The 115,343-nt window shown below is 73.3% G+C and carries 95 protein-coding genes (1 of these 95 running past the window's edge); 27 read left to right on the plus strand and 68 right to left on the minus strand.

Annotated elements, in window-relative coordinates:
* Positions 1–113 precede the first annotated feature (113 nt).
* From ABT015_RS17980 to ABT015_RS17990, 3 genes are all read right to left on the minus strand, one after another.
* Positions 114–917 carry a DUF3710 domain-containing protein gene (locus ABT015_RS17980; RefSeq protein ID WP_350880047.1) on the minus strand — a complete coding sequence of 268 codons (804 nt, stop codon included), beginning with the start codon at positions 915–917 and terminating at the stop codon, positions 114–116.
* Positions 918–986: 69 nt separating this feature from the next.
* The gene (gene dut / locus ABT015_RS17985; RefSeq protein WP_350880049.1) at positions 987–1,454 is read right to left on the minus strand and encodes a dUTP diphosphatase; all 468 of its coding nucleotides are present in this window, start codon (positions 1,452–1,454) and stop codon (positions 987–989) included.
* Positions 1,451–2,029 carry a PaaI family thioesterase gene (locus ABT015_RS17990; RefSeq protein WP_063351415.1) on the minus strand — a complete coding sequence of 193 codons (579 nt, stop codon included), beginning with the start codon at positions 2,027–2,029 and terminating at the stop codon, positions 1,451–1,453. Before ABT015_RS17990 ends, dut begins: the two co-directional genes overlap by 4 nt.
* A gap of 135 nt (positions 2,030–2,164) precedes the next feature.
* Here ABT015_RS17990 and ABT015_RS17995 point away from each other — a divergent pair, with 135 nt between their 5' ends.
* Positions 2,165–2,614 carry a DUF3093 domain-containing protein gene (locus ABT015_RS17995; RefSeq protein ID WP_350880051.1) on the plus strand — a complete coding sequence of 150 codons (450 nt, stop codon included), beginning with the start codon at positions 2,165–2,167 and terminating at the stop codon, positions 2,612–2,614.
* A gap of 286 nt (positions 2,615–2,900) precedes the next feature.
* On the opposite strand, the gene ABT015_RS18000 is transcribed toward ABT015_RS17995, so the two are convergent.
* The 4 genes from ABT015_RS18000 to ABT015_RS18015 form a co-directional block, all read right to left on the minus strand.
* The gene (locus ABT015_RS18000) at positions 2,901–3,200 is read right to left on the minus strand and encodes a DUF4193 domain-containing protein (protein ID WP_030057692.1); all 300 of its coding nucleotides are present in this window, start codon (positions 3,198–3,200) and stop codon (positions 2,901–2,903) included.
* Between the two features lie 473 nt (positions 3,201–3,673).
* On the minus strand, positions 3,674–4,657 hold the full coding sequence (locus tag ABT015_RS18005; RefSeq protein ID WP_350880053.1) for an acyl-ACP desaturase: 984 nt from the start codon (positions 4,655–4,657) through the stop codon (positions 3,674–3,676).
* 239 nt (positions 4,658–4,896) lie between these two features.
* On the minus strand, positions 4,897–6,180 hold the full coding sequence (locus tag ABT015_RS18010) for a sensor histidine kinase (RefSeq protein WP_350880055.1): 1,284 nt from the start codon (positions 6,178–6,180) through the stop codon (positions 4,897–4,899).
* A 118-nt stretch (positions 6,181–6,298) separates the two neighbouring features.
* Positions 6,299–6,952, minus strand: a complete 654-nt coding sequence (locus tag ABT015_RS18015; protein WP_063349384.1) for a response regulator transcription factor — start codon at positions 6,950–6,952, stop codon at positions 6,299–6,301.
* A 442-nt stretch (positions 6,953–7,394) separates the two neighbouring features.
* Between ABT015_RS18015 and ABT015_RS18020 the strand changes: the two genes are divergently transcribed.
* Positions 7,395–7,580: a hypothetical protein gene (locus tag ABT015_RS18020; RefSeq protein ID WP_030057688.1), complete on the plus strand. Its 186-nt coding sequence runs from the start codon at positions 7,395–7,397 to the stop codon at positions 7,578–7,580.
* 141 nt (positions 7,581–7,721) lie between these two features.
* Here the strand turns inward: ABT015_RS18020 and ABT015_RS18025 are convergent, their stop codons facing one another.
* Together ABT015_RS18025 and ABT015_RS18030 are read right to left on the minus strand one after the other, a co-directional pair.
* The gene (locus ABT015_RS18025) at positions 7,722–8,540 is read right to left on the minus strand and encodes an inositol monophosphatase family protein (protein ID WP_350880058.1); all 819 of its coding nucleotides are present in this window, start codon (positions 8,538–8,540) and stop codon (positions 7,722–7,724) included.
* Positions 8,541–8,572: 32 nt separating this feature from the next.
* On the minus strand, positions 8,573–9,730 hold the full coding sequence (locus ABT015_RS18030; protein ID WP_350880060.1) for a ferrochelatase: 1,158 nt from the start codon (positions 9,728–9,730) through the stop codon (positions 8,573–8,575).
* Between the two features lie 127 nt (positions 9,731–9,857).
* On the opposite strand from ABT015_RS18030, the gene ABT015_RS18035 reads away from it, so the two are divergent.
* Together ABT015_RS18035 and ABT015_RS18040 are read left to right on the plus strand one after the other, a co-directional pair.
* On the plus strand, positions 9,858–11,126 hold the full coding sequence (locus ABT015_RS18035; RefSeq protein WP_350880062.1) for an MFS transporter: 1,269 nt from the start codon (positions 9,858–9,860) through the stop codon (positions 11,124–11,126).
* Positions 11,127–11,230: 104 nt separating this feature from the next.
* Positions 11,231–12,553, plus strand: a complete 1,323-nt coding sequence (locus tag ABT015_RS18040; protein WP_350880064.1) for a D-arabinono-1,4-lactone oxidase — start codon at positions 11,231–11,233, stop codon at positions 12,551–12,553.
* Here the strand turns inward: ABT015_RS18040 and ABT015_RS18045 are convergent, their stop codons facing one another.
* Positions 12,554–13,438 (minus strand): hypothetical protein, encoded by an 885-nt coding sequence (locus ABT015_RS18045; protein WP_350880066.1) that lies wholly within the window; start codon positions 13,436–13,438, stop codon positions 12,554–12,556. It lies immediately after the preceding gene.
* 517 nt (positions 13,439–13,955) lie between these two features.
* Here ABT015_RS18045 and sepH point away from each other — a divergent pair.
* Positions 13,956–15,032, plus strand: a complete 1,077-nt coding sequence (gene sepH / locus ABT015_RS18050; RefSeq protein ID WP_079135886.1) for a septation protein SepH — start codon at positions 13,956–13,958, stop codon at positions 15,030–15,032.
* Between the two features lie 57 nt (positions 15,033–15,089).
* On the opposite strand, the gene ABT015_RS18055 is transcribed toward sepH, so the two are convergent.
* Positions 15,090–15,965, minus strand: a complete 876-nt coding sequence (locus tag ABT015_RS18055; RefSeq protein WP_350880069.1) for a sulfurtransferase — start codon at positions 15,963–15,965, stop codon at positions 15,090–15,092.
* A gap of 198 nt (positions 15,966–16,163) precedes the next feature.
* On the opposite strand from ABT015_RS18055, the gene ABT015_RS18060 reads away from it, so the two are divergent.
* A complete protein-coding gene (locus ABT015_RS18060; protein WP_350880222.1) occupies positions 16,164–16,904 on the plus strand; it encodes a VOC family protein in 741 nt (246 codons plus the stop codon).
* Between the two features lie 17 nt (positions 16,905–16,921).
* Here ABT015_RS18060 and ABT015_RS18065 read toward each other — a convergent pair whose 3' ends face one another.
* The 4 genes from ABT015_RS18065 to ABT015_RS18080 all read right to left on the minus strand — a co-directional run bounded on the left by ABT015_RS18065 (position 16,922) and on the right by ABT015_RS18080 (position 22,392).
* Positions 16,922–17,575, minus strand: a complete 654-nt coding sequence (locus ABT015_RS18065) for a thymidine kinase (RefSeq protein WP_063349376.1) — start codon at positions 17,573–17,575, stop codon at positions 16,922–16,924.
* Positions 17,576–17,636: 61 nt separating this feature from the next.
* Positions 17,637–18,824, minus strand: coding sequence for an alkaline phosphatase family protein (locus ABT015_RS18070; RefSeq protein ID WP_350880071.1), 1,188 nt, complete (start codon positions 18,822–18,824; stop codon positions 17,637–17,639).
* A gap of 35 nt (positions 18,825–18,859) precedes the next feature.
* On the minus strand, positions 18,860–19,459 hold the full coding sequence (locus ABT015_RS18075) for a DUF5998 family protein (RefSeq protein ID WP_063349374.1): 600 nt from the start codon (positions 19,457–19,459) through the stop codon (positions 18,860–18,862).
* 92 nt (positions 19,460–19,551) lie between these two features.
* Positions 19,552–22,392: a bifunctional acetate--CoA ligase family protein/GNAT family N-acetyltransferase gene (locus ABT015_RS18080; protein ID WP_402453281.1), complete on the minus strand. Its 2,841-nt coding sequence runs from the start codon at positions 22,390–22,392 to the stop codon at positions 19,552–19,554.
* A gap of 218 nt (positions 22,393–22,610) precedes the next feature.
* On the opposite strand from ABT015_RS18080, the gene ABT015_RS18085 reads away from it, so the two are divergent.
* The gene (locus tag ABT015_RS18085; protein ID WP_350880074.1) at positions 22,611–22,892 is read left to right on the plus strand and encodes an HPr family phosphocarrier protein; all 282 of its coding nucleotides are present in this window, start codon (positions 22,611–22,613) and stop codon (positions 22,890–22,892) included.
* Between the two features lie 141 nt (positions 22,893–23,033).
* Complete coding sequence (locus ABT015_RS18090) at positions 23,034–23,846, plus strand: LAGLIDADG family homing endonuclease (protein WP_350880076.1); 813 nt, start codon at positions 23,034–23,036, stop codon at positions 23,844–23,846.
* A gap of 38 nt (positions 23,847–23,884) precedes the next feature.
* Here ABT015_RS18090 and ABT015_RS18095 read toward each other — a convergent pair whose 3' ends face one another.
* The 3 genes from ABT015_RS18095 to ABT015_RS18105 all read right to left on the minus strand — a co-directional run bounded on the left by ABT015_RS18095 (position 23,885) and on the right by ABT015_RS18105 (position 28,130).
* A complete protein-coding gene (locus tag ABT015_RS18095; protein WP_350880078.1) occupies positions 23,885–25,078 on the minus strand; it encodes an RtcB family protein in 1,194 nt (397 codons plus the stop codon).
* Between the two features lie 305 nt (positions 25,079–25,383).
* Complete coding sequence (locus ABT015_RS18100) at positions 25,384–26,748, minus strand: M16 family metallopeptidase (RefSeq protein ID WP_350880226.1); 1,365 nt, start codon at positions 26,746–26,748, stop codon at positions 25,384–25,386.
* Positions 26,749–26,768: 20 nt separating this feature from the next.
* A complete protein-coding gene (locus tag ABT015_RS18105) occupies positions 26,769–28,130 on the minus strand; it encodes a M16 family metallopeptidase (protein ID WP_350880080.1) in 1,362 nt (453 codons plus the stop codon).
* Positions 28,131–28,380: 250 nt separating this feature from the next.
* On the opposite strand from ABT015_RS18105, the gene ABT015_RS18110 reads away from it, so the two are divergent.
* Together ABT015_RS18110 and ABT015_RS18115 are read left to right on the plus strand one after the other, a co-directional pair.
* Entirely contained in the window at positions 28,381–30,831 is a 2,451-nt protein-coding gene (locus ABT015_RS18110; protein ID WP_350880082.1) for a DNA gyrase/topoisomerase IV subunit A, read from the plus strand.
* Between the two features lie 95 nt (positions 30,832–30,926).
* A complete protein-coding gene (locus ABT015_RS18115) occupies positions 30,927–31,829 on the plus strand; it encodes a ferredoxin family protein (RefSeq protein ID WP_350880084.1) in 903 nt (300 codons plus the stop codon).
* A gap of 149 nt (positions 31,830–31,978) precedes the next feature.
* Here ABT015_RS18115 and ABT015_RS18120 read toward each other — a convergent pair whose 3' ends face one another.
* The 3 genes from ABT015_RS18120 to ABT015_RS18130 all read right to left on the minus strand — a co-directional run bounded on the left by ABT015_RS18120 (position 31,979) and on the right by ABT015_RS18130 (position 34,894).
* A complete protein-coding gene (locus tag ABT015_RS18120; RefSeq protein WP_350880086.1) occupies positions 31,979–33,055 on the minus strand; it encodes an ABC transporter substrate-binding protein in 1,077 nt (358 codons plus the stop codon).
* 149 nt (positions 33,056–33,204) lie between these two features.
* Complete coding sequence (locus ABT015_RS18125) at positions 33,205–34,080, minus strand: ABC transporter permease (RefSeq protein WP_350880088.1); 876 nt, start codon at positions 34,078–34,080, stop codon at positions 33,205–33,207.
* Positions 34,070–34,894 (minus strand): ABC transporter ATP-binding protein, encoded by an 825-nt coding sequence (locus tag ABT015_RS18130; RefSeq protein WP_063349366.1) that lies wholly within the window; start codon positions 34,892–34,894, stop codon positions 34,070–34,072. Before ABT015_RS18130 ends, ABT015_RS18125 begins: the two co-directional genes overlap by 11 nt.
* Before the next feature lie 219 nt (positions 34,895–35,113).
* Between ABT015_RS18130 and ABT015_RS18135 the strand changes: the two genes are divergently transcribed.
* Both ABT015_RS18135 and ABT015_RS18140 read left to right on the plus strand, forming a co-directional pair.
* Positions 35,114–36,709, plus strand: a complete 1,596-nt coding sequence (locus ABT015_RS18135; RefSeq protein ID WP_350880090.1) for a sensor histidine kinase — start codon at positions 35,114–35,116, stop codon at positions 36,707–36,709.
* Positions 36,709–37,398: a response regulator gene (locus ABT015_RS18140; RefSeq protein WP_350880092.1), complete on the plus strand. Its 690-nt coding sequence runs from the start codon at positions 36,709–36,711 to the stop codon at positions 37,396–37,398. Before ABT015_RS18135 ends, ABT015_RS18140 begins: the two co-directional genes overlap by 1 nt.
* Positions 37,399–37,465: 67 nt before the next feature.
* On the opposite strand, the gene ABT015_RS18145 is transcribed toward ABT015_RS18140, so the two are convergent.
* The 6 genes from ABT015_RS18145 to ABT015_RS18170 all read right to left on the minus strand — a co-directional run bounded on the left by ABT015_RS18145 (position 37,466) and on the right by ABT015_RS18170 (position 44,672).
* Complete coding sequence (locus tag ABT015_RS18145; protein ID WP_350880228.1) at positions 37,466–39,169, minus strand: solute symporter family protein; 1,704 nt, start codon at positions 39,167–39,169, stop codon at positions 37,466–37,468.
* A 32-nt stretch (positions 39,170–39,201) separates the two neighbouring features.
* Entirely contained in the window at positions 39,202–39,759 is a 558-nt protein-coding gene (locus ABT015_RS18150) for a DUF485 domain-containing protein (RefSeq protein ID WP_350880094.1), read from the minus strand.
* Between the two features lie 125 nt (positions 39,760–39,884).
* Positions 39,885–40,580, minus strand: coding sequence for a response regulator (locus ABT015_RS18155; protein WP_350880096.1), 696 nt, complete (start codon positions 40,578–40,580; stop codon positions 39,885–39,887).
* Positions 40,581–40,653: 73 nt separating this feature from the next.
* Positions 40,654–41,814 carry a histidine kinase gene (locus ABT015_RS18160; protein WP_350880098.1) on the minus strand — a complete coding sequence of 387 codons (1,161 nt, stop codon included), beginning with the start codon at positions 41,812–41,814 and terminating at the stop codon, positions 40,654–40,656.
* 63 nt (positions 41,815–41,877) lie between these two features.
* Complete coding sequence (locus ABT015_RS18165) at positions 41,878–42,363, minus strand: CcdC protein domain-containing protein (RefSeq protein ID WP_350880100.1); 486 nt, start codon at positions 42,361–42,363, stop codon at positions 41,878–41,880.
* 197 nt (positions 42,364–42,560) lie between these two features.
* On the minus strand, positions 42,561–44,672 hold the full coding sequence (locus tag ABT015_RS18170; RefSeq protein ID WP_350880102.1) for a DNA gyrase/topoisomerase IV subunit B: 2,112 nt from the start codon (positions 44,670–44,672) through the stop codon (positions 42,561–42,563).
* 537 nt (positions 44,673–45,209) lie between these two features.
* On the opposite strand from ABT015_RS18170, the gene ABT015_RS18175 reads away from it, so the two are divergent.
* The gene (locus tag ABT015_RS18175; protein WP_063349359.1) at positions 45,210–45,443 is read left to right on the plus strand and encodes a DUF7455 domain-containing protein; all 234 of its coding nucleotides are present in this window, start codon (positions 45,210–45,212) and stop codon (positions 45,441–45,443) included.
* 193 nt (positions 45,444–45,636) lie between these two features.
* On the opposite strand, the gene ABT015_RS18180 is transcribed toward ABT015_RS18175, so the two are convergent.
* From ABT015_RS18180 to ABT015_RS18210, 7 genes are all read right to left on the minus strand, one after another.
* Positions 45,637–46,437 (minus strand): S1 family peptidase, encoded by an 801-nt coding sequence (locus ABT015_RS18180; protein WP_402453295.1) that lies wholly within the window; start codon positions 46,435–46,437, stop codon positions 45,637–45,639.
* A gap of 297 nt (positions 46,438–46,734) precedes the next feature.
* On the minus strand, positions 46,735–48,369 hold the full coding sequence (locus ABT015_RS18185) for an RNA polymerase sigma factor (protein ID WP_350880107.1): 1,635 nt from the start codon (positions 48,367–48,369) through the stop codon (positions 46,735–46,737).
* A gap of 454 nt (positions 48,370–48,823) precedes the next feature.
* On the minus strand, positions 48,824–49,756 hold the full coding sequence (locus tag ABT015_RS18190; RefSeq protein WP_063349357.1) for a FadR/GntR family transcriptional regulator: 933 nt from the start codon (positions 49,754–49,756) through the stop codon (positions 48,824–48,826).
* Between the two features lie 119 nt (positions 49,757–49,875).
* Positions 49,876–50,799 carry a hypothetical protein gene (locus ABT015_RS18195; protein ID WP_350880109.1) on the minus strand — a complete coding sequence of 308 codons (924 nt, stop codon included), beginning with the start codon at positions 50,797–50,799 and terminating at the stop codon, positions 49,876–49,878.
* A gap of 3 nt (positions 50,800–50,802) precedes the next feature.
* Positions 50,803–52,257 carry an ATP-binding cassette domain-containing protein gene (locus ABT015_RS18200; RefSeq protein ID WP_350880111.1) on the minus strand — a complete coding sequence of 485 codons (1,455 nt, stop codon included), beginning with the start codon at positions 52,255–52,257 and terminating at the stop codon, positions 50,803–50,805.
* Between the two features lie 228 nt (positions 52,258–52,485).
* Positions 52,486–53,244: an NUDIX hydrolase gene (locus tag ABT015_RS18205; protein WP_350880113.1), complete on the minus strand. Its 759-nt coding sequence runs from the start codon at positions 53,242–53,244 to the stop codon at positions 52,486–52,488.
* 106 nt (positions 53,245–53,350) lie between these two features.
* A complete protein-coding gene (locus ABT015_RS18210; RefSeq protein ID WP_350880230.1) occupies positions 53,351–55,474 on the minus strand; it encodes an amylo-alpha-1,6-glucosidase in 2,124 nt (707 codons plus the stop codon).
* 766 nt (positions 55,475–56,240) lie between these two features.
* Here ABT015_RS18210 and ABT015_RS18215 point away from each other — a divergent pair.
* On the plus strand, positions 56,241–57,554 hold the full coding sequence (locus ABT015_RS18215; protein ID WP_350880115.1) for an alpha/beta fold hydrolase: 1,314 nt from the start codon (positions 56,241–56,243) through the stop codon (positions 57,552–57,554).
* A 61-nt stretch (positions 57,555–57,615) separates the two neighbouring features.
* Here the strand turns inward: ABT015_RS18215 and ABT015_RS18220 are convergent, their stop codons facing one another.
* Positions 57,616–59,172: a DUF4192 domain-containing protein gene (locus ABT015_RS18220; protein WP_350880117.1), complete on the minus strand. Its 1,557-nt coding sequence runs from the start codon at positions 59,170–59,172 to the stop codon at positions 57,616–57,618.
* Between the two features lie 228 nt (positions 59,173–59,400).
* On the opposite strand from ABT015_RS18220, the gene ABT015_RS18225 reads away from it, so the two are divergent.
* Positions 59,401–61,596: a RecQ family ATP-dependent DNA helicase gene (locus ABT015_RS18225; RefSeq protein WP_350880119.1), complete on the plus strand. Its 2,196-nt coding sequence runs from the start codon at positions 59,401–59,403 to the stop codon at positions 61,594–61,596.
* 419 nt (positions 61,597–62,015) lie between these two features.
* Positions 62,016–62,654 carry a hypothetical protein gene (locus ABT015_RS18230; protein ID WP_402453293.1) on the plus strand — a complete coding sequence of 213 codons (639 nt, stop codon included), beginning with the start codon at positions 62,016–62,018 and terminating at the stop codon, positions 62,652–62,654.
* A 129-nt stretch (positions 62,655–62,783) separates the two neighbouring features.
* Here ABT015_RS18230 and ABT015_RS18235 read toward each other — a convergent pair whose 3' ends face one another.
* The 3 genes from ABT015_RS18235 to ABT015_RS18245 all read right to left on the minus strand — a co-directional run bounded on the left by ABT015_RS18235 (position 62,784) and on the right by ABT015_RS18245 (position 64,996).
* The gene (locus ABT015_RS18235; RefSeq protein ID WP_350880123.1) at positions 62,784–63,461 is read right to left on the minus strand and encodes a hypothetical protein; all 678 of its coding nucleotides are present in this window, start codon (positions 63,459–63,461) and stop codon (positions 62,784–62,786) included.
* A 99-nt stretch (positions 63,462–63,560) separates the two neighbouring features.
* The gene (gene rnhB, locus ABT015_RS18240; RefSeq protein ID WP_350880125.1) at positions 63,561–64,259 is read right to left on the minus strand and encodes a ribonuclease HII; all 699 of its coding nucleotides are present in this window, start codon (positions 64,257–64,259) and stop codon (positions 63,561–63,563) included.
* Positions 64,260–64,390: 131 nt separating this feature from the next.
* The gene (locus ABT015_RS18245; RefSeq protein ID WP_350880127.1) at positions 64,391–64,996 is read right to left on the minus strand and encodes a TetR/AcrR family transcriptional regulator; all 606 of its coding nucleotides are present in this window, start codon (positions 64,994–64,996) and stop codon (positions 64,391–64,393) included.
* Between the two features lie 312 nt (positions 64,997–65,308).
* Here ABT015_RS18245 and ABT015_RS18250 point away from each other — a divergent pair, with 312 nt between their 5' ends.
* Positions 65,309–66,856: an MFS transporter gene (locus tag ABT015_RS18250; protein ID WP_402453264.1), complete on the plus strand. Its 1,548-nt coding sequence runs from the start codon at positions 65,309–65,311 to the stop codon at positions 66,854–66,856.
* Positions 66,857–67,024: 168 nt separating this feature from the next.
* Here the strand turns inward: ABT015_RS18250 and ABT015_RS18255 are convergent, their stop codons facing one another.
* The 9 genes from ABT015_RS18255 to nrdR form a co-directional block, all read right to left on the minus strand.
* Positions 67,025–68,542 carry a DUF4153 domain-containing protein gene (locus tag ABT015_RS18255; RefSeq protein WP_350880129.1) on the minus strand — a complete coding sequence of 506 codons (1,518 nt, stop codon included), beginning with the start codon at positions 68,540–68,542 and terminating at the stop codon, positions 67,025–67,027.
* 289 nt (positions 68,543–68,831) lie between these two features.
* A complete protein-coding gene (locus tag ABT015_RS18260) occupies positions 68,832–69,779 on the minus strand; it encodes a carbohydrate ABC transporter permease (RefSeq protein ID WP_350880131.1) in 948 nt (315 codons plus the stop codon).
* Positions 69,776–70,798, minus strand: coding sequence for a carbohydrate ABC transporter permease (locus tag ABT015_RS18265; protein WP_350880133.1), 1,023 nt, complete (start codon positions 70,796–70,798; stop codon positions 69,776–69,778). Before ABT015_RS18265 ends, ABT015_RS18260 begins: the two co-directional genes overlap by 4 nt.
* Before the next feature lie 175 nt (positions 70,799–70,973).
* Positions 70,974–72,377 (minus strand): ABC transporter substrate-binding protein, encoded by a 1,404-nt coding sequence (locus tag ABT015_RS18270; protein WP_350880135.1) that lies wholly within the window; start codon positions 72,375–72,377, stop codon positions 70,974–70,976.
* A gap of 305 nt (positions 72,378–72,682) precedes the next feature.
* The gene (locus tag ABT015_RS18275; protein WP_350880137.1) at positions 72,683–73,246 is read right to left on the minus strand and encodes a Clp protease N-terminal domain-containing protein; all 564 of its coding nucleotides are present in this window, start codon (positions 73,244–73,246) and stop codon (positions 72,683–72,685) included.
* A 3-nt stretch (positions 73,247–73,249) separates the two neighbouring features.
* Complete coding sequence (locus ABT015_RS18280) at positions 73,250–73,486, minus strand: RNA polymerase subunit sigma-70 (protein WP_350880139.1); 237 nt, start codon at positions 73,484–73,486, stop codon at positions 73,250–73,252.
* 48 nt (positions 73,487–73,534) lie between these two features.
* Entirely contained in the window at positions 73,535–74,299 is a 765-nt protein-coding gene (locus tag ABT015_RS18285) for an SDR family oxidoreductase (protein WP_350880141.1), read from the minus strand.
* Between the two features lie 172 nt (positions 74,300–74,471).
* The gene (locus tag ABT015_RS18290) at positions 74,472–77,366 is read right to left on the minus strand and encodes a vitamin B12-dependent ribonucleotide reductase (RefSeq protein ID WP_350880143.1); all 2,895 of its coding nucleotides are present in this window, start codon (positions 77,364–77,366) and stop codon (positions 74,472–74,474) included.
* A gap of 203 nt (positions 77,367–77,569) precedes the next feature.
* Positions 77,570–78,067 carry a transcriptional regulator NrdR gene (nrdR, locus tag ABT015_RS18295; RefSeq protein ID WP_063349343.1) on the minus strand — a complete coding sequence of 166 codons (498 nt, stop codon included), beginning with the start codon at positions 78,065–78,067 and terminating at the stop codon, positions 77,570–77,572.
* A gap of 356 nt (positions 78,068–78,423) precedes the next feature.
* Between nrdR and lexA the strand changes: the two genes are divergently transcribed.
* Positions 78,424–79,305 carry a transcriptional repressor LexA gene (lexA, locus tag ABT015_RS18300; RefSeq protein WP_380336391.1) on the plus strand — a complete coding sequence of 294 codons (882 nt, stop codon included), beginning with the start codon at positions 78,424–78,426 and terminating at the stop codon, positions 79,303–79,305.
* A gap of 125 nt (positions 79,306–79,430) precedes the next feature.
* On the opposite strand, the gene ABT015_RS18305 is transcribed toward lexA, so the two are convergent.
* The 5 genes from ABT015_RS18305 to ABT015_RS18325 are packed head-to-tail and all read right to left on the minus strand — an operon-like array spanning position 79,431 to position 87,239.
* Complete coding sequence (locus ABT015_RS18305; RefSeq protein ID WP_350880146.1) at positions 79,431–81,614, minus strand: ATP-dependent DNA helicase; 2,184 nt, start codon at positions 81,612–81,614, stop codon at positions 79,431–79,433.
* A gap of 12 nt (positions 81,615–81,626) precedes the next feature.
* Positions 81,627–83,450 carry an IucA/IucC family protein gene (locus ABT015_RS18310; RefSeq protein WP_350880148.1) on the minus strand — a complete coding sequence of 608 codons (1,824 nt, stop codon included), beginning with the start codon at positions 83,448–83,450 and terminating at the stop codon, positions 81,627–81,629.
* Positions 83,428–84,867: a lysine N(6)-hydroxylase/L-ornithine N(5)-oxygenase family protein gene (locus ABT015_RS18315; protein WP_350880150.1), complete on the minus strand. Its 1,440-nt coding sequence runs from the start codon at positions 84,865–84,867 to the stop codon at positions 83,428–83,430. Before ABT015_RS18315 ends, ABT015_RS18310 begins: the two co-directional genes overlap by 23 nt.
* Positions 84,868–84,876: 9 nt before the next feature.
* Positions 84,877–85,551 carry a GNAT family N-acetyltransferase gene (locus ABT015_RS18320; RefSeq protein ID WP_502897343.1) on the minus strand — a complete coding sequence of 225 codons (675 nt, stop codon included), beginning with the start codon at positions 85,549–85,551 and terminating at the stop codon, positions 84,877–84,879.
* On the minus strand, positions 85,443–87,239 hold the full coding sequence (locus ABT015_RS18325; protein ID WP_502897344.1) for an IucA/IucC family protein: 1,797 nt from the start codon (positions 87,237–87,239) through the stop codon (positions 85,443–85,445). Before ABT015_RS18325 ends, ABT015_RS18320 begins: the two co-directional genes overlap by 109 nt.
* Before the next feature lie 336 nt (positions 87,240–87,575).
* On the opposite strand from ABT015_RS18325, the gene ABT015_RS18330 reads away from it, so the two are divergent.
* Both ABT015_RS18330 and ABT015_RS18335 read left to right on the plus strand, forming a co-directional pair.
* Positions 87,576–88,748, plus strand: a complete 1,173-nt coding sequence (locus ABT015_RS18330; RefSeq protein ID WP_350880154.1) for a trypsin-like serine peptidase — start codon at positions 87,576–87,578, stop codon at positions 88,746–88,748.
* Between the two features lie 67 nt (positions 88,749–88,815).
* Positions 88,816–89,940, plus strand: a complete 1,125-nt coding sequence (locus ABT015_RS18335; protein ID WP_350880156.1) for a trypsin-like serine peptidase — start codon at positions 88,816–88,818, stop codon at positions 89,938–89,940.
* Positions 89,941–90,080: 140 nt separating this feature from the next.
* Here ABT015_RS18335 and hflX read toward each other — a convergent pair whose 3' ends face one another.
* From hflX to miaA, 5 genes are all read right to left on the minus strand, one after another.
* On the minus strand, positions 90,081–91,586 hold the full coding sequence (gene hflX, locus ABT015_RS18340) for a GTPase HflX (RefSeq protein WP_350880158.1): 1,506 nt from the start codon (positions 91,584–91,586) through the stop codon (positions 90,081–90,083).
* Positions 91,587–91,690: 104 nt separating this feature from the next.
* Complete coding sequence (locus tag ABT015_RS18345) at positions 91,691–94,030, minus strand: RelA/SpoT family protein (RefSeq protein ID WP_350880160.1); 2,340 nt, start codon at positions 94,028–94,030, stop codon at positions 91,691–91,693.
* A 197-nt stretch (positions 94,031–94,227) separates the two neighbouring features.
* Positions 94,228–95,139 (minus strand): diaminopimelate epimerase, encoded by a 912-nt coding sequence (dapF, locus tag ABT015_RS18350; RefSeq protein ID WP_350880162.1) that lies wholly within the window; start codon positions 95,137–95,139, stop codon positions 94,228–94,230.
* 97 nt (positions 95,140–95,236) lie between these two features.
* A complete protein-coding gene (locus ABT015_RS18355) occupies positions 95,237–95,737 on the minus strand; it encodes a hypothetical protein (RefSeq protein WP_063349335.1) in 501 nt (166 codons plus the stop codon).
* A 226-nt stretch (positions 95,738–95,963) separates the two neighbouring features.
* Entirely contained in the window at positions 95,964–96,929 is a 966-nt protein-coding gene (miaA, locus tag ABT015_RS18360) for a tRNA (adenosine(37)-N6)-dimethylallyltransferase MiaA (protein ID WP_350880165.1), read from the minus strand.
* Between the two features lie 209 nt (positions 96,930–97,138).
* On the opposite strand from miaA, the gene ABT015_RS18365 reads away from it, so the two are divergent.
* The gene (locus tag ABT015_RS18365) at positions 97,139–97,402 is read left to right on the plus strand and encodes an antitoxin (RefSeq protein WP_350880167.1); all 264 of its coding nucleotides are present in this window, start codon (positions 97,139–97,141) and stop codon (positions 97,400–97,402) included.
* Positions 97,403–97,417: 15 nt separating this feature from the next.
* Here the strand turns inward: ABT015_RS18365 and ABT015_RS18370 are convergent, their stop codons facing one another.
* Positions 97,418–98,116: a class III extradiol dioxygenase subunit B-like domain-containing protein gene (locus tag ABT015_RS18370; protein WP_350880169.1), complete on the minus strand. Its 699-nt coding sequence runs from the start codon at positions 98,114–98,116 to the stop codon at positions 97,418–97,420.
* Between the two features lie 117 nt (positions 98,117–98,233).
* Positions 98,234–99,736, minus strand: a complete 1,503-nt coding sequence (gene miaB, locus ABT015_RS18375; protein WP_350880171.1) for a tRNA (N6-isopentenyl adenosine(37)-C2)-methylthiotransferase MiaB — start codon at positions 99,734–99,736, stop codon at positions 98,234–98,236.
* Positions 99,737–99,821: 85 nt separating this feature from the next.
* Between miaB and ABT015_RS18380 the strand changes: the two genes are divergently transcribed.
* Entirely contained in the window at positions 99,822–100,841 is a 1,020-nt protein-coding gene (locus tag ABT015_RS18380) for a TAXI family TRAP transporter solute-binding subunit (RefSeq protein ID WP_350880173.1), read from the plus strand.
* A gap of 25 nt (positions 100,842–100,866) precedes the next feature.
* Here the strand turns inward: ABT015_RS18380 and ABT015_RS18385 are convergent, their stop codons facing one another.
* Both ABT015_RS18385 and ABT015_RS18390 read right to left on the minus strand, forming a co-directional pair.
* Positions 100,867–102,300 carry a sensor histidine kinase gene (locus tag ABT015_RS18385; protein ID WP_350880175.1) on the minus strand — a complete coding sequence of 478 codons (1,434 nt, stop codon included), beginning with the start codon at positions 102,298–102,300 and terminating at the stop codon, positions 100,867–100,869.
* A gap of 6 nt (positions 102,301–102,306) precedes the next feature.
* Entirely contained in the window at positions 102,307–103,062 is a 756-nt protein-coding gene (locus tag ABT015_RS18390; protein WP_350880177.1) for a response regulator transcription factor, read from the minus strand.
* 371 nt (positions 103,063–103,433) lie between these two features.
* Between ABT015_RS18390 and ABT015_RS18395 the strand changes: the two genes are divergently transcribed.
* From ABT015_RS18395 to ABT015_RS18415, 5 genes are all read left to right on the plus strand, one after another.
* Complete coding sequence (locus tag ABT015_RS18395; protein ID WP_350880179.1) at positions 103,434–104,207, plus strand: amino acid ABC transporter ATP-binding protein; 774 nt, start codon at positions 103,434–103,436, stop codon at positions 104,205–104,207.
* 120 nt (positions 104,208–104,327) lie between these two features.
* Positions 104,328–105,230 carry a glutamate ABC transporter substrate-binding protein gene (locus ABT015_RS18400; protein ID WP_350880181.1) on the plus strand — a complete coding sequence of 301 codons (903 nt, stop codon included), beginning with the start codon at positions 104,328–104,330 and terminating at the stop codon, positions 105,228–105,230.
* A 55-nt stretch (positions 105,231–105,285) separates the two neighbouring features.
* A complete protein-coding gene (locus ABT015_RS18405; protein ID WP_350880183.1) occupies positions 105,286–105,936 on the plus strand; it encodes an amino acid ABC transporter permease in 651 nt (216 codons plus the stop codon).
* On the plus strand, positions 105,933–106,784 hold the full coding sequence (locus tag ABT015_RS18410; protein WP_350880185.1) for an amino acid ABC transporter permease: 852 nt from the start codon (positions 105,933–105,935) through the stop codon (positions 106,782–106,784). The genes ABT015_RS18405 and ABT015_RS18410 overlap by 4 nt, the downstream gene beginning before the upstream one ends.
* Positions 106,785–106,906: 122 nt before the next feature.
* Positions 106,907–108,655 carry an FAD-dependent monooxygenase gene (locus tag ABT015_RS18415; RefSeq protein ID WP_350880187.1) on the plus strand — a complete coding sequence of 583 codons (1,749 nt, stop codon included), beginning with the start codon at positions 106,907–106,909 and terminating at the stop codon, positions 108,653–108,655.
* Positions 108,656–108,705: 50 nt separating this feature from the next.
* On the opposite strand, the gene rny is transcribed toward ABT015_RS18415, so the two are convergent.
* The 7 genes from rny to ABT015_RS18450 form a co-directional block, all read right to left on the minus strand.
* Positions 108,706–110,175 (minus strand): ribonuclease Y, encoded by a 1,470-nt coding sequence (gene rny / locus ABT015_RS18420; RefSeq protein ID WP_350880189.1) that lies wholly within the window; start codon positions 110,173–110,175, stop codon positions 108,706–108,708.
* A gap of 153 nt (positions 110,176–110,328) precedes the next feature.
* Entirely contained in the window at positions 110,329–111,417 is a 1,089-nt protein-coding gene (gene recX, locus ABT015_RS18425; protein WP_502897345.1) for a recombination regulator RecX, read from the minus strand.
* A 4-nt stretch (positions 111,418–111,421) separates the two neighbouring features.
* Positions 111,422–112,534: a recombinase RecA gene (gene recA, locus ABT015_RS18430; protein WP_350880191.1), complete on the minus strand. Its 1,113-nt coding sequence runs from the start codon at positions 112,532–112,534 to the stop codon at positions 111,422–111,424.
* Positions 112,535–112,711: 177 nt separating this feature from the next.
* Complete coding sequence (locus tag ABT015_RS18435; protein WP_402453239.1) at positions 112,712–113,968, minus strand: AI-2E family transporter; 1,257 nt, start codon at positions 113,966–113,968, stop codon at positions 112,712–112,714.
* 84 nt (positions 113,969–114,052) lie between these two features.
* Positions 114,053–114,247: a DUF3046 domain-containing protein gene (locus ABT015_RS18440; RefSeq protein WP_350880193.1), complete on the minus strand. Its 195-nt coding sequence runs from the start codon at positions 114,245–114,247 to the stop codon at positions 114,053–114,055.
* Complete coding sequence (locus ABT015_RS18445) at positions 114,244–114,834, minus strand: GNAT family N-acetyltransferase (RefSeq protein WP_350880195.1); 591 nt, start codon at positions 114,832–114,834, stop codon at positions 114,244–114,246. Before ABT015_RS18445 ends, ABT015_RS18440 begins: the two co-directional genes overlap by 4 nt.
* A gap of 53 nt (positions 114,835–114,887) precedes the next feature.
* Positions 114,888–115,343, minus strand: partial view of a S8 family serine peptidase gene (locus ABT015_RS18450; protein WP_350880197.1) — the 3' end only. 1,092 nt of this gene lie beyond the right edge of the window; 456 of the gene's 1,548 nt are visible here — the last part of the coding sequence; its start codon lies beyond the right edge, outside the window; its stop codon occupies positions 114,888–114,890.

Genomic DNA, 115,343 nt, shown 5'->3' on the forward strand with positions numbered 1-115,343 from the left:
TTGCCCCCGCTCTCTCGCGGCGACTCCGGAACTGTACGGGGACAGGACCGCCACATGCAAATCGCCCCTGCCCAGGGTCCCGGGCAGGGGCGATCAGTGCGACACGGACCAGGTCAGCGGACCTCGGTGATCTCCGGACCGCGGGCGAACGGGTCGAGGGCCGCGCTGCCGAAACGGTTGTCGCCCTCCCCGGCCGCCGCAGCCGCACCGCCGCCGTCGGCGACCATCTGGGCGTCCTCGGGCAGCTTCAGCACGATCGGGTCGCGGGGCGCCATCGGGCTCTCGCCCCGGACGACGACCGTCTGCTGGAAGACCTGCTCCAGGATCCCGGCCATTTCCGGCTGCACGGCGGCCTGGCCCGAGATCACACCGCGCAGGAACCAGCGCGGGCCGTCGCAACCGACGAAGCGCACCAGCTGTACGCCCTGGGTGCCGTCCGGCAGCTGCACCGGGACCTGCGCGCGGAGGTGCCAGCCGAGCGGGCCCTCCTCCTCCTCGATGAGGCCGCCCTGCGCGGTGATGCCGTTGGCGATCTCCTCCCGGACCTCCCCCCAGATGCCCTCCGACTTGGGAGCGGCGAAGGCCTGCAGCTGGATGGCGCTGTTGCCGAGGACGAGGGTCGCGGCGACGATCGCGTCACCAGCGACCTCCACCCGCAGCTCCATGCCCTCGACACCGGGGACCAGCAGACCCCCGAGGTCCACTCGCCCCTCCTCGGGGTTCTCCAGCTCGGAGTGGTCCCACGGACCGTCCGGCCGCGGGGCCGGCGGCAGGCCGACCTTGTCGGACGGGTCCAGCTCGGTCACGTTCTCGCTCTCGGCGGAACCTTCGACGTCATCGGCCGTCTCGTCGGCGCTGATGGCGTCGTCGGCGAGCTGCTCGACAGCGTCCTCGCTCTTCTGGCGACGACGGAACACGGTCACTGTCCTTCCCGGTCCAAGACCGATGCGAATACCTGCTCGGCTTCCTGCGAGGCCGCGGGAATGCTAGACCGCGGCGTGGCCGCCGGTCGACCCGAACCCGCCCTCGGCACGTGCCGACCCAGGCAGCTCGGCCACCTCGTGGAAGCGGGCCTTCTCGACCTGCTGGATCACCAGCTGGGCGATCCGGTCCCCTCGGCGGAAGCTGACCCCCTCGCGCGGGTCCAGATTGACGACGATCACCTTGATCTCTCCACGGTACCCGGCATCGACCGTCCCCGGGGCGTTCACGAGAGCAACTCCGCAACGAGCTGCCAGCCCGGACCGGGGGTGGACGAAGGCCGCGTAGCCGTCCGGGAGGGCGATCGCGATGCCGGTGGGCAGGACGGCCCGCTCACCGGGGGCCAGCTCGGCGTCCACGGTGGTGCGCAGATCGGCTCCCGCGTCGCCGGGCTGCGCGTAGGCGGGCAGCGGCAACTCGGGGTCGATGCGCCTGATCAGGACGTCCAGCGGCGGGCGGGGGGTGTTGCTCAAGGGTTCACCTCAAAGGCTCGTGCGCGCTTCATCAGATCCGGGTCGTCGAGGACCTTCTCGATGTCCTCGGGACGACCGTGCGTGGTGAAGTGTTCCAGCTTCACCTGGATGAAGAGCGCCTGCGCACGCACCGCGACCGGTCCGTCGGGGCCGCCGATGCGCGCCTCGGCGGCGCTGTAGATCTTGCGGCCGTGGACGCCGGTGACCCAGGCGCGCAGGTGCAGCACCGAGTCGACCGGGACGGGGCAGAGGAAGTCGGTCTCCAGCCGGCCGGTGACGGCGGGGGCGTGCAGCAGCCAGTTGAGCGTGCCGAGGGTCTCGTCCATGGCGGTGGTCAGCACTCCGCCGTGGGCCAGGCCCGGGCCGCCCTGGTGGACGTCCCGGACGGCGAACTCGGCGGTGACGTCGAGTCCCTCGCCGGCGACCGCGTCGATCCGCAGCCCGCCGGGGTGTTGCGGTCCGCAGCCGAAGCAGTGCTCGTAGTGGGAGCCGAGCCGGGTGCCGGGGGCGGGCGCCTCGGGGGCGCGCGGCGGCAGCACGGCGTCCGGCGGCGGGGTGGTCGGGGACGGCGGCAGCGCGGGCGCCGGCCGGTCGGCGGGGGCGGTGGGGGTGGTCGAACCGGTCACGGGGCCCCAGCCTACCCAGGGGTAGGCGCGCGGCCGGTGGGGGTGGCGTCCCGGCACCGGCGTCAGGACGCCCACAATGGGGGCATGTACGACGAACGCCTCACGGTGCCGCGCTCCTGGTGGCTGCTCCCGGTCGCGACCGGGCTCACGCTCGCCCTGATCCTGCTGCGGGTCAGCGGTCTGGCCGCGCTGGTCGGGCTGGTGGTCGGCATCGCCGCCGGCGCGGTCGCGATCAGCAGCTACGGCTCGGTCCGGATCCGCGTGGTGCAGGGCTCACTGGTGGCCGGGCCGGCCCGGATCCCGGTGGACGCCCTGGGCACCGCGCACCCGCTGAGCCCCGCCGAGGCGGTGGCCTGGCGCGGGCCGAAGGCCAACCCGCGCGCCTTCATGCTGCTGCGCAGCTACGTCCCGACGGCGCTGCGGATCGAGGTGACCGATCCGTCCGACCCGACGCCCTACCTCTACCTGTCGACCCGCTCGCCGATGAAGCTGGCGGAGGCGCTGGAGGAGGCCCGTCGCGGCGCCCGCACCTAGGGCGCCGGATCCTGCCGGCCAGCACCTGGCGGAGGGCCCGCGCACGCCCGGGGGCAGCCCCGGAACGCGCACAGGCCCGAAAAACGGAGAGGGACGGTTCCGCTGATGCGGGACCGTCCCTACGACTTTGTGCCGGCCGACGTGCTCATGGCCGACTCCGTCCTCCCGGTGCCGTCCGTCAGGACGGCTCCCGGACCTGCCGTCCGGCCCCGCTGCCCGGGGCCGGAAGGGGCGCTGTGCCGGCCCCGCGGAAGCCGCGGGTGCCGGGCCCTGTCCGCCGCGGTGCTCAGGCGCCGCAGTCCCGGCAGATCGGGTTGCCGTTCTTCTCGCTGTACAGCTGACTGCGGTGGTGCACCAGGAAGCAGCTCATGCAGGTGAACTCGTCGGCCTGCTTCGGCAGCACCCGGACCGCGAGCTCCTCGTTCGAGAGGTCTGCGCCCGGGAGCTCCATGCCCTCGGCCGCGTCGAACTCGTCGACGTCGACAGAGCCGCCGCCCTTGTCGTTCCGCCGAGCCTTGAGTTCCTCGATGCTGTCTTCGTTGAGCTCGTCGTCGGTCTTGCGTGGGGTGTCGTAGTCCGTTGCCATTGTTCGCTCTCCCCCTCCGGGTTTGTGCGGTGTGTGCGGTATCTCCAGCGCACGTAACGCATGGGGGGTCGGTCTTGTGCCCGACCCGAGGCGGAGATTTTGCCTTACTTCAAGCCCTGTTACTCAATCGACACTCAGCCAGGGGTCCGTTGGGGTGATCCACCAGGCTGTGGGAGGCCTCACGCTGGGCCATCGCCAGCCTCCTCCAGCATCCGCTCGGCGGCCACTCACAGTGAGCACGGGCCGCACTGATGCTCGCCCGTTCCCTTGCCCACCTGGGGTACCGGCCAATCATCCGGCCGGGTGCGGACCCGAAATCCGGTCACGGACTGCGATCGACACCCCTGTTCGGGTGATCACTCTCCGAGGTCGGGTGAAACCACGGAGCGACACGATGTGAGCTTGGTCACGTTCAGAATCTTCCAGGGCAAACCACGGAAAATCCACCCACTTCGGCTGCTCCGCCGAACACCCTAGTCGGCGCTCCGGCGCGCGGCCCGACGGGCCAGGATCGCGGCCTGGCGCTCCTCGAACTTGCGTGCCTGACCGTCCAGCCCGTCCAGGAAGACGCCGAGCTCGTTCTGCGCCATCAGACCCTCCGGGCCGAGGCCGCCGATCTCCATCACGCGCAGGTGGCGCAGCACCGGCTGCAGCACGTCGTCGTGGTGGATGCGCAGGTTGTAGACCCCGCCGAGGGCGATCTGCGCGGCGGCCCGCTCGAAGCCGGGGATGCCGTGGCCGGGCATCCGGAAGTTGGTGACCACGTCGGCCACGGCCCGCATGGCCTGGTCGGGGGCGATCTCCAGGGCGGCCTTCAGCAGGTTCCGGTAGAAGACCATGTGGAGGTTCTCGTCGTTGGCGATCTTCGCCAGCAGCTGGTCGCAGAGCGGGTCGCCGGCGTACTTGCCGGTGTTGCGGTGCGAGATGCGGGTGGCGAGCTCCTGGAAGGCCACGTACGCGACCGACTGCAGCATGCTGTGCGCGTTGTCGGACTCGAAGCCCTCGGACATGTGGCTCATCCGGGCCCGCTCCAGCTCCACCGGGTCGACGGCCCGGGTGGCGAGCAGGAAGTCGCGAATGGCTATCCCGTGCCGGCCCTCCTCGGCGGTCCAGCGGTGCACCCAGGTGCCCCAGGCGCCCTCGCGGCCGAACATGCTGGCGATCTCGTGGTGGTAGCTGGGGAGGTTGTCCTCGGTCAGCAGGTTCACCACCAGCGACACCCGGCCGAGCGGTGTCACCTGGGACTGCTCGACGGCCCAGGCGTCGCCGCCCAGCACGCCGTCGAAGTCACGGCCCTGGCTCCACGGCACGAACTCGTGCGGCATCCACTCCTTGGCCACGCCGAGGTGGCGGTTGAGCTCCTTCTCCACGACCTCTTCGAGGGCCAGGATCAGCCGGGCGTCGGTCCAGCCGGTCGATCCGAGGGAGGCGCTGCTCTGCACAGGGGCGATGGTCACGGTCTTGCTCCTGGGGGACGGCACGCGCGGGACGGGCGCGTTGGGCGGGCACGTCTGCGACGCACTTACGGTTCCGTAGGTTACGACACCGTAAGTTGCCCGGGCAGGAAATGACAAGCCGCCCCCGCCAGGCCTTATGTCGTCTTGACGGGCCTGACGGGGGCGGCGGTGAACGGTCGCTTACGGAGCGCGGCGGCGGGGAGGGCGCGGCGGGCCCGGGAGGGGCCCGGCGGGCGGGGTCAGGGGTTGGGGATCCGGACCCGCATGGTGAGGCCGCCACCGGCGCGCGCAGTGGCCTCGATGGTGCCACCGTGGGCGCGCACCACCGAGCGGACGATGGACAGGCCGAGCCCGACCCCCTTGTCGCTGCGGGTGCGGTCGGCGCCCTTGACCCGGCGGAACGGCTCGAAGATGTGCTCCAGCTCGTAGCCGGGCACCACCGGGCCGGTGTTGGACACCACCAGCTCGCCGCCGCCGGGCACCTCGGCAGTGGCCAGCTCGACCCAGCCGCCGGCGGTGTTGTACCGGACGGCGTTCTGCAGCAGGTTGAGCGCCAGCCGCTCCAGCAGCACGCCGTTGCCCGCGACCACGGCCGGAGCGAGCTTGGAGCGCAGCTCGACCTCGCGCCGGTCCGCCTCGGCCCTGGTCTGCTCCAGGGCGCGGGTGGCCACCTCGGAGAGTTCCACCGGGCGGCGGTCGGTCAGCTCGTTCTCGCTGCGGGCGAGCAGCAGCAGGCCCTCCACCAGCTGTTCGCTGCGCTCGTTGGTGGCCAGCAGGGTCTTGCCGAGCTGCTGGAGGTCGGGCGAGGCGGCCGGGTCGGAGAGCTGGACCTCCAGCAGGGTGCGGTTGATCGCCAGCGGGGTGCGCAGTTCGTGCGAGGCGTTGGCGACGAAGCGGCGCTGGGAGTCGAAGGACCGGTCCAGCCGGTCCAGCATGTCGTCGAAGGTGTCGGCGAGTTCCTTGAGCTCGTCGTCCGGCCCGTCCAGCTCGATCCGCCGGTGCAGGTCGGAGGAGGCGACGTCGCGGGCGGTGCGGGTGATCCGGCCGAGCGGGCGCAGCACCCGGCCGGCCAGCGCGTAGCCGGCCGCGAAGGCGATCACGGCGAGGCAGACCAGCATCGTGAGCGACTTGCGCAGCAGGGTGTTGAGCGCCGAGTTGGAGCGCAGCAGGTAGTCGCCGGCCTGCTCCTGGTTGAACTGCGCGCTGTTCATCGGGACGCCGTTGACCCGCAGGCTGCCGTCGAACTGGAACGTGCGCGGCGCCAGGTTGTTCACGGCGTCCTGGAAGAACACGTACATCAGCAGCAGCAGGACCACGCCGGCCATCAGGAACATGCCGCCGTAGAGCAGGGTGAGCCGCATCCGGATGGTCGGCCGGAAGGGCAGCCAGGCGAGCATGCCGTCGCCGGGGGTGTAGCGGCCGGACTGGGGCGCGCGCGGGGGGTGCTGGGGCTTGGGCGGTACGGCGCGCGGGCCGCCGGCGGGCGCGCCGGAGGGCCCGCCGGCCGGGGGCGGGGTGGTCATGATGGTCCTCTCGGGGCGTCCGCCGGGGCGGGCGCGGGGTGGGGGTGGTCCGACCGGGTCCGGCGGCCGGATCCGGTGCGGTCCGCTCGGATCCGGTCAGGTGGTCCGGCGGGTCCGGTCAGATCCGGTAGCCGGAGCCCGGGACGGTGACGATCACCGGCGGGTCACCGAGCTTGCGGCGCAGCGTCATCACGGTGACGCGCACGACGTTGGTGAACGGGTCGGTGTGCTCGTCCCAGGCCTTCTCCAGCAGTTGCTCGGCGGAGACGACGGCGCCGCCGGCCCGCATCAGCACCTCCAGGACGGCGAACTCCTTGGGGGCGAGCTGGACGGTCCGGCCCTCGCGGATCACCTCGCGGCGGCCCGGGTCGAGCGAGATGCCGGCCCGCTCCAGCACCGGGGGCAGCGGAACGGTCGCGCGGCGGCCCAGCGCCCTTACCCGGGCGACGAGTTCGCTGAAGGCGAACGGCTTCGGAAGGTAGTCGTCCGCGCCGATCTCCAGGCCCTCGACCCGGTCGCTGATGTCGCCGGAGGCGGTCAGCATGATCACCCGGGTGGCCAGTCCCTGTTCGACCACCTTGCGGCAGACGTCGTCACCGTGGACCAGTGGGAGGTCGCGGTCCAGGACCACGACGTCGTAGTCGTTGACCGCGATGCGCTGGAGCGCGGCCTCCCCGTCGTACACCACGTCGACGGCCATCGCCTCGCGGCGCAGGCCGGTGGCGACAGCCTCGGCGAGCAGCTGCTCGTCCTCGACGACGAGAACCCGCACGATCGTTGTCCCTTCTCCAGGCCGGCCCCGGAAGCGGACGCGCGGCTCCGACGGTGCCTCCATCCTGCCTGGTCCGCCGGTAAAGCAGCGATAAGCTGCCGCTCAGGCACGGAGCGTTGGCGGCGGGTGGTGACCGTTCGTGCCGGGACCAGTCCGGTTGGACTGTGACACAGGCAACTTTCTCGGGCCGGAAGGTTTCCCCATCCCCCCGGCGGGGAGGACAGCTTCACACCCGCGATCTGGCTCTTGGCCGATCGCACCCACCCGCCGTGCGTTCATCCGCGCCGGCCCTGGGGCTGGGACGTCACCGGGAGCGGCCGAAGGCCGTCTCCGCGCTCGACCGGAGATTCACGACCTGCCGGACGGGGCGCTGCCGCTGGCCACACCTCCTCGGGGCGGAGAACGTACGACCGTGCACGTCCGACACAGTAAGGGGGCCCGTATGGACGCCTTCAAGGCCGGAATCCTGCAGCGCATAGCCAACGCCGAGCAGGATCTGCACCGCGCGATCGAGGCCGGGGACGAGTTCCTCGCCGAGGTGGAGCAGTCCGAGCTGGACGACCTCCGCCGGCTCGCCGCCGAGCACGGCGTGGACACCGTGCTGGAGCGCCACCGCACCGCCGCCTGATCCACCCGACCTTCCGACCCGACGCCGGACCTCCGGCACCAGCGGCCCTGCGGGGGTCGTGCGAAAAACCCAGGCCCTGGCATCCCCCGTATGCCAGGGCTCTTCGCTGTCCAGGGCCGTCCAGGGGCCCAGGGCGTGTCCTCAGTCGGCCCAGGCGCGCAGCGCGGCCAGCCGCTCCTGCAGCGGCTGGTACACGCCCGGCGCGGCGGCCACGGTCAGCTCGCCGTCCGGGCCGCGCCCGGGGCGTCCGCCGACCAGGGCCCCGGCCTCGGCCGCGATCAGGCAGCCGGCCGCGCGGTCCCAGGGGGCGAGGCCGCGCTCGTAGTAGCCGTCCAGCCGCCCGGCGGCGACGTCGCACAGGTCCACCGCGGCGGCCCCGCCCCGGCGGATGTCCCGCACCTCGGGCATCAGGGACAGCAGCACCTCGGCCTGGCGGGTCCGCACCGACTGGACGTAGTTGAAGCCGGTGCCGATCAGCGCCTGGCCCCACGGCGGGGCCGGGCGGGTGGAGAGCGGCCGGCCGTCGAGCCGGGCGCCGCGCCCGAGGACGGCGTGGAACAGCTCGCCGCGGGCCGGCGCGTACACCACGCCGACGACCGCCCGGCCGTCCAGCTCGGCGGCCACGCTGACCGCCCAGGAGGGCAGCCCGTACAGGTAGTTGACCGTGCCGTCGAGCGGGTCGACGACCCAGCGCACCCCGCTGGTGCCGGGCCGCTCGGCGCCCTCCTCGCCGAGGTAGCCGTCCTCGGGGCGGCGCTCGGTGATCAGTTCCAGGACGAGCTTCTCGGAGGCGAGGTCCATCTCGGTCACCACGTCGACCGGGCTGCTCTTGGTGCCGGCCACGCCGAGGTCGGCGGGCCGGCCGTCGCGCAGCAGGGCGCCGGCCTGCCGGGCCGCGTCCAGGGCGACCTCCAGCAGGTCGTCGAGGAGCCGGTCGTCGGGCAGGGCGGGAGTGGGCACGGGTCTCTCCTCCGGGAAAGCGGGACGGGCGGTCAGCGCTCGGCGGCGGCCGGGCGGGGGGCTCGCGGGTTGGGGCAGCAGGCCACCGCGCACACGTCGTGGCTGGGGCCGAGCGCGCCGAGGGCGCAGCGGGTCACCGGCTCGCCGCGCTCGGCGGCGGCCCGCTCCAGGACGAGTTCGCGCACCGCGGCGGTGAACCGCGGGTCGGCGCCGACGGTGGCGGCGCGGGCCACCGGCAGGCCGAGTTCGGCGGCCTTGGCGACGGCCTCGGTGTCGAGGTCGTACTTGACCTCCATGTGGTCGGAGACGAAGCCGATCGGGACCATCACCACGGCGGGCGCGCCGTCGGCGTGCTGGGCCTCCAGGTGGTCGCAGATGTCGGGTTCCAGCCACGGCGTGTGCGGAGCGCCGCTTCGACTCTGGAACACCAGCTCCCAGGGCCGGTCCGCGACGCCGGTGCGTTCGGCGACGGCCCCGGCGATCAGCCGGGCGACGTCCAGGTGCTGGGCGACGTACGCGCCGCCGGGGCGGCCGCGGGCCGGGTCGTCCGGGGCGCCGGAGGTCTCGGCCATGGCGTCCGGGATGGAGTGGGTGGTGAACGCCAGCCGGGCGCCGGCCCGGACGTCCTCGGGCAGCCGCGCCAGGGCGGCCAGGGTGGCGTCGACCATCGGCTCGATGAAGCCGGGGTGGTTGTAGAAGTGCCGCAGCTTGTCGACCCGCAGCTCGGGCAGGCCCTCCGCGGCGAGGGCGGCCAGCGCGTCGGCCAGGTTCTCCCGGTACTGGCGGCAGCCCGAGAAGCCGGCGTAGGCGCTGGTGGCGAGGACGGCGACGCGGCGGTGGCCGTCGGCGGCCAGTTCGCGCAGCGTGTCCACCAGGTAGGGCGCCCAGTTCCGGTTGCCCCAGTAGACCGGCAGGTCCAGGCCGTGCTCGGCGAAGTCCTTGCGCAGCGCGGCGAGCAGTTCGCGGTTCTGCTCGTTGATCGGGCTGACCCCGCCGAACAGGAAGTAGTGCTTGCCGACCTCCTTCAGCCGCTCCTTGGGGATGCCGCGGCCCCGGGTCACGTTCTCCAGGAACGGGACGACGTCCTCGGGGGCCTCGGGCCCGCCGAAGGAGAGCAGCAGCAGGGCGTCGTACGGCTGCGGCGCTGCCGGGGCGGCGCCGGACGGTGAGGGTTTGCGCGCGTCGGACATGGCACCGATCCTGCCATTGAGGGGCCGGAGCGCCCCGTCGGGGCCGCGAGGGTGTCCGGAAAATACTGTTTGCCAAGGTACGTAAGCTGTGTTGACCAGCCTCGTTCCTTACCCCCGCGGAGCTCCCGTGCTGTCCAGCTACCGCCAGATATTCGCCTCCCCCGGCAGTCTGGCCTTCTCCACCACCGGCTTCGTCTCCCGGCTGCCGATCTCCATGACCGGCATCGGCATCGTGACCATGCTCTCCCAGCTCAGAGGCTCCTACGGGGTGGCGGGCCTGGTGTCGGCGACCCTGGCGATCTCCGCCGCGCTGCTCGGCCCGCAGGTCTCCCGGCTGGTGGACCGGCACGGGCAGCGCCGAATAATCGTCCCGGCCATGGCGCTCACCATCGTCGCCGTGGTCGGCCTGCTGCTGTGCGCCCGGCTGAAGGCGCCGGACTGGACGCTCTTCGTCTTCGCGGCCGGGATGGGCGTCATGCCGAGCACCGGCGCGATGGTCCGCGCCCGCTGGGCCCACCTGTACCGCGACGACGCCCCCAAGCTGCACACCGCGTACTCCTTCGAGGCCGTCGTCGACGAGGTCTGCTTCATCGTCGGCCCGATCCTCTCGATCGGCCTGGCCACCTCCGTCTTCCCCGAGGCCGGCGTCCTGCTCGCCGGGGTCTTCCTCGCCGTCGGCGTCCTGCTGTTCGCCGGGCAGCGCGCCACCGAACCACCGGTCCACCCGGGCGCCCGGCACGTCGGCGGCTCGGTGATCCTCAACCGCGGCCTCCAGGTGCTGATCCTCACCTTCGTCGCCACCGGCGCGATCTTCGGCTCGGTCGAGGTCGTCACCGTCGCCTACTCCGAGACCCAGGGGCACAAGTCCCTCGCCAGCGTGATCCTCGCGCTGTGGGCGCTCGGCTCTTGCCTGGCCGGCGTGGTGTTCGGCACCCTCAAGCTCACCGGCTCGATGGCGGGCCGCTTCTTCGCCGGCGTCCTGTTCATGGCGCTCAGCATGGCGCCGCTGCTGCTGGTCGCCGAGTCGGTGCACGGAGTCGGCGGCCTGATCGCGGTCGGCGGCGCGCTGCTGATCGCGGGCATCGCCATCTCCCCCACCCTGATCACCGCGATGGCCCTGGTCGAACGGCTCGTCCCGGCCGCCCAGCTGACCGAGGGCATGACCTGGACGACCACCGGGCTCGCCCTCGGCGTCGCCGTCGGCTCCTCCGCCGGCGGCTGGGTGGTGGACGCCGCCGGCTCCGCCGCGGGCTACTGGGTGCCGCTGACCGCCGGGGTCTTCGGCGTGGTCACCGCGCTCGCCGGCCTCGGCCGCCTGCGCGCCGGGCTCGCCTCCGAGCAGGCCGCCGACGAGCCCGCAGAAGCGGCCGGACAGACCGTAGACCTCGGACGGTGAACTGACTAATCTCTCCCTACCCGCGGGCCTACCCGCGGGTAGGGCGGCCCCCACCGCCCCGGACCGCGCCGACCCCGGTCGGCCACGGAGCAGGAGGCGGCGCCATGCCCCAGGCCACTACCGCGACCCCCACCCGGTGGACCAACTGGGCCGGGAACCAGAGCGCCCGGCCCGCCCGGGCCGCCACCCCCGGCACCGCGGAGGAACTGGCCAAGGAGATCCTGCGCGCCGCCGAACAGGGCCGCACCGTCAAGGCCGTCGGCTCCGGCCACTCCTTCACCTCGATCGCCTCCGCCGGCGACGGCGTCCTGCTCCGCCCGCACGCGCTCACCGCCGTCCGCGAGATCGACCGCGAGGCCGGCACCATCACCGTCGAGTCCGGCCTCCCGCTCGCCCGGCTCAACCGGATCCTCGCCGCCGAGGGTCTCTCCCTCACCAACATGGGCGACATCGAGGTGCAGACCGTGGCCGGCGCCACCAGCACCGGCACCCACGGCACCGGCCGCGACTCCGGCTCGCTCGCCGCCCAGATCCGCGCCCTGGAGATCGTCCTCGCCGACGGCAGCGTCCGGCGCTGCTCCCCCACCGAGCACCCCCGGCTCTTCCAGGGCGCCCGGCTCGGCCTCGGCGCCCTCGGCGTGATCACCGCCCTGACCTTCGCCGTCGAACCGGCCTTCCTGCTCACCGCGCACGAGCAGCCGATGGCCTTCGACGAGGTGCTGGAACGGCTGGACGACCTCACCGCGGTCAACGAGCACTTCGAGTTCTACTGGTTCCCGCACACCGACCGCTGCGCCACCAAGCGCAACAACCGCAGCCAGGGCCCGGCCGCCCCGCTGCCCCGGTTCAAGGAGTGGCTGGAGGACGACTTCCTCTCCAACACCGTCTGGGAGGGCGCCTGCCGGGTCGGCCGGCGCTTCCCCGCCAGCATCCCCGCCATCGCCTCGCTGGCCAGCCGCGCCTGGTCCGACCGCAGCTACACCGACACGGCGCACCGGGTGTTCACCAGCCCGCGCAAGGTGCGCTTCGTGGAGATGGAGTACGCGGTGCCGCGCGCGGCCGTCGCCGGAGTGCTGCGCGAGCTGAAGGCCCTGGTCGAGCGCTCCGACTGGAAGGTCGGCTTCCCGGTGGAGGTGCGCTTCGCCCCCGCCGACGACCTCTGGCTCTCCACCGCCTCCGGCCGGGACAGCGCCTACATCGCCGTCCACCTCTACCGGGGCACCACCGACCAGGGCTACTTCACCGGCGTCGAACAGCTGATGTGCGCCCACCAGGGCCGCCCGCACTGGGGCAAGCTGCACACCCGGGACGCCGAGTACCTGTCCGGCGCCTACCCGCACTTCGGCGACTTCACCGCCCTGCGCGACGAGGTCGACCCGCAGCGCGTGTTCGGCAACGACTACCTGCGCCGGGTCCTCGGCGCCTGATCACGGGGTGGCGCCCCGGGTCGGCGCCCCGGGCTGCGACGGGGCCACGGAGGCGGGGGCGTTGCTCGGCACCGGCGGCTGCGGGCTCGCCCCGCCGCCGGTGCCGGAGGGCTTCCCGCCGTCCGCGGTCGGCGACGAACCGGCCGACGGCGTCGCGCTCGGACCCGCCGAGGGCGAGGCCGTACCGCCGCCGTGCTCACCGGCCCCACCGCTCGGGCCCGCGCCCGGGCCGGTGCTCGGTTCCCGGCTCGGCCGCGTCGTCGGCGGGGCCGAGGCGCCGCCGGACGGCGAGGGCTCCGAGCCGCGCCCGCCGCCGGTGGAGGGCCGCTCCGCCGGCGGCGTCTCCCGCGGGGCGGAGGACTTCGGGCTCACCACGCCGCCGAAGGAGGTGCCGTTGCCCGACTCGCCCTTCACCGTCGCCGACACCGGCTGCCCGGTGGCCAGTTCGAACGCCAGGATCGGCACCATCGCCACCACGAACACCAGCCCCGACACCGCCGCGTAGGTCTTCCAGGTCCACCGCCGACGCGCCCGGACCACCTGCGGCTCGTTCCACTCCGAGGAGATCGCCGAAGGCGCGGGCTCCACCGGATGCTCCGACACCTGGCGCAGCCCGTTCACGGCATGGCCGGGCCCCCGGTCCACCACCGCCTCGCGCAGCTGCTCGCCGGTGCGCCGGAAGATGTGCTGGAACACCGCACCGCCGGTGGTGGCCCCGACACTGACCACCGCCGCACCCAGGATCGTTCCGTACACGCCGAGTTCGGAGGCGAACAGCGCCCCCACCACCGTGGCCAGCGCACTCGCCGCGACCTGAGCCACACTCAGATCGATCCGCTTGCGCTCCTTCTTGCCGCCCTCCTCGGCGGGGCTCCGCTCCGGCATCAACATCCCTCGGTCCGTACGACTGTTCCTCGAACAAGTCACTCCATCTTGCCCAAAGAAGGACACAAGGGGCGAAAATGCGGTTCTCCGGCTCCGATATATGTGAAGATGATCACCGTTCACTCGCCGGTGGTCCGCCGTTGGGGGCATGCGCTCTTGAGATTCCCGTGAATCGCGGGAGACTTGAGCGGCGAGCCGCCCCTTCGGATGCCACGAATGGAGTACTGTTCGTAAAGCCTGAGCCTTGGGTCGACTTGTCGACTGCGCCCACACCGGCAGATTGACGAAGAGCCACGGAACAGGCACGCACGGCGACGCCCGTCCCGGACCGTCGCGAACACTCCGCGTGCGAGGACGGCCGGGGCACCCAGGTGCGACGTCGACGGATGGCGTGGCAAAAAGGCAACCGTGCCACAGCGGCGTGACCGGGCGTATGCCCGACACGCCGGGGAACTCAGCAAGGTTGTGGCCAGTCGCGATTGGGCAGGCCACACTCAGTACGGGAGCAGCGACGCAGGTGACGTCGGCAGGCACCACCCGGGAGGTAACCGTGCCCGAACTGCGGGTTGTGGCCGTCAGCAACGACGGCACACGGCTGGTGCTCAAGGCTGCCGACAGCACGGAGTACACCCTTCCCATCGACGAGCGGCTACGCGCCGCCATCCGTGGGGATCGTCCGCGCCTCGGCCAGATCGAGATCGAGGTCGAGAGCCATCTGCGGCCCCGGGACATCCAGGCCCGGATACGAGCCGGCGCCTCCGCCGAGGAGGTCGCCCAGGCCGCCGGCATCTCCGTCGACCGGGTCCGCCGCTTCGAGGGTCCGGTCCTCGCCGAGCGCGCCTTCATGGCCGAACGCGCCCGCAAGACCGCCATCCGCCGCAACGGCGAATCCACCGGGCCCCAGCTCGGCGAGGCCGTCGCCGAGCGGCTCGCGCTGCGCGGCGCCGAGAAGGACACCGAACGCTGGGACTCCTGGCGGCGCGACGACGGCACCTGGGAGGTCATCCTCGCCTACCGTGCCGACGACGAGGGCCGCAGCGCCTCCTGGACGTACGACCCGCCCCGGCGCCTGGTCCAGCCCAACGACGACGAGGCCCGCGCGCTGATCGGCGAGAACGTCGAGCGCGAGGAGGAGTCGGTCTTCCCGTTCATCCCGCGGATCGCCCGGCTCCCCCAGGACCGGCCGCCCCGCCCGATGATCGACCGGCCCTCCGCCGACCGCATCATGTCCGCCCGTGAGGTCCGCGAGTCCCGCGAGGCCACCGCCGAGTCCAGGGACTCCCTGACCAGCCTGCTCGACGTGGTCCCCGCCTTCCGCGGCGACCTCGCCGTCGGCCCCGCCCCGATCGAACCGGTGCCCGCAGAGGTCGCCGAGGAGAGCGAGGAGGCGGCCGCGGCCGCCGCACCGGCGGTCGGCGCGGGCTCGGCCTACGCCGACATCCTGATGCCGCGGGCCGTCGCCCCGCACCGCGAGCGCCTGGTCGGCACCACCGACCGCCAGGCCGAGGCGGACGGCGTCCGGCCCGGCCGCCGGGCCACCGTGCCCAGCTGGGACGAGATCGTCTTCGGCAGCCGGCGCAAGAAGCAGGAGTAACAGCCCATACGTCAGGGGCGGGAGGCTCGGCCTCCCGCCCCTGACGCACGCCCCGGCTCAGCCCGGCTGGTCGGTCACCGCCACCGGGCGGGCCTCGTCGCTCGACCACTCGCTCCACGACCCCGGGTACAGCGTCGCCGGCAGGCCCGCCACCTCCAGCGCCAGGATCTGGTGCGCCGCCGTCACCCCCGAGCCGCAGTACACCGCCGTCTTCCGCTCACCCGCGCCCAGCGCGCGGAACCGCTCCGCCAGTTCCTCGGCCGACCTGAACCGCCCGTCGGCCGCCACGTTCTCGGCCGTCGGCGCCGACACCGCACCCGGGATGTGCCCGGCGCGCGGGTCCACCGGCTCGCTCTCGCCCCGGTAGCGGTCCCCCGCCCGGGCGTCCAGCAGCAGCGCACCGCGCGCCCAGGCCGCCGCACCGTCCGCGTCCACCACGGGCAACTGCCCCGGGACCGGTTTGAAATCACCCTCCGCCGGCGCCGGGACCTCCGCCGTCACCGGCAGCCCGGCCGCCGACCAGGCCGCGTACCCGCCGTCCAGCACCCGGACGTCCCGGTGCCCGGCCCACCGCAGCAGCCACCAGGCGCGGGCCGCCGCCAGCGAGGCCGCGCCGTCGTACACCACCACCGGGCGGTCGGAGTCCACCCCCAGGCGGCGCATCGCCGCGCCGAACTCCTCCGGCCCCGGCAGCGGGTGGCGGCCGCCCCGGCCGGGGGCGCCCGGCGGGGCCGCGAGGTCACGGTCCAGGTCGACGAAGCGGGCGCCGGGCAGGTGCCCGGCCCGGTACTCCTCGACAGCGGTCGGACCGGACTGCGCGGCACCGACCAGCCGGTAGCGCACGTCCAACAGCACCGGCGGGCGCGCGGAGGCGAGCGCCTGCGCCAGCCCGGCCGCGGAGATCAGCGGGGAACCGTCGTTGTAGGTGGTCATGGCGGCCATTGTCGCGCAGCGCCGCGGCCCCGCCGCTCTTTGTGCGCTCTTTGCCGGAATTTCCGCGCGGCCCGAGGGTTCGACGCGCGCCAGAGTGGAAGCATCACCCTCGCGCGCGAGGATTTCCGTGCGCCGACCAGCCATTGCGCCGACCACCCATTGCGCCAACCACCCATGAGGAGGCCCGCATTGCCCGCGGTGGAACTCCGACTGGCCCAGGGCACCCCCTGCTGGGTCAGCCTGCTGACCGACGACCTGGCCGGCGCCCGCGCGTTCTACGCCGACCTGCTCGGCTGGACCTACACCCCGGGCCCCGGCCAACTCGGCGCCTACGTCCGCGCCGAACTCGACGGGGCACCGGTCGCCGGCCTCGGCGTCTCCACCGCCACCGGCTTCCCGGTGCAGTGGACCAGCTACTTCGCCGTCGACGACGCCGACCACACCGCCCAACTGGTGCGCGCCTGCGGCGGAACCGTGGCCGTCGGGCCGCTCCAGGCCGAGCGCGCCGGGCGGATGGCCATCGCCGCCGACGTCGCCGGCGCCGTCTTCGGACTCTGGCAGGGCGAGGAGCACACCGGCCGGGAGGCCGGGCCCGAACCCGGCGGACCGGCCTGGACCGAACTGCTCACCCCCGACACCGACGGCGCCGTCGCCTTCTACACCGCGGTACTCGACCGCCCCGTCCGGCACGCCGACGACGAGTCCGCGCTACTCGTGCACGGCCGGCCGGTCGCCGGCATCCGGCACCGCGCCGAACTGCGCGGCCATCCGCCCCGCTGGCGGGTCCACTTCGCCGTCCGCGACGCCGACGCCACCGCCCGGCACGCCGTCGGACTCGGCGGCCGCGTCCTGGTCGAACCGCACGAAACCGCCCGCGGCCGCGCCGCCCGGCTGTCCGACCCGCAGGGCGGGCACTTCTCGGTGCTGGAACTCCGTTAGCACGCCCGGGACAGGACTCAGACCTGCTGCTCGAAGGGCAGCACGTCCGGCGAGAGCACCGAGGCGCGGGCCGTCGCCGCGGTCAGCCGGCGGCGGTGGTGCCGGCGGCAGAGCACCTCGTACCCGACCTCGTCCTCGTTCACCGAGATGTCGCCGACCACCACCTGGGCGCCCTCGACCACCATCACCCCGCCCACCGTCCGGGCGTTGTGCGTCGCCCGCGCACCGCACCAGCACAGCGCCTCGACCTGGAGCACCTCCACCCGGTCGGCCAGCTCGATCAGCCGCTGGGAGCCGGGGAACAGCCGGGTGCGGAAGTCCGTGGTGATCCCGAACGTGTAGGCGTCGATGTCGAGTTCGTCCACCACCCGGGCCAACTGGTCGACCTGCTCGGCGGCGAAGAACTGCGCCTCGTCGCAGATCAGGTAGTCCACCCGGCCGCCCGCCGAGAGCCGGTGCACCACGTACGCGTGGAAGTCGAAGTCGTCCGTCACCTCGACCGCGTCCGCCCGCAGGCCCAGCCGGCTGGAGATGGTCGCCGCACCGGCCCGGTCGTGGCGGGTCAGGATGAGGCCCTGCCGGCCGCGGGCGGAGTGGTTGTGGTCCATCTGCAGCGCCAGCGTCGACTTGCCGCAGTCCATCGTGCCCGAGAAGAACACCAGTTCAGCCATGGGTGGAGCAAAGGCCTTTCACATCAGGGGAGTTCGGGCACAGAAGAGTCAAGGACCGGGCTCAGCCGCGAACTTCGAGCAGCGGCACGAACTGCTCGACCGGGGTCATCGAACCGTGCAGACCGATCATCGCGGACTCGCCCGGCTCGTTGCGGGAGGCGGTGATCGCGATGTCGTCCCGCGCCGCGGCCACCACGTCGCCGATCCGCCCGTACACCCGCTCGTCCACGGCCGGACCGAACCAGCCCGCCGCGATCGCCTGGTCCCGGGTGGCCACCCACATCCGGTCGCCCAGCACCTCGCTCCAGACCGTGAACACGTCGGCCGCCGCACCGGGCACCGCGTACACGTGCCGGGCCCTGCCCTCGCCGCCCAGCAGGGCCACGCCGGCGCCCAGCTCCCAGTCCTCGTCGAAGTCGATCCGGTCCTCCGGCGCGATGTCGATCATGCCGTGGTCGGCGGTCACGTACATCGCCGAACGCGGCGGCAGCCGCTCGGCCAGCCGGCGGGCCAGCCGGTCCACCGCGTCCAGGGTCATCCGCCACTCGTCCGAGTCCACCCCGAAGCGGTGGCCCGCGCCGTCCAGCTCGCTGACGTACGTGTAGACCAGCGCCCGGTCGTGCTCGGCCAGCCAGGAGGCCGCCAGGTCCATCCGCTCCTCGCCCGTCGTCCGGCCCAGGAAGGTGCCGCCGGACAGCGCCACCCTGGTCAGCGGCGTCTGCGAGAACAGCGGGGAGGACACCTGCGCGGTCGCCACCCCGGCGGCGTCCGTCCGCTCGAAGACCGTCGGGTACGGCTGCCACACGTGCGGATCGGTGTGCGGCTGCCAACGCAACTGGTTCATCAGATAACCGGCGCCCGGCACCGCGACCGTGTACCCGGCCAGGCCGTGCAGCCCCGGCGGCGTACCGGTGCCGACCGAGGCCAGCGAAGTCGCCGTGGTCGACGGGAAACCAGCGGTCAGCGGGCGGCCCGAACCACCCATCGAGCTCCCGGCCAGCGAGGACAGGAACGGCGCGTACTCCGGGTGCCGCAGCAGCAGCTCCCAGCCCAGGCCGTCCACCAGGAACACCACCACCCGGTCCGCCGGGGCGATCGGCAGGGTCGCGGTGAAGCCCGGAACGCCCAGGCCCGCCGCCACCGAGGGCAACAGGTCGCAGAGCGAACCGCTGCCGTACGGGGGCGCGGGAGCCGCGGCCGGGTCGAGGATCTCGAAGGCGTCGAAGCCGCCGGAGGGTGCGAAGGACATGAAACCGGATTCGTAGCAGTCGAAGGCGGCGGCGCTCAGACCCGCGGGCCGTTGCTGATCGTCGCGTCGGAGAGCGCGCGGGCGAACACCAGCGCCTGGGCCACCGTCTCCGGGCCGTCACCGGCCTCGCTCACCCGCAGTGAAAGGTCGTCAGCCGTCGCCGAACCGGTGTAGCCGTGGTCAGCCTCGCAGTTCGGATCCGAACAGCCCGCCGGCTCCAGGTCCAGCCGCTGCACCGCACCCCAGCCGATCGTCAGCACCACCTCGCGCGGCAGCGTCCCCGGCGTGTACGTCTCCGGGTTCGCGACCATCCGGCTCAGCACGACCGAACCGATCCGGTCCAGCCGGACACTCTCCGTCGACGTCGTCGCGAACGGCACCGCCGGGCTGCCCGCGTCCCCCGACTGCTCGTCGGTGTGGCTCACCACGAACCGCGTCGGGGTCAGCACCAGCACCGTCACGTGCCGACGCACCTCGTTGGCGTCGAAGGTCGTCTCCTGGTGCACCAGGTAGGAGCTGATCGGCTCCGGGCCCACCGCGGCCTCGACCGCCTCGGACACCAGGGCCGGGTAGTAACCGCTGCGCTCGATCGCCGAGCGCAGGTCCTGAGTGCTGGTGGTACCGGTCTTCGCCATAACTCCATCCTGGCATGGTCCGCCGACGAAGCGGGCGGCACGGCGCCGAGCTTCGGACAACAGCGCCCACAGGCAGGCGCAACCAAGGAAGGTTACAGGGTGCTCATCGCGCGCGGGCCCAGATCGCTACGGACGGGCAGCGGCGCGATCCGCACCCGCGCCCCCAGGATCGCCAGCCCGTACGGGGCGACGACCACCGGTTCGAGATCCACCGAGGCGATCTCCGGCACGTCGTCCACCAACTGCGACACCCGCAGCAGCAACTCCTCCAGCGCGTCGGTGTCCACCGCCTCCGCGCCCCGCCAACCGAACAGCAGGGGCGCCGCCCGCACCTCCCGGACCAGCCCGGCCACCTCCTGGTCGGTCGCCGGGACCAACCGGTGCGCCACATCGCCCAGCAGCTCGGCGGGCGCCCCCGCCAGGCCGAACGACAGGATCGCGCCGACCGCCGGATCCACCGTGGCCCCGATCACGGTGTCCACCCCGCGCGGCGCCATCCGCTGCACCACCAGCTCCGCCTGCGCCGCACCGCCCAGCAGCGCGTCCAGCTCGCGGTGCGCCCGGCGCAGCCCGGGCTCGCCGGTCAGGTCCAGCCGCACGCTGCCCAGGTCCGGGCGGTGGCGCAGATGCGGGGCGGTGGCCTTCAACGCCACCGGGTAGCCGAGCGTCGCCGCGGCCCGCACGGCCGCCTCCTCGTCCGGGGCCGGCAGCGCCGGGAAGACGTCGATGCCGTAGCGGGCCAGCAGCTCCCGGGCCCCGGCGTCCGGCAGGGTGATCCGGGCGCCGCCCGGCTGCGTCCGCGCGGCGACCGCCGTCCGGGTGCTCAACGCCGCCTCGACCAGCGCGCGGGCGCCCGGCTCGTCGATCCGGTCCAGCTCGGGCACCCGGGCCGTCTCCTCCGCGACGGCCGTCCGGCGCCGCCACTGCGCGTAGTGCACCGCGTGCGCCAGCGCCCGCACCGCCCGCTCCGGCGCCGCGAACGCCGGCACGCCCCCCGGGCGCAGCCGGACCGGCAGGTCGGTCAACGCCAGATGGGCGAGCACCAGAGGCTTGCCCAACTCCCTTGCCCTTCGGCTGGCTTCGAGCAGTGCGTCGGCGATCTCCGGATCGTCCGAACCCATCTCCGGATCGTCCGGGCCGGTCAGCCGACCACCCATGAAGGCGTGCGCGGACGTGCCGATCGGCGGGATCGCCACCGCGATCACCGCGTCCACCGCCGGATCGGCCAGCGCCACGTCCAGCGCGATCCGGAAGTTCTCGCCCGTCGCGGCCGTGGTCAGGTCCACCGGGGTGCGCGGCCGCAGGCCCGCGCTCAGGCAGGCGTCGTAGGTCAGCAGGCCCAGCGAGTCCGAGTTCCCGACCACCGCGACCCGGTCCCCGGGCGGCAGCGGCTGCAGGGCCAGCAGTTCCCCCGTGTCGTACAGCTCGGTGATCGTCTCCACCCTGATCACGCCCGCCTGCTCGAACAGCGCACCCACCGTCGCGTCGCGCAGCCCCGTCGCGGTCGCCGGCACCGCGTGGCCCGGCGGCAGGCTGCCGGTGTGCCGGGCGCCCTTCACCACCACGACCGGCTTCACCGCGGCCAGCCGTCGCGCGATCCGGGTGAACTTGCGCGGGTTGCCGAAGGACTCCAGGTAGAGCAGCACCACCTCGGTGGCCTCGTCCTCCGCCCAGTACTGCAGGAAGTCGTTCCCGGAGACGTCCGACCGGTTGCCCACCGAGGCGAAGGAGGACACCCCCAGGCCCCGGCGGTGCGCCGACTCCAGCAGGGCCACCCCGATCGCGCCGGACTGGCAGAAGATCCCGAACCCGCCCCGGCCCGGCAGCTGCGGAGCCAGCGAGGCGTTCAACGGGCGGTCCGGATCGGTGTTGATCAGGCCGAAGGCGTTCGGGCCGATCACCCGCATCCCCGCCGCCCGCGCTTGGCGCACCAGCGCGCGCTGGCGGTCCCGGCCCTCCGGACCGGTCTCCGCGTACCCGGCGGTCACCACCACCAGGCCCTGCACCCCGTGCGCGCCGCACTCGGCGACCGCCGCCGGGACGGCCCCCTCCGGAACGGCGATCACCGCGAGATCCACCGGCCCGGGAATGTCCAGAACCGAACGGTGCACCGGCACGCCGTCCAGCTCGGTGCCCGGCGGGGCGTTGCGGTTCACCGCGTACACCGGGCGCGTGTCGTCGGCACTGCCCAGCAGGTCCCGCAGGATCGCCCGGCCCACCGTCTGCGGATTGCGCGACACCCCGATCACCGCCACCGACCGCGGGGTCAGCAGCCGCTGCACCGACTTCGCCTCCGCCCGGTGCTCGCGCGCCCGCATCACCGCCAGCGAACGGTCCGTCTGCTCAAGATCGAACTCCAGGTGCACCACACCGTCGGTGAAGCTGCGGCGCTGCGTGTACCCGGCATCGGTGAAGACCTTCACCATCTTCCGGTTCTCCGGCAGCACCTCCGCCTGGAACCGGCGGATCCCGCGCTCCTGCGCCACCGCCGCGATGTGCTCCAGCAGCGCCGACGCCACCCCGCGGCCCTGATGGGCGTCCTGCACCAGGAACGCCACCTCGGCGTCCGTCCCGGCCTCGGACGGACGACCCTGTGCGTCGATCCGGTCGTAGCGGACGGTCGCGATGAAACGGTCCCGGACCACCACCGCCAGCGCCACCCGGTCCACGAAGTCGTGGTGGGTGAAACGGCGGACGTCCTTCTCCGACAACCGAGGGTAGGGGGCGAAGAAACGGAAGTACTTGGACTGGTCCGACACCTGTGCGTAGAACTCCACCAGACGCTCCGCGTCCTCCGGCGTGATCGGCCGGATGCGGGCCGTGCCGCCGTCCCGCAGCAGGATGTCGGCCTCCCAGTGCTGGGGGTAATCAGGTCCGGATTCCCGCCGGTCACCGGGGTCCTGCTCGGGCTGCGCCACTGCGGAGTCGTCCACATTCGTCAGGTTATCCGGCAGTGAGCCGAATGGCGCCGGGTGCACACTGGCAGCAGGGTGGGCAGGGCCACCGGCTGGGCCTTATGCCCCGAAAAGAAACAATCACAAGTCCCGAACGCAGCGGCTCGCAGGGACCGCCTGCATGCAACACTGGTCTAGACAACATGGCCGCTTACCCGAGCACGGCCGTAACCAGCTTCACCGGAAAGGCACGTCTCATGGCTGAGCGCCGCGTCACCATCGGTTGGGCCGAGGGCCTGCACGCCCGTCCCGCCTCCGTCTTCGTCCGGGCCGTCACGGCCACCGGCGTGCCGATCACCATCGCCAAGCCCGGCGGCAACCCCGTCAACGCCGCCTCCATGCTCGGCCTGCTCGCCCTCGGCGCCCAGGGCGGCGACGAGGTCGTCCTCGCCTCCGACGCCGACAACGCCGACGACGCCCTCGACCGCCTCGCCAAGCTCGTCCAGGAAGGCCTCGACGAGCTCCCGGCCGCGGCCTGAGCCGACTCGACCGACGGAAGCGCCCGGCAGTCCTAACACTGCCGGGCGCTTCTGTACGCGGAATCGATCGCATCCACACCATCGAGCGAACTGGTGAGCGATCGCGCTCCTTCGGCGATCGATCGCACAAATGCTCGCCGCATGACGTTCTTCGACCTCGAACGACCCGAGCACGCCTACATGTTCGCCTTCCTCCAGGCGGACGGACACCTCACCGAGCAGTCCCGCAACCGCGGCCGGCTCTCCGTGGAACTCTCCGCGCGCGACGCGCCCATCCTGGAGGAGTTCCAGCGGCTCTGCCCGCACAACAGCAGCATCCGCTATCGGACGCGCAGCACGAACTTCAAGGCGGACCACACGTCGGTGATGTGGACCGTCTGCGCCCGGGAGTTCCGCGAGGAGTTGCAGGGCCTCGGCCTGCCGGTGGGGCGGAAGTCCGAGATCGTCGCGCCGCCGAGCGTGCCGTTCTCCGAGCGCGACTACCTGCGCGGCCTCATCGACGCCGACGGCTCGGTCGGCCTCACGTCCAGGGATCTGCCCTTCATCAGCCTGGCCACCAAGAGCGACGCGGCGGCCGTCTTCACTGCCCTCTATGCAGAACGCCTCTGCGGGGCCCGGCGCAAGCTCAACCGCAACAAACGCGACAACATCTACAACATCCTCTTCCTCAACGAGGCCGCCGTGGCCCTGGCTACCGACCTCTACTACCCGGGCTGCCTGGCGCTGCCCCGCAAGCAGGCCGGTGCCGATCGGGTCAGCGGGTGGGTTCGTCCACCGACCATGGGATTCGCACCCCCTCGGCGCAGCTGGACCCCGGAGGAGGACGAGGTGATCCTCACCGCACCAAGCATGGAGACGGCCTCCGCGCACCTGGGACGAACGCTCAAGAGCTGCAAGATCCGTCACTGGCGACTTGTCGGCCCCAAACGTCCGAGAGTCTTTCCGCAGCGGTGACGGCGGCCCCCGGCTTCGCCGGGGGCCGCCTCGTTCGATCAACCCTTCACGCAGACGACCTGCATGAGGTGGGCGATCGGCTCGACGAGATCGGTCTGCTGCGCCATGACCTTCTCGATCGACTTGTACGCACCCGGGATCTCGTCCACAACACCACTGTCCTTGCGGCACTCCACGCCCTTGGTCTGCTCCACCAGGTCCTGCGTGGAGAACCGCTTCTTCGCCGCGCTGCGGCTCATCTTGCGGCCGGCACCGTGCGAGGCCGAGTTGAACGACGCCTCGTTGCCCAGCCCGCGCACGATGTACGAACCGGTCGCCATGGAGCCCGGGATGATGCCGTAGTCGCCGGTCCGGGCGCGAATCGCGCCCTTGCGGGTCACCAGCAGGTCCTGGCCGTCGTACCGCTCCTCCGCCACGTAGTTGTGGTGGCAGCTGATCTCGTCCTCGAAGGTCACCTTCGTCTTCGGGAGCTCGCGGCGTACGACGTCCTTGAGGAGCGCCATCATGATCGAGCGGTTGTGCAGCGCATATTCCTGCGCCCAGAACAGGTCCTGCCGGTAGGCCGCCATCTGCGGGGTCTCCGAGATGAACACCGCGAGGTCACGGTCGATCAGCCCCTGGTTGTGCGGCAGCGACCGGGCCACACCCATGTGGTACTCGGCCAGTTCCTTGCCGATTCCACGAGAACCGGAATGCAGCGTCAGCCAAACACTTTTCTTATCATCGACACATAGTTCAATGTGGTGATTCCCTCCCCCGAGCGTCCCCATCTGCTGCATCGCCCGCTCGCGGCGCCACTTGACCTCCCCGGCCACGCCGTCGAAGCGGTGCCAGAAGTCGTCCCAGCCCGCCGTCCGGAGGCCGTGCAGCTTGGTCGGGTCGACGGGGTCGGTGTGGAGGCCGCGGCCGACCGGGATGGCCTGCTCGATCTTGGAACGGAGGCGGGACAGGTCGTCGGGGAGGTCCTCGGCGGTGAGGGAGGTCTTCACCGCGCTCATTCCGCAGCCGATGTCGACACCGACCGCCGCCGGGCAGACGGCGCCCTTCATGGCGATGACGGAGCCGACGGTCGCGCCCTTGCCCAGGTGGACGTCGGGCATCACGGCGAGGCCGTGCAGCCAGGGCAGGGAGCTGATGTTGCGCAGCTGCTGCAGGGCCTGGCCCTCGACGGTGGCCGGGTCGGTCCACATCCGGATCGGGACCCGGATTCCGGGCACCTCGGTGTACGTCATGGTTGAACGACCTCCAGCGGTCGGGTGGTTCGGGCAAGGGGGTGCCGCGCGCAGAAGCCCGGTGCGGCTCGGGGAAGTTCGGGGGTGGGGCTCAGGCGCCCTGGGCACAGGGGGAGGACGGCCTCGGGGAGCGTCGGCGTATGGCTCGCTCGACCCGCATGGTGACCGCCTCCCTTCGTTCGTCGTCGTTCGTCCGTGTGTGCCGGGGATATCTATCCACGGAACGCCGCTGGCCCGCAACGGATTTAACAACGCGACGGCCCGGCGGAGCGGGTGCTCCACCGGGCCGCACGGGAAACGCCGGGTCAGCTGACGACGGTGACCTCGCCGATGCCGAGGGCCCGCACGTCGTCGGCGATGACGGCGGCGTCGCCGACCAGCACGGTGACCAGGCGGTCCGGCGGGAAGGCGGCGACGACGGCCTCGGTGGCGGCGGCGGTGGGCAGTTCGGCGAGCTGCCGGTAGACCTCGGCCTGGTAGTCGTCCGCGAGGTACTGCTCGACCTGGTCGGCCAGGGTGCCGGCGACCGAGCCCGCGGTCTCGTACTTCAGCGGGGCGACGCCGACCAGGAACTGCACGGCCTCGTCGCGCTCGGCGTCGGTGAGGCCCTCGGCGGCGAGGGTGCGCAGGATGGTCCAGGTGTCGGCGAGCGCCGGGGCGGTGGAGGCGGTGTCCACCGAGCCGCTGATGGCGAGCAGCGAGCGACCGCTGCCGTCGGCGGCGGAGCGCAGCGGCTGGGCGAAGGAGCGGACGCCGTAGGTGTAGCCCTTCTCCTCGCGCAGGACGCGGTCGAGGCGGGAGGTGAGAGTGCCGCCGAGGCAGTAGGTGCCGAGGATCTGGGCGGCCCAGACGGGGTCGTGGCGGTCGGGGCCGATGCGGCCGATGAGGAGTTGGGTCTGGACGGAGCCGGGGCGGTCGACGATGACGACGCGGCCGCGGTCGTCGGCGGTGACCGGGGCGTGGGCGGAGGCTTCGGCGGTGTTGCCGGTCCAGGTGCCGAGGGTGCTCTCCAGGAGGGCGGGCAGGTCGGTGCCGGTGAGGTCGCCGACCACGACGACGGTGGCGGTGGCGGGGCGCACGTGGGCGTCGTAGAAGGCCTTGACGGCGGCCCGGTCGATGGCCTTGACCGTGTCGGCGGTGCCGCTGCGGGGCCGGGAGAGGCGGTCGGCGCCGTCGAAGAGCTCGGCGTAGAGGGCCTTGGCGGCGCGCCGGGCGGGGTTGGCCTGCTCGTGGACGATCTCGTCGAGGCGGTTGGCGACGAGGCGCTCGATCTCGTCCTCGGGGAGGGCGGGGGCGCGCAGGGCGTCGGCGAGCAGGGAGAGGCCGCGCTGCAGGCGGGAGGCGGGGACCTCCAGGGAGACGCGGATGCAGGGGTGGTCGGCGTGGGCGTCGAGGGTGGCGCCGGCGCGTTCGAGTTCGGCGGCGTACTCCTCGGCGGTGAGGGTGTCGGTGCCTTCGCTGAGCGCACGGGCGAGGATGGCGGCGATGCCGTCGAGGCCGTCGGGTTCGGCCGCGAGCGGGGCGTCGAGGAGGACCTCGACGGCGACGAGCTGCTGGCCGGGCCGGTGGCAGTGCAGGACGGTGATGCCGTTGCCGAGAGCGGCGCGCTCGGGGGCGGGGAAGGCCCAGGGGCCGGGGGTGCCGGGCTCGGGCTGGGGGTGGAACGTCATGGCGGGGACGTAGTCGGTGCTCATGCGGCGGCACCCTCCTCATCGGTGGCGGCGGGGGCGTCGGTGTCGTCGGCCGTGGTGGGCTCGTAGACGAGGACGGCCCGGTTGTCGGGGTGGAGCCGGGCCTTGGCGACGGCCTGGACCTCCTCGGCGGTGATGTCGAGGACCTTGGGGAGGGCGTCGTTGAGGAGCTTGGGGTCACCGAACAGGACGGCGTAGCGGCAGAGTTCGTCGGCGCGGCCGGCGACGGTGGTGAGCCGGTCGAGCCATTCGCGCTCGATCTGGGCCTGGGCCCGTTCGAGTTCCTCGGGGGTGGGGCCTTCGGCGGCGAAGCGGGCGAGTTCGTCGTCGACGGCGGCGTCGATCTGCTCGATGGTGGCGTCGCCGGAGGTCTTGACGTCGAGCCAGCCGAGACTGGGGGCGCCGGCGAGGCGGAGCAGGCCGAAGCCGGCGGCGACGGCGGTGCGGTCGCGGCGGACGAGCCGGTTGTAGAGGCGGCTGGACTCGCCGCTGCCGAGGATGGTGAGGGCGAGGTCGGCGGCGTCGGCGTCGCGGGTGCCGTCGTGCGGGAGGCGGTAGGCGGCCATCAGGGCGCGGGAGGGGACGTCCTCGTGGACGTGCTCGCGCAGTTCGCTGCCGATGGTGTCGGGGAGTTCGCCGGAGCGCGGCGGCTGCTTGCCGTCGTGGGCGGGGATGCTGCCGAAGTACTTCTCGACCCAGGCGATGGTCTGCTCGGGGTCGATGTCGCCGACGACGGTGAGGACGGCGTTGTTGGGCGCGTAGTAGGTGCGGAAGAACGCGCGGGCGTCGTCGAGGGTGGCGGCATCGAGGTCGGCCATGGAGCCGATCGGGGTGTGGTGGTACGGGTGGCCGTCGGGGAACGAGAGCGCGGTGAGCTTCTCGAAGGCGGTGCCGTAGGGGACGTTGTCGTAGCGCTGGCGGCGCTCGTTCTTGACGACGTCGCGCTGGTTCTCCATGGACGTCTCGTCGAGGGCGGCGAGCAGCGAGCCCATGCGGTCGGCCTCCAGCCAGAGGGCGAGCTCCAGCTGGTGGGCGGGCATGGTCTCGAAGTAGTTGGTGCGCTCGAAGCTGGTGGTGCCGTTGAGCGAGCCGCCGGCGCCCTGGACGAGCTCGAAGTGCCCGTTGTTGGAGACGTTGGCGGAGCCCTGGAACATGAGGTGCTCGAAGAGGTGGGCGAGGCCGGTGCGGCCCTTGACCTCGTGGCGGGAGCCCACGTCGTACCAGAGGCAGACCGCGGCGACCGGGGTGAGGTGGTCCTCGGAGAGGACGACGCGCAGGCCGTTGGCCAGGCGGTGCTCGGTGATGGCGATGGCAGCGCCATGTCCTCCGGTGGAGGCGGATGCGGGGGCCGGGTTGGCCATGCGCTCGGGTCCTTCCCGTCGTCGATGTCGGGGTTCGTGTGGCGTCCCCCATTGTGGTGCAACGCGCGGGGGGCGTGTTCGTGTCCCGCGCAGACAGGGCGTTCGCCAGGGGCGGAAGAGGGGCGCTGGCCGGGAGTGTCGGCGCGAGGGTCCACAATGGGGGCGCCGAGCCCTGTTGACGGGGGTCGGCGGATGGACGTCAGAGACTGACCGAGACACAGCAAGCGAGACGTAAGGGAGCCCCGCCGCGATGGCCCGCCGCAGTTCGCAGACCCCGCCGCCCGGAGACTTCGAGGAGCGGATCCTCGATGTCGACGTCGTGGACGAGATGCAGGGCTCCTTCCTGGAGTACGCCTACTCGGTGATCTACTCGCGTGCGCTTCCGGACGCGCGGGACGGTCTGAAGCCGGTGCACCGCCGGATCCTGTACCAGGCCAACGAGATGGGCCTGCGGCCGGACCGCGCGCACGTGAAGTGCGCCCGTGTGGTGGGCGAGGTGATGGGCCGGCTGCACCCGCACGGCGACGCGTCGATCTACGACTCGGTCGTCCGGATGGCGCAGCCGTTCTCGATGCGGCTGCCGCTGATCGACGGGCACGGGAACTTCGGTTCGCTGGGCAACGACGACCCGCCGGCGGCGATGCGCTACACGGAGTCGCGGCTGACGGCGGCGTCGATGGCGATGGTGGAGTCGATCCACGAGGACACCGTCGACTTCGGTCCGAACTACGACGGCAGCGAGCAGGAGCCGTTGGCGCTGCCGGCGGCGTTCCCGAACCTGCTGGTGAACGGCGCGACGGGCATCGCGGTCGGCATGGCGACGAACATGCCGCCGCACAACCTGTCCGAGGTGGTGGCGGCGGCCCGGCACCTGATCAAGCACCCGACCGCGGACCTGGACACGCTGATGCGGTTCGTGCCCGGTCCGGACCTGCCGACGGGCGGGCGGATCGTGGGCCTGTCGGGGATCCGGGACGCGTACGAGTCGGGCCGCGGCACGTTCAAGATCCGGGCGACGACGACGGTGGAGGCGGTGACGGCGCGCCGCAAGGGCATCGTGGTGACCGAGCTGCCGTACAACGTCGGCCCGGAGAAGGTCATTTCGAAGATCAAGGACCTGGTCAACGCGAAGAAGCTGCAGGGCATCGCGGACGTCAAGGACCTGACCGACCGCGAGCACGGGCTGCGGCTGGTGATCGAGGTGAAGAACGGCTTCGTGCCGGAGGCGCTGCTGGAGCAGCTGTACAAGCTGACGCCGATGGAGGAGACCTTCGGCATCAACAACGTGGCGCTGGTGGACGGCCAGCCGCTGACGCTGGGGCTGAAGGAGCTGCTGGAGGTCTACGTCGACCACCGGTTCACCGTGGTGCGGCGGCGCAGTGACTTCCGCCGGCGCAAGCGGGAGGAGCGGCTGCACCTGGTCGATGGTCTGCTGGTCGCGCTGCTCGACATCGACGAGGTCATCGCGATCATCCGGTCGAGTGACAACGCGGGGCAGGCGAAGGAGCGCCTGATGGAGCGCTTCTCGCTGTCGGAGACGCAGACGGCGTACATCCTGGACACTCCGCTGCGGCGGCTGACCCGGTTCGACCGGGTGGAGCTGGAGCAGGAGAAGGCGAAGCTGAACGCGGAGATCGCGGAGCTGACCGAGATCCTGGACTCGGACTCCCGGCTGCGCAGTGTGGTGTCGTCCGAACTCGCCGCGGTGGCGAAGCAGTTCGGGACGGAGCGGCGCACGGTGCTGCTGGAGGCGGGAGCGGCGCCGTCGGCGGCGCTGTCGGTGCCGCTGGAGGTGGCGGACGACCCGTGCCGGGTGCTGCTGTCGTCGACGGGCCTGCTGGCGCGGACGGCGGACGGGGAGCCGTTCGAGCTGTCGGAGAAGCGGTCGAAGCACGATGTGATCGTGTCGGCGGTGCCGGCGACGGCGCGGGCGGACGTGGGTGTGGTGACGTCGGCGGGCCGGGTGCTGCGGCTGCCGGTGATCGATCTGCCGGCGCTGCCGCCGACGCCGTCGCCGACGCTGGCCGGCGGGGCGGCGGTGGGCGAGTTCCTGCGGTTGGAGGCCGGGGAGCGGGCGCTGGCGCTGACCACGCTGGACGAGTCCTCTCCGGGGCTGGCGCTGGGCACGGCGCAGGGCGTGGTGAAGCGGGTGGTGCCGGAATGGCCGGCGAACAAGGACGAGTTCGAGGTGATCGCCCTCAAGGAGGGTGACGAGCTGGTGGGCGCGGTCGAACTGCGCACCGGCGAGGAGGACTTGGTCTTCATCGCTTCGGACGCGCAGTTGCTGCGCTACCCGGCGGGGCAGGTGCGCCCGCAGGGCCGTCCGGCGGGCGGCATGGCGGGGATCAAGCTCTCCGACGGGGCGCGGGTGCTGTCGTTCACGGCGGTGGATCCGGCGGCGGACGCCGTGGTGGTCTCGGTGGCGGGGGCGTCGGGGACGCTGACCGGCGAGGAGCAGACGTCGTGGAAGGTGACGCCGTTCGAGCAGTACCCGCGCAAGGGCCGGGCGACGGGCGGCGTGCGCTGCCAGCGCTTCCTGCGCGGCGAGGACGGTCTGACGTTCGCCTGGGCGGGCGTGGCCCCGGCCCGGGCGGCGTCCGACAAGGGCGCACCGGTGGACCTGCCGGAGCGCGACCCGCGCCGTGACGGTTCGGGCACGCCGGTGACGGCGCCGATCGCGGTGGTGGCCGGCCCGGCGTAGGGCGCGGACGCAGTGGAGGAGGGGTGCCGGAGCCGTCCGGCGCCCCTCCTTCGTCGTTCCGGGGCGCGGCGGGTGCCGAGGGTAGCCTTGCCCGGGTGAGCACCTGTACGACGCTGTCGCGTGAACTGTCGGAGCCGCTGACCGCCACCGCCGCGGTGGCGACCACCTGGCTGCTGGTGGAGCAGAACGGGCCGTGGGGCGCGAAGGCTCTCGGGGAGAGCCATCTGGACCGGGCGACGGGGCGGGCGCTGGACGCGGCCGCGGCGGGCACCGGGGTGCGGGTGGCGCTGATCCGGCGGCCGGGGCGGCACGCGGACTGCCTGCCGACGGCGCGGCACGAGGTGGTCGTGGCGCACACGGTGCCGGGTCGCGGCTGGGTGCGCCGGGCGGAGGTGGCCGATCCGGCGGAGCTGCTGGAGCTGGACTTCGCGGCGCTGGGCGTCGGCGACCACGGCGGTTTCGGGGTGGAGCACGTCGGCGGCCCGTTGGCGCTGGTGTGCACCAACGGGCGGCGGGACCGCTGCTGCGCGCTGCTGGGCCGCCCGTTGGCGGCGGAGCTGGCGGCGGCCGGGCACAGCGAGGTGTGGGAGGTGACGCACCTGGGCGGGCACCGCTTCTCCCCCACGATGCTGGTGCTGCCGTACGGCTACGCGTACGGGCGGCTGACGGCGGAGGCGGCCAAGGAGGTGCTGGCGGCGACGGCGGCCGGGCACATGGTGCCGGCCTGGTCGCGGGGCTGTTCGGGCTGGGAGCGCCCGGGTCAGGCGGCCGAGCACGCGGTGCGGCTGGCGACCGGGGAGACCGGGGTGGGCGCGCTGACGCTGACCCAGCGGCCGGACGGCGCGGGCCGTTGGCTGGTCTCGGTGCTGCACGAGGACGGCCGGGCCTGGGAGGTGGACGTGATCGAGGCGGTGAGCGAGCCGGCGCGTCCGGAGAGCTGCGGCAAGGCGGCTGGGACGCCGTCGCGGATGGACGTGCTCTCGGTGCGGGGCCGGTAGCGGGACGGCAGCGCGCCAGCAGGGTCTTCAGCGGGTCGGGGGCGCGGGCGGCCCCGCGCCCGTGGGGGTGAGCGCGGGACCGGAGCGCGTGGGCGGCCCCGCGCCTGCTGTCCACGGAGGTGCGCGGGGCCGTCACGTCGGGGGTCGGCTCAGCCGGTGACGGCCTTCCCGACGAACTCGGTGGTGTAGGTGCGGGAGAGGTCGATGGTGCCCTCCTTGCCCTTGACGTCCGGGTGGAAGGCGGCGAGCACGGCGAGGACGGTCTTGGGGCCGTCGGCCGGCATTACGCCGTCGGTGGTGAACATCGGCAGGGTCGCCTTGATCGCGGCCGCGTACTGCTCGGCGCCGCCCTGCGCGTAGTCGGCGGGCATCTTCGCGGCGATCTCCTCGGGGCTGTGCGTGGACATCCACTTGAGGGTCTTGACGAAGGCGTTGGCGAGCTTCTGGGTGGTGTCCTTGTTCTTCTCCACCCAGTCGGTGTTCATGTAGAGCGAGGACGACGGGTAGAGGCCGCCGAGGGCCTCGCGGGAGCCCTCGGGGGTGCGCATGTCGTAGAGGATCTTGCCGAGGCCCTTGTCGAGGACGTTGGCGACGGTCGGGTCGGTGGTCATCCCGCCGTCGATGCTGCCCTGTTGGAGCGCGGCGATGAAGGTCTGGCCGGCGCCGACCGCGATCGGGCTGAACTCGCTGACGGCCGTGCCGTTCTTGACGGCGAGGTACTTGGTGAGGAAGTCGGTGGAGGAACCGATGCTGGTGACGCCGAGCTTCTTGCCCTTGAAATCGGCGCCGGACCTGATGGCGTCGGCCTGCTTGGTGGAGACGAGTTCGACCTCGCCGGGGGCCTGGGAGAACTGCACCACGGACTCGACGATCTTGCCCTTGGCCTGGAGGTCGATGGTGTGGTCGTAGAAGCCCACGGCGCCCTGGACGTCGCCGGCGAGCAGCGCCGTGGTGGCGTTGACGCCGGCGGGCTCGCTCATCAGCTCGACGTTGACGCCGGCGTCGGCGAAGAAGCCGAGCCGCTGGGTGAGCATCGCGGGCAGGTAGATGACCTTGTCCAGGCCACCGACCATGATCTTGACCTTGGGTCCGTCGACCTGCCGGCCGGCCGGGGCGGCGGCGCCGTGGGTGGTCGTGGCGGCGTCGTTGGCGCAGGCGGAGAGCGGGAGGAGCAGGACGGCGGCGAGGGCGGCCGCGGCGGGTCTGCCGATCGGGTTCGGGCGCATGGGTGGGGGTGCCTCTCTCTGCGAGGGGGATCAGCGGCGCAGGGGGGTCAGCCGCGCGGGGGGTTCTCGGCGCAGGGGGCTCGCGGCGCGGGGGGTTCGCGGCGCAGGGGGCTCGCGGCGCAGGGGGTTCGCGGCGCAGGGGGTGGGATTCAGCGGCCGTCGCCCGCGTCGGCGGGCTTCCAGCGGAACAGCTTCTTCTCGGCGAAGGTCAGCAGCCCCTCGGTGAGCAGCGCCACGACGGCGAGGATGGTCATGGCGGCGTACACGCCGGCCGCGTTGAAGGTGCCCTGGGCGGCGGCGACGAGCAGGCCGAGCCCCTTGGTGGCGCCGATGTACTCGCCGACGATGGCCCCGATCAGGGCGAAGCCGAAGCTGACGTGCAGGCTGGTGAAGATCCAGGTGGTGGCGGCGGGGATGACCACCTGGAGGGTGACCTTGCGGCCGTCGGCGCCGAGGATGCGGGCGTTGGAGACGAGGTTTCGGTCCACCTCGCGGGCGCCCTGAAAGGCGTTGAAGAACACCGGGAAGAACACCAGGACGACGGCGGAGGCGACCTTGGAGGCCGGGCCGAGGCCGAACCAGATCAGGAAGATCGGGGCGAGCACGATCCGCGGGATGGCGTTGAGCACCTTGATGTAGGGCCCGAACACGTCGGCCAGGAAGCGGACCCGGCCGAGCGCGATGCCGAGCAGCACACCGCAGATGACGCCGATCACCCAGCCGGTGAGGGCCTCGTAGAGGGTGTAGCCGATCTGTTCGCCGAGCGAGCCCTGCGCGGTGCCGTGGGTGATCCACTGCCAGATCTGGTTCCAGATCTTCGACGGCTGCGAGAAGTTGAACGGGTCGATGACGTCGGTGCGGGCGCAGATCTCCCACAGTCCGAGGAAGGCGACCAGGACGGCGACCCGGGCCCCGTAGACGGTCAGCCTCCGGTTGCGGGCGGCCCGTTCGCGGGCCTCGGTACGGCTGGCGGGGGCGGCCGCCGGGGGCTTGTCGGTGACGGCCGACGCGGTCTCAAGCGGCACGACCCGCTCCTCTCTCCCGGGTGATGCGTACCTCTTCGCCGAGCGAGGCCCAGATCTCGCGGTACAGCTCGACGAACCTCGGTTCCAGCCGGACGGCCTCCACGGTGCGCGGTCGTGGCAGGTCGACGGTGAAGATCTCCTTGACGGTGGCCGGTCCGGCCGTCATGACGACGACCCGGTCGGCGAGCGCGATGGCCTCGTCCAGGTCGTGGGTGACGAAGACGACCGACGCGGCGTTCCCGGAGGACCTGGTCCCGGCCCACAGCTCCAGCAGCTGGTCGGACATCAGGGCGCGGGTCTGCACGTCCAGCGCCGAGAACGGCTCGTCCATCAGCAGGATGTCCGGGTCGTTGACGAAGGTCTGGGCGAGCGCGACGCGCTTGCGCATGCCGCCGGACAGCTGGTGCGGGTAGCGGTCCTCGAAGGCGGCGAGGCCGACGCGGCCCAGCCAGTCCCGGGCCCGTTCCCTGGCCTCGGCGGTGGGCACCCCGCGGAAGCGCGGCCCGGCCATCACGTTGGACAGGACGGTGCGCCAGGGGAAGACGGCGTCCTGCTGGAAGACGAAACCGACCTTGGGGTGGATCCCGCGGACCGGCTCTCCGTCCACCCGGACCTCGCCCTCGGTGGGCTCCTCCAGGCCGCTGACCAGCGTCAGCGTGGTGGACTTGCCGCAGCCGGTGGGCCCGACGACGGCGACGAACTCGCCTTGGGCGACGGTCAGATCGAGATCGCGGACGGCGGTGTGCAGGGCCCCGGACGGGGTGCGGAACCGTTTCGTCGCGCCAGTCAGCTCGATCGCCGGGGTTGTGCTCATTCGATCCTCCCGGGTCTGTGCTTGCCCCGGAAAGGTAGGAGCGGGCCCGGCCCGGGCGGGAGCCTTCTCGGCGTACTGCGGTTTCTCCGCATTGAGGGGTGTTCTGCTCCTTTTGCTTCCGCTACAACTGCGGGGACGCGGCTGACAGAAACACGCCGGAAACGTAGGGTGTCCCGACCCTGACGTACCCGCCCCCACAGCCGCCGAGAGGAGGCCCGGATGAAGCTGCCCCGCTGGCCCCGCCGGGTCTTCGCGCAACTGCTGCTGAGCCAGACCGTCGTCACCGTCGGTGTCACCACCGTGACCGCCGGCCTGTTCCTGGCCCCGGTCAGCAGCGAGCTGGACCACGACGCGATGCAGCGGGCGCTGTCGATCGCCCAGGCCACCGCCACCGACGAGGCGATCGCCCGAGCGGCCGACGCCCGGGACTCGGCGACCGCGCAGCGCAACGCCGAGCAGATCCGGCTGGCCACCGGCGCGAGCTTCGTGGTGGTCACCGACCTGGACGGGATCCGGCTCTCGCACACCGACCCGGGGCGGATCGGCCACCGGGTCAGCACCGATCCGGAGCCGGCGCTCAGCGGGCTCAGCGTCACCGCGATGCAGCAGGGCACGCTGGGCCGCACCGCGCGCGGCAAGGTGCCGCTGCGGGTCGCGGACGGCCGGATCGTCGGCGAGGTGTCGGTCGGCATCAGCGACGACTCGATCCGCCGCCGGCTGCTGAAGATGCTCACCGGGATCCTGCTGTGCGCGGGCGCGGGCCTGGCCGCGGGGACGGTCGCCACGCTGGCGCTGGCCCGGCGGCTGAAGCGCCGCACCCACAACATCGCGCTGGCCGACATCTCGGCGCTGCTGGTCGAGCGGGAGGCGATGCTGCACGGCATCCGCGAGGGCATGGTGGCGCTGGACGAGCACGGTCGGATCCGGCTGGCCAACGACGAGGCGGTGCGGCTGCTCGGTCTGCCGGAGGACTGCACCGGGCGGCCGATCCACGCGGTGCTGCCGCCGGGCCGGCTGGCGGACGTGCTGACCGGGCGGATCACCGGCGCCGACCTGCCCGCGGTCCGGGACGACCGGGTGCTGGTGGTCAACCGGATGAGCACGGCCGAGGGCGGCGCGGTCGTGACGCTTCGCGACCGGACCGAACTGGAGTCGCTGGTCCGCGAGTTGGACACCACCCGAAGCCTGACCGAGGCACTGCGCGCCCAGGACCACGAGCACGCCAACCGGATGCACACCCTGCTGGGCCTGCTGGAGCTGGGCCGCCACGAGCAGGCGGTGGCGTTCATCTCGGAGCAGTCCGGTTCGCACGCGGTGGTCGCGGCGCGGATCGCCGAGCAGGTGCAGGATCCGCACGTCGCGGCGCTGCTGGCGGGCAAGACGGCGGTGGCGGGCGAACGCGGGGTGCGGCTGGCGCTGGCCCCGGCGGCGCACCTGCCGGACGCGGTGGTGGACGCGCGGGCGCTCGTGACGGTGCTCGGCAATCTGATCGACAACGCGGTGGACGCGCTCGCGGCGGGTGGGGGCGGGCGGCTGGAGGTGACGCTGGCGGCGGCCGGCTCCACGCTGCTGCTCCAGGTCGCGGACAGCGGCCCGGGCGTGCCGGAGGAGCTGCGCGAGCAGGTCTTCGAGGAGGGGTGGACCAGCAAGGACGCGCCCGCGCACCGTCCGCGCGGGCTGGGGCTGGCGATGGTGCGGCGGCTGGTCGAACGGACCGGCGGCCGGATCGTGCTCGACGCGGGACCGCTCGGCGGCGCCCGGTTCACGGTCGAGCTGCCCGAGGCCCTGCTCACCACTCAGCTCGTGGAGGCCTGATGATCGACGTACTCGTGGTGGACGACGACTTCCGGGTCGCGGACGTGCACGCCGCGTACGTGGCCAAGGTGCCGGGCTTCCGGGTGACCGGCACCGCGCACTCGGCCGGGGAGGCGCTGGCCGCGCTGGAGCGCCGCCCGGTGGACCTGCTGCTGCTCGACCACCACCTGCCGGACGAGACCGGCCTGGCGCTGGTGCGCCGGCTGCGGGACCGACAGGTGGCCTGCGACGTGATGATGGTGACGGCCGCCCGGGACGTGTCGACGGTGCACGCCGCGATGCAGCACGGCGCGCTGCAGTACCTGGTCAAGCCGTTCACCTTCGCCGGCCTGCGGGACAAGCTGGTCGCGTACGCGCAGCTGCGGCACGCGCTGGCCGGCCCGGCGGCCCGGGAGGCCGGCCAGGACGAGGTGGACCGGCTGTTCGCCACCCTGCGCAGCGCCGCCGCCCCGGCCGGCCCGCTGCCGAAGGGGCACTCGGCGCCCACCACCGACCTGGTGCTGGGGGTGCTGCGCCAGGCGGGCCGCCCGCTGTCCGCGCAGGAGGTCGCGGACGCCACCGGGCTCAGCCGCTCGACGGCGCAGCGCTACCTCAAGCAGTTGGAGCGGGACAACCGGCTGCGGCTGACCCTGCGCTACGGCGACACCGGCCGCCCCGAGCACCGCTACGGCCTGGCGGTCCGGGCCTGACACCGCGCCCGGACGTGGGGGAACCCCGGCGGCCCCAGGCCCGCCGGGGTTCCCCGGGGCGCGGCGCTCAGGCCGCGCCCGCACCGGTGAGGGCGCGCACCTCCAGCTCGGCGAAGCGGTCCGCGTCGGCCGGCTCGGGCGAGGTGATCGTCCCGATCCAGCCGGCCAGGAAGCCGAGCGGGATGGAGATGATGCCGGGGTTCTCCAGCGGGAACCAGTGGAAGTCGACGCCGGGGAAGAGCGCCACCTTGGTGCCGGAGACCACCGGGGAGAAGACGACCAGCACGATCGCCGGGACCAGTCCGCCGTACACCGACCAGACCGCGCCGCGGGTGGTGAACCGCGACCAGAACAGGCTGTACAGCAGGACGGGCAGGTTGCTGGAGGCCGCCACCGCGAAGGCCAGGCCGACCAGGAAGGCGACGTTCAGCTGCTGGGCGTAGAGGCTGATCGCGATCGCGGCCGCGCCGATCCCGACGGCCGCGAACCGTGCCACCCAGACCTCCTGGCGCTCGCTGGCCTCGCCCGTCGGCTCGGCCTCCGCCGCGGCCCCCGGCCGGGAGGCCGGGACGGCGGCGCGCCGCCGGAAGGGGCGCCGCCGCGGCCGGCCGCGCCAGGCGCCGGCCCAGATGTCGTGGGCGAAGGCCGCCGAGGAGGCCAGGGTGAGCCCGGCGACCACGGCGAGGATGGTGGCGAAGGCGATCGCCGAGATCAGCGCGAACAGCACCACCCCGCCGGTGCTGCCGTTGCCGCCGCCGAGCACCAGGGCGAGCAGCGGGACGGCGGTGTTCCCGGCCGAGTTGGCGTGCCGCACCTCCGCCGAGCCGACCAGCGCGGTCGCGCCCAGGCCGAGCGCGATGGCCATCAGGTAGAAGCCGCCGACCAGGCCGATCGCCCACATCGTGGAACGACGGGCGGCCCGCGCGGTGGGCACGGTGTAGAAGCGGGACAGGATGTGCGGCAGTCCGGCGGTGCCGAGCACCAGGGCGAGGCCCAGGCTGAAGAAGTCGAGCCGGCTGGTGAAGGTGGCGCCGTACTTGAGACCGGGTTCGAGGTAGCGCCGCCCGGCGCCGCTGTGCTGGGCGGCCTGGCGCATCAGCTCGCCGACGTCGCCGTGGAAGCGGACCATCAGCAGCACGGTGAGCAGCACCGAGCCGGCGATCAGCAGGAAGGCCTTGACGATCTGGATCCAGGTGGTGGCCCGCATCCCGCCGATCGTGACGTAGACGATCATCAGTCCGCCGACGGCGACGATGGTCCAGGTCCGGGCCTGGGCGCTGTTGGTGCCGAGCAGCAGGGCGACCAGCGAGCCCGCGCCGACCATCTGGGCGACCAGGTAGAGCAGGGTGACGACGACGCTGGCGCCACCGGCCGCGGCCCGGACCTTGCGGCGGCGCAGCCGCAGCGCGAGCACGTCGGCGAGGGTGTACCGGCCGGCGTTGCGGACCAGTTCGGCGACCAGCATCAGCACCACCAGCCAGGCGACCAGGAAGCCGATGCTGTAGAGCACGCCGTCGTAGCCGTACAGCGCGATCAGCCCGGCGACGCCGAGGAAGGAGGCGGCGGAGAGGTAGTCGCCGGAGAGCGCGAAGCCGTTCTGCAGCGGGGTGAAGTCGCGGCCGCCGGCGTAGAAGTCCTCGGTGGCGCTGCCCCGGCGGCCTACCCAGAGGGTGATCGCCAGGGTGACCAGGACGACGACGGCGAACAGCGCGATCGCGAGGTCGTGGTGGTCGCCGGTGGGGGCGACGGGGGGCGGGGTGGCGGTCGTCATCGTGGTCGTCGCCGCGGTCGTGATCGTGGTCGTCATCGCAGCTGGTCCTGGGTGTCCCAGCGCAGGCCCAGGGCGGCGCGGTCGCGCTTGGTCCGGGCGTTGCGGGCGTAGAGCCAGGTGAGCAGGAAGGTCGAGGCGAACTGCAGCAGGCCCAGCAGCCAGGCCACGTTGAGCGGGCCGGCCACCTGGCTGCGCATCAGGCCGGGGGCGGCGGCCTGCGCGGCGACGTACATCAGGAACCAGCCGAGGAAGGCTCCGCTGACCGGGAAGACGAACGAGCGGTAGCTGCGGCGGATGTCCTGGAAGGCGTCGCTGCGCTGGACGGCCCGGTACACCTCGGTGCTGTCGGTGGCGGGCACCAGGGGCCGGGGGGCAGCCGCCGGTTCGACGGCGGGCTGGGCGGGGGCGGCGGCCCGGACGGGCGCCCGCTCGGCCGGTACCGGCTGGACCGCGCGGCTGGGGGCCGACTGGGCCGGTACCGCCGGGTGGCCGGGCACGTCCGGCCGGTCGGAGGCGGTGGCGGCGGCCGGAGCGGCCCACCAGTCAAATCGCTGCCCCTGTCCGGGACTGCTCGTCTGCTGCTGTGGCACAACTGCTCCTGGACCGGCGGGCACTCTGACCCCAACCATGATGGCGGCCGCCGGACAGCCCCTCTGACCATTGCCGATACCTTCACTCGATGAGGTGATCGATCATCCGACAGACGCTCATCCGACTACTGCTGCGTACCGGTGATCCCGTGTCGAAAGGCGTACGAGACCGCCTGTGCCCGGTCCCGCACCGCGGTCTTGGCGAACAGGTTGTTGATGTGCGTCTTCACGGTGGCCTGGCTGACGAACAGCCGCTGGGCGATCTCGGCGTTGGAGAGCCCCTCGGCGATCAGCGCCAGCACCTCCGCCTCCCGGGCGGTCAGCCCGTCCGGGAGCTCCCCCGGCCGCCCGACCGGCTTCCCGACCCCTGGCGCGGATCCGGTCGAAGGCCCGGAAAGCCTTTCCAGCAAACGGAGTTGGATCTGCGGCGAGAGCCCGGCCGCCCCCGCGCGGACGTCCGCGATCGCCCGGGCGATCTCCTCGCCGCCGGCGTCCTTGGTGAGGTAGCCGCGCGCCCCGGCCTGCAGAGCGGGGAACAGCGAGTCGTCGTCGGCATAGGTGGTGAGCACCACCACCTCGGTCTGCGGGTGCGCGGCCCGGATCCGCCGGGTCGCCTCGACGCCGTCGACGCGCGGCATCCGCAGATCCATCAGCACCACGTCCGGGTGACACCGCTCCACCAGGGCGACGGCCTCCTCCCCGTCCGCCGCCGCGCCGACCACCTCGATGCCGGGCAGCAGCCCCAGCAGCATCACGATGCCCTCGCGCACCACCGTCTGGTCGTCCACCACCAGCACCCTGGTGACTTCCGCCTCGCTCATGCGACCGCCCCGCTCCGGTCGGCAGTCGCTTCGCGAAATCCGCACCTGCTGATGATGAGCCCGCCGCGCTCGCTCATGCCGGCACCTGCAGCAGCACGCGCCACCCTCCGTCCTCGGGGCCCGCCAGCAGGGTGCCGCCGAGCAGTTCCGCGCGTTCGCGCATCCCCAGCAGACCGTACCCGCTGCCGCTGGCCGCCAGCTCCCCGGACGGTTCGCCGCGCGGAGGGCGGGAGTTGCGCACCTCCAGTTCCACCGCCTCCGGCAGGTAGCGCAGTTCGACGGTGCACCGGGCGCCTGGCGCGTGCTTGCGGACGTTGGTCACCGCCTCCTGCGCGGTGCGCCGCACCGCGAGGGCGGCCTCGGCGGCGAGCGGCCGGGGCGTGCCGGTGACGGTGAGCGCGGCCCGCTCCCGCGCGGTCAGCTCCACCAGGAACTCGCCGACCGGGGTGAGCTCGCCGCGCAGCGCGGACAGCGCCTGCCGGGTCTCGACCAGCCCGTCCTGGGCCATCCGCCGGGCGGCGACGACCCGTTCACGGATCTGCCCGCGGTCGGTGCCGGCGTCCAGCATCAGCCGGGCCGCCTCCAGGTGGACGAGCTGCGCGGAGAGGCTGTGCGCGAGCACGTCGTGGATCTCCCGGGCGATCCTGGCCCGTTCGGCGAGCGCCGCGCTCTCCGCCTCGGCGGCCCGGGCGGCGCGCTCCTGGGTGAGCAGCTGGCGGGCGGTGCCGCGGGCCTCGACGTCCAGCCGCAGCAGGTAGCCGAGCAGGCTGAGCCCGCCGACGGTGGCGAAGACACTCACCCAGCTCGCCCAGCTCGCGGCGGTGTACGAGCCCAGCGCGGCCGCCGCGGTGAGCAGGCCGGGCGCGGCCGGCAGCCGGACCAACCCGATCACGGTCAGCCCGCACCAGATGAAGTCGGCCAGCAGGTAGGCCTGCCCCCAGTTGGCCAGCCAGGCGCTGCCGAGCAGGGCGACGGCCAGGCCCAGCGAGAGCGCCAGGCGCTGTTCCCGGGTGGCGCGGAGGTAGCCGGCGGCCAGGGCGGCGACCCCGAGCAGTCCGGCCGCCACGACCACCACCGCCCAGCCCGTGTACTTGCCGCCGGAGAACGTCCCCCAGCAGACGACGACCAGCAGGACGGTGCGGCCGAGCAGGGCGAGGGCCCGCCGCGGCCATCTCCCGGCCTCGCGCTCCAGCCCCTCGCGGGCCGGCCAGCGGGTCCAGTACCACTCGGCCACAGGTGCCTCCTCGACGTTCTCGGACAGCGGGCCCGGCAGGCCCCGGCAGGGCGGTCAGCGCGGTCAGCGCGGTACGGCGGCCTGTCGCGGCAGGTCCAGGGCCCGTGCCCGCCAGTTCACCACGAACGAGCGGGTCAGCAGCAGGACCGCCAGCCCCAGCAGCAGCGCGCTGCCCGCCTGGTGGACGTGCAGTGCCGCGCCGATGCCGTACAGGGCGAGCCGGATGGCGATCATGCCGACCCAGGCGGCCACCGTGGCCTTGGTGCCCTTGGCCCAGACCGAGCCGTCCCCGGCCCGCCACAACCGCACGGTCCAGCCCCAGACGGAGCCCATCGCGACCACCGCCGCCAGGCCGCACCCGACCAGGGTCGCGGACAGCGCGGTGTGCTGGTGGTCGATGAGTTGCGGGTCGCGCAGCGCGAGCGCGCCGAGGATCAGCGGGAGCAGCCAGAAGCGGCGCTCGGTGTCCAGGCGCTGGGCGCGCATCTGGCGCTGGACCACGAGGACCATCACCGCGATGATCACGACGATGTTGACGAGGGCGGTCATCGGAGTTCTCCGTCCCGACAGGAGGCTTGTACTGACCTCTCCGACGCTACGGATCCGGCGCCCCCGGTTGATCGGCGCCGGGGTGGACCACAGGTGGAACCGGCAGCGCGAGGGCCCTCCACCCGTGGGTGGAGGGCCCTCGCGCCGGAGGACTCCGAAGGCCCCGGACGCCCTCGCGCCGGAGGACTCCGAAGGCCTCAGGCGTCGATGCGGGAGCGGTCCAGGGTGGCCGCCGAGTCCACGATGAACTCCTTGCGCGGGGCGACGTCGTTGCCCATCAGCAGGTCGAAGATCCGCTCTGCCTGCTCCAGGTCGCCCAGGTTGATCCGGCGCAGCGTGCGGTGGCGCGGGTCCATGGTGGTCTCGGCCAGCTGGTCGGCGTCCATCTCGCCCAGACCCTTGTACCGCTGCACCGGCTCCTTCCAGCGCTGCCCCTTGCGCTGGAACTCCAGCAGGGTGGAGCGCAGTTCGGCGTCGGAGTAGGTGTAGTGGTACTTCTCCTGGCCGCGCTTGGGGTTGGTGAGCTCGATCCGGTGCAGCGGCGGCACGGCGGCGAAGACCCGGCCCTGCTCGACCATCGGCCGCATGTAGCGGTGGAACAGCGTCAGCAGCAGGGTGCGGATGTGCGAGCCGTCGACGTCGGCGTCGGCCATGAAGATGACCCGGCCGTAGCGGGCCTGGTCGATGTCGAAGGTGCGGCCCGAACCGGCCCCTATCACCTGGATGATCGCGGCGCACTCGGTGTTCTTGAGCATGTCGCTCACCGAGGCCTTCTGCACGTTGAGGATCTTGCCGCGGATCGGCAGCAGCGCCTGGAACTCGGAGTTGCGGGCGAGCTTGGCGGTGCCGAGCGCGGAGTCTCCCTCGACGATGAAGAGCTCGCTGCGGTCGACGTCGTCACTGCGGCAGTCGGCCAGCTTGGCCGGCAGCGAGCTGGTCTCCAGCGCGGTCTTGCGGCGCTGGGCCTCCTTGTGCTGGCGGGCCGCGACCCGGGTGCGGGCGGCCGCGACGACCTTGTCCAGCACGGCCCGGGCCTGGAGCTTCTGGTCCTTCTTGGCCGAGGTGAGGAAGGCCTTGAGCTCCTTGGCGACGACGGCGGCGACGATCCGGTTGGCCGCCGAGGTGCCGAGCACCTCCTTGGTCTGGCCCTCGAACTGCGGCTCGGCGAGCCGGACGGTGACCACCGCGGTGAGGCCCTCGGTGGCGTCGTCCTTGGTGATGTCGTCCTCGGCGACGCGCAGCAGCTTGGCCGCGCGCAGCGCCTCGTTGACGGTCTTGGCCAGCGAGCGCTCGAAGCCGGTCATGTGGGTGCCGCCCTTGGGGGTGGCGATGATGTTGACGAAGGAGCGCAGGGTGGTGTCGTAACCGGCGCCCCAGCGCAGCGCGATGTCCACGCCGAGCTGCCGGGTGACCTCGGTGGGGGTCATGTGGCCGAGCTCGTCCAGGACGGGCACGGTCTCCTTGAAGGTGCCCTCGCCGCGCAGCCGCAGCACGTCGCAGACCGGCTTGTCGGGCGCCAGGAACTCGCAGAACTCGGCGATGCCGCCGTCGAAGCGGAAGACCGACTCCTCGACCTGCTCGCTCTCGGTGAGGCGCTCGTCACGCACGACGATGGTCAGGCCGGGGACGAGGAAGGCCGTCTGCCGGGCGCGGCTGTGCAGGTGCTCCAGGGAGAGCCGGGCGTCCTTGAGGAAGATCTGCCGGTCGGCCCAGTAGCGGATCCTGGTGCCGGTGCGGGCCTTGGGCACCTTGCGGGTCTTGGTCAGGCCGTTGGCGGGCTCGAAGGGCGCGTCCGGGCTGGCCTCGGTGAAGATGCCGGGGGTGCCGCGGCGGAAGCTGATCGCGTGGGTGTGCCCGCTGCGGTCGACCTCGACGTCCAGCCGGGCGGAGAGGGCGTTGACCACGGAGGCGCCGACGCCGTGCAGGCCGCCGGAGGCCGCGTAGGAGCCGCCGCCGAACTTGCCGCCGGCGTGCAGCTTGGTCATCACGACCTCGACGCCGGACAGCCCGGTCTTGGGCTCGACGTCGACCGGGATGCCGCGCCCGTTGTCGCGGACCTCGACCGAGGAGTCCGGGTGCAGCAGGACCTCGATGCGGTCGCAGTAACCGCCCAGCGCCTCGTCGACGGAGTTGTCGATGATCTCCCAGAGGCAGTGCATCAGGCCGCGACTGTCCGTCGAGCCGATGTACATGCCGGGGCGCTTGCGGACCGCCTCCAGTCCCTCCAGGACGAGCAGGTGCCGAGCGGTGTAGTTGGAACCGTCGTCGCCGGCCAGCAGTGCGGACGGCACGGTCGTTTCGGCACTCACGCGGCACTCTCCTCGGTGAAGTTCTGTCTCATCGGTCACATCGGGACGCATCCGGACCATCCGCCAGTGCAGCACGCCGCACCGACAGCCGTCGCCCGGTGTGCTCGCACCCCTCCGCTGGGTGCACAGCACGGCGGGCCGCCCTCGCGCAGCTTGTACGCGCTGCGCGAACAAGGACCGCTCCGGTGTCCGGACCCCGGGGCGCCATCTCCTCCCGGTACCACCGGTCCTGGCGGATCGTGGGGCCTGGCACAGGCTCCGGAACTGCCGTTATGCAGGCTACCGGGGCCCGGGACGGGGCTTATGCTCCAACCCGGCAGAGGATTATGCTACGCGGACCTCGCACCCGGTCCCGATCGGGCGTTCGAGGGACGGGCGGATCCTGGGATTCGGTACGCATGAACCACCGGCCCCCGGGGCACGTCCTCATCAACACAGCAGAATCCTCAGAGAAGAAAAGCCACGAGCGGGAACGTTTTCGGCCTGGTTGGATGTTGACCCTGGTACGACAGCTCGTCGAGCTAGAGAAGAGGCGACGTGACTACTGTTCTGACACCTGCGAGCCCGCTCACCGCGGCTGACCGCTGCGACCGCTGCGGCGCCCAGGCCTACCTGCGCGTCGTACTCGCCAGCGGCGGAGAGCTGCTCTTCTGTGCCCACCACGGCCGGAAGTTCGAGCCCGAGCTCAAGAAGATCGCCGTGGAGATACAGGACGAGAGCGGCCGTCTCAGCGGCACCACCAACGCCACGGCCGCCGAAGAAGAGCGCTGATCCAAGGCGCCACACCAGCAGTCGGCGTCGAGCTGTGTGTCCGGTCGCGCACTCCGCGCGACCGGTGAGCCGGGCGACAGGTCCCCTCGGGGGCTGGTCGCCCGGCTCTGCTGTTCCCGGAGACCGGCACGCTCCGCATCCATAAGGCTTCAGAACGTGACCAGTTGGTCACCGGCGACGGCGTCGGCGGCCCTCACAGCACCGAGCGCACCGCGTCCGCGACGGACGCCACCCTGGTGTAGACGCCCGGGTGGGCCGCCTCGGCGCAGCCCGTCCCCCAGGAGACCAGGCCGACCAGTCGGCCGCCGACGACCAGCGGGCCGCCACTGTCGCCCTGGCAGGCGTCCTTGCCGCCCTTCTCCTCCCCCGCGCACACCATGCCCCGGGCGTCGAACTTGCCGTCCTGCCCGCCCGGGTAGGCCTGCGCACAGGTCTGGTCCGCGATGATCGGCACCTCCACGCCACGCAGCGTGGGCGAGTAGTCGCCGCGCCCGGTGGTGTCGCCCCAGCCGAAGACCCGCGCGGCGGTCCCGGCCGCGTACGGCTCGGTCTCGCCCTGGCCGACCAGGTCGATCACCGGCCGGGAGTCCTGGGGGTCGGCGAGGGTGAGCACGGCGACGTCGTTCAGGTTGGCGGTGAACGAGTAGTCGGGGTGGATCCAGACCGACCGGACGGGCACCTCGCGGCCGGCCGAGCTGCGCATGTCGTCCCGGCCGATGACGGCCTTGAGGCCCGGCCGGTCCACCTTGGCGCCCCTGGACTCGTCGTAGAAGCAGTGCGCGGCCGTCACCACCTTGGTCGGTGTGACCAGCGCTCCCCCGCAGAACTGGCCGGAGCGGCCGCTGCCGAACTGCTGGCGGCTGGACAGCGCCACCACCCACGGGTGGTCGACGGTGGTCTCGGCGGTGCCGCCGACCACCCGGCGCTGCGCCCCGGCCGGACCGGCCGTACCGAGCGCGACCAGCGGGACGGGGACGGCGGCCAGCAGCGCCAGTACGGCGGCCCGTCGGCGGCGGCCCGCACGGGCGGCCGCCGGGCTCGCCGGGGGCGGGGCGGGGGTCGGCAGGGCAGCGCGGTCCGGGTTGGGCAGCACCGTGACTCCAGTCGGCTCGGCAGCAGGCAACCGCCACAGCGTAGGTGATCGACTACGCGGTGCGACCGCTTCCCGCCGCACCGCCACCCGGACGAGGGACAACGGCCACCCGGACGCTGACCCGCCCGGACAGCGGCGAAGGCCCGGAGCCGTGGGGCTCCGGGCCTTCGTCACACGCCTGCGGCCGTACCGGCCGGATCAGTCCAGGTAGTCGCGCAGCACCTGGGAACGCGACGGGTGGCGCAGCTTCGACATGGTCTTCGACTCGATCTGGCGGATGCGCTCACGGGTGACCCCGTACACCTTGCCGATCTCGTCGAGCGTCTTCGGCTGACCGTCCGTCAGGCCGAAGCGCATCGAGACCACGCCGGCCTCGCGCTCGGAGAGGGTGTCCAGAACCGAGTGCAGCTGCTCCTGGAGCAGGGTGAAGGAGACCGCGTCGGCCGGGACGACCGCCTCGGAGTCCTCGATCAGGTCACCGAACTCGCTGTCGCCGTCCTCGCCGAGCGGGGTGTGCAGCGAGATCGGCTCACGGCCGTACTTCTGGACCTCGATGACCTTCTCGGGGGTCATGTCGAGTTCCTTGGCCAGCTCCTCCGGGGTGGGCTCGCGGCCCAGGTCCTGGAGCATCTGGCGCTGGACGCGGGCCAGCTTGTTGATGACCTCGACCATGTGCACCGGGATGCGGATAGTGCGGGCCTGGTCGGCCATGGCGCGGGTGATCGCCTGGCGGATCCACCAGGTGGCGTAGGTGGAGAACTTGTAGCCCTTGGTGTAGTCGAACTTCTCGACCGCACGGATCAGACCGAGGTTGCCCTCCTGGATCAGGTCCAGGAAGAGCATGCCGCGGCCGGTGTAGCGCTTGGCCAGCGAGACCACCAGGCGGAGGTTGGCCTCCAGCAGGTGGTTCTTGGCGCGGCGGCCGTCCTCGGCGATGATCTCCAGCTCGCGCTTGAGCTTGGGGGCGAGCTTGTCGGCGGCCGAGAGCTTGTCCTCGGCGAACAGACCGGCCTCGATGCGCTTGGCGAGCTCGACCTCCTGCTCGGCGTTGAGCAGCGGGACCTTGCCGATCTGCTTCAGGTAGTCCTTGACCGGGTCGGCGGTGGCACCGGCGACGGCGACCTGCTGGGCCGGCGCGTCGTCCTCGTCGTCGTCGGAGAGCACGAAGCCCTGCGACTCCTCCTCGGGCTCCGCCTCCTCGCCCGCCTTGTCGCCGGGCAGTGCGACGTCCTCGAGCAGCTCCTCCTCGCCGATGAGCTCCTCGTCGCCCTTGCCCGCCTTGGCGGCGGTCTTCTTGGCGGCGGTCTTCTTGGCCGGCGCGGCGGTCTTCTTGGCCGCGGCCTTCTTGGCCGGGGCGGCCTTCTTCGCGACCGCCTTCAGCTCGGAGGCGACCCCGGTCGTCTCCGAGGTGATCTCGGCGGACACCGTGGGGGCGGACGCCGTGGCGGCCGCCACGGCCGGGGCCGCGACGGGCGCACCGGGCGCGATGCGCACGGGCGGCTTGGTCGGGGCCGTGGGGGCGGCCGGGCTCCGGGTGGTGACAGCCTTGGTGGCGGTGCGCTTGGTGGGGCTCTTGGCAGCAACGCTCTTGCGCTTGGCGCCGGCCGGTTCGGCCGCGCTGACCATGAGATCCACCCCCTCCTCAATCAGCACCTGGTTGAGGCTGCGCATGACGTTCTTCCACTTGGTGACCGGGATCTGGTCCGCCTCGAACGCCTGGCGCACGTCGTCACCGGCGATCTGCCCCTGGGCCTTGCCCCGCTCGATGAGCGCCAGCAGAGCTGCGGACTCGGCGATCTCGGGGGGAAGCGAACGGGATGTGCTGGCCGACACGAACAACCTCTCGGACGATGAGTGGACTCGAACCCGTACCGGCCGCCCGAGCGGGCGGGGAAGGAAATCGCGCGTCGGGCGCGCGGTGTCGATTCCGACCGACTCGGGCTTGAGGACTGGGTTTGCAGGACGGCAGCAGCGCCGCGGACCAACACAGCATTGTGACATGTTGAAGTATTCCGGAGCTGCTCCCGCTCAGGAGACATCGCTGCTACTCGTCAAGTGTTACGCATGGCCTTCGTGTCGCGGGTCACACCACTCGGCGCCCGCGGCCACGGGGCCGGAATCCATCATCGCGCACTCGCGCCGAAACCTGTTGTCATGGACTGGGCATCACATGTCCGGGTCGGACCGCCGGCGTGCAGAAGCCCTCCGGCTGCGCCGCGCGGGTGCGGCCGGAGGGCCCTGGAGGAACGGAGGACGGACGGGGCGCCCGCTCACCGGAACGGCCCGCTCAGTGCTCCCGAGGGGCGGGGACGGACGGCTCGATCTCGGGGTGGACGGTGAGCAGCGCCCGCATCGCTGCCTCCCCCGCGGTGCCGTCGCCGGTGCCCAGCGCGTCCACCAGCCGGGCGTGCAGGCTGACCGAGGACTCGGAGGCTCGCTCGCAGGAGATGGCCGGGCCGCCCGACACCTGCAGCGCGCCGGCGACGATCCCGGACAGGTGCTCCAGCATCCGGTTGCCGGCCATCTGGAGGATCAGACCGTGCAGCTCGGCGTCGGCCCGGGCGTAGGTGGAGAGGTCGGCCTGGGCGGCGGCGTGGCCCATGATCTCGACCAGCTCGACCAGCCGCTGCTGGACGTCCTCCCGGCCGTGGCCGGCGGCGAGCCGGGCGGCCAGCGGCTCGATCGCCCAGCGGAGCTCGAACAGCTCCCGGCGCTGCTCGTCCCGCTGCGGGCCGAAGGCGCGCCACTCGATGATGTCCGGGTCCAACAGGTTCCAGTCGGCGACCGGGCGGACCCGGGTGCCGACGTTCGGCCGGGCGCTGACCAGGCCCTTGGCCTCCAGGACGCGCAGCGACTCGCGGACGACTGTGCGGGACACCTCGAACCGCTGGCCGATCTCCTCGGGCACGAGCGGACGGTCGGCGCCCAGGTCGCCGGAGACGATCATCTGGCCGAGCTGCTGGACCAGCTGGCCGTGCAGACCGCGGCCGCGGCTGCTGGTGGTCTTGCGACCGACCCGGGCGAGATCGGACTCGGCGCCCTCCCAGCGGGGCGCCGGCGGAGTCGGCCGGTCGGCGTACGAGAAGCGGTCCAGATCGCCGGGGCCGTGAATGGGGCCGTCGGCGGAACGGGCGGGGGTCATGGTGGGGTGCGCAAGGGTACTCACAGCTCCTTTGTCGGCGATCGGCAGGCGCAGCTTGAGAATTCTCGTGAAAAGCACACGAAAGGGTGATCGACCGCGACTGGATAATTGACTTCTTATCAGGAAGAACCGCGCATTACGGTCACTGCTGGTCGATCTTGATGCTTCGGCACGGCCGCCCCCTTCGGCGCCCGGCGTCAGAGCGCGCGCCGCCGGACCTGCACCAGGAGCGCCGCGAGCAGCAGGACGGCCGCAGGCGCCGCCACCGCCGCGAGCAGAGCCGGATCCGTCAGCGCCGCGTTCCCGGCCGCGGCCTCGTGCTCCCCTCGGTAAACCCAGCCGTAGGCCCATTCGACACCGGACTGGAACGGCAGCAGTTCGGCCGCACGGGTCGGCCACGGCCTGCCGATCTCCCGCAGCAGCAGCGCCACACCGGACTCCAGCAGCGGCGGCAGCGCGCACAACAGCAGCACCCCGACCGAGGCGCTGCGGGTCAGCGACGCCGTCAGCACCCCGGTCCAGCCCGCCACGACGGTCAGCAGGACGAAGGCCAGCAGGGCCGCCGGCACCCCGTGGCCGGCCGCCAGCGCCACCGGGGCGAACACGCCCGGCAGGTCGGTCAGGCCCGGCAGGTCGGCCAGGTCGGACAGCCCGGTGGCGGCCAGCGCCCGCGACACCTGGTCCGACAAGGCCGAGGGCTCCACCCAGGCGGCCACCGTCACCCCGCCCGGCAGCGCCAGCTGCACCGCCACCGCGTCGAGGAGCAGGGTCGCCAGCGCCAGCAGCCCTGCGACGGGACCGACCACCAGCAGCTTGGCCAGCAGCAGCCGCACCCGCCGCGGGTACGACACCTGGGAGGCCGGCAGTCCCGGGTGCCGCACCTCGTGCCCGTACGAGAGCGCGCCCAGCACACCGGCCCCCAACGCGGCGAACGGCAGCGGGATCAGCGGTACGGCGGCGGTCAGCAGCCGCACCCCGGCCGGGGTGGCCAGCGGGCCGGCCGGGGCCTGGCTCGCCAGGACGGCGGCCGTGACGGCGTCGCACAGCAGCACGGCGGCGAGCAGCAGCCAGGTGGAACGCAGGCCGCGCAGGCGGCGCAGCTCGTAGGCCAGGACACGCACGGTTCACTCGCTCCGGTGGTCATCGGGGGTGGCGGGGCTGACGGGAACGCCGGGGGCCGGGGTCACGGCCCGGGCCCCGGCCGGGCGGCCGAGGCGGACGGTGTCGTCGGTCAGCAGGTCGGCGGCGCTCTCGCGGCCCCTGGTCGGGTCGGGCGCGGACTTCCCGGCGCCGGCAGCGGGGTCGGGGGTCGGGGCGAGGGCCGACGCGGATCCGGCCAGGGCGCCGGGGCCGTCACGGAACAGCCGCTCCACGACGACGGTCGGGGTGGGCTCGGCGGGCTCGGCCCGGCGGGTGGTGGCACCGAGGGCGGAGAGGGCGGTCGCGGCCGAGGCGGCCGGCAGGGCGCGGGTGGGCAGCGCCGCCTCGTCCCGGTGGTGGGCGGCCGGCGGCCGGGCCTCCGAGCGGCGGGCGCCCCGGTGGCGCGGGACGGTGACGACCGGGACGTCGGCGGCCGGGTCCTGAGCGGGCTCGGAGCCGGGTTCAGGGCCGCGTTCGGGGCTCGGTTCGGAGGTGGTGGGGCCCGACTGGACACGGAGGTGGCCGGAGCGGCCCGAAGCGACCGGCAGGGCGACCCGGGGCGCCGGCTGCTCGACCACCCGGTCGGCCAGCTCGTGCAGCAGGATGCCGTGGCGATAGGCGAGTTCACCGATCTCGGTACGGTCGACGCCCGCCACGGCGAGGCCCGCGCCGCCGTCCCGCCGCACCTCGGCGCCCTGACCGACCAACAGGTCGGCCAACCGCGCCATCTGCGGCCCGCGGACGGCCACTTCGGGGCTGAGCCTGGTCCGGCGGAACTCCGCCACCGGCTGGTCCGCCACCAGCCGACCGCGGTCCAGCGTGATGACCCGGTCGGCGAGCTGCGCGGCCTCCTGCGGGGTGCGGGTGGTCACCAGGACCGTCCCGCCGGCGACTCCGAACGAGTGCAGGAAGGAGTGGAACCACTCGACGTTGCGCGGGGACAGTCCCTCGGTCGGCGCGTCCAGCAGCAGCGTGCCGGGGTCGCCGAGCAAGGCCGCGGCCAGGGCCAGCCGGCGGTGCATGCCGGGCGAGAAGCTGCGCAGCCGCTGCCCGGCGACGGCGGCCAGCCGGGTCTGCTCCAGCAGTTCGTCGGCCCGCCGTGCGGAGGCGCCGACCGCCGCGGCCAGCATCCGCAGGTGGCCGTGAGCCTTGCGGCCCGGATGGCCCGCCACGGCGGCCGCGCCCGGCCCGGGGCCGGGCAGCAGCACGCCGACCTCGCGCTCGGGGCGGCGCAGCCGGCGGTAGGTGCGGCCGTCGAAGAGCGTGATGCCCTGGCCGCGTTCGAGTTCGAGCATCAGCCGCAGCGCGGTGGACTTGCCTGCGCCCTCGGCGCCGAGCAGCGCGGTCACCATGCCGGGCCTGGCGTCGAAGGTCAGATCGAGCACCGCGGGCGGCGCGCCCTTGCGGTAGACCTTGGTCAGTCCGGTGATCTGGATCATCGCTGCCTGCTCCCATGCCCTCGGCCGACCTGCCCGACGCGGGGCGCCCCCTGGTGTGTTGGCGCGTGCCAGCACGGCCCCGCGCCAGCACATTAGGGGCCGGTGACGGAGATTCCGGGCATTACGGGAGCGGCGCGGGCCCGTCGGCCACCCACCTCACCCGATCAGGGGACAATCCGATCCTGCGATTCCCGGGTCGGGGGGAGCCGGCGGCGGGCCGGGGCCGGGTCAGGACTCCGGGCGCAGCATGGGCGGGTTGAGGACGGTCGCGCCGCCCGCGGTGAACAGCTGGGCGGGGCGGCCGCCCTGACGGGTCGTCGTGCCACCGGAGGGCAGCAGGAAGCCGGGGGTGCCGGTGACCTTGCGGTGGAAGTTCCGCGGGTCCAGGACCACGCCCCAGACCGCTTCGTAGACCCGGCGCAGCTCGCCGACGGTGAACTCGGTGGGGCAGAAGGCGGTGGCGAGGGAGGAGTACTCGATCTTGGAGCGGGCGCGTTCCACGCCGTCGGCGAGGATCAGCCCGTGGTCGAAGGCGAGCGGGACGCCGTCGACCGGGCTCCGGCCGAGCAGTTCGCCGACCGGGGCCCAGCGGGCGCTGCTGGCGTCGCCGCCGGCCCGGGGGGTCGGCAGGTCGGGGGCGAGGACCAGGTAGGCGACGCTGACCACCCGCATCCGGGGGTCGCGCTGCGGGTGGCCGTAGGTGGCGAGCTGCTCCAGGTGGGCACCGGCCGCGCCGGGGCCGACCGCCTCGTGGCCCGGGGCGGAGTGCGCGCGCAGGCCGGTCTCCTCGGCCAGCTCCCGGGAGGCGGCCTCGGCCAGGCCCTCGTCCGGGCGGACGAAGCCGCCGGGCAGTGCCCAGTACCCCTGGAACGGCGGCTCACCGCGTCTGACCAGCAGGGCGCAGAGCGCGTGGTCGCGCACCGTCAGCACCACCAGGTCAACCGTGACAGCGAACGGGGGGAAGGCCGACGGATCGTAACGCGACATGGCGACGATCATAGTCGTCTCTCTGACGATAAGCACAGGCCCGTACACGGACCGCGCACGGCCCGCCTGAGGTGTCGCCGGAGCCGGGCGGGCCCGGGCAGGGGTGTCAGCGGGCGACCAGTTGCAGCTCCGCGGAGGCCTCCTCGACCATCGCCACGCCGATCCGGCTCACCCGGACCGAGAAGGGCTCGCCCGCGACCCGCAGGCCGGTCAGCTCCAGCTCGCCGAGCGGAGCGGTGCTGGCCGGGCGGACCAGGACCCGGCCGCCCGGCACGTCGGGGCGGACCCCGGCGAGTGCGAACACCGCGTGCGCGGCGCCGGCCGCCGAGACCGCCGCCGGGCGGCAGGCGGCCGGGTGCGGCACCGGCGGGCAGCCGGGGATGCGCTGCTCCCCCGCGTACATCTCCGGCAGCCGCCCCTCGTAGTGGGCGGCCGCGGCGAGCAGGCCCTCCAGCAGGGCGCCGGCCTCGTTCTCGTGGCCGGCTTCGGCCAGCCCGGCGATCGCCAGCGCGGTCTCGTGGACGCGCACCGCGCCGCCGCGGTGGCCCAGCGGGTTGAATCGGGGGGACTTGGCGCTGAGCGTGCGCAGGCCCCAGCCGCTGTCCAGCTCCGGCGCGGCCAGGCGCTGGGCCAGCAGCCGGGTCTGTTCCCGGTCCAGCAGGCTCTCGTGCCGACCGCCGTCGGCGGCGAGCCCGGTGTCCAGCAGGTGCACCAGGCAGGAGGCGACGGCCGGCAACGGCTGGCCGCCCGGCGCCAGCGCGGCGGCGGGGCGGCCGCCGGAGAGGTCGTCGATCCAGAACCGCTCGCGGAAGCGCCCGCGCAGTTCGGCGGCCCAGCCGCGCCACTCCCCGGCGCCGGGGCGGCCGAAGGCCTCCAGCAGTTCGGCGCCGTGCAGGGCGGCGCGGTGGGCCTGCGCCTGGACCTCGGCCCGGGCGGCCACCGGGTGGGCGGCGCGGTCCTCCGCCGGGCGGCTGAGGTCGGTGACGAAACCGTCGACCAGGCCCTCGCGGAGGGCGGCCAGGGCCCGCTCGGCGGCCGGGAGCAGGTCGGCGGTCTCCGCGCGGGGCAGGCCCCAGCGCCAGGCCTCGGCCAGCACGGTGACGAACAGCAGGGTGGCCTCGGTGGCGGTGCAGGTGGGCGGCAGCTCGGGGCCGCCGTGCCGAAGGACGCCCGGCAGCAGGCCTTCGGTGCGGCCCGGGGCGGCGGCGGGCTGCTGACGGCGGGCCAGCGCCCGCAGGGTGCCGGCGGCGAGCCGGGTGCCGAGCGGCAGGGTGAGCCGGGCGGCCCAGAGCGCGTCGGCCGGGGCGAGGCCGAAGCGCCAGGGTGCGCCGGAGGCCGGGTAGAGGTCGGTCGGGCGGTCCGGATCGGCGAACAGCAGCCCGCCGAGGGCGTCCAGGGAGCGGGTGACCAGCAGGGCGGCCCGGGCATCGTCGCTGCGGACCTCCGGTTCGGCCCAGGGCAGCGGCACGCCCGTGCCCCGCCCGCCGGGCGGCCGCGGGCCGGGGGCGGTGCTCTCCAGTTCGGCGCGCAGCTCGACCGACCAGCGGGCGCCGGGTTGCACCTCCAGGTCCCACCGGAGCACCCCGGCCCCGGCCAGCACCGCGTGCGGGGAGGGCTTGGCGCTGACCACCGCGCTGTGCGCTGGGCCGGCCCAGCGCAGCCCGGCGGACTGCACCTGGCCCGGCAGGTCGGCCGGGCGGTGCCCGGCGGCGATCTCGGCGACCGGGCCGAGGTCGGTACCGAGGGCGATCTCCATCGGCAGCCGGGCGGGCCGGCCGCCGGTGTTGCGCACGATGACGGTCTCCACCCCGTCCGCGTGGCGCAGCCGCTCGACGGTGAGCGCCGGGTCCGGGTCGAGGTCGCCGGGGAGCCGGACGGCGCCGAGGAAGCGGGCCTGCGCGGTGCTGGTCAGGGCGCCCTGGAGCGGCAGCGGCTCCATGCCGCCCAGACGCAGTTCCATCCGGGCGAGCACCCGGACGCCGTTGCGGTAGAAGCCGTGCAGGCCGTGGCCGCGCAGCTGGCCGTCCGGTCCGGAAGCGGCCATCGCAGGGGCGTTGACGCAGAGCACCGCGTGGTGGACGGCGGGGGGCTGCGGCCTTGGCGGGGCCGCGAGCCGACTCGGGCCGACGGGCGCCCCCGTCGGTCCGGCCGTCTGGACCTGGTCGGGACGGCCGACCGGTCTCGGCGCGCCGACCACGCTCTCGGCCGGCATGGCCTGTGGTGGCCTCATGGCGGTCACCGGACTCTCCTCCCCTCGGCGGTCCGGTGGCCTGGTCAGGCCGGTGGGCCGCGAGCACGCTCGATCGCGTGCTGATGGTGCCGGGCCGGCGGGGTGCCCCGTCGGCGGGTGTGCCGTGTCTGGCCGTACCCGGTGCCGGGCCGTGCCATGCGGTGCGCGGTACCGGGCCGGTACCGGCGCGCCGCGCCTTCGCGTCGGGCCCGCCACGGCGCCCGGTACGTCGTCAGGTCCGGTGGCCCTGAGCGCCGGTGACGCCCGGCCCGTGGGCCTGCGGCGGCGGCCGGGCCAGGTGGCCCGGGCGGGCCCCGCAGGCTCCGGCGCCCCGGTGCTGTGGCCACCCCGCTCGGCGAACGGTCCGCCCGGAACCTGCCGCCGGACGGCCGTCGGCCGGTCGCCGGCCCCCCGGGGTGAACGCCGCGCACCGCCTCCAGGTCACGCCCGGCGACGGGTGCGGCCCGTCGAGCCCGGCCCGCCGAGCGGTCGTGCCGCAGCCGTCGAGCCGTCACGGTCGGGCCGTCACCGGGCTGCCACCAGGGCGGCGCGGTCTCGCCGTCGGGTGGTGGCGGCTGCGTCCCGGCCCGCGGCCTGCCGTGCAACCCGCCCCGGCCCGGCATCGTATGCCTGGTCGAGTGGGCGGTGGCCGTCGAACCGGTGCCCGACCGCGGTCAGGATACGGTGCGGGGGTCGCGGCGCCCGCACCCGGTGACCCCGTGAGCCGCGACCTGACCGCTGTGACCAGCAGAGACCGAGGAGTTGCATGTCCACCGTCAGCCGGCTGCCCGGGATTGTTACGACCGACCACGTCTTCCAGGCCCCTCTCGACCACGCCGACCCGCAGGGCGAGCAGATCGAGGTGTACGCCCGCGAGGTGGTGGCCGCCGGCCGCGAGCAGGCCGACCTGCCCTGGCTGGTCTTCCTCCAGGGCGGGCCCGGCGGCAAGGCCGCCCGCCCGCTCGGCCGCGACGCCTGGCTGGAACGCGCCCTCGACGACTACCGAGTGCTCCTGCTCGACCAGCGCGGCACCGGTCGCTCCACACCCGCGACCCGGCAGACCCTCGCCCGGCGCGGCGGTGCCCAGGAGCAGGCTGACTACCTGGCGCACTTCCGCGCGGACTCGATCGTGCGGGACGCCGAGCTGATCCGCCACCAGCTGCTCGGCGCGGACCGACGCTGGAGCGTGCTCGGCCAGAGCTTCGGCGGCTTCTGCACCCTCACCTACCTCTCCTTCGCCCCCGAGGGCCTGGCCGAGGCCTTCATCACCGGAGGCCTGTCCGGCCTCGGCAGCTCGGCGGACGACGTCTACCGCGCCGCCTACCCGCGGGTGGTCCACAAGAACGAGGACCACTACGCCAGGTTCCCGCAGGACGTCGAGGCGGTACGGCGGATCGCCGCGCACCTCGCCGCCGCCCCCGCGACGCTGCCCGACGGCGGACTGCTGACCGTCGAGGCGTTCCAGGCCCTCGGGCTGATGCTCGGCGGCGGCAGCGGCTCCGGCACCCTGCACTACCTGCTGGAGGAGGCCTGGGTGGACGGCGCGGCCGGCCCCGAGCTGTCCGACACCTTCCTGGCCGGTGTCCAGGCCAAGCTCTCCTTCGCGGAGGGCCCCCTGTACGCCGTGCTGCACGAGTCGATCTACGGCCAGCGCTCGGTGGACCAGGGCGGCACCGCCTGGTCGGCCGAGCGGGTCCGCAAGGAGTTCCCGCAGTTCGACGCCCGGGCGGCGCTGGACTCCGACGCACCGGTGCTGTTCACCGGGGAGATGATCTACCCCTGGATGTTCGACACCGACCCGGCGCTGCGTCCGCTGAAGGAGACCGCGGACCTGCTGGCCGCCCGCACCGACTGGCCCGACCTGTACGACCCGGCACGACTGGCCGCCAACACCGTCCCCGTCGTGGCGGCGGTCTACCACGACGACATGTACGTGGACACCGCCGACTCGCTGGCGACCGCCCGCGCGGTACGCGGTCTGCGGACCTGGATCACCAACGAGTGGGAGCACGACGGCGTTCGGGCGAGCGGCGGCAAGGTGCTCGACCGCCTGATCAAGCTGGCGCACGGCGAGGCCTAGCGAAGCCCGCCCGGGCCGGGCGGCGAGGCTCCGGACGGCCCCTGGAGGACGCCCGGAGAGGTCAGCGCGCATGGTGGGCTCCCCTCGCCGCCCGCCGGATGCCCCGGCACCGGTGGCGCCCGGCGGCCGACGGTGCGGCGGCGGCCCGGGACACCGCCGCCCGACCGAGCCGCAGACCCCGGGCGGACCGCTGCCGGGGCACCGGAGCGCACCCGGGCACCGGCAGCAGGGCGAGCGGGCCCGGACCGTCCGGACGCGGCGCCGGCTCGTCGGGGCCGACCGGGCCTCGCTCGGCCGCCGCCGTGGCCTGAGCCGCCTTCGAGGCCTTCCGACGGGCGGGCCGGCGGCGGCGTGAGGCCCCTGCCGGCCCGGGCAGCCCCGACGGCCCACCGCGGCCCGCCTGGTCGCCACCCGGGCCCTCCGTGGGCGCCGGACCCGGTTCGCCGCCGCGCGCCGGCACGGGCCCGCCCGCCTCGCGCCGCCGACGCTGCGCCTCGACCGCCGCGAGCAGCGCGTCGGGCGTCATGCCGTCGTTCAACGACTCGTACAGCAGCTCGGCCAGCAGGTAGGACGGGTCGAGTCGGAGGACGCGGCCCAGCACGACGCGGGCCGTCGCGGTGTCCCCCGCCACCCAGGAGGCCCAGGCCAGCAGGGTGAGCGGGGCCACCGCGCAGCCCTCGTAGGGCGGCACGGCGCGCCGGGCGAGGAAGCGCCAGAGCCGCTCGGCGGGCGCGAGCTCGGCGGGCCGGGTGTACTCGACTCCGCGATCCCGGGTGAGGCGGTCCCGCAGGGCGACCAGCAGCCGGGCCGCCCGCTCCTCGTCGAGCTCCCGGGCCCCGGCCGCGAACTCGGCGAAGGCCTGGTCGAGCAGGTCGGCGCCCTGCTCCTGGACGGCCGCGCCCCCGGAGCCGTCAGCACCGTTGGCGGCCTCGGCCGCCTCGGCCCGGGCGAGCGCCGCACGCTGGGTGTCCGCCCCCGGCGGGCCGATCGGGGCCAGCCCGCCGATGATCGCCTTCCGGCTGCCACGCGGCGCGAGACCGGCGAACGCCGCAGCGGCGGCCGCCGGGCCCGGACCGAGAGCACGGCGGATCGGGTTGCCCGCCGGATCGCAGCACCCGGCGCGGCGGCAGAGGAAGGACCACCAGTGGCCGTCCGAGACGCAGAGCGACTCCTTGACGGCCACCCCCCTGCGCCCGAAGGCCGTGCGGAGGTCGCCCGCCAGCGGCCGCAGACCGTCCACCACCGGAGGGGCGTGCGCCGTGGTCGGATCCTGGCAGAGGTAGAGGAGCACCTGGACCGGCCGCTCGCCGTGCCGCTCGGAGAGGGCGACCAGCAGGGCGGCCGTCTCCTCCGCCGCAGCCGGCCACTGTTCGGGCGACTCCGGGACGTCCGCCCGGATCACTCCGCCCTGGTGCAGGTCGGGGCCCTGGAGGCCGACCGCGACGATGCTGTCGTCCGGGTAGAACCCCAGTAGGTAGGGCAGCAGTTCGGCCATGTCGGCCGGGCCGCGCATGGTGACCGGCCGGTGGCCGGAGGACGGGCCGAGGGACAGGGTGACGCGCTCGTTGTTCATGACGCTCCCGTTGTTCATGACGCTCCGGTTGTTAGCGGCGTTCATGACCGGAAGCGTGACGCAATCCGAGAGACGCACCGGATTTTTCTCTTTTCCTGTGGATAACTCCGCCCTCGTTTTCCGCTTCCCTCATTCGGAGCACGCCGCGCCCACTCCTCCGGGTGATTAGTCGGCGGCCGTTCAGCTGAGGAGCTGATGAAATACATCCGGCCTCCACCTCTCCGCAGCCCCGGCATTCGCCCCATGTCAGCGGCTCGGGGTTACATGGACGCCATGCAGCAGCCCGAGAACCACACCACCGCCACCGCCGACCGCGCCGAGGTCCGGGCGCGGGCCGAGGCCGTCCTGCGCGAGCTCGCCGGGCCAGGTGCCGCCCTGCGCGAGGACCAGTGGACGGCCATCGAGGCCCTCGTGGTCGACCACCGCCGCGCCCTGGTCGTGCAGCGCACCGGCTGGGGGAAGTCCGCGGTCTACTTCATCTCCACCGCCCTGCTCCGGGCCCGGGGCGCCGGGCCGACGGTGATCGTCTCCCCGCTGCTCGCCCTGATGCGCAACCAGGTCGAGTCGGCGGCCCGGGCCGGCATCCACGCCCGGACCATCAACTCGGCCAACACCGACGAGTGGGACGAGATCCAGGCCGAGGTCTCCGCCGGGAAGGTCGACGTCCTGCTGGTCAGCCCCGAGCGGCTGAACAACCCCGACTTCCGCGACCAGGTGCTGCCCAAGCTCGCCGCCTCCACCGGCCTGCTCGTGGTCGACGAGGCCCACTGCATCTCGGACTGGGGCCACGACTTCCGCCCCGACTACCGCCGACTGCGCACAATGCTCGCCGAGCTCCCGCCCGGCGTCCCGGTGCTGGCCACCACCGCCACCGCCAACGCCCGGGTCACCGCGGACGTCGCCGAGCAACTCGGCACCGGCAGCACCGACGAGCACGCCCTGGTGCTGCGCGGGCCCCTCGACCGGGAGAGCCTCACCCTGGGCGTGCTGCCCCTGCCCGACCCGGCGCACCGGCTGGCCTGGCTCGCCGACCACCTCGACCGGCTGCCGGGCTCGGGCATCGTCTACACCCTGACGGTGGCCGCCACCGAGGAGGTGACGACCTTCCTGCGCGAGCGGGGCTTCCCGGTGGCCTCCTACTCCGGCCGCACCGAGGACGCCGAGCGCCGCACCGCCGAGGCCGACCTGCTGGCCAACCGGGTCAAGGCGCTGGTCGCCACCTCCGCGCTGGGCATGGGCTTCGACAAGCCCGACCTGGGCTTCGTCGTGCACCTCGGCTCGCCCAGCTCGCCGATCGCCTACTACCAGCAGGTCGGCCGGGCCGGGCGCGGCGTCGACCGGGCCGAGGTGCTGCTGCTGCCCGGGCGCGAGGACGAGGCGATCTGGCGCTACTTCGCCTCGCTGGCCTTCCCGCCGGAGGAGCAGGTCCGCCGCACCATCGACGCGCTGGCCGAGGCCGGCCGCCCGCTGTCCACCGCCGCGCTGGAGCCCCGGGTGGACCTGCGCCGCACCCGGCTGGAGACCATGCTCAAGGTGCTCGACGTGGACGGCGCCGTCCGCCGGGTCAAGGGCGGCTGGACGGCCACCGGGCAGAGCTGGGCGTACGACACCGCCCGGTACGCCAAGGTCGCGGCCTCCCGCGAGGCCGAGCAGCGGGCGATGCGCGAGTACGCGGCGACCACCGGCTGCCGGATGGAGTTCCTGCGCCGCCAGCTGGACGACGAGCAGGCCCGTCCGTGCGGCCGGTGCGACAACTGCGCGGGGCCGCTGCACACCGCCGAGGTCTCCGCCGAGGCGCTGGAAGCGGCCCGGGCCGCCCTCGGCCGCCCGGGCATCAGCTTCGAGCCGCGCCGGCTCTGGCCCACCGGGATGGACTCCCTCGGCGTGCCCCTCAAGGGCCGGATCCCGGCGGGCGAGCAGGCCGAGAACGGGCGGGCGCTCGGCCGGCTGTCCGACATCGGCTGGGGCAACCGGCTGCGCGCCCTGCTGGCCGAGCAGGCCCCGGACGTACCGGTCCCCGGCGAGGCCGTGGACGCCCTGGTCGCGGTGCTCGCCGACTGGGCCCGCGGCCCCGGCGGCTGGGCCGGGCCCGCGACGGCGGACGGCGCCCGACTGGAGCGGCCGGTCGGCGTGGTGGCCATGGCCTCCTCGACCCGCCCCCAGCTGGTGGGCAGCCTCGGTGCGCGGATCGCCGAGATCGGCCGGCTGCCGCTGCTCGGCCGGATCGAGTACGCCGACGGTCGGCCCCCGCACGGCGCGCGCAGCAACAGCGCCCAGCGACTGCACTCGCTGGCCGGCGCGCTGACGCTGCCGCCGGAGGTGGCGCAGGCGGTGGCCGAGGCCGGCGGGCCGGTGCTGCTGGTGGACGACCTCGTCGACTCGGGCTGGACGGTCACCGTGGCCGCCAGGCTGCTGCGCCGTGCCGGGGCGAGCGCGGTGTTGCCCCTGGTGCTGGCCGTGCAGGGGTGACCGGGCGGCAGTGGGCCGCCATTCCACCCATCACTCGAATGGCCTAACGAAGGGAGAAAGCAGCCCACTCGCGAACACGCGGGACGCCGGAGCGGGGAAAGGAGTGGTCACCGTGGCGATGGCGGTTCACCTGACCCCGCACACGGTCTGGATCAAGGTCCGACGCCGCCCGAACGACGCTCGGAGCGCGGTGGAACATATCCGGCGGAACGTGGGCTTTCGGGTGGCGTTCATCGTTTCATCGTTGCCGCTCCACCCCGGATACCGCGAGAATTGGCGCGTACCCGAAACCCTGTCCGCTGGACCCGGCCTTCGGCGTACCCACGTACCCGCGTGCCAGTGGGTCAGGAAGGAGGATCGTGATCAACGGTATCGGCCGAGGTCAGCATCCCCTCGCCCGGAGTTCGGCGCCCAGACGGCTGCTGGACCTGGAGACCTGGACCGCCTCGGGGATCCCGTTGCTGCGCGACCCGCGCGAGTTCGTCGTGGAACTGCACCAGCGCCACCTGCCCCAGCCGGGCACGGTCGTGATCGCCGTCCTCAACGCGCTGCACCACGTGTCCGCCTCGGCCTCGTTCACGCCCTGGCCACACGACACCGACGGCTGGCAGCACCGCAACGCCCTGCTCACGCACCTGCGCCAGATCACCCCGCACGACCTGCGGCTGGCCGAACCGACCCGCACGGCCGTGCTGTTGCGCTGCCGCGAGGGCGCGCCCGGCTGGACCGAGCAGGACGGCGCCTGGATGTGGGCGCTGCGGGACGCGGCCGGCCTGCACGGTCTGCGCTGCGGCTCGTACATCGGGCTCACCCCGGCGGGCTGGCACGTCCTCGGGGACGGCCGGAGCGGGCGCGATCCGCACGCGGGCTCGTGGGCGGACGGGGTGGTGCACACCGTCACGGAACTGCCACCGCGCTCGGCGCTGGACGCCCCGCGCGGCCAGCGCGCCCGGCACCAGGCGGCCGAACGGGCCCAGCACGCCCGGCAGTCCGAGCACCCGTGGCCCCCGGCGCGGGTCGCCGCCGTCCAGCCGGCCCGGCGCACCGGCACCCGCTGAACCCGCTGAACCCGCCGACACCCACGGGCCGGCCCGCGCCCCGGACCGTACGCTCTCGCCGCCACCGGGGTACGACGGACCCCGGGCCCGGCACCGTGCGGCGCCGGGCCCGGGGTGGCTCGGTCGTGGTCAGGCGCCGATCGAACGGCCGGGCGTGGTTCCGGCGGCCCCGGTGACGACCGGGCCTGCGTCGCCGCAGACCACGAGCAACGCGGTCGTGTGGCCGAGCGCCTTGGCGTGGGCCTCGGCGGCCCGGGCGGCCGTCCCGCCATTGACCACCAGGACGACCACCTCCCGGCGCACCGGGCGGGTCAGCGCGACGTCCGCGTAGAACACGTCCCCGCCCTCGGCGAGCTGCGCCCAGTAGCGCTCCTCACCGAAGGAGAGTTCGTGCTGCTGCCAGGGGTGCGCCTCGCCGACCGTCAGCACCAGGATGTCGCCCGGATTGCGGCCGGAGTCCAGCAGCCGGTCGACCGCGTCGTCCGCGCGTTCCAGCGCCTGCGCCGGGGTGGCGGCGACGCGCTGGATCTCGACCTGTGGTTCGGCGCCGCCCGAACGGCGCTGCGCCGGCGAGGGCTTGGGGATCAGGCGCGGCGGACCGGAGCGGTCGGCGCGCGGGGGTGCCGGACGCGGCGGTGCCGGACGGGGCCCGGGCACCGGAGCGGCGGCGACGGTGGTGGGTGCGGTGGAAGAAGCGCCGCCGTTGGCAGGCGCGCGGAGGGCTTGTGCGTCCGACTCGCGGGGGAAGGGAACGCCGGGGCCCGGGAGGCTCTCGTGAATCTCCGACTCCTCGGGGAAGACAGGCATACCCGGATATCTATCAAATGCCGCTCGAACACGCACGCGCACCCCACCCATTGGGCACCGCACACCCACCGCCCCACCCAGGCAATTCCAGACGGACCGTCAGAAACCGAGCGTCAACTGTTCGTCGGCGGAGCCTTCGGCCGCACCCGCGACGTCCCGGACGCGCTTCAGGTGCCGCCACTTCGGCAGCGCGTCCAGGTATGCCCAGGAGAGCCGGTGATGCCCGGTGGGTCCGAACTCCTCCAGCGCGGCGCGGTGCACCGGGGACGGGTAGCCGGCGTTGTCCGCGAAGCCGTATTCCGGGCATTCCTCGCCGAGTTCGGCCATCAGCCCGTCGCGGTGGACCTTGGCGAGCACCGAGGCGGCGGAGACGCAGATGCAGGACTGGTCGCCCTTGATCACCGTGCGCACCCGCCAGGGGCCGCCCAGGTAGTCGTGCTTGCCGTCCAGGATCACCGCGTCGGGCTCGACCGGCAGCGCCTCCAGCGCGCGGACGGCGGCCAGCCGCAGCGCCGCCGTCATGCCGAGTTCGTCGCACTCCTGCGGCGAGGCATGGCCGAGCGCGTAGGCGGTGACCCAGTCGGCGAGGAGCGGGGCGAGCGCGCGGCGGCGCAGTTCGGTGAGCAGCTTGGAGTCGGTCAGCCCCTCCGGGGCCCTGCGCAGGCCGGTGACGGCCGCGCCCACGGTGACCGGGCCGGCCCAGGCGCCGCGCCCGACCTCGTCCAGGCCGACGACGATCTTGGCGCCGGCCCGGCGGAGCGAGCGCTCGACGGAGTGCGTCGGCGGGACGATGGGCATCGCGAGTTCCGTTCGGCGGAGGGGCAGCCCGTTCAGCCGGGCAGCATCCAGCCTAAGCCCCGCCACTCAGCCGTCCGGGCCGGCCGCCGGCAGCCCCGCCTGCGGAGCCGCAACCGCAGCCGCAGCCGCTCTCAGGCGCGGATCAGCGGGTACAGCACCTCGTCCAGCAGCCGGGCCCCGAAGTCCGGCCCCATGTTCTCCCGGCCGCAGATCTTCACCTGGTACAGCAGCATCGCCGGGACGACGTCCGCGACCAGCGCGGTGGCCGCGCCAGGCCGGACATCGCCCCGGTCGGCGCCGCGGCGCAGGATCGCCAGGATGGTCTCCTTGGTCGGCTCGATCACCCGCTGGCCGATGAAGTCCTTGAACACCTCGGCCCGTTCATGGTCGATCTCGCCCATCAGCGTCTGGATCGCGGCGCCCGTCGGGGAGTTCATCGCGCCCATGAACAGCTCGATGAGCTGCCGCAATTCGAGATCCGCGGACCCGAGGTCGGGGGTGTCGTAGGGGCGTGGGAGAGTGGCGTCCAGGGCGTCGATGACCAGTTCGTCCTTGGATGCCCAGCGCCGGTAGAGCGCGGCCTTCCCGGTCCGCGCCGCGCCGGCGACGCCTTCCATCGTGAGCCGCGCGTATCCGCCGGAGGTGAGCTGGTCGATCGTGGCCGCGAAGATCGCGTCCTCCAGTTCCTTCCCCCGGCGCCGCACCGGCCGCGCGAGGGCCGCGCGGGCGACCCGCATCGGGCAGTGAGCCGCCGGCTCGGGCGCCGCCCCCGGTGGCGCTGGGGGTGACGGGGGCACGTCCGCCGCCTCAAGCGGTCGGGCGCCCGCCCGCCCGGCCGCCCGGTCCGCCGTGAGGCGCCGCACCAACCGATCCATCGCCACCATCCTTAGGGAACGCTTGCGTTCACAATCAGGCCCAGGATATCGTCCACATTAGTGAACGATCCCGTTCCTTCCTAGCCCGCGCCAGACCGTGGGCTCACGCCGGACCAGTCGGTCCGCAGCGTACGAAGCACGCAGCCAGGCACATAGCCAGCAGGGGGCACAATCGTGGCTATCTCCGACACGATCACCAAGAACTCACCACCACAGAGCAGTAAGGGCCGGGGCAAGGGCATCACCCTGACCGTCATCGCGGCCACGCAGTTGATGGTGGTGCTCGACGCCACCATCGTGAACATCGCGTTGCCGCAGATCAGGGACGCGCTGAACTTCTCGACCACCAACCTGTCGTGGGTCATCAACGCCTACACGCTGACCTTCGGCGGGCTGCTGCTGCTCGGCGGGCGCGCGGGCGACATCCTCGGCCGCCGCAGGGTGTTCATCTTCGGAACCCTGCTGTTCGGCTTCGCCTCCCTGCTGGGCGGCTTCGCCCAGGACGGCGGGATGCTGCTGGCCGCCCGCGCGCTCCAGGGCATCGGCGGCGCGATCTGCTCACCGACGGCATTCGCCCTGATCGCCACCAACTTCGAGGAAGGGCCGGAACGCAACAAGGCGTTCGGCGTCTTCTCGGCGGTGGCCGGGTCCGGTGCCGCGATCGGCCTGCTGGCCGGCGGCCTGCTCACCGAGTACCTGGACTGGCGCTGGGTCTTCTTCGTCAACGTGCCGATCGCGGCGCTGATCGCGCTCGCCGCACCGCGCTACATCGCCGAGTCCGAGCGCCACGCGGGCCGCTTCGACCTGCCGGGCGCACTCACCTCGACGCTCGGCCTGGTCGGCCTGGTCTACGGGTTCATCCGGGCCGCCTCGGACGGCTGGTCGGACAGCATCACTCTCGGTTCCTTCGCCGGCGGTGTGCTGCTGCTCGCCGCGTTCGTCGTGATCGAGAACCGCACCGACCAGCCGATCACCCCGCTGCACCTGCTCGCCAACCGTAACCGCACCGGCGGCCTGGTGATGATGCTCTGCCTGGCCGCGGCCATGTTCGGCATCTTCTTCTACATCACGCTCTTCGTGCAGGGCCCGCTCGGCTACAGCCCGCTGAAGGCCGGCGTCTCCTTCCTCCCGATCAGCGTGTCGATCATCATCGCCGCGCAGCTCGCCTCCAGCCTCCAGGCCAAGTACGGCCCGAAGCCGTTCATGGCGGGCGGCGCCCTGCTGGTCACCGTCGGCCTCACCTGGCTGACCCAGATGAGCAAGGACAGCGGCTACCTGGACGGGGTGCTCGGCCCCACGGTCATCTTCGGCTTCGGCATGGGCCTGATCTTCGTCCCGGTGATGCTGCTCGCGGTCGCGGGCGTCCCCGGTCAGGAGACCGGCGCCGCATCCGGCCTGCTGAACTCCATGCAGCAGATCGGTGGTTCGCTCGGACTGTCGATCCTGACCACGGTCTTCGCGCACTACGCCACCGCCGAGGGCAAGCTCCAGCAGCCGAAGTTCCTCCAGTCGGCCACTCCGGACCAGCTGGCCTACCTCCAGCAGCACCACGAGTTCCCGAAGGGCACCGACGCCGCCAACTCGGTCCTCACCCAGGGGATTTCGCACGGCTTCATCGTGGGCGCCGTGCTCGCCGGGCTGGCCCTGGTGGTCTCGGTCTTCGTGATCAAGGCCAAGGCCAGCGACCTGCCGAGCGGGGCCTCCGGCGTCGCGATGCACTGAGCCCGACCAGGGCACACCACACCGGGCCGGCCGGGAGCAGCACGCTCCCGGCCGGCCCGGCCGCGTTTCCCGGCCTCGCACCGGCCTCGTACCGGCCTCGCACCGGCTCCGCACCGGCCCCGCCCCGAACGAAGGCCCCCGAGACGGACGCAGGCGTCAGGCCCGGCGTCAGGGCCAGAGGTCCTGGTACCTCATCCCGGCCCGCTCACAGGAGGTGCGCCCCTCCTCCAGCTGGTCCACCAGCGGCCGTCGCGCCAGGATCTCCCGGGCCCGGGCGGCGGAGGCGCTGGTCGCGTACCAGGGCTGCCCCGGGTGGCTCTCCAGTCCGGCGCGGATCAGCTGCAGCGCGCAGGTCCGCTGGGCGGCGGGGAGCCGGTCCAGGGCGGGGGCGGCGTCCGGCGAGAGGTCCCGGACGTTGCGCAGGTCGATCCGGGAGGTCCGCTCGAAGCGGGCGACGTTCTGCTCGGCGATGATCGCGTCCGGGCCCATCAGCCCGTACACCGCCGCCGTGAGCATGCCGCTGAGGACGACGACGCGGGGCAGCCAGCCCGCCGAGCGGGTCAGCCCGGCGGTGATCAGCAGCAGCAGGACGATGCCGAGCCAGCCCTCGACCACCAGCACCCAGAGCCGCAGCCTGGTCAGTCCGGAGGCGTCGACGTAGAACCACATCCGGCCGAGCGCCGAGGCGACCACGACCAGGGCGAGCACGCAGAGCGCACCGAGCAGGGTCCGCGCCACCCGGCGGTCGGCGGGCGTGCTGCGCGGGGCCCAGCGCTTGGCGACCGCCACCACGACCAGGGTGAGCGCGGTGATCGCGCTCAGCTGCCAGAAGCCCTGCCGGGCGTACTCGGAGCGGCTCATCCCGGTGTTGCGCAGGACGGCGTCGGCACCACCGAGCACCACCAGTGCCTGGATCACCGCGAAGGCGCCGAACATCAGGTTGAGCGCGACCAGCGGCAGCGCCCACTCCAGTCGGCGGCGGGCCCGGCCCGGCCGGACGACCGTACGGTCCCAGCGGCGGGGCCCGGCTGCGATGTGGGCGAAGCCCAGGGCGGTGAACGCCCCCAGGACGAACAGCACCGCGCGCAGCGGGAGCCCGCCGAGGTCGAGGCTGGGGCTGAGGCTGCCCAGCAGGTCCGCCATGGCGGCGTCCGCACCGGCGAACAGCAGGCCGAAGACGGTCAGCAGGACGGCGGCGACCGCGAGCGCCTTGAGCACCGGGACGATCCGGCCCCGGTGGGGCAAGCTCCGGCCGCGCAGCCCGTCCCTCAGCCAGAGCGCGCCGGGCGGCAGCTGCCAGAGGACGGCGGGCAGGGGGAGCAGGACGCCCGCCCAGCGGCGGCCGCCGTGCAGCGCGAGCGAGGCCAGGCCGAGCGCGCACCCGATGGACAGCGTCACCGGCCAGCCCGCCTCCCAGAGCGCCGGGACGGCGAGCAGGGCGACGGCGAGCAGGCTCCACACCACCGTCCAGGGCCGGATCCGGCGGCCCGCCGACCGGGCGGCGAGACCGGCCGCGGCAGCGGTGGCCCCGGCGCAGATCAGCAGGTTGACGCCCACGCCGTCGAACAGCAGCCAGGCCGTCAGCAGGCCGGTGAGTAGCGCCAGGAGGAGGACCCGGGGCGTGGCGGCCGCCCTGCGCTCGGGGTCACTCGGGCGCAGCCACCCGTGCGGCGGCGGCGCGGACACGCCGGACCCCCAAGGCGTCGCGGGTCCGGGCGCGGTTGGCAGGTCGGCCGGGGCGGGCGTGGACGGGCCGGACATGAGTCCCCCTCGATGGTCGGCGGGCATGCGGAAGCCGCCCTTGGGGCAGTCCGTCGTCGGGCGCGCTCGGCGCCGCGGCTGCAGCCGACTGTAGAGCATTCTGAACAGGTTCAAAAATCAGTTCTGAACAAGTTCAGAAAATTCGGCCCGCCTCCCCGCCGCCGCTCCCGCAGCCCTCCCGCACCGCTCCCGCAGCCCCTCCACCACCCCTCCGTCACCCCTTCACCGACCCCGCCAGCAGGCCCCGGACGAAGTACCGCTGCAAGCTGAAGAAGACGATCAGCGGGACGATGATCGACAGGAACGCCCCGGCCGTCAGCAGCTCCCACCGTCCGCCGAAGGACCCGGACAGCTGCGCCAGCCGGACCGTCATCGGCGCCACCTCCGGCGTACCGCCCGCGAAGGTCAGCGCGACCAGCAGGTCGTTCCAGACCCACAGGAACTGGAAGATCGCGAACGAGGCCAGCGCCGGGGTGCACAGCGGCAGCACGATCGAACGGAAGATCTTGAAGTGCGAGGCCCCGTCCACCACCGCCGCCTCCATCAGGTCCCGCGGCAACTGGGCGATGAAGTTGTGCAGCAGGAACACCGCCAGCGGCAGCGCGAACATGGTGTGCGCCAGCCACACCGGCGCGTAGCTGCCCTTCAGGTCCACCGCCGGGATCAGCGTGAGCGAACCCAGGTGCGCGCCGCCGGAGAAGAGCCGCAGCAGCGGGATCAGCGCCATCTGGATCGGCACCACCTGGAGCGCGAACACCCCGAAGAACACCGTGTCGCTCCCCCGGAACCGCACCCAGGCCAGCCCGTACGCCGCCATCGCCGCCAGCACCAGCGGGAACAGGGTGGCCGGGACGCTGATCGCCAGCGAGTTCACCAGGAACGGCATCAGCCCGGTGGAGACGCCGGAGCCGCCCTCGAACAGCACCGTGTGGTAGTTGCCCAGGCCCAGGTCCGGGTGGAGGAAGGCGTTCCACCAGCCGTTCGCCGTCACGTCCTGCTTGGGGCGCAGCGAGGTCACCAGCAGGCCCACCGTCGGGATCGTCCACAGGACGGTCACCGCGATCACGAAGACCGAGGCCAGCGGGCTGCTGAAGGCCTTCCGGACCGGGCTTCCGTGCGGCGCGCTCATCGCGCGGGCCGGCCTGTCGTGCGGTGCGCTCATCGGACCCCACGCTCCTTCCGCAGCTGGACGATGTTGTAGGCCACCAACGGCAGCACGGCGAGGAAGAGGATCACCGCGAGGGCACTGCCCCGCCCGGTGTCGAACTGCACGAAGGACTGCGAGTACATCTCGTTGGCCAGCACCTGGGTGCCGAAGTTGCCGCCGGTCATGGTGCGGACGATGTCGAAGGCCTTCAGCGTGATGATCATGATGGTGGTCAGCACCACCACCACCGTGGTGCGGATCATCGGCACCGTGACGTACCAGAACAGCCGCACCCCCTGCGCGCCGTCCAGCCGGGCCGCCTCGGTGACCTCGTCGGGGATCGCCTTGATCGCCGCCGACAGCACCACCAGCGCGAAGCCCGTCTGCACCCAGACCATCACCGCCATCAGCAGGAAGGTGTTCAGCGGCTGCGAGAGCATCCAGTTCGGCGGGTCGTCCCAGCCCACCGCGATGGCGAGTTGGCTCAGCAGGCCGATCTGCGACTGGCCCGGTCCGCGCGACTCGTAGACGAACTTGAAGATGATCGAGGCGCCGACCAGCGAGATCGCCATCGGCATGAAGATCAGCGACTTGTACACCGCCTGACCGCGCATCCGGTCCACCAGCAGCGCCAGCACCAGGCCCAGGCCGGTCGCCGCCAACGGCGCGACCACGAGCCAGAGCAGCGTGTTGACCAGCACCTTCTGCACCGAGTCGGTGGTGAACGCCCAGCCGAAGTTCTCGCCGCCGACGAACCCGCTGCCGTCGGCGTTCTGCAGGCTCAGATAGACCGTGCGGATCAGCGGCACGACCAGGCCCACCAGCAGCAGCACCGCGGCCGGGCCGAGGAACACCACCACCGACAGCGGGCGGGAGAGCCGGCCCCGGGCCCGGCCCGCCGCGAAGAAGACCAGCAGCAGGATGCCGAGGAAGCCCGCGACGGCGCCGAGGCTGTTGCCGAACTTGACCACCGCGTCACCCCAGGAGCCGGTGGCGAGCGCGGTGACCGGTGAAGGGGTCCCGGGTACGGACATGACGGTGCGTCCCTCCTGTTCTGGTGGGAAGGGGCGGGCGGTGCGGGTGGGTGGCCCCGCACCGCCCTCGACAGGTGGTCCTGAACGGCGCCCTGCCGGGCCCGGCCCGAGTCCGGCCCGACGCCCACCACGGCCGGGCGCCTGCTGCGGGCGTGCGCCCACTGCGGGCGTGCGGCTACTGAGGCCAGGCGGCGTCGATGTCGGCGGCGGTCTTCTGGATCGACTGCCCCTCGGCGAACCAGGCGGTCAGCGACTTCCACTCCTGCCCGGAACCGATGGCGGCCGGCATCAGGTCGGAGCCGTCGAAGCGGAAGGTCGCCGCCGGGTCGGTCAGCGCGTCCGCCGACAGCCGGTCGATCGGGTCGGTGTACAGGCTCTTGTCCACGCCCTGGTTGGCCGAGACCCAGCCCGTCGCGGTCTTCACCCGGCTGCTCGCCCAGTCCGAGCTGGACAGGTAGTTCTGCACCGCCTGCACCTCGGGCCGGCCGGAGAAGGCGGCCAGGAACTCGCCGCCGCCCTCGACCGGGTTGGGGATCGCCGGGTTCACCGCGGGCAGGTGGAAGGCGAACACGTCGCCGTCCGGGCCGACCGTGGTGCCCTTGGGCCACTGCGCCTCGTAGAACGACGCCTGCTGGAGCATGGCGCACTTGCCGGTGAGGATCGGCGCGCCCGCGTCCTGGAAGGTGGTGGTGGCGATCGACTTGACGTCGCCGTAACCGCCGTTGACCCAGGCCGGGTTCTGCATCCAGCCGGCGACGGTCTTCATCGCCGTGGTGATCTTCTCGTCGGAGAACTTCACCTGGTGGCCGACCCACTGGTCGTACACGTCACCGCCGTACGTGCCGAGCACCACCTCCTCCAGCCAGTCGGTGGCCGGCCAGCCGGTGGCCGTGCCCGAGGCGATGCCGCCGCACCAGGGCTTGGCGCCACCGGACTTGGCGATCCGGTCGCTGAGCGCCATCAGGTCCGCCCAGGTCTTCGGCACCTCGAAGCCGCCCGCCTTGAAGGCCTTCGGCGAGTACCAGACCAGCGACTTCATGTTGGCGCTCATCGGCGCCGCGTAGAAGGTGCCGTTGACCGAGCCGTAGGTCTTCCAGATCGGACTCCACCGGTCCTCGTTGGTGACCGTCTGGGCGGGCGGCTTCACCACCTTGCCGCTCTTCACCATCTGCGCCAGCAGGCCCGGCTGCGGGATGATCGCGAAGTCCGGGGCGTTGCCGCCGGCCACCCGGACCGGCAGCTGGGACTCGAAGTCGTTCGAGCCCTCGTAACTGATCTTGATGCCGGTGCACTTGGCGAACTCGGCCCAGGACTTCTCCAGGTTGTCCGACTCCGGGCTGAGGATCGAGGCGAACATCGTCACCGTGGTGCCCGAATGCCCGGCGTACGGCTGGTACTTGGCGCAGTCGCCGGACAGCGACGGGGCCGCCGCGTCATCCCCGCCGCCCGAACCGCCGGAGCTGTTGGAACAGGCCGCGGTCAGGGCCAGCGCCGCGAGCAGGGCGGGTACGACGGCCAAGCGGCGGCCGGAACCGCGGTGACCGGAACTCCTGGACGGCGCGGTCGGGTTGAGGGTCAATGCGGTCCTCCTCGCCAGGGCGTGCTGCCGACGGTGGGCTGAACGACATCGCGCTGTACCGGAGACGGGCCTGCAGAGATCGCGAGCGGGCGACGGACGAACCGATCCGATGACGTTAACGCAGCCGCCAGCCGCCGCCAAGGTCCACGTCGACCTTCATCCGTCGACACCCCGACCGAGACCTCCGCCCGCCCTCCGCCCTCCGCCCGGCGGCACGACGACCCCGCCCGGAAACCCGGACGGGGCCGCATTGCGTCATCCACACCGATCAGCGACGCAACCGACGCACCGCCGGACCCGCCGGTTCACGCCAGCACCTCCTCGACGGCCCGCCGGACGGCCTGCGGATCCAGCCCGTGATCGACGATCACCCGGGCGCCGAAGCCTTCCCCCTCCCGAAGGACCCCCAGCAGCAGGTGCCCGACCGCGATCTGGCCGGACTTCAGCCGCAGCGATTCGCGCAGCGACAGCTCCAGCGCCTTCTTCGCCCGGGCACTGAACGGGTTGCGGCCCGCCCTCGACTCCAGCCTGAACCAGCCCCGCCGCTTCGGTTCCTCCTCGGCCGGCGCGTCCAGCGCGCCCTCGCCGAAGGCCGATTCGACCGCGGTCCGGACGGCGTCCAGGTCCACCCCGATCGAGGCCAGCGCCTGTGCGTCGTCCCCCGGCCCGAGCAGTCGGACCACTGCCCGCCGGGCGGCCCCGTGGTCCAGGCCCAGCCCGATCAGGACGCCGGCGGCCGGGTCGTCCGACCGGGCCAGGATCGCCAGCAGCAGGTGCTCCGTCCCGATATGGCCGTGCCGCAGTTCCCCGGCCTCCTGCTGGGCCCCGGCCACCACCTGCCGTGCCGGCTCGGTGAAACGCTCGAACATCGTTCAGCCTCCGTCCTGGTCCTTGCCGGGCCCGCGCCGGGCGTACTTCTTGTGCACCGCCTGCCTGGTGACCCCGAGGCAAACCGCGATGTCCTGCCAGGACCAGCCCTGCGACCGGGCGTTGCCCACCTGTAGGCCTTCCAGGCGGTCCGCCAGGTCGCGCAGCGCGCGGACCGCCCGGAGCCCGACCGCGGGGTCACGGCTGCTCGCCGCGGCCGCGAGTTCTCCGCTCTCACTCATGCTGTCAACTATGGTTGACAGTTGCGGCGCCGTCAACCCTGGTTGACATCAGCGGTCGCCGAACCGCTCCGCCAGCACCTCCTCGAAGCTCCCCCGGCCCACCGCCCGCTCCGGCGCGAGGTTCCCGCCCGCCCGCAGCGCCCGCCCCGAAGCCCCCGGCACCCGCACCGGCAGCAGCACCCGTCGCCGACCCGACGCCCGCAGGTACGCCTCGGCCAGCTCCCGGTACGGCCGCACCCGCGGCCCGCCCACCTCCGGCGCGTACCCGGCCGGCCCCTCCCCCACCAGCTCCGCCACCCGCGCGGCCACCTCCCGCACGTCCACCGGCTGGACCCGCGCCCCGCCCGGCACCGGGAACACCGGCAGCCGCGCCGACACGTCGAAGATCCTCAGCAGCAGGTCGTGGAACTGCGTCGCCCGCAGCACCGTCCACCCGAGCCCCGACTCCCGCACCACCCGCTCACAGGCGAGCTTCGCCCGGTAGTACGGGATCGGCACCCGGTCGACCCCGACGATCGACACGTACAGCAGGTGCCGCACCCCCGCCCTCCCGGCCTCCGCCACCAGCGTCCGGACCGCGGCCACGTCCTTGCGTCCCACCGTGGTCGCGCAGTCCACCACCGCCTCGGCCCCCGCCACCGCCCCGGCGATCCCCTCCCCGGTCACCAGGTCCCCGACCACCCACTCGACCCCCTCGCCCCCGCTCCGCACCCGCCGGCTCAACCCCCGCACCGCCACCCCGCGCGCGACCAGCAGCCGCACCACCTCCCGCCCCAGAACCCCCGTCGCCCCGGTCACCAGCACCGTCCCCATCACCACACCACTCCTCCCGCCGAACACCGTCACCCCTACCGACCGCCCACCGCCCCCATCCGTGACATCGACACCCGCGAAGTGCCCGGACAACGAGAAGAGGCGGGGCGAGGACGTGAAGTCCTCGCCCCGCCTCAGCGGTGGCTCACCCGCGCGGGGTCAGTAGCGGCGGTCAGCTGCAGCCGCTGGTGGAGCCGCAGCCCTCGCAGAGGTAGCAGCTGCCGGCGCGGCGCATCTTGGTGCCGCAGGAGAAGCAGAGCGGGGCGTCGGCGTTGAGGCCGAGCTGGATCTCGATCAGCTCCGTGGAGTTGTGGGCCTGCGCCGGGGAGGCCTTGGGGGCCTTGGGCGCCTCCACGGCGGGGGCCGGGGCGGCGACCACCGGGGCGGACTGGGCGAGCGACTCGGTGTCGAGCTCCTCGGCCTCCAGCGGCTCGTAGGAGCCCGTGTCCAGGTGGCGCTGGCGCTCCTCGACGGAGTGGATGCCGAGCGCCGACCGGGTCTCGAACGGCAGGAAGTCGAGCGCCAGGCGGCGGAAGATGTAGTCGACGATCGACTGCGCCATCCGCACGTCCGGGTCGTCGGTCAGACCGGCCGGCTCGAAGCGCATGTTGGTGAACTTCGAGACGTAGGTCTCCAGCGGCACGCCGTACTGCAGGCCGACCGAGACGGCGATGGAGAAGGCGTCCATCATGCCCGCGAGGGTCGAGCCCTGCTTGGACATCTTGAGGAAGACCTCGCCGAGGCCGTCGTCCGGGTAGGAGTTGGCGGTCATGTAGCCCTCGGCGCCACCGACCGTGAAGGAGGTGGTGATGCCCGGGCGGCCCTTGGGCAGGCGCTTGCGGACCGGGCGGTACTCGACGACCTTCTCGACCGCGGCGGCCGGGGAGGTCGCGGTGGCCGGGGCGAGCTTGGGCTCGGAGTCCTTCTTCTTCGCCGAAAGCGGCTGGCCGACCTTGCAGTTGTCGCGGTAGATGGCGAGCGCCTTGACGCCCATCTTCCACGCCTCGAAGTAGATCTCCTCGATCTCCTCGACGGTGGCGGACTCGGGCATGTTCACGGTCTTGGAGATCGCGCCGGAGATCCAGGGCTGGATCGCGGCCATCATCCGGACGTGGCCCATGGCCGAGATGACCCGCTCGCCCATCGCGCAGTCGAAGACCTCGTAGTGCTCGGCCTTGAGGCCCGGGGCGTCCACCACGTTGCCGTGCTCGGCGATGTGGGCGACGACCGCCTCGATCTGCTCGTCCTGGTAGCCGAGGCGCTTGAGGGCGCGCGGGACGGTGCCGTTGACGATCTGCATCGAGCCGCCGCCGACGAGCTTCTTGAACTTGACGAGCGCCAGGTCCGGCTCGACGCCGGTGGTGTCGCAGTCCATCATCAGGCCGATGGTGCCGGTGGGGGCGAGCACCGAGGCCTGGGCGTTGCGGAAGCCGTTCTGCGCGCCGATCCGCAGGACGTCCTGCCAGGTGTCGTTGGCCACGGCCCAGACCGGGGCGTCCAGGTCGTCGAGCGAGACGGCGGCGAGCGAGGCGTCCGCGTGCTGCTTCATGACCAGCTGGTGCGGGGCGGCGTTGCGGGCGTAGCCGTCGTACGGGCCGACGACGCCGGCGAGTTCGGCGCCGCGGCGGTAGGCGGTGCCGGTCATCAGCGAGGTGATGGCGCCGGCCAGGGCGCGGCCGCCCTCGCTGTCGTAGGCGTGGCCGGTGGCCATCAGCAGGGCGCCGAGGTTGGCGTAGCCGATGCCGAGCTGGCGGTAGGCGCGGGTGGTCTCGCCGATCTTCTCGGTGGGGAAGTCGGCGAAGCAGATGGAGATGTCCATCGCGGTGATGACCAGCTCGACGACCTTGGCGAAGGTCTCCGCGTCGAACGAGTCGTCGTCGCGCAGGAACTTCATCAGGTTCAGCGAGGCGAGGTTGCAGCTGGAGTTGTCCAGGTGCATGTACTCGGAGCAGGGGTTGGACGCGTTGATGCGGCCGGACTCCGGGCAGGTGTGCCAGTGGTTGATGGTGGAGTCGTACTGGATCCCCGGGTCGGCGCAGGCCCAGGCGGCCTCGGCCATCTTGCGGAACAGCTTCTTGGCGTCGACGGTCTCGATGACCTCGCCGGTCATCCGGGCGCGCAGGCCGAATTCGGTGCCGTTCTCGACGGCGGTCATGAATTCGTCGGAGACGCGGACGGAGTTGTTGGCGTTCTGGTACTGGACGGAGGTGATGTCGTCGCCGCCGAGGTCCATGTCGAAGCCGGCGTCGCGCAGGGCGCGGATCTTCTCCTCCTCCTTCACCTTGGTCTCGATGAAGGCCTCGACGTCGGGGTGGTCGACGTCGAGCACGACCATCTTGGCCGCGCGGCGGGTGGCACCACCGGACTTGATGGTGCCGGCGGAGGCGTCGGCGCCGCGCATGAAGGAGACCGGGCCGGAGGCGTTGCCGCCGGAGGACAGCAGTTCCTTCGAGGAGCGGATGCGGGAGAGGTTGAGGCCGGCGCCGGAGCCGCCCTTGAAGATCATGCCCTCTTCCTTGTACCAGTCGAGGATCGACTCCATGGAGTCGTCGACGGACAGGATGAAGCAGGCGCTGACCTGCTGGGGCTGCTTGGTGCCGACGTTGAACCAGACCGGCGAGTTGAAGCTGAACACCTGGTGGAGGAGGGCGTGCGTCAGCTCGTGCTCGAAGATCTCGGCGTCGTCCTTGGTGGCGAAGTAGCCGTGCTTCTCGCCGGCGGCGCGGTAGGTGAGCACCACGCGGTCGATGATCTGCTTGAGGCTCCACTCGCGCTGGGGAGTGCCGACGGCGCCGCGGAAGTACTTGGACGTGACGATGTTGACGGCGTTGACCGACCAGAACTCGGGGAACTCGACGCCGCGCTGCTCGAAGTTGATGGACCCGTCACGCCAGTTGGTCATGACGACGTCGCGGCGCTCCCAGCGGACCTCGTCGTAGGGGTGCACGCCAGGAGTGGTGTAGATGCGCCCGATCGGCAGACCGCCCTTGGGGGCCTTGCCGCCGCCCTTGGCCGTGGTCTTGTCGGACTTCGACCCGCGTGCGGAACCGCTCGTGGTGTCTGTCACTTCTTCCTCCTCCTGGGCAAACGCCCGAAGTGCCCTGAAAAGTCCGGGCACCGCTGGTTCGTTCTTCCGGTGTGCGGGCAGGCGGAGACCTCGCCTGCTTGCGCACGGTTTGTTGTGTTCTGTGCCCTTTTTCCGGGCATGCGTGGGCCCCGTGGGACCCGTGGTGCAGCAAGGCCCGCCAGGGGGCCGGGTGCCGGCGCCTCCTAGGGCGCGGCGGCGGCGACGGGCACGCAGGTGCCGTCCGCCTCGGGGACGGGCCGTTCGGCGCGGAGTTCCGCGATGGCGGCCTCGAAGTCTTCCAGTCCGTCGTACGCCTGGTACACGCTGGCGAAGCGCAGGAAGGCGACCACGTCGAGTTCCTTGAGCGGGCCGAGTATGGCCAGCCCGACGTCGTGGGTGGTCAGCTCGGCGTTGCCGGTGGCGCGCACGCACTCCTCGACCCGCTGGCCGAGCTGGGCGAGGGCGTCCTCGGTGACCGGGCGGCCCTGACAGGCCTTGCGGACGCCGGTGATGACCTTCTCCCGGGAGAAGGGCTCGGTGACCCCGCTGCGCTTGATGACCATCAGCGCGGCCGTCTCCACGGTGGTGAAGCGGCGGCCGCAGTCCGGGCACTGCCGACGACGGCGGATCGAGCTGCCGTCCTCATTGGTCCGGCTGTCGACAACACGGCTGTCGGAATGCCGGCAGAAGGGGCAGTGCACCTGAGGATCCCTCCCTGGCAGGACGTGCGGACCTGTTGAGTCTATGCGATGCGACCCCGGCCTCGGCAAGCTGATCATGCGCCGTAACCACTAGTACTGGGCACGGAGAGGACTGTAGCCACTAGATGTAGGTCTCCGGGGGAAGCGACACCCCTGGCGTGTCGGCACCGATTAGACTGCCGGAGTCGAGATCCGATCGAACATTTACTCGATGCACGGTCTCGATGTACAGCAAAGCCTTGATCGAGTCAGCCAACTCTCGAATAATTCACTCGAACGTGTGTTTGGCGCAACCTTTCGATAGGAGGGGCGTTGGGCTGGAAAAGGGGAGAGGACAGCCGTCGAGAGGGGCCGCCGTGAACACCATCGAAAGCAACACCATCCCGGTGCAGGAACACTCCCAGTTCAAGGTGGGGCAGCGCACCACGAATCAGCAGAGCGTGGACATCAGCATGGACCGTAGCGAAGACCAGCGCCTCTCCGGCCCGGCCCTTTCCAGCACGGGCCGCGTTCCCGACCAGCCGATCGAACACTCCCCCGCGATCGACGACGCCCACCAGGCGCCCACCCGCGCGCTGCCCGGCCGCCCCCCCGGCATCCGTACCGACGAGGCCGGTCTCACCGAGCGCCAGCGCCGCGTGATCGAGGTCATCCGGGACTCCGTCCAGCGTCGCGGATACCCGCCGTCCATGCGCGAGATCGGCCAGGCCGTCGGCCTGTCCAGCACCTCCTCGGTCGCCCACCAGCTGATGGCCCTGGAGCGCAAGGGCTTCCTGCGCCGCGACCCGCACCGCCCGCGCGCCTACGAGGTCCGCGGCGTCGAGGTCGCCCGCCCGAACACCGCCGAGACGGCCGGCAGGCCGTCCACCTCGTACGTGCCACTGGTCGGTCGGATCGCCGCCGGCGGCCCGATCCTGGCCGAGCAGACGGTCGAGGACGTCTTCCCGCTGCCCCGCCAGCTGGTCGGCGAGGGCGAACTGTTCGCGCTCACCGTGCGCGGCGACTCGATGATCGAGGCGGCCATCTGCGACGGCGACTGGGTCACCGTGCGCCGCCAGCCGGTCGCCGAGAACGGAGACATCGTGGCCGCGATGATCGACGGCGAGGCCACGGTCAAGCGGCTCAAGCGCGAGGACGGCCGGATCTGGCTGATGCCGCACAACCCGGCGTACGAGCCGATCAACGGCGACAACGCCACCATCCTGGGCAAGGTCGTCGCGGTCCTGCGCCGCCTCTGACGCCTCGCGCGCACCCAGCGGGAAGGGGCTCCACCGCGCGGTCGCGGGGAGCCCCTCCGGCGTCTCCGGGGGGGCTTCCGGGCCCGCCCCGGGGGGCCGGACGGAACCCCGGATCACCGCACCGCTCAGCCCCGCTTCACCACCGGCTTGACCGGCGGCGCCGAGGCGTCGATCGCCGCCAGCGAGCGGCGCACCTGGTTGCGGTCCGTGGTGTACCAGAACTCCGGCATCGAGGAGCGGAAGAAGCTCCCGTACCGCTTGGTCTCCACCCGCGGATCGAGCACCGCGACCACGCCCCGGTCCTCGGCCGCGCGCACCAGCCGGCCGGCGCCCTGCGCCATCAGCAGCGCCGCGTGCGTCGCCGCGACGGCCATGAAGCCGTTCCCGCCGCGCTGTTCGACGTCCTTCTGGCGGGCGCTCATCAGCGGGTCGTCCGGCCGGGGGAACGGGATGCGGTCCATCACGACCAGCTGGCAGGCCGAGCCGGGCACGTCCACGCCCTGCCAGAGCGAGAGCGTGCCGAACAGGCAGGTGGACGCGTCCGAGGCGAACTCCCGGATCAACTCGCCCAGGGTGTCCTCCCCCTGGAGCAGGATCCGGTTGTCCAGCCGCTCCCGCAGCGCCTCGGCGGCCGTCTGGGCGCCGCGCATCGAGGAGAACAGGCCCAGCGTGCGCCCACCGGCCGCGCCGATCAGCTCCGCCAACTCGTCCAGCATGTCCGGCCGTTCGGGGTCGCGGCCGGGATCCGTGAGATGCCGGGCGACGTACAGGATGCCCTGCTTGGGGTACTTGAACGGCGAGCCCACGTCGATGCCGCGCCAGTGCGGCACCGCGTCCTCGCCGAACCCGAACCCGAACCCGGAGCCGGAACCGGAACCGGAACCGGAACCGGAACCGGCCGAAGGATTGTCCCCGGGGGTGCGCTGGTCCGGCAGCCGGGAGTCCGAGGGCAGGCCGACGGAGGCGGCGACGCCGTTGAAGTCCCCGCCGAGCTTGAGGGTGGCCGAGGTGAGCACCACCGAGCGCTCCTTGTAGAGGCCCTCGCGCAGCAGCCCGGACACGCTGAGCGGCGCGACCCGCAGCGAGCCGGTGCCCATGCCGAAGCGGTCGCTGCGCTCGATCCAGACCACGTCGTACTCGGAGTCCTCCAGCAGCCGCTCGGCGGTCTCGTGCAGCGACTCGGCGGAGGCCATCGCCTGCTTGCGGACGGCGTCCTCGTCGCTGAGCCCCTTGTCGCGGGTCTCGCCGAGCGAGCTGATCACCTGGCGGGCGGCGTCCCGGATCGAGGTGACCGCGTACGCCAGGTACTCGGGCAGTTCCTCGACCCGGCCGGGCTGGGCGGTCTCCATCAGGCCGTGGTAGTTCTCGGCGGCGGCCTGCAAGGCGTCCACGGCCTTCTCGTTGGCGAGCCGGGCGGCCCGCTTGACCGCCCGGTTGACCGCGCCGACGGTCAGCTCGGCGGTGGCCGCGCCGGTGACCCGGTTGACCAGTTCGTGCGCCTCGTCGACGATCAGCAGCCCGTGCTCGGGCAGCACCGGCGCGCCCTCGATCGCGTCGATCGCGAGCATCGCGTGGTTGGTGACCACGACGTCGGCCAGCTTGGCCCGCTCCCGGGCCTTCTCGGCGAAGCACTCCTGCCCGTACGCGCAGCGGGTGGCGCCCAGGCACTCCTTGGAGGTGACCGCCAGCTGGGCCCAGGCCTTGTCGGAGACGCCGGGGCTGAGGTCGTCCCGGTCCCCGGTGTCGGTCTCGTCGGCCCACTCGCGCAGCCGCAGCACGTCCTGCCCGAGCTTGCTGGCGGGCCCGCCGAGCGCCTCGGCCGCGTCGAACAGGCCCTCGCCCTCGTCGCTCGGGGTGCCCTCGTTGGCCCGGTGCAGGCACAGGTAGTTGGAGCGGCCCTTGAGCATCGCGAACAGCGGGCGGCGGCGCAGCACCGGGTGCAGCGCCTCGACCGTACGCGGCAAGTCCCGTTCGACGAGCTGGCGTTGCAGCGCCAGGGTGGCGGTCGCGACCACCACGCGGTCCCCGTGGGCGAGCGCGGGCACCAGGTAGGCGAGGGACTTCCCGGTGCCGGTGCCAGCCTGGACGAGCAGGTGCTCGGCGTTGTCGACGGCGTCGGCGACGGCCTCGGCCATCCGGACCTGACCGGGGCGCTCGACGCCGCCGACGGCCGCCACCGCGGCGTGCAGCAGGTCAGGGATGCGGGAGCGCGGAACGGCGACGGCTTCCTCGACGTCGGCGGCGGCGCCGCCGTCCTCGCCAGGGAGCTCGGTCTCGCCGGGGAGCTGGGTTTCGGAGTCGTTCGTCATGACCCTCCCAGCCTACGGGGCGGGGGTGACAATCCGGCTCCGTCGCCCGGGAAGATCCGCCTCCAGGGTCACCAGGGCGTTGGGGACGGTCCCGTAACGGGCGGCGTGCGGGCGGTGCGGGCGGTCCTGGTAGCCGTCGAGCAGCAGCCGGTTGCGGTTGAGGCAGAGCCGGTCGATCCGCGGCCGGAACAGGTCGAACAGCTCGAAGCGCTCGCCCAGGCCGGGGAAACGCTCCTGGTAGCGGCGGATCTCGGCCCGCAGCAGGGCCCAGAACTCGGCCTCGGGCAGCCCGGTCTGCGCCTCCAGCAGCGGGGCGAGGTAGCGCAGGACGCCGATGAACAGCCCGGAGTGGAGGAACTGGCAGAGCCCCTGCGGGCCGTCCCGCAGCAGGACGTCGTCGACCTCGGCGGGCAGGTCGCGCAGTTCGGGCAGGTCCTGGTCGCTGAGGTTGACGTCGTCGACGAAGTCCTTGACCGCGAGCCGGGTCGGCGCGTCGTGCTCGTCGAAGACAACGATGGCGTTCTCGCCGTGCGGGGAGAAGACCAGCCCGTACCGGTAGAGGAAGTGCAGCAGCGGCGGCAGCACCGCGCCGAACAGCCGGCCGGTCCAGGCGGCGGGGGTGAGCCCGGAGCGGGTGATCAGTTCGGCGGCGAGCGCCCGGCCGTCGGAGCCGGTCTGCAGCAGGGCGGCCAGGGTGCGGGCACGTTCGCCGCCGGCCAGGAAGGGGCCGAGGGGTTCGCGCCAGATCGCGCCGAGGAGTTCCTTGTACTGGTAGGGGGCCTCGGGCAGCTCGCGGTAGAGCGGGTGGTCGACGGTGACGGAGGCGATCTCGCCGAGCAGGATCACCCGGCACTCGTCGCGCAGGTACGGGTCGGCGTCGCGCAGGCCGTGGATCCAGGCGGTGACGGCGGGCGCGGCGAGTGTGCGTTCGGTGGGCAGGCCGCGCCAGACCAGGGTGTTGAGGACGGACAGCGGCAGTTTGACGGTGCAGCGCTCGGGGTGGGCGGTGTTGAAGAAGGAGCGGATGGACTGCTGGGGCAGCCGTGGGTCGCCGTCGGAGGGCAGCGGGACGATCTCGCCGGAGGCGATCCAGGGCGCGAACAGCGGGACGATCGTCTCGTCCCACTGCCAGGGGTGGACGGGCAGCAGCAGGTAGTCGTCGGCGGCCGGGCCGAGGGCGGCGCGCAGCGCGTCCGGGTCATCGAGTTCGCGGGCGTACAGCTGCTCGGGCCGCTCCAGACCGGGCACGCCGCGGTACTCGGCGAGCCGGCGGTGGACGGCGATCCAGGGCAGCGGGCGCGGGGTGCGGGCCTCCGGGGCCCAGCGGGCGGCGTCGGTGGCGGAGAAGCCGATCCGGCCCTTGTTGGGGACGATCCAGGGGTGGCCGTCCTGGCGGCCCTCCAGGGCGGGGTGGTCGAGGTCGGCGAGTTCGGCGGCGGTGAGCGCGGTGGCGAGCTGGTGCGCGTCGGCGGTCAGGGTGGCGGTGAGTTCGCGGATGAGGTGGCCGGTGGTCTCGCCGCGCAGGCCGAGGGTGTGCCGGGCGTGCGGGAGGAAGCGCAGCGGGTCGAGGCCGTCCGGGTCGGAGCAGCGGACCGACTCCGGGTCGACCCGCCAGCTTCCGTACGCGCCGCGGCGGGCGGTGAAGCGGTACTCGGCCTCGGGCAGCCAGAGCAGGTACTCGCCGTCGGTGGCGGCGCGGACGGGCGTGAGCAGTTCCTCGTAGGCGAACTCGCCGAGCATCTTGGCCAGCAGGGCGCGCCCGGCCCGCCGCCAGTGCCCGGCGGTCAGGTGCGGGGGCAGGTACAACGGCGGTTCAGCGGCCGACGGTTGCGGCACGGGTCAGCTCCTGGGGACGGGGGACGGTGGGGGTGCTCTCGGTGGGGGTGCTCTCGGCGGCAGCGGCGGCAGCGGCGGCGCCGCCCGCGGCGGGGGCGGTCCCGGGCGGCGCGAAGCCGGTCCAGGCGGTGCGGGCGGGCAGCCGGTGGACGGTCCGGCCGGTGACGGCGTTGAGGATCACGGCGGCCCGGTGGGCGCCGAGCCCCAGGTCGGGGGTACCGACGCCGTGGGTGTGCAGTTCGGCGTTCTGGACGTAGAGGCCGCCGGTGAGTTCGGGCCGGGTGGCGACCCGGTGGTCGAGGTCGACCCGGTAGCGCCCGTCCCGGTCCCAGTCGATCAGCCGGGCGAGCGGTTCGAGCGCGGCCGGCCGGGCGGCCCGGTAGCCGGTGGCGAGCACCACGGCATCGGTGCGCAGGACGTGTTCGGCGCCGGAGTCGCCGTGCCGGCAGTGCAGTTCGAGGCCGCCGCAGGGGCCGGGGTGGGCTTCGGTGACGGCGGTGCCGGGGGTGATGTCGACCGGGGCGGTGTCGATCGGGCGGCCGATGGTGCGTTCGTAGAGGTGGTCGTGGATCTCGGCGAGGGTTTCGGCGCTGGCGGCCTTGTGGAGTTGCCACTGGGCGGCGACCAGCGCGTCCCGGACGGCTTCGGGCAGGCTGTGGAAGTAGCGGGTGTAGTCGGGGGTGAAGTGCTCCAGGCCGAGCTTGGAGTACTCCATCGGCGCGAGCGCCCTGGTCCGGGTGAGCCAGCGCAGCCGGACGCCGTCGCCGTCGTGGCGGCGGAGCAGGTCGAGGAAGACCTCGGCGCCGGACTGCCCGCTGCCGACCACGGTGATGTCCCGGGCGCCGGCGAGGTCGCCGCGGCGGTCCAGGTAGTCGGCGCTGTGGAAGGCGCGCGGGTGGCCGTCGAGGGCGGTGAAGGCCTCGGGCAGGACGGGCCGGGTGCCGACGCCGAGGGCGAGGTTGCGGGCGTGCACCTCGGTCCGCCGCCCGGTCGCGGTGTCGGTCAGCTCGGCCCGGAAGTGCGGGGCTTCCCAGTGCAGGGCGGTGACCTCGGTGCCGAAGCGGCAGTTGGCGAGGCGTTCGGCGGCCCACCGGCAGTAGTGGTCGTACTCGCGGCGGGGCAGTTGGAAGCGCTCGGCGAAGTAGAACGGGAAGAGCCGGTCCTGGTCGCGCAGGTAGTTGAGGAAGGACCACGGGTTGGTCGGGTCGACGAGGGAGACCAGGTCGGCGAGGAACGGCACCTGCATCCGGGCCCCGTCCACCAGCATGCCGGGGTGCCAGCGGAACTCCGGGCGCTGGTCGCAGAAGAGCGTGCGCAGGCCGGGGACGGGCGCGGCGAGCGCGGCGAGCGAGAGGTTGAAGGGGCCGATGCCGACGCCGAGCAGGTCGTACGGCGGCTGGGGTGCTGGGGTGTCCACGGGGGTGTCCTAGGCGAGGAAGGGGACGCGGGCGCGGACCATCAGGGCGGCGCGCTTGTCGGGCAGGTCGAGTTCGGTGTCCAGCCGGAATCCGGCCCGTTCGAAGGCCCGGACGGAGCGCCGGTTGCGGACGTCCGGTTCGGCGACGACCCGTTCGCAGCGGGGCCGTTGCCGCAGGATCCGCTCGGCGAGGGCGGCCAGCAGGACGGCGCCGAGGCCCCGGCCGCGGCTCCCGGCGGGGCCGAGCAGGAGGTGGACGCCGGTGTCGTGCGGCCGGGCCGGGTAGTGCCGGGCGAGCGGGTCGAGGTCGGCGCGGTAGACCTCCCAGTAGCTCGTCGGGTCGCCGTCGAGCAGGCCGAGGCAGGGCACGCTGCGTCCGTCGCCGTCGAGTTGGGCCCGGAGGTGCTGTTCGGTGGCGTCGCGCGGCCCGGCGAGCTGCCAGAACGCGGCGATCTCGGGGTCGTTCATCCACCCGGCGAGCAGGTCCAGGTCGGCGGGCAGCCGGACCGGGCTGAGCCGGAACTCACCGGCCGGGGTGGGGATCGCGCCCCATCCCGGCGGGTCGTCGAGCAGGCTCATGCGCCCGCCAGCGGGTTGGGGACGTCCACGTAGACGGACTGGGTGGCGACCGGGCCGACCAGTTCGTCCAGGCCGTTGATCCGGGTGAGCAGGTTGGCCTTGCACGGCAGGGTGGGCGCGTCGAGCAGCATCCCGGGCAGCGCCGAGCCGGTGGCGGCGGCCCGCGGGCCGGCCAGGAAGCGGCGCAGCCCGGCCAGCAGCACGGTCTCGTCGGCGAGCCCCTGGCTGCCGAAGGCGCCGACCAGGCCGAGGACGTGGTTGATGCCGAGGTAGTAGGCGAAGTGGTGGTCGATCACCTCGTCGGGCAGGAAGGTGTCGCTGTGCTCGCCGAGCCCGGGCAGCCGCGCGGTGAGCTGGTCGGCGGCGCTCTCCCGGTAGTAGTAGCCCTGGTTGTCGCGGTAGCGGCCGCCGCTGGGCCAGCCGTCGGCGTCGAGCAGGACGAGGCTGTTCTGCTGGTGCGCCTCCAGGGCGATGCCGGCCGTGCCGTCCAGCCAGAGGACGGGCAGCACGACGGCGTCCAGGTAGCGCAGGAACCATTCGGCGGCGACGGTCCGCAGCGGACGGCCGCAGCGGACGGCGAGCGCCCGCAGGGTGTCGCCGAGCCGGGACGGCACGGTGTCGCCGGTGCCGAGCGGTTGTTCGGCGACCAGCCCGGCGACGCACAGCGCGCGGTCGGCGGGGGCGAAGGGCTGGGCGCGCAGCACGGTGTCCAGGCCGCCCGGGTCGCCGAGGGCGGGGTGGTCGACGCCGATCCAGGCCGGGTCGCGGACGATGTCGAAGCCGGGGTGGGCGCGGTGCCATTCGGCGGCCAGGCCGCTCTCCAGCAGCCGGTGTACCTCCAGGCCGCGGTGGAGTTCCTTGCGCAGGTTCTCCCGGCGGGAGTTGGTGATCCGCAGGCCGAGCGAGAGCTTGAGCATCCAGGGGGTGCCGGGGCGGTAGACGGTGCGCACCGAGGAGGTGGGGTGCCAGGGGTCGCCGGCCGGGCCGAGGTCGTGCAGCAGCCCGTCGGCGAGCAGGGCGGCGACGGCCGGGCGGTGGGCGAGTTCGCGGGCCTGCCAGGGGTGCAGCGGCAGGGCGGCGGTGCCGGGCGGCAGTGCGGCGTGGTCGCCGAGCAGGTCCGCGGTGATCCGGTCGGCGCTCTCGGTGAGGGCGGAGCCGGCGGCGAGCAGGTCGCGGTGGACCGCGTACCAGTGGAGTTGGAAGGAGCCGTGCAGTTCGGGCGAGTAGGCGGCGCTCTGGGCCGGGCCGAGGCCGTCGCGGCTCTTCGGGGTGGGGTGCAGCGGGTGGCCGAGCAGCAGGGACTGTTCGGCAGCGAGGAAGTGCGAGCGTTCCGGGCCGCCGACGGGGGCGGCGGTGCGGCGGTGGGCGAGGATGTCGGCGGTGCGGACGACCGAGTCGGCGACCCGGGCGGCGAGATCGGCGACCTGCCCGGGGTCGGGGCGGTCGGCGGCCGCGGCGGCGAGCAGCGCCGCGGTGGTGACGGCGTCCACGGGGGCGTCGGCGGTGCCCTCCCCGGCGGACAGGACGGCGGGGCCGAACCGGTGCCAGCCGCCGGGCGACCAGTAGCGGACGGGGGCGGAGAGCCGGGCGGCGCCGCCGAGGACGGCGATCCGCAGCCGGCCGTCGGGGCCCGGGCGGGCGCCGGTCTCGCGCGTCCAGCAGCGCAGCAGGGCTTCCAGTGCGGCCTGTTCGGCGGCGACGGCGGGGTCCGGGTGCAGCAGCGGATCGGGCTCGGCCGACCGGTCCGCGTGCAGCAGCGGGGCGGGCGGGGCTCCGGTGAGGGCGGTGCTCAAGGCTGCTCCTTGGGGCGCGTGGGGGTGCGGACGCGCACGGGTGGTGGAGAGGATCGGCGGGCGCTCGCACCGTCGCGTCAGGTAAGGGTTACCTATCCCTGACGGGTGATCACAAGGTCTGCTCACTCGTCCGGGTGAAGATCGGGGATTGTCCGCGTCCGGCGCGCGGGGCCCTGCTGGGCCGACGGACCGGCCGGGGCCACGTCACGGATCGGTGACCTCCGGTCAGGGCCGCAACCCGGGGGGCGGCCGCCGCCGTCCTGGTGACCGGTGGAAGACTCCACAGCGGCGAGTCGCCGCACGACAGCCCGATCGAGCACAGGGGGAAGCGCACACATGCCATCGATCCACCGGTCAGCCATGGCCGTCGCCCTCGTCACGGGGACGCTGCTCGCGGCGAGCGCCTGCGGGCCGGACGGCCCGGCGGGCGACGGGGGCGGCAGCGCCGCGCCGCCGCCCGCGTCCAGCGCCGCCGCCCCGGGGGGCGGCGTGATCGGCGGGATCACCCTCCCGTCGGGCATCCCGACCAGTCTGCTGGAGGGCCTGCCGAAGTCCTGGGACGACCTGAAGAAGTGGAAGTTCGAGGACTGGGACTCGTGGGCGTCCAAGCACGTCTTCAACAACCCGGTGGTGAAGGACTTCTGGAACCCGGACAAGATGGGCGACTCCAAGCCCGCCGATCCGGCCCCGCCCACCGCCAAGCCGGCCGCCGACAACGGCGTGACGGACCCGGACCCGCCGGTGGTCAAGGCCGTGCCGGTGCCCCGCCCGTACACCAAGCAGCCGTCCGGGAAGGTGTTCTTCAGCGCCCAGGGCGGTCGGGGCAACTGCTCGGCGACGGTGATCACCGACCCGCAGCACCCGGGGAAGAGCAACCTGGTCTGGACGGCCGGCCACTGCGTGCACGCGGGCAAGGGCGGCGACTTCTTCAAGGACCTGGTCTTCGTGCCCGCCTACAACAACTCGGGCGCCTCCAGCGGCGGCAAGAAGGCCCCGCTGTCCGAACTGGCCCCGCTCGGCACCTGGTGGGCCGACCTGGTCACCACCTCGCCGCAGTGGATGGTCGAGGGCGGCGGCACCGGTGACGCCGCGAACCAGTACGACTTCGCCGTCATGCGGGTGCACAACCAGAACGACTCCGGCAAGTCGCTGGAGGAGACGGTCGGTTCGGCCGTCCCGGTCTGGTTCGACGCCCCGCGCGACAAGGTGTCCGTCGCGGCGGTCGGCTACCCGCTCTACAAGCCGTTCGACGGCCAGGAGCTGTACAAGTGCGACGGCGGCAAGCCGACCCGGCTGTCGTTCGACGCCAAGCGCCCGTCGATGCTCACGATCGGCTGCAACATGACCCAGGGCTCCAGCGGCGGCGGCTGGTTCGCCACCATGCCGGACGGGAAGACCGCCCTGGTCAGCAACACGTCCATCGGCACCGAGGACCACACCTCGCTGAGCGGCCCGTACCTGGAGACGGTCGCCAAGCAGGCTCTGGACTGGATCTCCAAGAAGCCGTAAGCCCTTTCCGGCCGGACCGGACCAAGCCGTACGGGCGGCGGAGGCCGCCCCCGGGGGACGATGCAGCATGCCGAAGCACACCGGCCGCGGACCGCGGCGCCGATCCGGACCGACCGGCGCCGCGGTGCTCGCCGTGCTCGCGCTCGCCGCGACGGCCTGCGGGCCGGACGGCTCCGGCGCCGCGGCGGCCGCACCGCCGCCCGCCCTCCCCACCTCGGCCCCCACCAGCCTGGGCGACCTGACGGGCTGGAAGGTGGAGGACTGGGCCCGGTTCGTCTCCGGCAGCGGCTTCGCCAACGAGGTGGCCCCGGGCTTCTGGTCGACCACCCGGATGGCCGCCGCCAAGGGACGGCCCACCCCGGAGTACCCGCTCACCGCCGCACCGGACGGCGACCGGCCGGACGCCCCGCCCGCGGCCGTCGCGGCCACGCCGCAGCCGCACCCGTACGGCCCGGCCACCGCCGTGGTCGGCCGGCTCTTCGTCACCACGCCCCAGGGCGACGCGGCCTGCTCCGCGACGGTGGTCTCCGACCCGGCCAACCCGGGCCGCAGCAACCTCGTCTACACCGCCGCGCACTGCCTGCACGACGGCAAGGGCGGCGGCTGGCTGCGGAACATCACCTTCGTGCCCGGTTTCAACCGGGACGGCCAGGCGGCCCGCGGCAAACCGCTCACCGAGCAGCAGGCGGCCCCGTACGGCCGGTGGGTGGCGGTGCGCGCGCTGGTGTCGCCGACCTGGCTCGGGGAGGGCGGCGTCGGCGCCCACCACCAGTACGACTACGGGATCATCCGGGTGCGCGGCGAGGGCGGCTCCGGCGCGTCGCTGGAGGAGGCGGTCGGCGGCTCCGTCCCGGTCTGGTTCAACGCGCCGCGCGAGCAGATCGGCTCGGCGGCCGCCTACGGCTACCCGACCGATCGGCCGTCCGACGGTCTGGAGCTCTCCCGCTGCGAGTCCCCGGTCCCGCCGGCCAGGCTCTCCCCCGACCGGAGCCGCCCGCCGATGTACGTCACCGGCTGCGCCGTGACCGGCGGCTCCGGCGGCGGCGGCTGGTTCATCACCAAGGACGGCAAGCCCAACCTGATCAGCGTCACCGCGATCGGCAGCCGCAATCCGCCCGGGTACCTGGCCGGCCCCTCGCTCCAGGACCAGGCGAAGCAGGCCTTCGACTACTTCGCCAAGAACGTGAAGTAGCCCGCACACCCGCACACCCGCACACCCGCACACCCGGACCATCCCCCGAACAGCCCCGCACGCGAAAAGGCCCCCGGACGATCGCGCGATGCCCGACGGCATCACGGTCACGTCCGGGGGCCCTTCGTCGGCCCGGAGCCTCAGACCTGCAGCGCCACCGCGTAGCGCTCCAGCTCGGCGGCCAGCTCGGCCGGCACCTTGGCGTGCAGCAGTGTGCCCTCGCCGGTGTGCTCGGTGCCGAGCAGCTCGCCCTCGGCGTGCACCCGGGAGACCAGCCCGCCCTGGGTGTAGGGCACCAGGGCCCGCACCTCGATCGCCGGACGCGGCAGCTCGTCGTCGATGAGCTTCAGCAGTTCCTCGATGCCCTCGCCGCTGCGGGCCGACACCACGATGGCGTGCGGCTCGCGGCGCAGCAGGCGCTGCAGCACGTGCGGGTCGGCGGCGTCCGCCTTGTTGATCACCACGATCTCCGGCACGTTCTGCGCGTCGACCGAGACGATGACCTCGCGGACGGCGGCCAGCTGCGTCTCCGGCTCGGGGTGCGAGCCGTCGACCACGTGCAGGATGAGGTCCGCGTCGGCGACCTCCTCCATGGTCGAGCGGAACGCCTCGACCAGGTGGTGCGGCAGATGCCGGACGAAGCCGACGGTGTCGGCCAGGGTGTAGAGCCGCCCGCTCGGGGTCTGGGCCCGGCGCACGGTCGGGTCCAGGGTGGCGAACAGGGAGTTCTCCACCAGGACGCCCGCCCCGGTGAGCCGGTTGAGCAGGGACGACTTGCCGGCGTTGGTGTACCCGGCGATGGCCACCGACGGCACCTGGTGGCGCTTGCGCTCCTGGCGCTTGGTGTCGCGGCCCTTCTTCATCTCGGCGATCTCGCGGCGCAGCTTCGCCATCTTCTCGCGGATCCGGCGCCGGTCGGTCTCGATCTTGGTCTCACCGGGACCACGGGTCGCCATGCCGCCGCCGGACGAGCCGGAGCCGCCACCACCCATCTGCCGGGACAGCGACTGGCCCCAGCCGCGCAGGCGCGGCAGCATGTACTGCATCTGCGCGAGCGAGACCTGCGCCTTGCCCTCCCGGGACTTGGCGTGCTGGGCGAAGATGTCCAGGATCAGGGCCGTCCGGTCGACGACCTTGACCTTGACCACGTCCTCCAGGTGGATCAGCTGGCCGGGGGTGAGCTCACCGTCGCAGACCACGGTGTCGGCGCCGGTGGCCGCGACGATGTCGCGCAGTTCCTTCGCCTTGCCGGAGCCGATGTAGGTGGCCGCGTCGGGCTTGTCGCGGCGCTGGATCACGCCGTCCAGCACCTGGGAGCCGGCCGTCTCGGCGAGGGCGGCGAGCTCGGCCATCGAGTTCTCCGCCTCCTCCAGGGTGCCGTCCGTCCAGACGCCGACGAGCACCACGCGCTCCAGGCGGAGCTGGCGGTACTCGACCTCGGTGACGTCTTCGAGTTCGGTGGAGAGGCCGGCGACGCGGCGCAGGGCGGCACGCTCGCTGCGGTCGTACTGGTCGCCGTCGTAGTGGTGGTGGCCGCGGTCCTCGTCGATGGCCGCGAGGTCCTCGTCCATGAGGGCTTCCGCCCGCAGACCGTTCAGGCGGCGCGGGGCGTCGGCGTGGTCGCGGGTGCCGGACGTGGAGGTCATTCTGTCCTTTGGTCGCTGGTGCGGATGGCCTGTGGGGACCGCTCTGTGCGGTCCCACCCGGAGTCTGCCCAGCTGCCGCCCCGGTTACCGCCGGGCGAGGTGAGCTACCCCTCAGGTCCTCGGGTGCCATCGGGGCTCCTGTGCCCTGAGAACGCCGTGGACCGGCCGTGAATTCCCCATGATGCTCCCACGCCCGGCGCGGACCGGTCATCCCCATTTTCCCCGGGGTGGCGCGCCCCGCCGGTGTCCGGGGCCTGCGGCCGGCTGACGTCGTACACCCCGGAGACCTTGAGCATCGCCCGCATCAGCGCGGGCAGCGCGGCCGGCTCGGGCAGTTCGACGGTGTAGGTGTGCCGGACCCGCAGCTCCTGCGGCGGTTCGACCTCGGCCGAGACGATGCCGACGTCCTCGGCGGAGATGGCCGCCGTGAGGTCGGCGAGCAGCCGGGGCCGGTTGAGCGCCTCGGCCCGCAGGGTGGCCCGGTGGCCGGCCGCCGGGGTGCCCTCCGGCCGCCAGCGGACCTCCAGCTCGGCGCGCCCGGCCGCGCGCATCCGTTCCCCGGCCGGACAGCCGGTGCGGTGCACGGCGACGGCCCCGCCGCGGATCGGGTAGCCGGTCACCTCGTCCGGCGGCACGGGCGTGCAGCAGCGGGCCAGCCGGACCGGCGTCCCGGGCCGGCCGGCCACCGCGACCGGGGCCGGCCGGCGCTCGGTGGTGCGGTGCGCGGGAGGGGCGGGCTGGCCGCTGGAGGGGCCGGTGCGCACCGCCGGGAGCCGGGCCGGGTGGTCGGCGAGCCAGCGTTCGATGGCCAGCCGGGCGGCCGGGGTCCGGGCGTGCGCGAGCCACTCGGGCGCGGGCCCGGAGGGTTCGGCGGGGCGCGGCCCGTCCTCGGTGAGCACCGTCCCGGTGGGCACGGCCTCGGTGAGCACGGCCAGCTGGTCGCCGTCCTGCAGGACGGTGGAGAGCGCGGTGAGCCGGCCGTTGACCCGGGCTCCGATGCACCGGTGGCCGGTCTCCTCGCCGAGCAGGTAGGCGGCGTCCACGCAGGTGGCGCCGGCCCTCAGCTGAAGCGTTTCGCCGCTCTCCGTCACGACGGTGATCTCGCGGTCGCCGGCCAGGTCGGCGGTGAGCGCGGACCAGAAGGCGTCCGGGTCGGGCGTCTCCTGCTGCCACTCCAGCAGCCGGCTGAGCCAGCCGGGCCGGGCCGGGTCGGTGCGGTCGAGTTCGTCGGCGTCCTGGACGGCGCCGGCCGGCTCCGGGTCGCCGAGCGCGACCACCCCGGTCTCGGCGACCTCGTGCATCCGCCGGGTGCGCACCAGCACCTCGACGACCGTGCCGCCGCTGAGCGCCACGGCGGTGTGCAGCGACTGGTAGAGGTTGAACTTGGGGGCGGCGACGAAGTCCTTGAACTCGCCGGGCAGCGGCGTCCAGCAGGTGTGCAGCTCGCCGAGCACGGCGTAGCAGTCGGCGTTCTCCTCGACGACCACCAGCAGCCGCCCGAAGTCGGCGGGCTGCGGCCCCTGCGGCCGCCCGTCCGGGCCGGGCGCGGCGGCCCGCTTGAGCAGCACCCGGTGCAGCGACACGCAGTGCCGGGGCCGGACGGTGACCTCGGCGGTCACCCCGGTCTCGGACAACTGGCGGGCCAGCAGCCGGGCGAAGGGAGCCAGCAGGGCGTCCGGCCGGCCCTCGTGACCGGCCATCAGGGCCCGGGTGCGGGCGTGCTCCTCGGGGTGCAGGGTGGCGAAGACGATGTCCTCCAGCTCCGCCTTGAGCACCTGGATGCCGAGCCGTTCGGCCAGCGGGATCAGCACGTCCCGGGTGACCTTGGCGATCCGCACCTGGCTGGCCGGCTTCATGTGCCGGATGGTGCGCATGTTGTGCAGCCGGTCGGCGAGCTTGATCACCATCACCCGGACGTCGTCGCCGGTGGCGACCAGCATCTTGCGGAAGGTCTCGGCCTCGGCGGCGGCGCCGAAGTCGACCTTCTCCAGTTTCGTCACCCCGTCGACCAGGTAAGCGACTTCGGGACCGAATCCGTCGCTCACCTGATCAAGTGTCAACTCGGTGTCCTCGACGGTGTCATGGAGCAGTGAGGCGACCAAGGTGGTTGTCCCGGCGCCGAGTTGGGCCAGGATCATGGTGACGGCGAGCGGGTGGGTGATGTACGGCCCGCCGCTCTTGCGCTTCTGGCCCCGGTGGCTGGCCTCGGCGAGGCGGTAGGCCCGGGCGAGCAGGCCGAGGTCGGCCTGCGGATGGTGCTCCCGGTGGACCCGGACGAGCGGTTCGAGGGCGTCCGGGACGGGCGGCCGGCCGGTGGCCAGCAGGGCGGCCCGCCCGGCCCGGCCGAGCGCGGCCCGGCCGAGCTCCCCCAGGGGCCGCCTGGCCCCGGCTTGCCGTGCGGACGTCGGCTGCCCCGTCAGGGACTGCCCGGCTTCGATGGTCATCGGCGCACCTCCGGCAGCGATCACCGGCCGCCACCCCGCCGAGGGGCGCCTTCCCGGTGGTCCATGCTACCGAGCAGAGCACGTTCCGCGATGCCTTGCTTCCCGTCCGCGACACGCGTCACTCGAACGGGCGGATTCACCGCCACGCGAAATGGGCAAACCGGGCCGTCAGCTGTCCGAGCCGCGCCCCAGGCGTGTCAGACACGCCCCAGTTCGGCCCACCAGCGGGCGTCGATCTCGCCGGCGGCCACGATGACCGCCGGGCCGGTCTTCTCGATCCGGCCGTCCGGGTACTCGGTGATGACCAGTCGGCCGCCCGGCACGTCCACGGTGTAGGTGGCCGGCTCGCCGGTGACCGCCGGGTCGACGCCGTCCCGGCGGATGGCGGCCACCGCGACGGCGCAGGTGCCGGTCCCGCAGGAGCGGGTCTCGCCGGAGCCGCGCTCGTACACCCGCATGGCGACGTGCCGCGGCCCGCGGTCCACCACGAACTCGACGTTCACGCCCTCCGGGTAGGCCCCTTCGGGGCTGGTCAGCGGAGCGGACAGCAGGTCCCCGGCGTGGTCGAGGCTGTCCACGAAGGCCACCGCGTGCGGATTGCCCATGTTGACGTTCAGCGCGGGCCAGCGCCGCGCGCCGACCGTGACCTCGACGCCGTCCGGCCCGGGCAGCCGGGCCCGGCCCATGTCGACGGTGACCTCGCCGGGCGTCCCGTCCCCGGCGTCCTCGGCGACCCGCACCGTCCGCACCCCGGCTCGGGTGGCGACCGCGAACTCGCCGGGCTCGGCCAGGCCGGCCTCGACCAGGTAGCGGGCGAAGACCCGCACGCCGTTGCCGCACATCTCGGCGATGCTGCCGTCGGAGTTGCGGTAGTCCATGAACCACTCGGCCCGGTCGGCCTGGTCCGCGGCGGCCGGATCGGCGGCGGCGCGCACCACGCGCAGCAGCCCGTCCCCGCCGATGCCGGCCCGCCGGTCGCACAGCGCGGCGACGGCCGCGGGGCCGATCTCCAGCGCGCCGTCCGGGTCCGGGACGATGACGAAGTCGTTCTGGGTGCCGTGCCCCTTGAAGAAGGGGACGCCGACCGGCTGCGGGGAGGATGCGCTCACCCTCCCGATGGTACTGAACGGGCGCACCGGCCACCCGGGCGGTCCGACCGGTGGAACGGCGCGGGCAGCCGGGGAGCCGACACCGGCAGCCGACGGATCAGCGCAGGTAGGCGACCCGCCAGACGGCCAGCGCACAGGCCACCAGCGCGATCAGGGTGTAGAGCGCGATCGCCTTCCAGCCGGCCCGCTGCCCGGAGCCGCGGCGCGGCAGACCCGGCCACTTGTACCCGGCGTGCCGGGCGGCCATCGCGCCCCAGCCGACCGAGGCGGCGGTGAGCAGCAGCCCGAGCATGCCGACCATGGTGGCGCGCGCCCCGGCCGAGCCGAAGGCGAGCGGGAAGGCGAACATCAGCGAGCCGAGGATGCCCAGCAGGGCGATCGGCAGGGTCTGCCACCAGCGGAGCCGGCGCAGCGGTCGGATCTCCCGCTCGTGCACCGCGCCCGCCGGGGTGCGGTTGTCCAGGGCCGGCAGTGCGACCGCGTAGGAGGTGGGCGCCTCCAGGCCGGTCAGCACGGGGAGGTCACCCCTCGTCGACTCGTCGGCCGGTGCGGTGACACTCCCGCTCTGGCCGGGTTCGGGGCCGGTACCCGTCGACACGCGGCCTCCCCTGACAGTTCGACACGAGCGGACTCGCGGTCGGGCACGGTCGGCCCGCGCGGCCGACCCCTACGCCTTCGATGATGGCATGTCCAGACGGGCGTTCCGGGCCTGACCGGCGTCGACGGGTGATCCGTGGCCATCACGTGATCGGGCCGTGACCGCCGGTTCGTCCTGCACGGCCACCTGCGCGCGCAGGTGCACCGCCGGATTGGCCGGAACCCGCCTACCCGGCCGACCGCTCCTGACGGTCGATCAGCTCCAGGGAGCGTTCCAGCAGCTCGACGGGGTCGGTGCCGGCCGGCCGGGACAGCCAGTGGATCCGGCCGTCGCGGCGGAACCAGGACTCCTGACGGCGTGCGAAGCGCTTGGTGGCCCGGACGGTCTCGGCCCGCGCCTCGTCCTCGGTGCACTCGCCGGCGAAGTGGTCCAGCACCTGCTGGTAGCCGAGCGCCCGGGAGGCCGTCCGCCCCTCCCGCAGCCCGACCCGCTCCAGCGCGCGCACCTCGTCCAGCAGTCCGGCCCGCCACATCAGGTCGACCCGCAGCGTGATCCGCTCGTCCAGTTCGGGGCGCGGCAGCGCGACCCCGATCTGCACCGCGTCGTAGACGGCGGTGTTGCCGGGCAGGTTCGCGGTGAACGGCTGCCCGGTGATCTCGATGACCTCCAGCGCGCGGACGATCCGCCGCCCGTTGCCGGTCAGGATCGCCTCCGCGGCCGCCGGGTCCAGCTCGGCCAGCCGCCGGTGCAGCGCGTGCGGGCCGGCCTCCGCCAGCTCGGCCTCCAGCCGGGCCCGGACCGCCGGGTCGGTGCCGGGGAACTCCATCTCGTCGATCGCCGCCCGGACGTACAGCCCGGAGCCGCCGACCAGGACGGGCGTGCGCCCGGCCGCGAGCAGCCGGTCGATCTCGGCCCGGGCCAGCCGCTGGTACTCGGCGACGCTGGCGGCCTCGGTGACGTCCCAGACGTCCAGCAGGTGGTGCGGCACGCCGCCGCGCTCGGCGGGGGTGAGCTTGGCGGTGCCGATGTCCATGCCCCGGTACAGCTGCATCGAGTCGGTGTTGATCACCTCGCCGCCGAGGCTGCGGGCGATGGCGACGGCCAGGTCGGACTTGCCGGCGGCGGTCGCGCCGACGATGCAGACCACTCGGGGCTGGGCGGCGCGGGACTGGTCGGTACGGGAGCTGCTCACCGCTCCAGTCTCGCAAAACCGCCACCGCACCGGTGACCGGGCTGCCCGTCGGCCCCGACCGCGCGACCTGTGACCGTCACCGGCCGACCCGGGCCGCCTCGGGCCGCCTCGGGCCGCCTCGGGTTCGTTTCCGCGGTTGAGCCGGTTTGCGAACGGTTCGGCTGTGACGGACGTTGGGCAGGAGACAGGGACGAAAGGGTGAGATCGCCATGGGTCTGATGGACAACCTCAAGGGCAAGGCCGAAGAGCTCAAGGGCAAGGCCAGTGAGCTCGCCGGCAAGCACAGCGAGCAGATCGAGCACGCGGTGGACAAGGCCGGCGGCGCGATCGACAAGGCGACCAAGGGCAAGTACAGCGAGAAGATCGAGCACGGCGCCAGCAAGGCCAAGGGCGCGGTGGACGACTTCGCCCACAAGCCGAAGCCGGGCGAGGAGGGGCCGGCCGGCGGCAACGGCCAGACGCCGCGGACCTGACGCCCCGCGCTGCGATCAGCTCCAGGACGCCACGACGTAGCCGACCCCGTACGGGGCGTCCTGGTAGCCGAGCCGCGCGGTGAGGCCGGCGCCCTCCGCGGCGCCGGCCAGCACCTGCCAGGGCGCCCGGCCCTCGGCCTTGAGCTCGGCGGCCAGGCCGGCGTCCAGGGCGGCGAGCGCGGACAGGTCGGCGGAGCCCAGCGCGGCGGCCAGGTCGGCGTCGAAGCCCTCGGCGCGCTCGTCCAGGTAGCCGGGCGCCTTCACCGAGCGGCAGGCGCTGCCGTCGCCCACCACCAGCAGGCCGACCCGGTCGGCCAGCTGGGCCAGACCCTGGCCGAGCCCGAGCATCCGGTCGGCGGGCGCGTCGGCGGGCACCGCGCAGGCGTGCGTCGGCAGCGTCACCCCGGCGCGCTCCAGCAGCCAGGCGCCGACCGTCAGCGAGGGCGCCAGCTCCGGCCCCTCGACCCGGCCGCCGGGCAGCTTGGCGACCAGCGGCACCCCGTAGCGGTGGAAGGAACCGGCCCCGCCCTCGGTCCACACCTCGGCCTCCGGCCCGGCGCCGACCACCACGACCAACTGCGGCCCGGCCGCGACCAGGGCCGCCAGGGCCTCGTCGCAGGCGGCCCGCAACGGGTCCAGTTCGGCGGCCGCCCCGGCGGCGACCTCGGGGACGAGCAGCGGCGGACAGGGGCACACGGCGGCGGCTACCAGCATGCGGATCACTCTAGCCAAACGGCGACGGCGGCCCGGCCGGACTCGAAGTCCCGCCGGGCCGCCGGTGGAGGAGCGGGCCGCCGTTCCAGGAACGGGCCCCGTTCGGGGAGCGGGCCGTCAGTCGCCGCAGCAGGCCCCGCCCGCCGGAGCGGCCAGCGGCAGCGCGGCCGGGGCACCGATGCCCGGCAGGCCGAGCATCACCCCGGCCGGCTTGGCCGCGGGCTTGGCCTGGCGCTTCTCCCAGGCGTCGCCGGCCCGGGTGCGGCGCACCGCGAGCGACGGGCCCTCGGCGAGCAGGTGGTGCGGGGCGGCGTAGGTGATCTCGACGGTCACCAGGTCGCCCGGGCGCACCGGCTCCGTCGGCCTGGTGAAGTGCACCAGCCGGTTGTCGGGGGCGCGGCCGGAGAGCCGGTCGGTCCTGTCGTCCTTCTTCCCCTCGCCCTCGGCGACCAGGATCTCCAGAGTGCGGCCCACCTGCTTCTTGTTCTCCTCCCAGGAGATCTCCTCCTGGAGGGCGATCAGCCGGTCGTAGCGGGCCTGCACGACGGCCTTCGGCACCTGGTCCGCCATCTCGGCGGCCGGGGTGCCGGGGCGCTTGGAGTACTGGAAGGTGAAGGCGTTGGTGAAGCGGGCCTCGCGGACGGTGTGCATCGTCTGCTCGAAGTCCTCCTCGGTCTCGCCGGGGAAGCCCACGATGATGTCGGTGGAGATGGCCGCGTCCGGCATGGCCTCGCGGACCTTCCGGATGATCCCGAGGAAGCGCTCCTGGCGGTAGGAGCGGCGCATCGCCTTGAGGACGGTGTCCGAGCCGGACTGCAGCGGCATGTGCAGCTGGTGCATCACGTTCGGCGTCTCGGCCATCGCGGCGATCACGTCGTCGGTGAAGTCGCGCGGGTGCGGCGAGGTGAAGCGGATCCGCTCCAGGCCCTCGATCTGGCCGGCGGCGCGCAGCAGCTTGGAGAAGGCCTCGCGGTCGCCCAGGTCGGAGCCGTAGGCGTTGACGTTCTGGCCGAGCAGGGTCACCTCGATGACGCCCTCGTCCACCAGCGCCTCGATCTCGGCGAGGACGTCGCCGGGGCGGCGGTCCTCCTCCTTGCCGCGCAGCGCGGGGACGATGCAGAAGGTGCAGGTGTTGTTGCAGCCCACGGAGATGGCGACCCACGCGGCGTACGCGGACTCGCGGCGGGTCGGCAGGGTGGAGGGGAAGGTCTCCAGCGACTCCAGGATCTCGACCTGGGCCTTGCGCTCGACCGCGGCCCGCTCCAGCAGCGCCGGCAGGTGGCCGATGTTGTGGGTGCCGAACACCACGTCGACCCAGGGTGCCTTGCGGACGATGGTGTCGCGGTCCTTCTGGGCGAGGCAGCCGCCGACGGCGATCTGCATGCCCTTGTGGCGGCTCTTGACCGGCGCCAGCTGCCCGAGGTTGCCGTACAGCTTGTTGTCGGCGTTCTCCCGCACCGCGCAGGTGTTGAACACGACCAGGTCCGGGTCGCCGTCCTGCCCGGCCTTGACGTAACCCGCGTCCTCCAGCAGGCCGGACAGCCGCTCGGAGTCGTGGACGTTCATCTGGCAGCCGTACGTGACGACCTTGTAGCTCTTCAATCCGCTCTCACCGCTCACCAGACCAGGGTACGGGCAGCCGCGAAGCGCTTTTCCCCCACCGTTTCCCCTCCCGTTCCGGCGGAGCGCCTGGCAGTATCCCTGCATGACCCCCACCACCCCGTCCCGTCTCGGCGCCGCCGTCCGCACCGCGGCCCGCAGCCCGCTGTGGCGGACGGTGCTGGTGCTGGCGCTGCTGGTCGCGGGGCTGGGCGGCTGGTGGCTGTCGGCGGGCCGCTCGCCCGGCTACCCGCGCGGTGAGACGCGCTTCGCGACCGGTGTGCAGCGCGGTGTCTACGACCGGTACGGGCAGTTGCTGGAGGCCCACGTCGCCAAGGCCATGCCGGGGGTGCGGCTGGCCCTGGACAACACCGAGGGCTCGATCGACAACCTGGCCCGGGTGACCAGCGGCCAGGACGACTTCGCGATCGCCACCGCCGACGCCGTCGCCGACTACCAGGGCCCGGGCAAGGACCGGCTGCGGGCGATCGCCCGGCTGTACGACGACTACCTCCAGCTGATCGTCCCGTCCTCCTCGACGGTGCACCGCACGGCCGACCTCAAGGGGCTGCGGGTCGGCGTGGGCCTGCCGCAGTCCGGGGTGAACCTGGTGACCAGGCGGCTGCTGGCCGCGGCCGGCCTGGACCCGGACCACGACATCGTCCCGGTGTCGGCGGGCGTCGGCGACGCCGCCGACCAGCTGCGGGAGAACAAGCTCGACGCCTTCTTCTGGTCCGGCGGCCTACCGACCAGCGCCCTCACCGACCTGTCCGACCACATGCGGATGCGGGTCGTGCCGCTGGGGGACCTCGCCGGGGCCATCCACAAGATGGAGGGCGGCGGCACCGACGCCTACCGGGCGGCCACCATGCCCAAGGGCACCTACCCGAACGCCGACCCCAAGGACGCCGTCGCCACCGTGGCCGTGCCCAACCTGCTGATCACCCGGGACGACGTGGACCCGGGCCTGGTCGAGGGCATGACCCGGGCGGTGATCGACAGCCGCGACCAGATCGGCGCCCAGGTGCACGCCGCCCAGCTGGTCGACCTGCGCACCGCCGTCTACACCGACCCGCTCCCGCTGCACGAGGGCGCGGCCCGCTACTACCGCTCGGTGAAACCCTGAATACAGAGCCCTGAAGCCGTCCGGGCTACCGCTTCTCCGGCCGCGGCACCGCCAACGTCACCGCGAGCCCGGTCGGCTGGACCGGAGCGAAGGCGAGCGAACCGCCGCCCGCCGCCAGCAGGGTGCGGGCGATCGACAGGCCGAGCCCGGAGCCGTCCACGTTCTGGTGCCGCGGGCTGCGCCAGAAGCGGTCCCCGGCGCGGGGCAGCTCGTCCTCGGCGAGGCCGGGCCCGGCGTCCGTGACGGTCACCGCGACCTCGTCCCGGCGCACCGAGACCTTCAGCCGCACCGCGCTGCCGGCCGGGCCGAACTTGAGCGCGTTGTCCAGCACGGCGTCCAGGGCGGAGCCGAAGCCGATCGGGTCCGCCATGCCGACGGCGAGCGCCGGGCCCTCCCAGCGCAGCTCGATCCCGCGCTGCTCGGCGACCGGCCGCCAGGCGTCGACCCGGGCCAGGGTGAGCGCGGTGAGGTCGGTCTGCTCGGGTTCGGGGCGGGCGTGCTCGGCGGTGGCCAGGCCCAGCAGGTCGTCCAGCACCCGGGCCAGCCGGAGGCCCTCCTCCCGGACGCCGCCGAGCTCCTCCTCGTGCCCCTCGGGCAGTTCCAGACCGAGCACCTCGACCCGCAGCAGCAGGGCCGCCAGCGGGTTGCGCAGCTGGTGCGAGGCGTCCGCGACGAAAGCCTTCTGCTGGTCCATGGCGAGCACCACGTGGTCGGCCATCTCGTTGAACGAGCGGGCCAGCCGCTGCAGCTCGGGCGGGCCGCCGCCCGGCGCGACCCGGGCGGCCATCCGGCCGGTGGCGATGTCGTGGGTGGCCCGGTCGAGGGTGCGGACCGGGCGCAGCACCCACTCGGTGAGCCGGCCGGCCAGCAGCACCGCGACGATCATCGCGGCGGCCTCGCCGGCGCCGATCACCAGCCAGCTGTGCAGGATCCGGGTGCGCAGCGCCCCGGTGGGGGACTCGCTGAGCACCACCGCGACCACGTCGCCGTCGCGCACCACCGGGGTGGCGACGGTCAGGGTGCGGTCGTCGGTCCACGGCCAGACCTGGGGCGGGTTGTGGCTGCGCCGCCCGTCCAGCGCCTCCTGGAAGGCCTGCGCGCCCCAGCCGCCGGGGGGCACCCGCCAGTCGGCGGGGGCGGCGGCGATCGGCACGCCGTCGCGCTGGAAGATGCCCAGCCGCACGCCGTACAGGTCGTGGTAACGGCGGACCTCGGCGTCGATCGCGTGCCGGCGGCTGACGTCGCCGGGGGCGGGCTCCGGGTCGCCCTTGAGTGCGGACTCCACCGCCGAGGGGCCGGAGGTGGGCAGGTCCTGGGCGAAGCGGGCGGCGTCGTCGAGCCGGTCGACGACCACCTTGCTCTGCTCGGCCGCCGCGACCGCCGCCGCGAGCGGCAGCCCCAGGGCGGCCAGGACGCAGAGCATGAGGGCGATCAGGATGCCGAGCAGGCGGGTGCGCACGTGCGGTCAGCGCTCCGCGGGGGCGGGCGGGGCCGGGTCCGCGGCGGGCGCCGGGGACTCCGGGATCAGGCGGTAGCCGACGCCGCGGACGGCCTCGACCAGGCCGGGCAGCGCGAGCTTGTTGCGCAGCGAGCCGATGTGCACCTCCAGGGTGCGCCCGTTGCCCTCCCAGCCGCTGCGCCAGACCTCGCTGAAGATCTGCTCGCGCCGGTAGACCACGCCGGGGCTCTGGGCGAGCAGGGCGAGCAGGTCGAACTCCTTGCGGGTGAGCGGCACGTCCCGGCCGTCCACGCTGACCCGGCGGCGCTCCCGGTCGATCCGGATGCCGCGGGACTCCAGCGGACCGCGCTGCTGCGGGACGGCGTCGGGCGCGGGCACCGCCACCGAGGCGGGGGCGGCGCCGCGGCGGGCCACCGCGTGGATGCGGGCGAGCAGCTCGCCCATGTCGTAGGGCTTGGTGACGTAGTCGTCGGCGCCCAGGTTGAGGCCGTGGATCCGGGAGCGGATGTCGGCGCGGGCGGTGACCATGATCACCGGGACGCCGCTGCCGGCCCTGATCCGGCTGCACACCTCGAAGCCGTCGCGGTCGGGCAGCCCGAGGTCGAGCAGCACCACCCGGTACGGGTCGTTCCCGTCCGGCACCAGGGCGTCCAGCGCCTCGTGCCCGCTGCGGGCGTGCCGGACTTGGAAGCCGTGCCGGCCCAGTACCGCGACCAGCGCGGCGGCCACGCGTTCGTCGTCCTCGACGAGCAGCAGTCGCATCCTGTTCTCCTCCTTCCCCCACCTGATCGCCGGGACCGCCCGGTCGGGCCCCGGTCCTGCGCAGTATGAGCCAGTGGGCGGCCCGGCGCCAGGCTCGGTCGCCCGACGGCTGCCACCGGGCGGGGCGCGCCGGAGCGGACGCCCGCTGTCACATGCCCCGTTGGCGCCCCGGCGAACAGCCCGCGAGCAGCGTGTGGCCGTTTCGTGATCCTCAAGTTCCGCTCAGATCGGCTGACGGCACGTCGTCATCACTCCTATGGTCGGCCCACCGGGGGCTGCGGCTCCGCCGGTCGCGGCTCCCGGATTTCGTACCACCATTGCCGCCCAAGGGAGTTCAGACTTTCACGGGCCGACACGAGGGAGCAGGCGCGATGGCCGAGAATCCGGTCGAGGACTCCACCCCTGCAGCCGCCCCCCTGGTCGTGCTGAGCAGCGTGAACAAGCACTACGGAGCGCTGCACGTCCTCCAGGACATCGACCTGAAGATCGTCCAGGGCGAGGTCGTGGTCCTGATCGGGCCGTCCGGCTCCGGCAAGTCGACGCTCTGCCGGACGATCAACCGGCTGGAGACCATCGACTCCGGCACGATCACCATCGACGGCCGCCCGCTGCCCGCCGAGGGCAAGGAGCTGGCCCGGCTGCGCGCCGAGGTCGGCATGGTGTTCCAGAGCTTCAACCTGTTCGCGCACAAGACGGTGCTGGAGAACGTCGTCATCGGCCAGGTCAAGGTGCGCGGGATCGCCCGGGCGCAGGCCGAGAAGACCGCCCGCGCACTGCTGGAGCGGGTCGGCGTCGGCGCGCAGGCGGACAAATTCCCCGCCCAGCTCTCCGGCGGCCAGCAGCAGCGCGTGGCGATCGCCCGGGCGCTGGCGATGAAGCCCAAGGTGATGCTCTTCGACGAGCCCACCTCGGCCCTCGACCCGGAGATGGTCAACGAGGTGCTGGAGGTCATGCGCCAGCTGGCCGCCGACGGCATGACGATGGTCGTGGTCACCCACGAGATGGGTTTCGCCCGCTCCGCCGCCAACCGCGTGCTGTTCATGGCCGACGGCCGGATCGTCGAACAGAACACCCCGGACGCCTTCTTCACCGCGCCGCGTTCCGACCGTGCCAAGGACTTCCTCTCGAAGATCCTCCACCACTGACGCTTCGAGACCACGCGAGGCCGCCACCGGCAAGGACGCCGGGCGGCCCTGCCCGTGCACGCACCTTCCAGACGCCAGAGCCCGGTTAGCCGTGGCCCAGCTCCCAGGAGAACAACCCTCATGAGGACTCGTCGCACCCTCGCCGTCGCGCTCTGTGCCGTCGCGCTCACCGCCACCGCCGCCTGCGGCAAGGACGGCACCCCCGGCGCCACCGCCGCGAGCAGCGGCAACGCCCCGGCGCTGCCCACCTACACGGTCAAGACCGACGTCAAGATCGACTCGGCGATCCTCACCGAGGCGAGGAAGCGCGGCCAGCTGATCATCGGCGCCAAGGCCGACCAGCCGTTCCTGGGCTTCGAGGACGTCGCCAGCGGCGACCGCAGCGGCTTCGACATCGAGATCGCCAAGATGATCGCCGCCGACCTCGGCTTCAGCCCGCAGCAGATCAAGTGGCAGACGCTGGTCTCCTCGCAGCGCGAGCCGGCCATCGCCAAGGGCCAGATCGACTTCTACGTCGGCACCTACAGCATCAACGACGAGCGCAAGAAGACGGTCTCCTTCGCCGGCCCGTACTACATCGCCGGCCAGGACTTCCTGGTGAAGGCCGACAACACCTCGATCACCGGCCCGGAGAGCGTCGGCGGCAAGAACATCTGCACCGCCACCGGCTCCACCTCGATCAAGAACATCCAGCAGTACAACCCGAAGATCACGCAGTTCGACACCTACTCGGCCTGCGTCGAGAAGCTGCTGTCCGGCGAGGTCGACGCGGTCACCACCGACGACGCGATCCTCAAGGGCTACGCCTCCAAGTACGCCCCCAAGCTCAAGGTGGTCGGCAAGCCGTTCACCAAGGAGAACTACGGCGTCGGTCTCAACAAGGACGACGCGGTCCTGCGCAACGCCATCAGCGACGCGCTCAAGGCCCACGAGGACAACGGCGACTGGAAGAAGGCCTACGACGCGACCCTGGGCGCGTCCGGCTCCGCCGCGCCGGCCGTGCCGGCCCTCGAACGCTACTGATCCGGTCCACGCCCGACCATCCGTCCTGACCATCTGATGAGAGGAGGGCCGCCGGATGGGGTTCCTGTTCGAGCAGGACAACTTCGCGTTGTTCCGCGACGGCTTCCTGCAGACGATCGAGCTGAGCGCGCTCAGCGCCCTGCTCGCCCTGCTGCTGGGCACCCTGCTGGCGGCCTTCCGGGTCTCCCCGGTGCCGGTCCTGCGGGCCTTCGGCACCGCCTGGGTCACGCTGTTCCGCAACACCCCGCTGACCCTGCTGTTCTTCGCCGTCACCTTCGGCCTGCCGCCGCTCGGGGTGCACTTCAGCCACCTCACCTTCGCGGTGCTGGCGCTCGGCGGCTACACCGCCTCGTTCGTCTGCGAGGTGATCCGCTCGGGCATCAACACCGTGCCGCTCGGGCAGGCCGAGGCGGCCCGCAGCCTCGGCATGAGCTTCGGCCAGACCCTCACCCTGATCATCCTGCCGCAGGCCACCCGGACCGTCCTGGCCCCGCTGAGCAGTGTGTTCATCGCACTGCCGAGGAACTCGGCGATCGCCGGCGCATTCAGCGTCAGCGAGCTGTACAGCGTGCAGCAGACCCTCTCCGAGCGCGGCTACGCGATCTTCGGGATCTTCTTCTGGGTGGCCTGCGCCTACCTGGTGATCAGTGCCACGGTCGCCACGCTGTTCCGCGTCCTGGAATCCCGACTGGCGGTGGCCCGATGAGCAACCTCTTCACCCGCACCCCCACGGCCAGCGTCCTCTACGACGCCCCCGGCCCGCGGGCCCGCACCCGGTACCGACTGTTCGGGGTGCTGGCGCTGATCGGCGTCGCCGCCCTGCTCTGGTACGTCCTCGCCGCGCTCTCCGACAACGGCCAGTTCGACCCGCTCATGTGGGACGCGTTCCAGTACAACACCGTCCAGCAGCGCATCGTGGACGGCCTGCTCTCCACCCTGGAGGCCTTCGGCCTGGCCGCGCTGTTCTCGCTCACCCTGGGCGGCCTGCTCGCCGCCGGGCAGCTCTCCGACCACAAGCCGGTCCGCTGGGCGGCCGTCGGCTTCGTCCAGTTCTTCCGGGCGATGCCGCTGCTGATCCTCATCGTCGCGCTCTACTACGCGTTCTTCGCGAAGGAGCCGATGTGGGCGCTGGTCATCGGACTCACCCTCTACAACGGCTCGGTGCAGGCCGAGATCATCCGCAGCGGCGTCAACGCCGTCCCGCGCGGCCAGGCCGAGGCGGCCTACGCCCTCGGCATGCGCAAGACCCAGGTGATGGCCGGCATCCTGGTGCCGCAGGCGATCCGCTCGATGCTGCCCTCGATGATCGGCCAGCTGGTCGTCACCCTGAAGGACACCTCGCTCGGCTTCGTCATCACCTTCCACGAGCTGCTGTTCGTCGGCAAGGCGATCGCCAGCCAGCCGATCAACGCCGCGGGCTTCCCCTACATCCCCGTGGTGCTGGTGATCGGTCCGATCTACATCGCCATGTGCCTGCTGCTGACCGCCCTCGCCCGGTGGATCGAAGCGCGCGGCCGTCGCGGCGCGAACCGGCGCACTTCAGCTGCTGCTTGACGCACACGCAGGTGAACTGTTGCATTGCTCTTCGTGACACCTCCCGGGAGCATCCACGCGGCATATGCGGCAGCGGTAACTGACGCCGGCCCATCGGCCGGTTCGTGCCCGGAGGTCACCGCATGGACCCGGTGATCGTGGTCGGGGCCGGACCGGTCGGTCTGGCCCTGGCCCTCGCCCTCGCCCGGCACGAGGTGCCGACCATCGTCCTGGACGAGGGCTCCGGGCTCTGCCCCGAGGGCCCGCGCAGCGTCGTCCTCGGGGCCGACACCGCCGCCTTCCTCACCCGGATCGGCTACCCGCGGGCCGTCTCCGACTCCGCCCTCTGGGACTCCTTCACCGTCTGGCGCCGCCGCCAGGAGGTGCTGCGGATCGACCTCACCGACTCCCCCGCCTTCCACCTGCCCCAGCACCGCCTCCAGCGCGGCCTGCGCGACGCCCTCACCGGCACCCCGCTGGTCCGGCTGGTCCCGCTGAGCCGGGTCGTCGAACTCGAACAGGACCGCGACGGCGTCAGCGTCCGCACCCACGGCACCCAGGACGGCTCCAGCACCTGGTGGCGCGGCAGCCACCTGGTCGGCTGCGACGGTGCCAGATCCGCCGTCCGCAAACTCCTGAAGATCCGCTTCCCCGGCCGCCCCGCCGTCGACCGCAACGCCATCGCCACCGTCCGGGTCGACCTGCCCTTCCACGAGGCCCGGCTGCACCGCGAGCCCCCGTGGCGCGGCGACCGCGAGGCCTCCGCCCGCCCGCTGCCGGACGGCGTCTGGCGGCTCGACTGGCGGCTGCCCCCCGGGCGGCCCGCCCCCACCGAAGCCGTCGACCCGCACGCCACCTGGCCCGGCGTCGTCACCGGCGACACCCTGCTCACCCGGGTCACCGCCACCCTCACCGGCTGGTGCGGCGAACTCCCCCGCTTCGACCTGCTCGCCGCCGCCGACCACACCGCCCAGCAGCGCCTCGCCGCCCGGTTCCGCAGCGGCCGCTGCTTCCTCGCCGGCGACGCCGCCCACCTGCACGGCGCGCTCGGCATGCAGAACCTGGCCGACGGACTGCGCGACGCCGACAACCTCGCCTGGCGGCTCTCCCTCGCCTGGCACCTCCACTCCGGCGGCCCGCAGCCCGGAGGCTCCCTGCTGGACGGCTACGAGGCCGAACGGCGCGGCGCGGTCGGCGCCCGGCTGCGCGCCGTCGACCAGTCCATGCCGCTGCTGCGCCCGCTGCGCGGCTGGCAGCAGACCCGGCGCTCGCTGCTGGTCGGCGGCTTCCGCAAGCACGCGCCGCTGCTCGCCGACGGACAACTCGGCACCGGCCGCTTCGGCGGCGCGCCCGCCTACCCGGCCGCGCCCTCGGGCGTCCCCGGCCGGGTGCCGGTCCAGCGCGGTGCCCGCGGCACCACCTCGCTCAGCGAACTGCTGCCGGCCACCGCCCCCGGCGTGCTCGTCCCGGACCTTCCGGTGCTCGCCGCCGACGGCACCCCGGACCACCTGCACGCCCGGCTCGGCGTCACCTTCCTGCTGCTGCTGGTCGCCCCCGGCACCGCCGTCTGGTCCGCCGAGCACTGGCTGGGCGCCGGCCTGATGCCCCGGCTCGCCGAGGTCGCCGCCGCGCTGCCGGTGCCCGCCGAGGTGCTGGTCACCGAGGAGTACCCGGAGGCCGGCCCGCACACCGTGCTGCTGATCCGGCCGGACGGGCACCTGGTCGGCGCCACCCAGGGCGCCGCCGCCGAGGACCTGCTGGCGCTCGCCGACCGCGCCCGGGGCGGGCCGGCCCCGCTCGCCGGCGCACCCGAACCCGAGCCCGACCAGGACCCCGCGCCGGAGCCCGCCGCCCGCCAGGCGCCCCAGCAGGTGGACTCACCCCGCACGTAGTCCCGGGCGTGCACCCCTGGCGCGCGCCCTGGGCGTGCGCCGGACAGGGCCTAACTCGCCACCGCGATGGCCCGGCTCTCCCGGACCACCGTCACGCGGATCTGGCCCGGATAGGTCAGCTCCTCGGAGACCTGCCGGGCGACCTCCCGGGCGATCAGCTGCGCCCCGAGGTCGTCCACCTCCTCCGGCCGCACCATCACCCGCACCTCGCGCCCCGCCTGCATGGCGTACACCTCGGCCACGCCCTCGTGCGCGCGGGCGATCTCCTCCAGCCGCGCCAGCCGCCGCACGTACACCTCCAGCGACTCCTTGCGCGCCCCGGGCCGCCCGCCCGAACAGGCGTCCGCGGCCTGCGTCAGCACGGCCTCCACGGTGCGCGGCTCCACCTCGCCGTGGTGCGCGGCGATCGCGTGCACCACCTCCGGGGACTCCCCGTGCCGGCGGGCGAAGTCCGCGCCGACCGCCGCGTGGCTGCCCTCGACCTCGTGGGTGAGCGCCTTGCCGATGTCGTGCAGCAGCGCCGACCGCCGCACCGGCTCCGGGGCCACCCCGAGCTCGGCGGCCATCATCCCGGCCAGGTGCGCGGACTCCAGCAGGTGCCCGAGCACGTTCTGCCCGTACGAGACCCGGTAGCGCAGACTGCCCAGGGTGCGGACGAGTTCGGGGTGCATCCCGCCGACCCGGGCGTCCAGCAGGGCGTCCTCACCGGCCCGGACGCAGCACTGCTCGACCTCCTCGCGGCTGCGCTCGTGGACGTGCTCGATCCGGGTCGGGTGGATCCGGCCGTCCTCGACCAGTTGTTCCAGGGTGAGCCGGGCGGTCTCCCGGCGGACCGGGTCGAAGCAGGAGAGCTGCACCGTCGCGGGGGTGTCGTCGATGATCAGGTTGACGCCGGTGACCGCCTCGAAGGCACGGATGTTGCGGCCTTCGCGGCCGATGATCCGGCCCTTCATGTCCTCGCTCGGCAGCCGGAGGACGGTGACCGCCGTCTCGGCGGTCTGCACCGTCGCCAGCCGCTGGATCGCCCCGGCGAGGATGCCCCGGGCCCGGCGCTCGCCCTCCTCCCTGGCCTCGCGCTCGATCTCCCGGACCGTGACCGCGGCCTCCCGCCGGGCCGTGGTCGCGGCCTCCCGCAGGAGTTCGGCGCGGGCCTGCTCGGCGGAGAGTCCGCCGGCCCGCTCCAGCACCGCCACCCGGCGGGTCACCAGCGCCTCGGCCTCGCCCCGGGTGCGCTCCAGATCGGCGGAGCGCGCGGCGAGTTCGTCCTCCCTGCTCCGGACCCGGCGCAGCTCATCGGCCAACTGCTCCTCGCGCCGGGCGAGTTCGGCCCGCTGCCGGGAGGTCTGCTGCTCGGCCCAGCCGCGGACGCGCTCGGCCTCGACGCCGGCGCGCCGCTGGGCGGCCCGGAGCCGCTTGGCCAGCAGCCCGACCAGGACGGCGAGGAACAGCAGAACGGCGCCGGCCGACCCGGCGAGTGGCAGCAGGGAGGCGTCCGGTCCGGTGCCCGCAGAGATCCTCATGCCGCCCACTCCCCGTCACCGCTGTCCGCCGCCCGGCGTGGACCGCCGTCCGGAAGCGCCCCCGCACTGAGTGCGAGGCTAGGTGCGGGTCACGAAACGGTCAAGACTCGACCTGGACTGGACCAAGAAGTCTGCGCAATAGCTACCGGACGGTCACCAGGCCCTCCCGGTTCCCGACGGTTCGCCCGGCTCCTCCTCGTCCAGCGCGCTCCGCACCACCCGGAACGCCAGCCCCTCGGAGTAGCCGCGCCGGGCCAGCACGCCGACCAGCCGCCGTATCCGGACCTGCGGGTCCAGCCCCCGGGTGGACCGCAGCTTGCGGTCCACCAGTGCCCGGGCGGCCTCGGTCTCGTCGTCGTGGTCGAGCTGGGCGACGGCCTGTTCGACCAGGTCCGCGGCCACGCCCTTGGTGCGCAGTTCCTGGGCCAGCGCCCGCCGGGACAGCCCCCGGACGGCGTGCCGGGACTCCACCCAGGCCGCGGCGAAGGCCGCGTCGTCGATCAGCCCGACCTCTTCGAGCCGGGTGAGCACCTCGTCGGCGACGTCGTCCGGGATCTCCCGCTTGCGCAGGGCGTCGGCGAGCTGTTTGCGGCTCTTGGCCGCGCCGGTGAGCAGCCGCAGGCAGATGTCGCGGGCGCGGGCCTCGGGATCGGCCGTCTCCTCGACTCCGGCCCGCTTCCGCGCGGTTCGGCCGGTACGGGCGGAGGGGTCCTGCTCGTCACCCGGAGCGCCCGCCTCGTCCGAGACGCGCCCGGCGGAGCGCCCGGCCGCGGTGCGCCGCCCACGACGCGCGCCGGCACCGATGCGTGGGGCCGGGGCGGTCACACCCCCGTGACCGACCGCCCCTGCCTCGCCCCGGCCGTCGCCCGCCGTCGCGGAGCCGGCCTCGTCGAACTCCTCGGCCGCCAGTGCCGAGCGCCGCCTGCGGCGGCCGGTGGGCAGTTCGGAGGCGGAGACCAGCCCGAGCTCGTCCACCGTCGGCTCCGCCGGCACCGACCCGGGCGCCGCGCCGCGCACCGCCCGGGTCGGCGCCCGGTCGAACTCCGGCTCCGGGCCGGATGCCCACTGTGCGGCGGAGGATCGCTCCCGCCGCCGCCCCTTCCGGGACTGCGACCGCGCCCGGGGCGTCGCCTCGAACGGCGGCTCCGGCTCCCCCGCCACGGCGGCGAACCAGTCCGGCGGCCCGTAGTCGTCGTCCGGATCCTTCGGGCCGCCCTCACCCACTGCGTCGTGCTGCGTCAACGGTTCAGGCCTTGGCGGCCGCCGCCGTCTTCTTCGCCGCGGCCGTCTTGGCGGCGGTCGCGGTGATCGGCTTCGCGGCGCCGTCGGCGGCAGCCGCCTCGCCCTCGGCCGGCTCCTCGGTCTTCGGGCCGATGCCGAGCTTGCCCTTGATCTTCCGCTCGATCTCGTCGGCGAGCTGCGGGTTGTCCCGCAGGAAGTTGCGGGCGTTCTCCTTGCCCTGGCCGAGCTGGTCGCCCTCGTAGGTGTACCAGGCGCCGGACTTGCGGATGAAGCCGTGCTCGACGCCCATGTCGATCAGGCCGCCCTCGCGGCTGATGCCGACGCCGTAGAGGATGTCGAACTCGGCCTGCTTGAACGGCGCGGCGACCTTGTTCTTGACCACCTTGACGCGGGTGCGGTTGCCGACCGCCTCGGTGCCGTCCTTCAGGGTCTCGATCCGGCGGATGTCCAGCCGGACCGAGGCGTAGAACTTCAGCGCCCGGCCACCGGTCGTGGTCTCCGGCGAGCCGAACATGACGCCGATCTTCTCGCGCAGCTGGTTGATGAACACCGCCGTGGTGCCCGACTGGTTCAGCGCACCGGCGATCTTGCGCAGCGCCTGGCTCATCAGCCGGGCCTGCAGACCGACGTGCGAGTCACCCATCTCGCCCTCGATCTCCGCACGCGGGACGAGCGCCGCGACCGAGTCGATGATGATCAGGTCGACCGCGCCGGAGCGGATCAGCATGTCCGTGATCTCCAGCGCCTGCTCACCGGTGTCCGGCTGGCTGACCAGCAGGGCGTCGGTGTCCACGCCGAGCTTCTTGGCGTACTCGGGGTCGAGCGCGTGCTCCGCGTCGACGAAGGCGACCGTGCCGCCGGCCCGCTGGGCGTTGGCCGCCAGGTGCAGGGTCAGGGTGGTCTTGCCGGAGGACTCGGGGCCGTAGATCTCCACCACCCGGCCGCGCGGGATACCGCCGACACCGAGGGCGACGTCCAGGGCGGTGGACCCGGTGGGGATCACGTCGATCGGCTCGTTGGCCTTCTCGCCCAGGCGCATCACCGAGCCCTTGCCGAACTGCCGCTCGATCTGAGCGAGTGCGTTCTCAAGGGCCTTCTCGCGGTCCGTACCTGCCATGGCTTCCACCCTCGGGTTCTGTGCTGTGCGCTTCATCGTGTTCGACGCTAGCGCGTCCCACTGACAAACGAGCCCGACCCGGCTCCGCCTGTGGAAAACTCCTCGCCGGAGAGTACAGAGAACAAATGTTCGATTCAAGCCTCGCACGTCCGGCCGGTGCCGCCACCGCCGGCCGGGTCACCTCCCGTCGCCGCCGACCATCCGCCGCAGCCGCCGCGCCGCCTCCCGGCGCAGCTCCCGCCGGGCCCGCCGCTGCTCGCCCCGGTCGATCCGCGGGTCGGTGGCCACCTCGTACCGCCGCACGTACGTCCCGACGAAGCCCTGCAGGGTGGCCGCCGCCGGGATGGCGATCAGCGCGCCCACCGCGCCGAGCAGCGCCGCGCCCGCGATCACCGCGCCGAACGCGACCGCCGGGTGCACGTCCACCGTCCGCGCGGTGATCCTCGGGTGCAGCAGGTAGTTCTCGACCTGCTGGTAGACCACCACGAAGATCAGCACCCAGAGCGCGTCCACCGGCTGCACGGTGAGCGCCACCAGCACCGGCAGCGCGCCGGCCAGGTACGTCCCGATGGTCGGCACGAACTGCGACATGACGCCGACCCAGACCGCCAGCGCGGCCGCGTACGGCAGGTCGAGCAGCGCGAACATCACCCAGTGCCCGATCGCGGAGACCACCGCGAGCAGCGCCCGGGAGTACAGGTAGCCACCGGTCTTGGCGAGTGCGATCTCCCAGGCCCGCAGCACCTCGCCCTGCTTGGCGGGCGGCAGCATCGAGCAGACCGTCCGGCGGACCCGCGGGCCCTCGGCGGTGAAGTAGAAGGTGAACAGCCCGACCGTGAAGGCCTGGAAGAGCCCGCCGATCACGGTGGAGGACAGGCCCCAGACGTTGTCGGCGGCCTGCTGGGCGTAGCTCTCGATCGCGCCGGAGTCCTTGAGCAGCTTCTTCTGCAGCTCGCCCAGCGACAGGTCCTGATGGAACGTCCGGTTCACCCAGTTGATCAGGTTGTCGACCAGGTGCGGCAGGTCCCCGGCGATCTTCGCGACCTGATCGACCAGCAGCGTGCCGAGCGCCGCGAGGAACGCGACCACCGCGATCCCCACCGCGACGAACACCAGGAAGGTGCCGATCCCGCGGCGCACCCCGCGCGCCGCCATCCGGTCGACGGCCGGCTCCAGCGCCAGCGAGAGGAAGAAGGCCACCAGCAGCATCACGAAGAGGTCGATCAGCTGGTGGAAGGCCCAGTCGGCGAGCTGGAACAGTCCGACCAGCACCAGGGCCAGCACCATCGCCCGGGGCAGCCAGCGCGGCATCCCGCCGCCCCAGAGGCCGCCGGCCGCGCCCTCCGGCAGCCGCGGTTCGGGCGGCGGGCCCGGAGCCTCGTCGGCGACCCGCGCCGTCCTGTCCGAATTCTGTGCTTCTGCGCTGCTTGTCACTCCGACAGTCTCACCCATCCCCCGGAGCCGCCCGAGCACCGGGCACCCCGCCGGGGCGGGGTCGGTCCCGCGGGCGGGCGGGGGTCAGCGCAGCACGCCGGAGACGCCCTGGGTCTCGCAGACCACCCGCCAGACGTCCTTGGCCTCCCAGCCCGCCTCCAGCGCCTGCCGCACCGTCCGCCCGCCGAGTTCGCTCATCACGTGGTCGGAGGCGAAGGACTCCGCGTACGTCTCCCCGAAGTGCGCGTGCATCCGTCGCCAGAACTCCGTCAGCCTCATGGCTCCAGTATCCCGGACCGCGCGGCCCCGTCCCGGGCCCGCCACTGCCCGGCCGTCAGCGCGTACTCGACCTCGCCGTGCTCGCTGCCGGGGATCGCCTCCGGGTAGTCCTCGTGGAAGGTGCGGACGAACGACAGCCCGGTCTTCTCCATGACCCTCCGCGAGCCCGCGTTGACCGTCATCGTGTACGCCACCACCCGCCGCACGCCCGGTTCGGTGAAGCCGCGGCGGACCAGCGCCCGCGCCCCCTCGGTCGCGTACCCGAGCCCCCAGGCGGCCCGGCGCAGCCGGTATCCCAGCTCGACCTCGGAGCGGTCGCCGTCCCGCGTCGGCCGGAACTCGAACCAGCCCAGGAAGGCCCCGCCGTCCCGCTCCTCGGCCGCCCACCAGCCGAGGTCGCCGTACTGCCGGTAGTGCGCGAGGTACAGCGGCAGCAGTTCGCCCTCGACCCGCTCCCGCGCGGTCGGCCGCCCTCCGGTGAGGTGGCGCATCACCTCCGGGTCGCCGTCCAGTTCGACCAGGTGGTCGACGTCCGCTGCGGTGAAGCGGCGCAGCACCAGCCGCTCGGTGGTGAGGAAGACGGTCACGGCCCGATCCTCATCCACCGGCCCGGGCGGCGTCACCCGGTTTTCCGCCGGCCTCAGCGCGGCAGCGCGAGCAGCCCGGCACCGAAGTACTGCCGGGCCCCGCAGGCGTACGGCCCGGGCGGGCAGGCGGCGGCCGCGGTGCCGGCGAGCAGGGCGGCGAGCGGGGCGGAGCCGTAGTCCGGGTGCAGGGCGGCGGCCACCGCGACCGCGCCGGTGACGTGCGCCGCCGCCATCGAGGTGCCGGCCAGTGCCGCGTACTGCCCGCCCGGCCAGTCGGAGACGATCGCGCCCTGCGGCCCGCTGTCCGGGTCGCCTCCGGGGGCGGCCAGCGAGACCCGGCCGCGGCCGTAGTTCGAGTAACTGGACGGGCGGCCGTCCCGGTTGACGGCGGTGACGGTGACGACGCCGGGCAGTTCGCCGGGCAGCCGGATGCACTCGCTGCCCAGGTAGCGGGAGCGGGCCGGGCCGGAGACCCGGTCGTTGGGGCTGCGCTCGTCCGTCCGGGCGGC

It is taken from the genome of Kitasatospora sp. NPDC094016, assembly GCF_040304045.1.
Lineage (GTDB): Bacteria > Actinomycetota > Actinomycetes > Streptomycetales > Streptomycetaceae > Kitasatospora.

Excerpts from the sequence above, each read along its gene's own strand:
- ABT015_RS17995 (WP_350880051.1), top strand. The coding sequence starts at position 2,165 with ATGTACGACGAACGCCTCACGGTGCCGCGCTCCTGGTGGCTGCTCCCG.
- ABT015_RS18000 (WP_030057692.1), bottom strand. The coding sequence starts at position 3,200 with ATGGCAACGGACTACGACACCCCACGCAAGACCGACGACGAGCTCAAC.
- ABT015_RS18010 (WP_350880055.1), bottom strand. The coding sequence starts at position 6,180 with ATGACCACCCCGCCCCCGGCCGGCGGGCCCTCCGGCGCGCCCGCCGGC.
- ABT015_RS18020 (WP_030057688.1), top strand. The coding sequence starts at position 7,395 with ATGGACGCCTTCAAGGCCGGAATCCTGCAGCGCATAGCCAACGCCGAG.
- ABT015_RS18030 (WP_350880060.1), bottom strand. The coding sequence starts at position 9,730 with ATGTCCGACGCGCGCAAACCCTCACCGTCCGGCGCCGCCCCGGCAGCG.
- ABT015_RS18040 (WP_350880064.1), top strand. The coding sequence starts at position 11,231 with ATGCCCCAGGCCACTACCGCGACCCCCACCCGGTGGACCAACTGGGCC.
- ABT015_RS18045 (WP_350880066.1), bottom strand. The coding sequence starts at position 13,438 with ATGCCGGAGCGGAGCCCCGCCGAGGAGGGCGGCAAGAAGGAGCGCAAG.
- ABT015_RS18055 (WP_350880069.1), bottom strand. The coding sequence starts at position 15,965 with ATGACCACCTACAACGACGGTTCCCCGCTGATCTCCGCGGCCGGGCTG.
- ABT015_RS18065 (WP_063349376.1), bottom strand. The coding sequence starts at position 17,575 with ATGGCTGAACTGGTGTTCTTCTCGGGCACGATGGACTGCGGCAAGTCG.
- ABT015_RS18070 (WP_350880071.1), bottom strand. The coding sequence starts at position 18,824 with ATGTCCTTCGCACCCTCCGGCGGCTTCGACGCCTTCGAGATCCTCGAC.
- ABT015_RS18075 (WP_063349374.1), bottom strand. The coding sequence starts at position 19,459 with ATGGCGAAGACCGGTACCACCAGCACTCAGGACCTGCGCTCGGCGATC.
- ABT015_RS18085 (WP_350880074.1), top strand. The coding sequence starts at position 22,611 with ATGGCTGAGCGCCGCGTCACCATCGGTTGGGCCGAGGGCCTGCACGCC.
- ABT015_RS18090 (WP_350880076.1), top strand. The coding sequence starts at position 23,034 with ATGACGTTCTTCGACCTCGAACGACCCGAGCACGCCTACATGTTCGCC.
- ABT015_RS18095 (WP_350880078.1), bottom strand. The coding sequence starts at position 25,078 with ATGACGTACACCGAGGTGCCCGGAATCCGGGTCCCGATCCGGATGTGG.
- ABT015_RS18100 (WP_350880226.1), bottom strand. The coding sequence starts at position 26,748 with ATGACGTTCCACCCCCAGCCCGAGCCCGGCACCCCCGGCCCCTGGGCC.
- ABT015_RS18105 (WP_350880080.1), bottom strand. The coding sequence starts at position 28,130 with ATGGCCAACCCGGCCCCCGCATCCGCCTCCACCGGAGGACATGGCGCT.
- ABT015_RS18110 (WP_350880082.1), top strand. The coding sequence starts at position 28,381 with ATGGCCCGCCGCAGTTCGCAGACCCCGCCGCCCGGAGACTTCGAGGAG.
- ABT015_RS18120 (WP_350880086.1), bottom strand. The coding sequence starts at position 33,055 with ATGCGCCCGAACCCGATCGGCAGACCCGCCGCGGCCGCCCTCGCCGCC.
- ABT015_RS18130 (WP_063349366.1), bottom strand. The coding sequence starts at position 34,894 with ATGAGCACAACCCCGGCGATCGAGCTGACTGGCGCGACGAAACGGTTC.
- ABT015_RS18135 (WP_350880090.1), top strand. The coding sequence starts at position 35,114 with ATGAAGCTGCCCCGCTGGCCCCGCCGGGTCTTCGCGCAACTGCTGCTG.
- ABT015_RS18140 (WP_350880092.1), top strand. The coding sequence starts at position 36,709 with ATGATCGACGTACTCGTGGTGGACGACGACTTCCGGGTCGCGGACGTG.
- ABT015_RS18145 (WP_350880228.1), bottom strand. The coding sequence starts at position 39,169 with ATGACGACCGCCACCCCGCCCCCCGTCGCCCCCACCGGCGACCACCAC.
- ABT015_RS18155 (WP_350880096.1), bottom strand. The coding sequence starts at position 40,580 with ATGAGCGAGGCGGAAGTCACCAGGGTGCTGGTGGTGGACGACCAGACG.
- ABT015_RS18165 (WP_350880100.1), bottom strand. The coding sequence starts at position 42,363 with ATGACCGCCCTCGTCAACATCGTCGTGATCATCGCGGTGATGGTCCTC.
- ABT015_RS18200 (WP_350880111.1), bottom strand. The coding sequence starts at position 52,257 with ATGATCCAGATCACCGGACTGACCAAGGTCTACCGCAAGGGCGCGCCG.
- ABT015_RS18205 (WP_350880113.1), bottom strand. The coding sequence starts at position 53,244 with ATGTCGCGTTACGATCCGTCGGCCTTCCCCCCGTTCGCTGTCACGGTT.
- ABT015_RS18210 (WP_350880230.1), bottom strand. The coding sequence starts at position 55,474 with ATGAGGCCACCACAGGCCATGCCGGCCGAGAGCGTGGTCGGCGCGCCG.
- ABT015_RS18215 (WP_350880115.1), top strand. The coding sequence starts at position 56,241 with ATGTCCACCGTCAGCCGGCTGCCCGGGATTGTTACGACCGACCACGTC.
- ABT015_RS18220 (WP_350880117.1), bottom strand. The coding sequence starts at position 59,172 with ATGAACGCCGCTAACAACCGGAGCGTCATGAACAACGGGAGCGTCATG.
- ABT015_RS18225 (WP_350880119.1), top strand. The coding sequence starts at position 59,401 with ATGCAGCAGCCCGAGAACCACACCACCGCCACCGCCGACCGCGCCGAG.
- ABT015_RS18235 (WP_350880123.1), bottom strand. The coding sequence starts at position 63,461 with ATGCCTGTCTTCCCCGAGGAGTCGGAGATTCACGAGAGCCTCCCGGGC.
- rnhB (WP_350880125.1), bottom strand. The coding sequence starts at position 64,259 with ATGCCCATCGTCCCGCCGACGCACTCCGTCGAGCGCTCGCTCCGCCGG.
- ABT015_RS18245 (WP_350880127.1), bottom strand. The coding sequence starts at position 64,996 with ATGCGGGTCGCCCGCGCGGCCCTCGCGCGGCCGGTGCGGCGCCGGGGG.
- ABT015_RS18260 (WP_350880131.1), bottom strand. The coding sequence starts at position 69,779 with ATGAGCGCACCGCACGACAGGCCGGCCCGCGCGATGAGCGCGCCGCAC.
- ABT015_RS18265 (WP_350880133.1), bottom strand. The coding sequence starts at position 70,798 with ATGTCCGTACCCGGGACCCCTTCACCGGTCACCGCGCTCGCCACCGGC.
- ABT015_RS18275 (WP_350880137.1), bottom strand. The coding sequence starts at position 73,246 with ATGTTCGAGCGTTTCACCGAGCCGGCACGGCAGGTGGTGGCCGGGGCC.
- ABT015_RS18280 (WP_350880139.1), bottom strand. The coding sequence starts at position 73,486 with ATGAGTGAGAGCGGAGAACTCGCGGCCGCGGCGAGCAGCCGTGACCCC.
- ABT015_RS18285 (WP_350880141.1), bottom strand. The coding sequence starts at position 74,299 with ATGGGGACGGTGCTGGTGACCGGGGCGACGGGGGTTCTGGGGCGGGAG.
- ABT015_RS18305 (WP_350880146.1), bottom strand. The coding sequence starts at position 81,614 with ATGACGAACGACTCCGAAACCCAGCTCCCCGGCGAGACCGAGCTCCCT.
- ABT015_RS18330 (WP_350880154.1), top strand. The coding sequence starts at position 87,576 with ATGCCATCGATCCACCGGTCAGCCATGGCCGTCGCCCTCGTCACGGGG.
- ABT015_RS18335 (WP_350880156.1), top strand. The coding sequence starts at position 88,816 with ATGCCGAAGCACACCGGCCGCGGACCGCGGCGCCGATCCGGACCGACC.
- hflX (WP_350880158.1), bottom strand. The coding sequence starts at position 91,586 with ATGACCTCCACGTCCGGCACCCGCGACCACGCCGACGCCCCGCGCCGC.
- ABT015_RS18345 (WP_350880160.1), bottom strand. The coding sequence starts at position 94,030 with ATGACCATCGAAGCCGGGCAGTCCCTGACGGGGCAGCCGACGTCCGCA.
- ABT015_RS18365 (WP_350880167.1), top strand. The coding sequence starts at position 97,139 with ATGGGTCTGATGGACAACCTCAAGGGCAAGGCCGAAGAGCTCAAGGGC.
- ABT015_RS18370 (WP_350880169.1), bottom strand. The coding sequence starts at position 98,116 with ATGCTGGTAGCCGCCGCCGTGTGCCCCTGTCCGCCGCTGCTCGTCCCC.
- ABT015_RS18380 (WP_350880173.1), top strand. The coding sequence starts at position 99,822 with ATGACCCCCACCACCCCGTCCCGTCTCGGCGCCGCCGTCCGCACCGCG.
- ABT015_RS18390 (WP_350880177.1), bottom strand. The coding sequence starts at position 103,062 with ATGCGACTGCTGCTCGTCGAGGACGACGAACGCGTGGCCGCCGCGCTG.
- ABT015_RS18395 (WP_350880179.1), top strand. The coding sequence starts at position 103,434 with ATGGCCGAGAATCCGGTCGAGGACTCCACCCCTGCAGCCGCCCCCCTG.
- ABT015_RS18400 (WP_350880181.1), top strand. The coding sequence starts at position 104,328 with ATGAGGACTCGTCGCACCCTCGCCGTCGCGCTCTGTGCCGTCGCGCTC.
- ABT015_RS18405 (WP_350880183.1), top strand. The coding sequence starts at position 105,286 with ATGGGGTTCCTGTTCGAGCAGGACAACTTCGCGTTGTTCCGCGACGGC.
- ABT015_RS18410 (WP_350880185.1), top strand. The coding sequence starts at position 105,933 with ATGAGCAACCTCTTCACCCGCACCCCCACGGCCAGCGTCCTCTACGAC.
- ABT015_RS18415 (WP_350880187.1), top strand. The coding sequence starts at position 106,907 with ATGGACCCGGTGATCGTGGTCGGGGCCGGACCGGTCGGTCTGGCCCTG.
- rny (WP_350880189.1), bottom strand. The coding sequence starts at position 110,175 with ATGAGGATCTCTGCGGGCACCGGACCGGACGCCTCCCTGCTGCCACTC.
- recA (WP_350880191.1), bottom strand. The coding sequence starts at position 112,534 with ATGGCAGGTACGGACCGCGAGAAGGCCCTTGAGAACGCACTCGCTCAG.
- ABT015_RS18440 (WP_350880193.1), bottom strand. The coding sequence starts at position 114,247 with ATGAGGCTGACGGAGTTCTGGCGACGGATGCACGCGCACTTCGGGGAG.